Origin of the sequence: Streptomyces sp. NBC_01428 (assembly GCF_036231965.1) — a bacterium.
Taxonomy (GTDB): Bacteria; Actinomycetota; Actinomycetes; order Streptomycetales; family Streptomycetaceae; genus Streptomyces.
Map to the genome: position 1 here is coordinate 3,885,963 of NZ_CP109499.1, position 115,343 is coordinate 4,001,305.

The following is a 115,343-nucleotide window of genomic DNA, read 5'->3' on the forward strand; positions in this document are numbered from 1 at the left end:
CCTTCGGCGCGGAGCTCCGGATGTCGCGCTCGCTGTCGCGCGCGAAACGCTCCCACACATCGTCAGGAACCGCTGGTGGCCCGGCTTCTTCGGGCTGCTTCTCAGACACGAGGGTCAGTTCTAAGCCGTTCGAATGCATGTACACAAGGCGCATATGGATGTGACTCAGCCCACATAAGAATTCTGTGAAGTACCGGACAACCCTTCGCGGCCTTCGCCGGTCACACCTGCAGAACCAACGGCCACACCCGCGCCCCACAGCGGAGGCCTCGTCCGCACCACCCACCCGTGCGCCTCGCGTCGACGCGTACCGGACTCCCGAGGTCTTCATGAAGATTCGCCGTGCCCTGGCCACCGCGGCCGCGACGGCTGTCATAGCCCCGCTCGCGCTGCTGTCGGTCGCCCCGGCCGCCCTCGCGGAGGAGAGCGCCACCCCGAGCGCGAGCGCGAGCGCGTCCGAATCCGCGTCGGAGTCGGCCTCCGCGAGCCCGACCCAGACGACCCCGGAGCCCACGGACACCACGTCCGCCTCGGCGACGGCGACCGCTTCGGGCAGTTCCGGCCCGTCCGCGTCGGCACCGGCGTCGGAGTCCGCCCCGGCCTCCGCGTCCACCTCGCCGTCCTCCTCCGCCTCGCCGAGTCCGAGCGGGAGCACCCCGGCGGACATCTGCGTCGACGAGAACGGTGAGGACGTCAGCGAGCTGAGCGCCGACCTCACCAGCAGCCTGACGGGCCTGCCCCAGCGGATCGTCGCGGGCGCCGGCTGGACCGCCTTCAAGTACAACGTCTCCAACCACGGCGACCGCGCCATCGCGGACATCACCCCGCTGATCGGCGTCGCGGCCGCGGGCTGGGACGGCAGGGACTACTCGGGCAAGATCACCGTCCAGGTCCTCGACAAGGCCTCCGGCTCCTGGAAGGAGGTCGCCGGCGCGGCGGGCGAGGGCGGCACGTTCACCCCGTTCTCGCTGAACGCGGGCGCCTCCACCTCGTACCAGCTCCGGCTGAGCGTCAGTGGCAAGGTGCCGGACGCCGTCGGCATCACCGCGGGCTTCGCGCAGTACGCGGACGACGCGGGCTGCTGGATCGCGGACGACCCGAACGGCTGGATCTACGAGTTCGCGATCCTGGCCGCCGGTTCGGACGCGGGCGACCCGCCGGACTCCAAGCCGCAGACCGGTGGCGCGAAGGAGATCAAGGACGTCAAGAAGGTGGACGCCACCGGCTCGCTCGCCGAGACGGGTTCGTCCTCCGCCCTGCCGACCATCGCGCTCGCCGGTGGTATCGCCGTCGTCGCCGGTGCCGGCGCGCTGATCGTCGTCCGTCGCCGCAGGTCCGGTGACGCGACCGCCTAGCACGAACGGACACCCCAGCACGCGGGCCTCGGCCCCGGACGCGAAGAAGGACCTGCGCCAGGAGGGGGGCGCAGGTCCTTCTTCGCGTGGTCCTTCTCCGCGGGGTCCTGGACGGGTTGTCCGGTCTATGCCGTCGGCGGCACCGTCGGCATGCCCAGGAACGGGAGCCGCAGCGCGCCGAACGCGTCGGCCGGGACCGCGGGCCGGGACGGCTCGACCGCCTTGAGGCGTTCGTACGCGGCTCCCGGCGCCGGACGCGGATCGGCCTCGCCCTTGTTGGGCCAGAAGGACATCGCCCGCTCGGCCTGCGCCGTGATGGTCAGGGACGGGTTGACGCCGAGGTTCGCGGAGACGGCCGAACCGTCGACGACGGAGATCCCCGGGTGGCCGTACAGCCGGTGGTACGGGTCGATGACCCCGTCCTCCGCGCCCGCGCCGATCGGGCAGCCGCCGAGGAAGTGCGCGGTGAGCGGCGTGCCCATCAGTTCGCCGACGTTGCTGCCCGCGAAGCCGTTGATCTCCTCGGCGAGGGTGGTGGCCGCCTGCGAGGCCGCCTTGATCTGCTTGGGGTTGGGGGCACCGTGTCCCTGACGTGCCGTCAACAGTCCCTTGCCCGCGCCCTTCGGCTTCACGTACGTCGTCAGGGAGTTGTCGAGCGACTGCATGACGAGCCCGATGATGGTGCGCTCGGACCAGCGCCGGTTGGACAGCGACCGGAGCACGAGCAGCGGGTGCCGGGCCGCGTTGGCGAACCAGCCCGCGACCCTCGACGAGCCCTCCGCGTAGGGGACTTGGAGGATGGACAGGCCGCCCATCGCGTTGGATCCCCTGCCGTAACGCACGGGTTCGATGTGCGTGTTCTCGTCCGGGTGGATCGAGGACGTGATCGCGACACCCCGGGTGAAGTCGGCCTTGGGCGTTCCGTGCAGCTTGCGGTACCGCCGGTCGTCGGTCTGCGCGCCCACCAGGGCCTCGGAGTTGGTGCGGGTCAGTTCGCCCAGCCGCTTCGACAGGTACGGGAGCTGCCCGCCCGCCTTCATCCGGTGCAGCAGGGTCTGGGTGCCGTACGTGCCGGCCGCGAGGACGACCCGGCGCGCCGTGAGCGTGCGCCCCTCCCCCTTGCGCCGCTCGTCCGTCGGAAGCGTCTGCACGGCGTACCCGCCCCGCGAGTCGTCCGTGACCGACACGACCGTCGTCATGGGGTGGACGACGGCACCCGCCTTCTCCGCGAGGTAGAGGTAGTTCTCGTTGAGGGTGTTCTTCGCGCCGTGACGGCAGCCGGTCATGCACTCGCCGCACTCGGTGCACGCCTTGCGCGCGGGGCCCGCGCCGCCGAAGTACGGGTCGGCGACCTCCTGGCCCGCCGTCGCCTTCGCCGCTCCGTCCGCGTCCTGCCCGTCGCCGAAGAACACGCCGACCGGCGCCAGGTGGAAGCTGTCCCCGACGCCCATCCGCTCGGCGGCCGCCTTGAGGTGGACGTCCGACGGGGTCATGGTCGGGTTGAGCCGCACGCCCAGCATGCGCCGGGCCTGGTCGTAGTACGGCTTCAGCTCCTCCTCCCAGTCGGTGATGTCCTTCCACTGCGGGTCGTCGAAGAACGGCTTCGGCGGTACGTAGAGGGTGTTGGCGTAGTTGAGGGAACCGCCGCCCACCCCGGCGCCCGCGAGGACCATCACGTTGCCCAGCAGATGGATGCGCTGGATGCCGTACATGCCGAGCCGCGGGGCCCAGAGGTAGTTCCTGATGTCCCAGGAGTTCTTGGGGAGCGCCTCGCGGGTGAAGCGCCGGCCCGCTTCGAGGACACCGACGCGGTACCCCTTCTCCGTGAGCCGCAGGGCGGTGACGGAGCCGCCGAAGCCGGAGCCGACGACGAGCACGTCGTAGTCGTACGTTCCCTCGCCGGTGTCCGCTGCCGCGTCCGGCTGTTCCTGGACAGAGCTCTCCTGTGACACGTGCTGCTCTCCTCGTCGAGAACGGTTGGGACCGGGCGGGCGGGACGGGGCCTACCGGAGGCGGAACGCCTTCATGACCTTCAGGCTCCGGCTCATGAACGCCGCGTACTTCTCGTCGTCCATGCCGAGGGACGGGGCCATCGGCAGCAGGCGCTGCTGGGCGACGGTCTGCGCCTCGGTGTACTTGAGGATGCCCTCGGAGCCGTGCCGGCGGCCGAGGCCGGAGTCCTTCATGCCGCCCATCGGCGACTGGACGCTGCCGTACGCGGGCGCGTAGCCCTCGTTGACGTTCACCGTGCCGGTGCGCAGCCGGGCCGCGACGGCGCGGCCACGCCGGCCGTCCTTCGTCCAGACGGACGAATTGAGCCCGTACGGAGTGGCGTTGGCGAGTTCGACGACCTCGTCCTCGGTCGAGAAGCGGTAGAGGGAGACGACGGGCCCGAAGGTCTCCTCGGCGCAGACGGCCATCGGGGCCTCCACCCCGTCGAGGATGGTGGGCTCGAAGAAGTAGGGGCCGATGTCAGGGCGGGCGACACCGCCGGCGAGGACCGTGGCGCCCTTGGCGACGGCCTCCTCGACGTGTCGCGTCACGGTCTCCAGCTGGCGTTCGCCGACCAGCGACCCCATGTCCGCCCCGTACGCGAGGGACGTGCCGAGCCGCATCGCCCTGGTGCGGGCGGCGAACCGCTCCGCGAACACGTCGGCGACCGACTCGTGGACGTACAACCGCTCGATGGAGATGCAGAGTTGGCCGGCCGAGGAGAAGCAGGCGCGGACGGCGCCCGCGGCGGCCTTGTCGATGTCGGCGTCCTCCAGGACCACCATCGCGTTCTTGCCGCCGAGTTCGAGGGAGACCCCGACGAGCCGGGCGGCGGCGCCCTGGGCGACCTCGCGGCCGGTGCGGGTGGAGCCGGTGAACGAGACGTAGTCGGCGTGCCGGACGACCTCGGGTCCGACGACGGGCCCGTCCCCGAGGACGACCTGGAAGACCTCGGCGGGCAGCCCGGCCTCGACGAGGAGGTCACGCGCCCACAGGGCGGTCAGGCAGGTCTCGGTGTCGGGCTTCATGACGACCGCGTTGCCCGCGACGAAGGCGGGCAGCGCGTCGCCGACCGACAGCTCCAGCGGGTAGTTCCAGGGCGCGATCTGCCCGACGACACCGCGCGGGTGGCGCAGTTCGGTGACCTTGGTGAGGGTGGGGACGGCGCCGGTGTGGCGCTTCGGGCGCAGATAGGCGGGCGCCTTGCGGCCGTAGTGCCGGGCGGCGACCACGACGGCCTGGACCTCTTCGTGCGCGTGCAGCCGGGCCTTGCCCGTCTCCAACTGGATGAGGTCCAGCACCTCGGCCTGGCGGGCGAGCACAAGGTCGTGGAAGCGCAGCAGGACGGCGGCCCGCTGCCGGACCGGGGTGGCACCCCAGGCGACCTGGGCGGCGCGGGCCCGCTCGAAGGCCTTCTCGACGTCCTCGGGGGTGGACTCGGGCAGGTCGGCCAGCTTCTCGCCGGTGAACGGCGTGTGGTTGGCGGTCCGCCCGGACCCGACGACTCCCTTGGTGAGCTGCGCGACCAGCTCGGGGGTCACGACGTCCGCCGCGGTGCGCGCCCCGGAGGGGGCGGGGGCGAGGGGGTTGGTGCCGACGGGTGCGGCCTTGACGCCGGCCTCGTCCGGGGCGGCGGCGACCGGGACCGGCACGGCGTCCGGCGCCTCGGCGACCGCTGTCGGCGCCGCGTCGGGCGCCTCGGCGGCGGGGGCCGGATCCGCGTCGGGCAGCGCGGTGGCTCCGGCTGCCGCGTCGGCGGCGGCCGTCTCGTCGGTGCCGGTCTTTTCCGTGGCCTGCTCCGCGGCCTGCGAGTCCGTCATGAGCGGCAGGGTATGCCCGCTCGCCCCCTTTGGGTACCCGTCGGTAACGTCCTTTCACCGACCACTCACACACCGCCAGCGATCACTGGCAGCAAACGCGCTGATCAGGGCGTTGTCGGTACGGCGATCGCCGGTGCCGCAGTTTTTCGCTCACAGCTTGTCCACGTCCAGGTTCGCGATGGCCTGCCGGGCGACCTCGCGTCCGCGATCGGTGAAGTCGCCCTTGCCCGGGTAGCTGACCGTGAGCTTGTACATGTCGCCGGCCGCCGACTTGTAGTAGAAGAGCCGCAGCTCGCGCGGGCGCGGGTTCTCGCTGTCGGTGGTCTTGTACGTCAGCGTGTTCTCGGCGGACTTCCTGCCCCGGTAGGTCGTGTTCCCGTCGGTCTCCGTCCGCGGCCCCTCGGGCATGCTCAGGCTGTACTCGCCGCTCTGCTTGAAGTCGCCGTTGTCGGCGTACATCTCGGCCGCCGCGGAGTCCTTGATCTCCTTGTTCGCGTCCTCCGACTTCTTCGCCAGGGTCAGCCCGATCCAGATGCTGCCGCTCCAGTCCGTGTACGTGACCCAGTGCGTCTTGTCCGAGGACCGGTCCGGCGTGGACTGCTGGTAGTCGGCCGGCACCGCCAGCGTCGCGGCGACGTCCGTCACATGATGCTTGCTCCAGCCGTCGGGCAGCGGTCCGGCGAACGGGTCGGCGATCACCAGGTACGCCGCCACCGCGAGGGCGACGACCGCCGCACCCACGCCGATCAGCGCCTTGCGGCCGAGCCGGACGGTGAGGCCGCCGGTCCCGGCCGGCCCCGTCGGGCTCGCCACGGTGACCACCTGCGTCGGCGCCGGGGCAGGAGGCCGGGCCGCCTCCTCCAGGAGACGCCGGACCCGGTCCGCGCCGGGGCGGTGCGAGGGGTCCTTGGCGAGCAGGCCGTTGATCACCTCGGCGAGCGGACCCGCGGCAGAGGCGGGCACCGTCGGCGTGGAGTTGAGGACCGACTGGAGCGTGGCGGGCGTGTTGCTGCGACGGAACGGCGAGACGCCCTCGGTCGCCGTGTAGAGCACCACGCCGAGCGACCAGAGGTCGGAGGCGGGGCCCGGCCGCTGCCCGAGCACCCGCTCCGGGGCGATGTACTCGGGCGAGCCGACGAAGCCGCCGGTGTCGGTGAGGCTGGTCTCGCCCTCGATCTGGGCGATCCCGAAGTCGGTGAGCACGACCCGGTCGTGCCGGCCGAGGAGCACGTTGTCGGGCTTGACGTCCCGGTGCAGGACGCCCGCCGCGTGCGCCGCCTCCAGCGCACCGAGCACCTCCAGGCCGATCCGGGCGGCCTCGCGGACGCCGAGGGTGCCCTCCTGGAGGGCGTCGCCGAGCGACCGGCCGCGCACCAGCTCCATGACGATCCAGGGCCGGCCGTCCACGACCGCGACGTCGTGGACACTCACGACGGCCGGGTGGTCGAGCCGCGCCGCGGCGCGCGCCTCGCGCCGCATCCGCTCGTAGACATTGGCGCGTTCACGCTCGGGAAGATGGTCCGGGACGCGCGGTTCCTTGACGGCGACCTCGCGGTCCACGGTCTCGTCCTTGGCGCGCCACACCGTGCCCATGCCGCCGTGGCCGAGCTTGGAGAGCAGCCGGTAGCGGCCGGCGATGAGCCGCCCGGCGCCCGGGTCCTGCACGGGCGGCTCCGGACGCGCCTCCTGCTCCGGCTGCGCCTGCTCCGGGACGACCCGGGTCGGCGTGGCGTACGGATTGCCCGGGTACGGGACGGCGGCCTGTGCCTCCGGCCGGTGTCCCGGCGCGGCGGGCCGTGGTGGTTGCAGACCGAAACTCGTCGGTTCTTCGCCCCCGTGAGGGACTCCCCCGTTGTCGCTCATGGGTCATCTCTATCGCGGCGGGGCCGTCGGTATCCAGCCCTGTCGCCCGCCGGTCACAGACCCGTGACGCGCACCATCCCTTATCTCCCGTTCCTACCGGTTCGCGTGAACTGCTCTTCCGCGAACGCCTGTTCAGGACCGGGCCGTCACGTGCGGGCGAAGGTGTCCACGGCCACGTCGAAGTACTCCTTCGCCTCCGTCAGCCGGCCGACCGGCGCCGACACCCACACGTCGTACATCCGGTCGCCCTCCTCCCAGCACAGGTCGTAGGTGTGCCGGGCACCCTCCGCCGCGGTGAAGCCGTCCCAGGTGAACTCCCAGAGGGCGGCGGGGTGTCCGCCGCGCGTGGTCCGGGTGACCCGGCCGTCGCGGTAGCCCGGGTTGGTGGAGGACCCCTTGTCCGCCGCCCGGCGCATCACACCGAGCGGGCCGCCCGACGCGGGTTCGGACACCTTGACGCCGAGACGGAAGACCTGCCCGGGTGACATGTAGAAGACCCGCTCCCCCTGCGGGTCCCGGGTGAAGTCCTCGGGCACGGCCAGCGCGAAGCCGTACGGATCGGACGCCAGGCGGTATCCGGAGGGTGGCGCGGGACGGGAGCCGGTGGCGGTCGCGGGTTCGCGGCCGGTGGCCGTGGGGGCGGCACTGGCGGGCGACGCCGGACGGGTGCCGGACGCCGAAGGGCCCTCGCCGGGGGTGCGGGCCGTGCTGCCGGGCGCGCTCGACGAGGGCGGCGGGCCGTTCCCGTCACCACCGTCGTGCATCAGCAGGGCCGCCGCCGAAACTCCGGCCCCGGCCATCGCGGCGACCAGCGCGGCGGCGACCAGCAGACCCCGCGCGGACTGCTTGGGCGGGCGCTCCTCCGCCGTACCGGAAGAGGGCGACGGCCTGGGTACCGGCCGGTGCAGCGGATTGTCCCGCCGGGTGGGCGTGTACGGGGCGGACCATCGCGGGGTGCGGCCGGTGTCCCGGAAGGCCCGCAGCAGCCGCTCCGCCTCGGCCGCGTCGATCCGCCGCTCCGGGTCGCGCTCCAACAGGCCCCGCACGACGGGCAGCAGGGGCGTGGCCTGCGCCGGGGGACGGATCTCGTCGACGACGACCGCGTGCAGGATGCCGCCCAGCGAGTCACGGCGGAAGGGGGACGCGCCGCTCAGCAGCGTGCACAGCAGCGCACCCAGGGACCACAGGTCGGACTCGGGCCCGGTCCTCGCCCCGGCCATCCGCTCCGGCGCGGTGTACTCGGGCGAGCCGACGAACGCGCCGGTCTCGGTGAGCGTCGTGGCGCCCGCGACCTGGGCGATCCCGAAGTCGGTGAGGACGACACGGTCGGTGCCCGCCTCGACGAGGACGTTGGCGGGCTTGAGGTCGCGGTGCAGGACACCGGCCTCGTGCGCGCGGCGCAGCGCCCCGAGCAGGTCGATGCCGATCCGGGCGGCCTCGCGGGCGTCGACGGGGCCGCGCGCCGAGATCCGCTCGGCGAGCGAACCGCCGTCGATCAACTCCATGACGATGTACGGACGTTCGTCGTCCACGACGACGTCGTGGACGACGATGATGTGCGGGTGGTGCAGCTGCGCCACGGCCCGCGCCTCGCGCAGGGTGCGGTCACGCTGGAGGCGGGTCTCCTCGGCGGAGAGCGAGTCGTCGAGGACCAGTTCCTTCACGGCGACCTGCCGGCCGAGCAGTTGGTCGGTGGCGCGCCAGACGACGCCCATGCCGCCCCGGCCGATTCTCGCCTCCAGCCGGTAACGGCCCGCGATCAAACGGACGTTCTCCCCCTCGGTCCCCATGGGCCCCATGATGCACCAACGGACGGAGACCCTCCGGAGCGGTGTCGTCGCCGTGGGTGTTATCCGGCCTCGGCCCAACTGCGCAGGACCGCGCCGAACTGCTGACGCGTCACGATCCAGTCCTCCAGCGGCGAGGACATGTAGATCGCGTACTCGACGCCCTTGCGGGAGATGTAGGTCTCCTCGATCGCGCGGCGCAGCCCCGGGAAGTCGGTCTTGCCCTCCTCGGCGGTCCAGGTGAAGTCCCAGAGGGAGCCGCGGCAGTCCCGGAAGGTGTTGGCCCCGGGACCGTCGCTGGTGTAGTTCTTCAGCTTCTTCAGCTGCTGCTGCAGGTCGAGCTGATGGCGGTACGGGTCGTCGAAGTCCGGTGACTCGTCGATGGCGATCCGGACGAAGTGCTGGCCGCCGTCGGGGCTGTAGTCGATCTGGGAGCCGTTGACCGTGCGCTTCCAGTCCTTGCCGGGCAGGGCGAGGCGGAAGCCCAGGGGGTCCTTCACCCGCACCCACCCCTTGGGCAGGCTGTCGGCCGGCGCCTTGGACGCGCTGTCCGAGGGCGTCGGCGTCGGCTTGTCGCCGGTGCCGGTGCCCTTGCTCCCACCCGTCGAGACGGACGAGGTGTCGTGCCGCCAGCCGTCCGCGTACCGCATGACCACGGCACCGCCGCCCCCGACCACCGCGGCCAGGACCAGGACGAGCGCGACGGTACGGCCGCGCCGCCGCTTCCCCGGCACCGGACCGCCGGGCGCGGGCAGAGGCTGGTACGCGGTCCCGGCGGGACCTGCCCCTCCGGTGGACGGTCCGTAGGGCCCGCCCCCGTAGGACGGGCCGCCGTGGGTACCGCCCCCGTGAGTACCGTTTCCGCCGGGCGCGTTCCCCCGGACGGCGTTCGGGTCCACGCGCGTGTCCGTGTGCTGGGCCGTCGGTACATGGGCCTGCGCCGTCCGCGGGCGGCGGCCCTCGGCGGCCTCGGCGAGCATCTCCTCGGCCTCCGCGGGACCGGGCCTGGCCTCCGGTTCCTTGCTGAGCAGCGCGGCGATGACCGGCTCCAGCGCACCCGCGTTCCGCGGCGGCTCGGGGTCCTCGTCGACGACGGCCTGCATCGTGGTCAGCGGGGAGGTGCGCCGGAACGGCGAACGTCCCTCCACCGCCGTGTACAGCGTGGCCCCGAGGGCCCACAGGTCGGAGGACGGGCCGGGATCGTGGCCGCGCACCCGCTCGGGTGCGAGGTAGTCGACGGATCCGACGATCTCGCCGGTGCGGGTGATGGTCGTGTCGCCCTCGACCTGCGCGATCCCGAAGTCGGTGAGCAGCACACGCCGGTCGGGCGACAGCAGGACGTTGCCCGGCTTCACGTCGCGGTGCAGCACACCGGCCGCGTGCGCGGCGCGCAGCCCGCGCAGCACCCACAGCCCGATCCGCGCCGCCTCGGCCGGTTCGATCCGGCCCCGGTCCTTGACCTCGTCGGCCAGCGAGTTGCCCTCGACCAGCTCCATGACGATCCAGGGCCGGTTGTCGTGATCCAGCACGTCGTGGATGGTGACGACGGCCGAGTGGTTGATCCGGGCCGCGGCCCGCGCCTCGGCGTGGGTACGGGCGAGCAGCCGGGCACGATCGCCCTCGGCGGCGTACAGCGCGGCGGTCAGCTCTTTGACCGCGACCGTGCGGTGCAGCACCTCATCGTGCGCACGCCACACCCGGCCCATGCCACCGCTGCCGATGGAGTCCACAAGCCGGTAGCGGCCCGCAAGGAGCAGGCCCTGCATCTGATTCACGTTTCCCCGCAATGGTCTTGACAGGGTCAGACTAAAGATCGGTCACCGCGCAGGGAACAAGCGGGGTCGTACGGAGACAGCACTGTGACGGTTCTCCCTTCGGTGTACGGGAGGGAACCGTTCGGTGTTCAGCCGTCCTCAGCTGCCTGAACGCGGCCGCGCACGGGCGGAACCGTGCCGGACGGTCAGGGAGCCCGCTCAGCCGGTGACTTGGTAGGTCGCGGAGGCCTGCTCGTAGAGCCGCGTCACCTCGTCGCGTTCGGCTTCCGGGCCGCGCAGCTGCACCACGTGGTAGTGCCCGCCGGCGATGATCGCGAGGTTGCGCACGTAGAGCGAACGCCCCGCCGAGTCCTGCCAGGTGAACTGGCCCTCGGCCATCACCCGGCCGCCCACGTCGATGCGCCGCATCCCGCTGGACGTGGCCCACGTCGAGTCGCGGAAGGGCTGCAACTCCTTCTCGGTCTCCCGCTGGTACGTCATCGGGTCGCTGCCGTAGGTGCTCGTGCTGTCCCGGCCCGGAACGACGATCAGCTCGAAGTCCCCGTGGGAGTAGACGACCTGGCCGCGTCCGTTCTTCGGCGTGCGGTCCCAGCCGCTCGCCACGGCGACCCGGAATCCCGCGGGGTCCTTGCGGAGCGTGAAGCCCTGTGCGACATCGGGATCGCCGGCGCTGCCGCCGGACGTCGAACTCGCCTTCCCCGACGGACTCTTGTCGGCGGACGGCGAGGTCTGGTCGGGCCGCGGCTCGCTGCTCGCGTCGGTGCCGCCACCGGTGTCGGGGGCGGGACTGACCTGCCCGACGGCACCGGTGCCCTGGTCGTCCGTGCCGCCTTCACCGGACTTGGGCAGGAAGACCATCGCGTACGCGACCGCCGCGACCAGCAGGAGCAGCACCAGGAGGACCAGGTTGCGCCCCAGGCTTCGGGGCTTGCCCGATCCCTCCCGCCTGCCGCGCTTGTGCCGGGCGTGCGGGCTCGTCGCGGGAAGTCCGGCGCGGCGCCTGCGGACCAGCTCGCCCCGACGCCGGACGATCGGCAGCCGGCTCGGGTCGACGGGCGGCGCGGCCACGACGTGCGCCCCTGCCTCGGGTTCCGGCGCGGAGCGCACCAGCGACCGCAGCCAGCCGCGCAGTTCCTCGAAGTCCAGCCGCTCGGTGGGGTCCTGACGCAGCAGCGACTCGACGACGGGACGCAGCGGGCCGCACTCCTCGGCGAACGCGGGCGGCTCGGCGCACACCAGCTGGACCAGCTCGGCCGTGTTCTCCTCCGGGTAGGGCGCGTGGCCCTGTACGGCGCGGAAGAGCAGGGCGCCCAGTGCCCACAGGTCGGTGGCGGGTCCGATGGGGGCCGCCAGCTGCCAGTTCTCGTGGACGGGGCCGGCCTGTTCCGGTGCCCAGCGTTCGGTGACCGGCCCGACCACGGCCATCCGTGCCTGCCGTGCCCGCTCGGCGGCGAGCGCGGTGGCGGGACCGCGGCGCGGCGGCGCACCGGCGACCAGTTCGCCCCATCCACCGCTCGCACCCTGGGTGCCGTGCGAGGCGGGAGCGGCGAGCTGAGGGGCGCCGGGAGCGCGGGTGTGGTCCGGAACCGGCGCGGCCGGTGAGGTGCCGGGCACCCGGGTGTGGCCCGCGTCCGGGTAACCGCGCTGCTGACCCGGGATCTGAGGGGCGCGGAGGCCGCCGGGCCCGTGACTGTTGTCGGGAACCCAGCCCTCGGGGGCCCGGTTGCCCTGCGTCCTTCCGCTGTCGGGGGCGCCAGCGGGCCCGGGCGCACCGGGACGGCCGCCGTACTCCGTGGCGGACGACTGCTGCTGCGCCGGACCCGGCGCGGGGTTGCCGTATCCCGTGGCTCCCGGGCCCGGCCGACCGGCCGTTCCACCGGCAAGCGTGTGGCGCCCCTGGCCGCCGTCCCCGCCGGTGCCTCGCGCGGAGCGCGGCTGCGCGCCGTGCCAGCCGGCACCGCCGACTCCGTACGGGTCGGCTATCTGGCCGGGGGGCGCGCTGGGCGGACGCTGCTGTCCACCCTGGGCGGGCAGGTGGGGAACTCCGTACGCCTGGGTCTGCTGCGGGTCGGCCGAGGAGCCGTACTCCGGGGCCTGCTGGGGGTCGGCCGCCGGGTCGTACCCCTGGCCGTAGGGCGAGGGAGCGGCGCCGTACTGCCCCGGCTGAAGCGGTTGCCCGTACGGGCCCTGCTGCGGGTACTGCCCGTGCGACTCGGTCTCCTGGGCCTGCTCGCCGCTGGTCCCGGGCCGGGGCGCCGGGAGGGCGAGCGGGTCGCCCCGCTGCTCCTCCTGCACGCGGGCGGCGGCTCGCGCTCCCGCGCGGTACGCGGCGATGGCTCCCGCGCGCGCCGCGCGGATGTCGCCTCCGGGACCGTCCGCCCGGCCGCCCGCCTCGGGCGTCTCGACCGGTTCGCCGGGTCCCGGCCGCGGGCCTCCCGGACGGGCGGGGCCGCCCGCTTCGAGAGCGCGCGGGCCGCGGGCCGGTGCTCCTGGCGTGGGCTTGCCCGGTACGGGCGTGCCCTGCTCGGCACGGGCCTCGATGGCCGCGCGCCGGGCCTCTTCCGCGTCGGCGCCCGAGGTGGCCGCGACGGCGACCCCGTGCGCGGTGCCGCCTCCGAATCCGATCCCGCCCGCGGGACCGTGGCCGCGCGGACCGCTCCGGTCGCCGGTGCCCCGCTGCGCGCCCGGGCCGGCCTGGCCGCCGGGCCCCTGCTGCCCCGCGAAGCCACGGCGGGCGACGGTCTCGGTGCCCGTCCCGGCCCCGGGGCCGGGCTCAGCTCCGAGGTCGTCCTCGCGGACCGGCACCGGGTCGTACCCGCACAGCGCCTCCTCGGCGGCTCCCGCCGCGAGTCCGGTCAGCAGCACGCGGCCGTCGTCGCAGACGAGGACCGTGCGCGCGGTGATGTTCCGGTGCACCCAGCCGTGCGCGTGCAGGACCCGCAGTGCGGTCAGGACGTCGGAGGCGACCTCGGCGGCTCGGTAGGGGCTGAGGGGCTTCTCGGCGAGCAGGGCCGCCAGCGACCTCGCGGGCACCAACTCACTGACGATCCACAGCGACCCGCCTTCGGCGAACACGTCGAAGACCTGGTCGAGCCGGGGGTGGTCGGGGATCTGCGCGGCGGCCTGGGCGGCCTCGATCGCGCGCCGCACGGCCGGTTCGGCGGGCCGGCGCGTGGTGCGCGCGGACGCCCGCCGGGCTCCGCCGTCCCGCGCGACGAAACCCTCGGGCAGGCCGTCCGCGTCGAGCATCTCGGCCTCGACGACCTCCGGCAACGGCACCTGCCGCACCAGGACTTCCTGCCCGCTGTAGGTGTCGAAGGCGCGGCTCTCGGCGAGTTCGTACTCGTCGGACGGCGGCAGTGGCAGGCGGTACCGGTCCGCGAGTACGCGTCCCGCGTATTCGTCCACGATGCCTCCCCCAGCCGACCGGTCGGTCAATTCCGTTCGCCCTGCGTCCCGTTACGGCTTCGTACGGTCCGCAACCACTCACGATACGTGCCCGAGGCAACCCGCAGAGCGGTGATGCGAGATCTCAGGCCGTCCATCCGTGGCGGAACGTCACCTCGGCGAGCGGTACGTCACGACTTCGGCCGGAACGTCTGACTCAGCGTCTTCCACGTCTCCTTGCGCAGCGTGCTGTCCCAGGCGGAGGCCTTCGCCGTGTACATCAACGCGTACCCCTGATGCGCGTTCACAACGAAACCTCGGTCTATCGACCGGTACTTGGTGCCGCCGTCCACGTAGGTGAACTCCCAGTCGGCCGTGTTCCAGCCGCGGTAGTCCACCTTCTCTATGCGCAGGCGCGTGTACTGGGGGCGCGTCATGTAGCGCTCCTGGTTGCGCCAGTCCGCGACCGGGTCGTCCTTGGGCGTCGTCGTCCAGCCGACGAGGAGCCTCTGCCCGTCGGGCCCGGAGAACCGTGCCCCGGCGGAGTCCGCCGACTGGTACTTCCAGCCCTTCGGCAGCCCTATCGAGAACCCCTGGCTGCTCCTGTACGTCGACTCCGCCGTGGAGCCCGACCCCTTGTCGTCGCCGCCCGAACCCTCGGAGGCGCCCGCGCTCGGATCCGCCGAGGTGCCCGAGGACTCCTTCGAGCCGGAGCCCGAGCCCGAACCGGAAGTGTCGCCCTTGTCGGTGTGCTCGGAGCCCTTGTCGTCCTTGTCGTCGCTCTTGGTGCCGGAGCCCTTGTCGCTGCCGGCGCTCGCCCCGCTGGACGCGGTCGGCGCGGCACCGCCCTTGTTGTCCTTGGTGCCGCTGTCGTCCCCGCCGCCGAGGGTGAGGGCGAGGACGGTGCCGAGCACCGCCAGTGCCACGACGAGGGCGATGACCACCAGCGTGCGGCGCGGCACGACGTCCGTCAGCGACGCCTTCGGCACCGGCCGCGGCCGCCGCTCGGGGGCCGCCGGCCATCCGGACCCGGGGGTGCTCCGCGTGGCGGCACCCGCCGCACCGGCCTCCCCGGCCGAACTGGAGTTCACCGACGAACCGTCACGACCGGTGTCCTCGGCCTTGCCCGACTCCGCGGGCGACAGTCCCTCGGAGGGAGACGCCACGGAGGCGTCAGCGGCCGCGGCCCCACCGGAGGCGGCGCCGGCGCTCCCGCCCTTGCCCTTTTCCTTGCCCTTGTCCTTGCCCTGGTCAGCCGTCCCGGCCGCGCTCCGCGCTCCGGGGATCTCCGCGGACCCGCCCGGGGCCTTCGCACGCGTCGTCGCCGCGGCGGTGGCGGCTCCGGCCGCCGAAGCGGCCTTGCGCACCGAACGCAGCGCCCCGCGCAACCGCTCGGACGCCTCCTCGCCCTTCCGGGCTCCGGAGCCCGTACCGCTGCCCGAACTCCGCCGTCCCAGGCCCTCTTCCGGAACCGGCGGCAGGGTCACGACCTTCGTCGCGTCCATCGGCTCCGGCTCGGCGGCCTTCGGCTCGGGCTCGCGCAGCACCTCGTTCAGCAGGGCGCGGGCGCCCGCGTCGTCGAGCCGCTGCTCGGGGTCCTTGGCGAGCAGACCGTAGATCACGCTCTCCAGCGGACCCGCGTTCTTCGGCTGCTCCACCGGCTCCGTCATCACGGCGGTCAGCGTCGCGATCGCGGAACCCTTGTCGTACGGCGGCACGCCTTCCACCGACGCGTACAGCAGTCCGCCCAGCGACCACAGGTCGGCGGCGGGGCCCGGCTTGTGACCGCGCGCCCGCTCGGGCGAGATGTAGGAGGGGGCTCCGACGAGCATGCCGGTCGAGGTGATGGACGGGTCGCCCTCCACCTGCGCGATGCCGAAGTCGGTGAGCACGACGCGGCCGTCGTCGGACATCAGCACGTTCGACGGCTTCACGTCCCGGTGCAGGATGCCCTGGCGGTGCGCCGCGCGCAGCACGTCGAGGATGGCGAGCCCCACCTCGGCGGCGCGCTTCGGCGTGAGCACCCCGTCCTCACGGATGGCCTCGGCGAGGGACTTGCCCTCGATGAGCTCCATCACGATCCACGGCCTGTTGTCCTCGTCGACCACGTCGAAGACGGTGACCGCGCCCGTGTTCCGGATCCGCGCGATCGCCTTGGCCTCCCGCAGCGTGCGCGTGATGAGCCGGCGCTTCTCCTCGTCGTCGATGCTCGACGGGAACCGCAGCTCCTTCACGGCGACCGTGCGGCCCAGGGTCTCGTCCTGCGCGCGCCACACCGTGCCCATGCCGCCGCGGCCGAGAACATCCCCCAGCCGGTACCGCCCGGCGAGGAGACGTTCGCTCTTGTCCTGACGGGATGCTCCCGCCCGCTCCGCCTCCGACATGCGTCCCCTCATGCAACCCGCCCTGACAGAGCCTTCATTGTCCCTCACCCGACAAGTGCCCGACGCCCTGGGGGGCCCTGGAACCGCAACAGCTCAGCCAGTGAGACGACGGGCCCCCGCCAACGCCCCCACAACGGTCGCACCCCACCCAGAGCGCCCGTCCGGCCCCCGGAGCCCCGCACACGCGCCCCACCTGGCCTCCCTCACAGAAACGTCCCCCATGACGGGCCGCGACAAGGAGGCCGCCGCCGATGCCGCAACCCCGGACAGCCCGGACACTCCTGGCGATAACCGTGACCCGGTCCCTCCTCGGCATGGCCCGAACCGGCCTGCTGGAACCGGTCCTCGCCGCCTCGCAGGGCCCCGTCACCCCGGCCTCGGACACCGCGCTCGCCCGCCTGGTGACCCGCGGAGGTGCTCCGGCCGCCGCACTGCTCACCGCCGAGGGGCCGAACGCCCGCTTCACGAACGCGGGTGACGGCATCGCCCGCGCCGACCACTTCCGCGCGGGAAGCATCAATCACGAAGACGTTCGTCGCGACGGTCGTCCCACAACTCGCCGCCGAACACCGGCTGTCCCTGTCCCACTCCGTGGACGACCATCTGCCCGGACTGGCGCGCGGCGCGGGCAACGACGGCCGCCGCATCACCCTGCGCGCCCCGCTCCGCCACACCAGCGGCCTGTACGACGTCACCTCGGACACCGGGGGCACCGTCCCCCTGACACCGTTTCAGTCCCTACGCATCGCGCTCAACCATCCCCCCACCGGTCTCAGCCGTTTCGCCTACTCGAACACCAACTACGTCCTGCTCGGCACGGTCGTCGAGCAGGTCACCGGCCGCTCGTACCCCGCCGAGGCCGAGCGACGCATCATCACCCCCCTCCGTCTGACCGGCACCTCCTTCCCGGGCGCCCGTGTCTCCCTTCCCCTGCCGCACGGCCGCGCGTACACGGCGGACGGCGCCGACGACACCGCGCTCGACCCGCGCGTGGCCGGCGCGGCGGGTGAGCTGGTGAGCACGCTCGCCGACCTGAACCGCTTCTACGCGGCACTGCTCGACGACGAGCTGCTGCCCCCGCACCGGCGGCGCGAGATGCTCGACACCCGTGCCGCACACGGCGCGTACGGCATGGGGCCGTTCCCGGTGAAGCTGCCGTGCGGGACCACGGTGTGGGGACACAACGGCCGCATCTCCGGCAGCTACGTGCGCAGCGCGGCCACCGTCGGCGGTCGTCGTGTCCTCACCTTCCGGGTGAACACGGGCGGGGTCACGGACCCGGCACTCGAACCGGCCGTGCTCGCCGCCGAGTTCTGTCCCCGCACCCCGTAGAACGGCCGGGCCCCGGGCAAAGATCCCAGCTCACAGCATCCTTTCGAGTGACAGCAGCGGGAACCGGACGGCCGGTGGCGGTGCGGGCACGGGTGAGGGGCGACCCCGTACGGAGCCGCCCCTCACCCACCGCACCGCGCCGGTCAGAACGACACGATCTCCGGCGCTCCGAGCCGCGCCGCGTCCGCCGTCAGGTCGTCCGGCTGGCGCTGGGACTCCCGCTCGGCCTCGACACGCTTCTGGTAGTGCTCGACCTCGCGCTCGATCTGGTCCTTGTCCCAGCCGAGGACCGGCGCCATCAACTCGGCGGCCTCGCGGGCGCTGCGGGTGCCGCGGTCGAACGTCTCGATGGAGATGCGGGTGCGCCGGGTCAGCACGTCGTCGAGGTGACGGGCGCCCTCGTGGGAGGCTGCGTAGACGATCTCGGCCCGGAGGTAGTCCTCGGCTGCCGGCAGCGGTTCACCGAGCGTCGGGTCCGCCACGATGAGGTCGAGGAGTTCCTCGGCGAGCGAGCCGTAACGGTTCAACAGGTGCTCCACGCGCACCACATGGAGGCCGGTGCGGGCCGCGATGCGCGCTCGCGCGTTCCACAGCGCGTGGTATCCCTCGGCGCCCACCAGCGGCGTCTCCTCGGTGACGCATTCGGCGACGCGCTGGTCCAGCCCGTGCACCGCCTCGTCCACGGCGTCCTTGGCCATCACGCGGTAGGTCGTGTACTTGCCGCCCGCCACCACGACGAGTCCCGGCACCGGGTGGGCCACGGTGTGCTCGCGCGACAGCTTGCTGGTGGCGTCCGACTCCCCGGCCAGCAGCGGCCGGAGCCCCGCGTACACCCCTTCGACGTCGTCGCGGGTGAGGGGGACGGAGAGCACCGAGTTCACGTGTTCCAGCAGGTAGTCGATGTCGGCGCTGGACGCCGCCGGGTGCGCCTTGTCGAGGTCCCAGTCGGTGTCGGTGGTGCCGATGATCCAGTGGCGGCCCCAGGGGATCACGAAGAGCACGGACTTCTCGGTGCGCAGGATCAGTCCCGTGGAGGAGTTGATCCGGTCCTTCGGCACGACCAGGTGGATGCCCTTGGACGCGCGGACGTGGAACTGGCCGCGCTCCCCGACCAGCGCCTGGGTGTCGTCGGTCCACACGCCCGTGGCGTTGACGATCTGCTTGGCGCGGATCTCGTACTCGCCGCCGCCCTCGACGTCGCGCACCCTCGCGCCGACGACCCGCTCGCCCTCACGGAGGAAGCCGGTGACCCGGGCGCGGTTGGCGACCTTCGCGCCGTACGCCGCGGCCGTGCGCACCAGGGTCGCCACATAGCGGGCGTCGTCCATCTGGGCGTCGTAGTACTGGAGGGCGCCGACCAGGGCGTCCTTCTTCAGGGCCGGGGCGACGCGCAGGGCGCGGCTGCGGGAGAGGTGACGGTGGGTGGGCAGGCCGCGTCCGTGGCCGCGGGCCATCGACATCGCGTCGTAGAGCGCGACGCCTGAGCCCGCGTACAGGCGCTCCCAGCCCTTGTGCTGCAGGGGGTACAGGAACGGCACGGGCTTCACGAGGTGCGGCGCCAGCCGTTCGAGCAGCAGGCCGCGCTCCTTCAGCGCCTCACGCACCAGCGCGAAGTCGAGCATCTCCAGATAGCGCAGTCCTCCGTGGATCAGCTTGCTGGACCTGCTCGACGTCCCCGAGGCCCAGTCACGCGCCTCGACCAGACCGGTGGACAGGCCGCGTGTCACGGCGTCCAGAGCGGTGCCCGCGCCGACCACGCCCGCGCCCACCACCAGCACGTCCAGCTCCCGCTCGGCCATTCCCGCCAGTGACTCGGCTCGCTCCGCCGGCCCCAGTGTCGCTGTCCTCACCGCTGCCTCCCGCTGTTGTCGCGCTGGCCGCACTGCCGGACGACGCCCGGCTCACATCCCCACCTGCCCAAGTCTGACCGTCTTGCCCCTCCTCGGCCACCGTCCATCCTCAGCCTGTGGACAACACTCGGCGACTCGTAGGGAATCTTGGGCGGACAATCCCGCAAATCGGTCATATTTACTCCTAGTCTGACATTGCTCTCGCCCATCCTGTCCACAGGGCTTGCGCACCTGTCCCGCTTCGGTTACTGGGAAGGACGGCCCACTCCATGCCCGCAGACCTCGCCGTCATCGGACTCGGTCATCTCGGCCTGCCCCTGGCCCAGGCCGCGGTCACCGCCGGCATCTCCACGGTCGGCTACAAAACGGGGCCGGAAAGCGGCTCCCTCACCCCCGCGGAACTGCGCCGGATGCTCTCGGGGGGCTTCCGGACGACCGCGAACCCGGCCGAGCTGGGCCGCGTCCGCACCGCCGTGATCTGCGCGCCGACCCCCCGGGGCGCGGACGGCACCCTCGATCTCACCCAGGTGGAGACCGCGGCCCGCACCCTCGCCGCCCGGCTGCGGCCGCACACCACGGTGATCATGGAATCGGCCGTGCACCCCGGCACCACGGAGGACTTCCTCCGCCCGCTCCTCGAATCCGGCTCCGGACTGCGCGCGGGACGCGACTTCCACCTCGCCTACTCGCCCAGCCGGGTCGACCCCGGCAACCGCGACTTCACCCCGGCCGGCACCCCCAAGGTCATCGGCGGCCTCACACCGGCGTGCACCGAGTCGGCGGCCGCCTTCTACGGGCGCCTCACCGACAAGGTCGTCCGCGCGCGCGGCCCCCGCGAGGCGGAGACCGTGCAGGTCCTGGAGACCAACTTCCGGCACGTGAACATCGCCCTCGTCAACGAGATGGCCGTCCTCTGCAACGACCTCGGCGTCGACCTGTGGGACGTCATCCGCTGCGCGGAGACCAAGCCGTTCGGCTTCCAGGCGTTCCGGCCCGGACCCGGCGTCGGCGGACACGGCATCCCCCAGGACCTCGCGGGACACTCGGGCCGCCCCCTGCGGATGGTCGAACTGGCCCAGCAGGTCAACAGCCACATGCCGCAGTACGTCATCCAGCGCGCCGCCACCCTGCTCAACGAGCACGGCAAATCCGCCCGCGCCGCGCGCGTGCTCCTCCTCGGCGTCACCTACAAGGCGGACATCGCCGACCAACAGGGCTCCCCCGCCCACGAGATCGCCGTGCGCCTGATGGAACTCGGCGCCTCCGTCAGCTACCACGACCCGCACGTCCCCGCCTGGAGCGTCCTCGGCCGGCCCGTGCCCCGCGCGGACTCCCTCTACGAGGCCGCGGCCGACGCCGACCTGACGATCCTGTTGCAGCAGCACCGCACGTACGACCTGCAGGGACTGTCCGTGAAGGCCCAACTCCTCCTGGACACAAGGGGAGCGACCCCGACCGGCGCGGCACACCGGCTCTGACCCCGGAAATTCCCCTCACGGATTGTCACTCCCGCCTGCTAATCTGCGGCAGCTCTCGCACACAAGTACGCCCGCGTCCCGGGCGTCCCGCACGCGTGCGCGAACGCTTCCCGCGCACCACACAGGTGTGCTCGTATCCCTGGGGGGGATCCCACATGAGCCAGACCACGCCGCCGCCCGGTCCGCCGGTCGACGAGAACCCGTACGCCGGCCAGTCCGCCGCGCCGGTCGACAACAACCCGTACGCCGGTCAGCCCGCCCAGCCGACCGCGCCGCAGCCGGGCTTCCCGCAGCAGGCAGGTCCGCAGGGCGCGCCCCAGCCGGGCTTCCCGGTCGCGCCCGTCGCCCCGGCCGTGCCGGTGCGCAACAACCTGGTGCTCGGCGTCGTCGCCGCCCTCGGCGCCGGCGTGATCTCCGCGATCCTGTACGGCCTCATCATCGGCGCCACCAAGCACGAGATCGGCTACGCCGCGGTGGGCGTCGGCTTCCTGGTCGGCATCGCCGCGGGCCGCCTCGGAGGCCGCAACCAGACCCTGCCGGTCGTCAGCGTCATCGTCTCGGTCGCGTCCATCTACCTCGGCCAGCTGATCGGCGAGGCCATGATCGGCGCGAAGCAGCTCGGCGTGGGCTTCAGCGAGGTCTTCTTCGACCACTTCGACGTGGTCCAGGAAGCCTGGAAGGCCGAGGCGGACCCGCTGACCTTCGTCTTCTTCGCGATCGCGGCCTACGTGGCGTTCCAGAGCACGCGCAAGGCCGGGCTCTGAGGATGCCCAGCTACGTGTTCCTGATGCTGCTCGGCCTTCCGGCCGCGGTGGCCGGGTCCTGGGTCGCCTTCAATGTGCGGGGTTCCGCCGACGCGTTGGAGGCCTTCCGGCAGCGCAACGTGGACCTCAATGCCCTGGGCAGCGGCAGCTTCGCTCCGCCGGCGGGCTCGGCCGTCGCCATCGGGTACCGGGTGTACGCCACAGTCGTCGGCCTCGGCGGCATCGTCCTGATCCTGGCGAGCGTCGCCGAGCTGCTGACCAGCAGCTGACAGGCCCGCGTACGCGAGAAGGGCCCGACCACCTTCCAGTGGTCGGGCCCTTCTCGCGTACGGCGTGCGAGCGGCAGAACTACCGCTTGTGCTGCGAGTCCGCGACCGTCACCTCGACGCGCTGGAACTCCTTGAGCTCGCTGTAGCCCGTGGTCGCCATCGCGCGGCGGAGGGCGCCGAAGATGTTCATCGAGCCGTCCGGGATGAGCGACGGACCGGTGAGGATCTCCTCGATGGTGCCGACGGTGCCGAGGTCGACCTTCTTGCCGCGCGGCAGCTCCTCGTTCACCGCCTCCATGCCCCAGTGGTGGCCGCGGCCCGGCGCGTCGGTGGCGCGCGCGAGCGGGGAGCCCATCATCACCGAGTCGGCGCCGCACGCGATCGCCTTGGGGAGGTCGCCGGACCAGCCGACACCGCCGTCGGCGATGACGTGCACGTAGCGGCCGCCGGACTCGTCCATGTAGTCGCGGCGGGCCGCGGCGACGTCGGCGACCGCGGTGGCCATCGGGACCTGGATGCCCAGGACGTTGCGCGTGGTGTGCGCGGCGCCGCCGCCGAAGCCGACGAGGACACCGGCCGCGCCGGTGCGCATCAGGTGCAGGGCCGCGGTGTACGTGGCGCAGCCGCCGACGATCACCGGGACGTCCAGCTCGTAGATGAACTGCTTCAGGTTCAGCGGCTCGGCGGCACCGGAGACGTGCTCGGCGGACACCGTCGTGCCGCGGATGACGAAGATGTCCACGCCCGCGTCGACGACGGCTTTGGAGAACTGCGCGGTCCGCTGCGGGGACAGCGCGGCGGCGGTGACGACCCCGGAGTCGCGCACCTCCTTGATGCGCTGCCCGATCAGCTCCTCCTTGATGGGAGCCGCGTAGATCTCCTGGAGGCGGCGTGTCGCGGTCTCCGCGTCCAGCTCGGCGATCTCGTCGAGCAGCGGCTGCGGGTCGTCGTACCGCGTCCAGAGGCCTTCCAGGTTCAGAACGCCCAGGCCGCCCAGCTCGCCGATACGGATCGCGGTGGCCGGGGAGACGACCGAGTCCATCGGAGCCGCCAGGAAGGGCAGGTCGAAGCGGTAGGCGTCGATCTGCCAGGTGATCGAGACCTCCTTCGGGTCCCGCGTACGGCGGCTCGGGACGACGGCGATGTCGTCGAAGGCGTACGCCCGGCGGCCGCGCTTGCCGCGCCCGATCTCGATCTCAGTCACGTTGTGGCCTTTCCCTCTTCGCTTCTGCGCCTCCCAGTATCCCCGACGCCCACGACAAGGGCGGCCCCGGAACCTTCCGGAGCCGCCCTGTCGGGGTGCCACGCACGCGTGGCGCCCGTCGATCGCTGGTGCGCGCCTACTTGTTGCGGCTGTAGTTCGGTGCCTCGACCGTCATCTGGATGTCGTGCGGGTGGCTCTCCTTGAGACCCGCCGAGGTGATGCGGACGAAGCGCCCACGGTCCTGGAGCTCGGGCACGGTGCGACCGCCGACGTAGAACATCGACTGGCGCAGCCCGCCGACGAGCTGGTGGACGACCGCGGAGAGCGGGCCGCGGTAGGGCACCTGGCCCTCGATGCCCTCGGGGACGAGCTTCTCGTCGGAGGCGACACCCTCCTGGAAGTAGCGGTCCTTGGAGAAGGAGCGCTGCTCGCCACGGGTCTGCATGGCACCCAGGGAGCCCATGCCGCGGTACGACTTGAACTGCTTGCCGTTGATGAAGAGCAGCTCGCCCGGCGACTCCTCGCAGCCCGCGAGCAGCGAGCCGAGCATCACCGTGTCGGCGCCCGCGACCAGGGCCTTGGCGATGTCGCCGGAGTACTGGAGGCCACCGTCGCCGATGACCGGGACGCCGGCCTCCTTGGCGGCGAGCGACGCCTCGTAGATCGCCGTGACCTGCGGGACGCCGATGCCGGCGACGACGCGGGTCGTGCAGATGGAGCCCGGGCCGACACCGACCTTGATGCCGTCCACGCCCGCGTCGATGAGCGCCTGCGCGCCCTCGCGGGTGGCGATGTTGCCGCCGATGACGTCGACGCCGGCGGAGTTCGACTTGATCTTGGCGACCATGTCGCCGACCAGCCGGGAGTGGCCGTGCGCGGTGTCGACGACGATGAAGTCGACGCCGGCCTCGATCAGGGCCTGGGCGCGCTCGAAGGCGTCGCCCGCCACGCCGACGGCCGCGCCGACCAGCAGGCGTCCCTCGCCGTCCTTGGCCGCGTTCGGGTACTTCTCCGCCTTGACGAAGTCCTTGACGGTGATGAGGCCCTTGAGGACGCCCGCGTCGTCGACCAGCGGAAGCTTCTCGATCTTGTGACGGCGCAGCAGTTGCATCGCGTCGTTGCCCGAGATGCCGACCTTGCCGGTGACGAGCGGCATGGGCGTCATGACCTCGCGCACCTGGCGCGAACGGTCGGTCTCGAAGGCCATGTCGCGGTTGGTCACGATGCCCAGCAGCTTGCCGCCGCCGTCGGTGACCGGCACGCCCGAGATGCGGAACTTGGCGCAGATCGCGTCGGCCTCGGTGAGCGTGGCGTCCGGGTGCACGGTGATCGGGTCGGTCACCATGCCGGACTCGGAACGCTTCACGAGGTCGACCTGGTTGGCCTGGTCCTCGATGGAGAGGTTGCGGTGCAGAACACCGACGCCGCCCTGGCGGGCCATCGCGATCGCCATGCGCGACTCGGTGACCTTGTCCATGGCGGCGGACAGCAGCGGGATGTTGACCCGGACGTTCTTCGAGATGTGCGAGGCGGTGTCGATCTGGTCGGGCGCCATGTCCGACGAGCCCGGCAGCAGCAGCACGTCGTCGTAGGTCAGCCCGAGTGTCGCGAATTTGGCGGGCACTCCGTCGACGTTGGCAGTCATGACACCTTCCCCAAATGGCCTTGATCGGTGCGGATGTCCATGCTAACGGGAAGCACGGCTCTCTCATTCCACGGTTCCGGGTCAGCACCGGCTTCGTATGTTCGTACGGGTATTCCGTCATCCGTGTTCAGAACGGTGCCCGGAGGGGCTCCCGGGGCACGACCGAGGGCCCGGCCGCGGGCTCGACCGACGGATGCCGGGACGGCTTCGCGTGTGCGCGGTGGCCCAGCACGCACGGGAAAGAGACCCACCGCACACGATGGACAAGCACCCGGAGCGCGGAATCAGGTCGATCACCGGCGCACGGAATCGCGCGACGCCGCGCGCACCCGTGGACGGAGGAGGACGTCCCGGTAAGCCGGAACGCCAAGGGCGCGGGAGAGGATTCCTACTGCTCGGCCAGGGCGCGCAGCCGGCTCAGGGCGCGGTGCTGGGCGACCCGGACGGCGCCCGGTGACATTCCCAACATCTGCCCCGTCTCCTCGGCCGTGAGCCCCACCGCGATCCGCAGCAGAAGCAGCTCACGCTGGTTCTCGGGGAGGTTGGCGAGGAGTTTCTTGGCCCATTCGGCGTCGCTGCTGAGCAGCGCGCGCTCCTCCGGGCCGAGGGAGTCGTCGGGCCGCTCCGGCATCTCGTCGGAGGGAACGGCCGTGGATCCCGGGTGACGCATCGCAGCGCGCTGGAGGTCGGCGACCTTGTGCGCGGCGATGGCGAAGACGAACGCCTCGAAGGGGCGGCCGGTGTCCTTGTACCGCGGAAGGGCGAGAAGGACGGCGACGCAGACCTCCTGCGCCAGGTCCTCCACGAAGTGCCGCGCGTCGCCCGGAAGCCGGGACAGACGGGTGCGGCAGTAGCGCAGCGCGAGCGGGTGTACATGGGCGAGCAGGTCGTGGGTCGCCTGTTCGTCGCCGTCGACCGCGCGATGGACGAGCGCACCGATCCCCGTCGTCTCGTCTTCGCGCATCGGTCCATGGTGCCTTGGCGTCGAAGCGTCCGCGGCACCGCGTCCGTAGTTGTGCACCGAAGCGTTATGAGCAGGTGCGCCGGAACTCATCTCCTGCGCCCTCCCCTTCCGCTCGTCCGACTTGTCCCCGAGGAACTCCACACCTCAAGGATGCGGCATCCGCCGGGAAACGGGGATCGGACACCGAAGACACTCTCTTCGAGGGCCCGGCCCCACCCGCCGTCCGGCGGGTAGGGACTACTACCGTCATACCCCCGAGTCCGCTCACCTAGCGGACCAGACCCCAGCGGAATCCCAGCGCGACCGCGTGCGCCCGGTCCGAGGCGCCGAGCTTCTTGAACAGTCGCCGGGCGTGGGTCTTGACCGTGTCCTCGGAGAGAAACAGCTCACGGCCGATCTCCGCGTTCGAGCGGCCGTGGCTCATCCCTTCGAGCACCTGGATCTCCCGCGCGGTGAGCGTGGGCGCGGCGCCCATCTCGGCCGAACGCAGTCTGCGCGGCGCGAGCCGCCAGGTGGGGTCGGCGAGCGCCTGGGTCACGGTGGCGCGCAGCTCCGCCCGTGAGGCGTCCTTGTGCAGATAGCCGCGGGCGCCGGCGGCGACGGCGAGTGCCACGCCGTCCAGGTCCTCGGCGACGGTGAGCATGATGATGCGCGCACCGGGGTCGGCGGACAGCAGCCGCCGGACCGTCTCGACGCCGCCCAGTCCGGGCATGCGTACGTCCATCAGAATCAGGTCCGAGCGGTCGGCACCCCAGCGGCGGAGGACTTCCTCGCCGTTGGCCGCCGTGGTCACGCGCTCGACACCGGGCACGGTCGCGACCGCGCGGCGGAGCGCCTCTCGGGCAAGCGGGGAGTCGTCGCAGACGAGGACGGATGTCATGGCCGCCCTCCGCAGCTGATGCGCGTCACCTTGAGCCTCCAGGCTGTTACGAATCGTCACCTGTGCGGTCGACACTCGCCGACGGATAGGACCGTCTGCCCGAGCGCTTGTTCCTTCGACCGCCTCCGCCCATCTCAACGATGGTCACCCGAAAGAGTTACGGGGCAGTCGGTCGTCATCGGCACTGTACGTGAGGGCGCGGACACGGTGCAGACATGCGCGCCGACCCTCAACGTTTCATCACAACCTATGCCCCATTTAGCCTGTTTTCTTCCCCTTTGCTGGTGTCTGCGGCTAGATTCGCAATGAGTCATATTTTCATCTCCTTAGATCGTAGATGTACGGTCGGTGGGCACAGAGCAGCCCAGAACGGCAACAAGGGGACACGCAATGGCAGATTTCTCCCGCCTTCCCGGTCCGAACGCGGACCTCTGGGACTGGCAGCTCCTCGCGGCCTGCCGCGGGGTCGACAGCTCGCTCTTCTTCCACCCGGAGGGCGAGCGTGGTGCGGCACGGAGCGCTCGTGAGAACTCGGCCAAAGAGGTCTGCATGAGATGCCCGGTACGCGCCGAGTGCGCGGCACACGCCCTCGCGGTGCGCGAACCGTACGGCGTGTGGGGCGGACTGACCGAGGACGAGCGCGAAGAGCTCATGGGACGGGCCCGCAACCGGCTGGTCACGGCATCGGCCACCGGCGGCGGCAGCGGCCCCGCTTCTTCGAACACTTGAAGGAACGTTTCTGCATGACGGGTGCTCCTGAGGGCACCCGTGCGCGTTCCTAGCGGGCCGCCGCCCGCGCGAGCCGGTCCAGCGTCGCGGCCACCGCCGGCACCTCCGCCAGGTCGGGGAGCGTGAGGGCCACGATCTCCCGCCGTACCGCGGGCTCCACCGTCACCGTGCGTGCACCTTTCGGTCGCACGGACTCGATCGCGAGTTCGGGCAGGACGGCGACACCCAGTCCCGCAGCCACCAGCCCGACCACGGCCGGATAGTCGTCCGTGGCGAAGTCGATGCGGGGCTCGAACCCGGCGCCGCGACAGACCTCGACGAGCTGACCCCGGCAGCGCGGGCAGCCCGCGATCCACGACTCGGCGGCGAACTCCCCGATGGAGACGGACTCCGCGCGGGCGAGCCGGTGTCGCTCGGGCACCAGCCCGACCAGACGGTCCGTCAGCAGCGGCCGTACGACGAGGTCGTCCCACTCCTCGACGCCCGGTGCGCCCTCGTACCGGAACGCGAGCGCGATGTCGCAGTCGCCCGCCCGGAGTTTCTCGACGGACTCGGGCGGTTCGGCCTCCTCCAGGGAGACGCGGGTGCCGGGGTGCGCGGCGCGCAGGGCGGCGAGGGCGGTGGGGACCAGGGTGGAACTGCCGCTGGGGAACGAGACGAGCCGGACGCGGCCCGCCCGCAGTCCGGCGATGGCGGCGACCTCCTCCTCGGCGGCGGTGAGGCCGGCCAGGATGCTCGCCGCGTGCCGGACCAGCGCCTCACCCGCCTGGGTGAGGCGCATCTCGCGGCCCGTGCGGATGAGCAGCGGGGTGCCGACCGACGCCTCCAGTGCCTTCATCTGCTGGCTGACGGCGGGCTGGGTGCAGCCCAGCTCGCGGCCGGCCGCCGAGAAGGAACCGGTGGTGGCGACGGCGCGCAGGACGCGGAGATGACGGGCCTCGATCACTTCTTGAGCATAAGCGAGGCTTGGACACAGCGCCGAATACTGCGTCGACGCTTTGGAAGGGATCACTTAGCGTGTCTCCATGAAGCTTCTGTCGCTGAACGTGGGCCGGGCGCGGTCCGTCGACTACACGGACCACCCGGACGGCGTGACCGGGATCGACAAGCGGCCGGTCGAGGGGAGCGTGCGCGTGACGGCCCCCGGTCCGAAGGGGATCGCCGCGAGCGGGCTCGCCGGGGACACCGTGTGCGATCTGCGCCATCACGGCGGCGACGACCAGGCGGTGTACGCGGTCGCGCGCGAGGACCTCGACGCCTGGGAGCGCGAGCTGGGCCGTCCCCTGCCGAACGGCGCGTTCGGCGAGAACCTCACGACGGAGGGGCTCGACGTGTCCGGCGCGCTGATCGGCGAGCGCTGGCGGATCGGCTCCGAGGTGGTCCTCGAGATCACGAGCGGCCGCATCCCGTGCCGGACCTTCCAGGAGCACCTGGGCGAGAAGGGCTGGGTCAAGCGGTTCACGCTGCGGGGCGCTCCGGGCGCGTACCTGCGGGTGATCGTGCCCGGTGAGATCCGTGCCGGGGACGCGGTCCGGATCGTCCACCGGCCGGCTCACGAGGTGACCGTCGCCGTCCAGTTCCGCGCGGTCACGACCCGACGGGAGCTGCTTCCGGGCCTGTTGGCGGCCGGTGAGGCCCTGCATCCGGAGGCGCGGGCGACCGCCGAGAAGTACGTGGCGCAGCACGGCGGATGAGGGGTGCCCCGGGCCGGCCGGTCCGGGGCGCGGGGAAGTCGGGGAGCGCGGCCGGGCGTTGGGCGGCACCGGGCGCGGGGCCCCTGAGCAGGTCACTAACCTTGCGCCATGACAACGGCTCTGATTACGGGATCGACCGCGGGAATCGGTGCCGCCTTCGCGCGGCGGCTGGCGGCGGACGGGCACAACCTCGTGCTGGTGGCGCGGGACACGAAGCGGCTGCACGAGCAGGCGACCGAGCTGCACGACCGGCACGGCATCGAGGCGGAGGTGCTGACCGCCGACCTGGCGACGGACCAGGGCATCGAGGCGGTCGCCGCCCGCCTCTCGGACCGCAGGAGCCCGGTCGACCTGCTGGTCAACAACGCGGGCTTCGGCAACAAGGGCCACTACCTCGACGTGTCGATGGCCGACGAGCTGACGATGCTCAAGGTGCACTGCGAGGCGGTGCTGCGGCTGACGTCGGCGGCGGCCGAGGCCATGCGCGAGCGCGGCCGGGGCGGCATCGTCAACGTGGCGTCGGTGGCCGCGTTCGTGCCGCGGGGGACGTACGGGGCGTCGAAGGCGTGGGTCGTGCAGTTCACGCAGGGCGCGGCGAAGGATCTCGCCGGCAGCGGCGTACGGCTGATGGCGCTGGCCCCCGGTTTCGTGCGGACCGAGTTCCACGAGCGGGCCGGGATGGGCACGGACAACATCCCGAACTGGATGTGGCTCGACGCGGACAAGCTGGTCGCGTCGGCGCTGGCGGACCTGGCACGCGGCCGGACGCTGTCCATCCCCGACGCCCGGTACAAGGTCCTGATGGGGGTGGTGAAGGTGACACCGCGCGCGCTGCTGGGCGGGATCACGTCGAAGACGGGGCGCAAGTACGGCCCCCAGTAACCACCGGGAGCGAACCCTTCGATCCCGGGAGCGTTGAGCGGGTCTCTCAAGCCCTCGGCTCATCTCCAGGCCGTGGCCGCTGCCGCGCCCCTGAGCCGGGCAGCGTGCTGGATGGATTGTCGTAGGGGACGACTAAGATTCTGGGTCTGCTGTGCAGGGCGAACTTGGACACTTAGTACCAGCGTCCTTCCCCTCTCCTACTGCCCGTTCGGAGGTACTCGGTGCCCGCTGTCCCCAAGCCGTTGGCTCCCTCTCCGCGGGAGCGCTGGTTCCAGCCGCGGCGGTCCGGGTTCGAGTGGGAGCAGGAGGGGCTGGACCATCTCCGCGCGCTGATGCCGAAGACCGAGCCCTATCGCGCGTGGGCCACGTTCCAGTTCACCGCGGCGTCCGGCCGGATCAACGAGTGCGATGTGCTGATCGCCGTGCCCGGCGGGCTCTACCTGCTGGAACTGAAAGGCCACCCCGGCAGGGTGGTGAACCACGGCGACACCTGGCAGTTCCACAGCGACCGTGTACGCACTCTGCGCAACCCCCTCCACCTCACCGACCTCAAGGCCAAGGAGCTGAAGGGCCAGCTGGAGCGAGCGGCGCGAACCCTCGGACTGCCTCCCCGCGATGTTCCGTTCATCAAGCCTGCGGTGTTCCTCCACGATCCCGGGCTCGTGAGCGGACTGGACGAGTTCCAGCGGACCTCGGTCTACGGTCTCAACGACGGTGCGAGCGGTCTGCCGAAGATCTGGGACGACCTGCTGGGCCGCCCGCCGGAGCGGGAGAGCTGGCGGATCACACCGGTGATCAGCGAACGCCTGGAACGGCTGATGCAGACGATCGGCATCAGTCACTCCACCGCCCATCTGCGGTTCGGGGACGACTGGAAGCTCGAACCGCGTGCCCTCGACGCGGGCCCCGGCTGGGAGGACCGGCTGGCGGTGCGCGACGACGGGCTCGTGCAGGAGAGCGGTCGCGTCCGTATATACCTGGCCGGCGCCGCCGCCTCCGAGGAGCAGCGCGCGAAGGTGGACCGGGCTGCCCGTCGTGAGTATCAGGTGCTGCAGGGCATCAACCACCGCGGCATCGTGCAGGCGGCCCAGATCCGTGAGCACCAGGGCGGTCCGGCGATCCTGTTCCGTCACCGCGAGTCGGATCTCCGGCTGGACGCCTACCTCGACGCGTACGGCGGCCACCTTGCCCCCGGCCAGCGTGTCGATCTGGTGCGGCAGCTCGCGGAGGCGGTGCGCTACGCACACAACCGGTCCCTCTACCACCGTGCGCTGTCCGCAGGATCGGTCTACGTCTCCGCGCGCGAGGACGGCAGTGAGCCCGTTCTACGGATCGCCGACTGGCAGACGGCGGCCCGTGACTTCGAGACGACCTTGCACAGGTCGCTCGGTGACACCCCGCTGGACGGGGGGCTGATCGCGGACACGGCGCAGGTGTATCTGGCTCCGGAGACCGACCAGGAGTTCGCCGACCCGGTCGACCTGGACGTCTTCGGTCTCGGCTCGCTCACCTATCTCCTTCTCACCGGCCGGCCTCCGGCGGATCGTCGCAGCGCCCTTCTGGAGCGGTTGCAGAGCGACACCGGTCTGCATCCCTACGCGGTCTCCGACTCGGTCTCGGCAGCTCTCGACACCCTTGTCTTCCGGGCCACGGCCGCGGACGTACGGGACCGCCTGGCGTCGGTGGACGAGTTCCTGGACCTGCTGGCCTCGGCCGAGGCGGACGCGGCGGCCCCGCAGCAGACCGGGGGGCGCGCCGCCGATCCCCTCACCGTGCAGCCCGGCCAGCCGTTGGACGACACCTGGACGGTGCTCCGGGTGCTCGGCACCGGCGCCACGGCTCGTGCGCTGCTGGTCCGTCAGAGCGTCGCCGAGGACGGGGCGGAGCCCGTCCGCGTCTTCAAGGTCGCCCTGGACCAGGAGAAGGACGGCCGCCTGCTCGCGGAGGCAAAAGCACTGAAGGAGGTGGGCGGTGGGCGCATCGTCAAACTGCTCGCCGAACCACGTGAGCTCGCGAGCCATACGGTCCTGGAGATCGAGTACGCGGGTGGTTTCCGCGCGGAGGACGACCGCGAGCCGGTGAGCCTCGGTTCCCGGCTGCGCGATCTGGGCTCGTTGGGCTACGACCAACTGGAGAGATTCGGCAACGATCTGTTCGAGGCCCTGGACACCCTGGCGGCACGCGGGGTGAGGCACCGGGACATCAAGCCGGACAACCTGGGCGTGTTCAAGCGCAACGACGGTTCCTGGCAGCTGATGCTGTTCGACTTCTCGCTCGCCGACGCTCCTGACCAAGATGTACACGCGGGCACGCGTGGGTATCTGGACCCGTTTCTCGGCGGTGCCGGCCGTTCGCGCTACGACGACCACGCGGAGTGGTACGCCGCGGCCGTCACTCTGCACGAGATGGCCTCCGGGGAGAGGCCCGTCTGGGGTGATGGTCAGGGTGACCCGCGGATGGTCGCCGACGCGGCCCTTCACGTGTCGGCCGAGCTGTTCCCCCAGGCTCTCAGCGAGGGCTTGAAGGGGTTCTTCGAGCGAGCGCTGCACCGGGATGTCGAGCAGCGCCACGACACTCTGGGTCAGTTGCAGGAAGCGTGGCGGCTGGTCTTCCGCAAGGCCGACGCGGCTAGGCCCGCGACCACGCCCGCCACCGTCGGGACGAGCACGGACGATCTGGAGGACATCCGCGAGCAGGCCGCCGAGGCCGCCGGCCTGAAGACTCCTCTCGCGGCGGCCGGCCTGTCGCCGAGGGCGGTGTCGGTCGCCGAGGGGTTGAAGGCCCACACCGTCGAGCAGTTGCTGGACATTCCGCCGCACCACATCTCCCGGGCCCGCGGCGCGGGCAACGCGATCCGCAAGGAGCTGAACCGCCGGCACCGCCAGTGGACGCAGGCACTGCGCCGCCGCGTGGCCGTGAAGAAGCCCGTGGCTCTGCAGCCGGACGCTCCGGAGGAGGTGCTGGAGTCGATCGACACGCTGGCCGCGCGCCTCACTCCGCCCGAGGGCAAGCGTCGTACCCGGCCCCGGTCCGACGTGGTCCGTGCGACGCTGCAGCTCCCCGGTGTGCTGGAGGCCGGTGAGGCACTGGAGCCCTGGCCGGCCCAGAGCGTGATCGCGAAGGCGCTGGGCATGAGCCAGCCGACCGTTTCCGGAAACCAGCGGGTCGCTGTCGAGGAGTGGACCCGGCTGCCGTGGCTCGGGCGGGTCCGTGACGAGTTGGTGGCGATCCTGACCGACCGGGACCGGGTGTCCACGGTCGAGGAACTGGCCTCGGAGCTACGGGCCCGGCACGGTGCGGGCGCCGGCGACCCGACGGAGGCACAGGCCAAGGCCCTGGCCGTGGTGCGGGCCGCGGTCGAGGCGGAAATCCGTAAGCGGGACGACGAGCGCTCCGATGTCGAGTCCGTCGAGACGGCCGAGGCCGCTGCCCGGTTTGCCGTACAGCGGCGTGGTGGCCGGGTCGTCATCGCGCTGGAGGACCAGCCGGGCACGGACGACCCGACACCCGCCGAACTCGCCGACTACGCGGCGGCGCTGGGCGAACAGGCCGCCGATCTGGCTGGTCGCGAACCGTTGCCCGGCCGTACCACCGTGCTCCGCGAATTGCGTACGGTTGCCGCGCCCGAGGGCATGACACCGCTCGCCGACACCCGGCTGGTGGAGCTAGCGGCGTCGATGGCGGGTGGCGTGGCCTTCTCGCCACGGTTGGAGCTGTTCCCGCTCGCGCTCAATCTGGCCCGCGCCCTGCGTATCTCGCAGGCGCCGGCCGGCGTGCGTCCCGACACCGGCATCACCACCGCGGACCTGCTCGCCCGGGTACGGGCGCGGTTCCCCGGGCTGGCGATCCTGGACGAGGCGACCTATGTGGAGCTGACCGAGGCTCTTGCGGAGTCTGGCTTCCCCCTGGACTTCGACCAGGGCCGGCGGCGCTTCTTCCCCCGGGCCGATGAGGGCACGAGCAGCCGTCTGGGTCTGTCCTCCTCCATGCTGACCAGCACCAGCTCCCTCTACGCAGCTGCCCAGGGGCGTATCGCCGAGGGCAAGGACCCGCGTGAAGTGCTGTCCGCACGGCTCACGGAAGCCCATCGCCGGGGTGGTTTCCTGGCGCTCACGCTGAAGGGAGCCGAGCTGCCGGGTGTCGCGCAGGCGTTGGCGGAACGGTACGACACCTCCGCCGTGCCGCTGAACGCCCTGTTCCTGGAGGCTCTCAAAAGGCTGTCCGAGGAGCAGTCCGTGCGCTGGGAAGCCCTGTTGAAGGCGGACGCCAAGTTCGCGGCGACCGGCACGCTGGGCGCGGCGCTCGCCTCCTACACGCGGCTTGCTGCCGAACGGGTGCGGCAGCAGCTGGTCGACCTGGCCGAGGCCTCCAGTCCACGATCCGTGCTGCTGGCCCATGAAGCCGGACTGGTCGCCCGTTTCTGGGAGGCCGGTGGGCGTGAACTGCTGGCCGCCGTACAGCAGTCGGCACGACGCCCCGCCGACACACCGCACGGCCTGTGGATACTGCTGCCGGTGGAGGACCCGCGAGCCACGCCCACCCTGGACGGGCGCACAGTGGAAGTGGTGGACAGGGTCACCGAGTGGGAGGTGCTGGACGGCCTCTTCCTGAAGCAGTTGCGTTCCGGGTCCGAGAGCGGCCAGGACAGGCTGCCGACGGATCGCGGGGGCGCATAGCCCGAACCCGCAAGACTGGGCGCCCCCGTGATCCGCCCGTGTTCGGCGCTCAGCTGCCGCCGGCCGACTCCAGCTTGTCCGGCCAGCCGATGAGCTCGCCGCTGTCCCGCAGCCGGTACAGATCGGACATGAGTCGGCCGGGCGCCCCTCCGGCACGTGTGGACCAGCCGAAGAACTCGGCCACCTCGGCGACGGCCTGTTCGGCGCCGAGCCCGCGCGGACGGTCCTCGACGAGCCCGAGCAGTGCCCGCTCCCGCTCGCCCGGAGCAACGTGTTCGACGGGGCGGCGGGTGAGGCCGGGCAGCGGCCACCGAGCCTTCGTGGAGGGCCTGTAAGGAAGGTCGAAGAAGTCTCGCACCTCGACGAGCCGCCCGTCCTCCACCAGCGAGGCCGCCGCACTGTCCACAAGACGCTTTCGTCCAGCACTCAGTCTGGGCTCTTACAGGACCTCACCCGCGTGGAGATGGAGCACCTGCCGGTGGATCGGTCCCTCCGCTTCGACGAGCCGGTGCACGACATCCGCCAAGGTCGTCCGGGGAGCCTTGGCCGTCCAACTGAAGGCCATCGGGTCGAAGTCGGTGAAGTCGGCCGGCTGGTACGGGACTGCCCAGTCGCCGTGCTCCCGGGCGGTGTCGGACTTCTTGCGGGTCGGCATGGGAGATCGCCTCTCTACTTCTCTTGGTCCGGCAGGGAGGATCCGGCATCAACGACCACGGTCTGCCGTCGCACGCCGTTCTCTCCGAGGTAGGCGTCCATTCCGGCCGCCGCCAGCGGGGAGAGGGTGCTCGGGTCGGGACGGCTGTGCAGCCTCAGCAGCACGTGGTCGTCGTCGACCAGACAGTCGGTGTACGGCAGGGTGCGGGACAGGAGTTGGGCGAAGTCGTCGCAGGCGGCCCTGACGTCGACGCTGTGCAGACCGATCCAGACGTGGAGCGTGCCGTCCTGGACGGTCAGTTCGACGTCGACCGGGGTCCCGGCAGCGTCGGCGGCCTCGCCGCACCACTTCAGCGTCTCGTGCAGCGCGCCGAGGTGCGCGTGCAACGGCTCGAAGGCGTCCCGGCGCATGTCGTCGCGGACCGTGACACCGGTGTCGGGCGCCTGGTCGCGCCACCAGTCCTGGACGATGTCGCGGACGGTCTTCTCCCACGGCCCAGCGTGCAGGACGCGGCGTACGGTGGCGGCGGCGTGCCGCCGGACGGTGCTCGGCCCGTCGGTGCCCTGCTCGGCGGCCATCCGCCGCAACAGGGAGTGGGGGCCCTGGCGGGCGTCGTGGACAACCTGCCGGTACAGCTCGCGCAGCGGGTCGGGCAGGGTCGTGCCGTCCGGGCCGAGCAGGGTGCCGACGCGTTCCGCCCAAGCCTGGAACGCCTCGGTGTCCCCTGTGGCGAGGAGGTCGGCCCCGAGGTCGCCGCGAGCGAGGATCCGCGTGCGCTGGCGCTCAGTGGTAGCACCGAGGCCGTCGAACTGGGCGCGGAGAAGGGCGGCCAGCAGGTCGCGGCGGCGAACGGTGAGGCTGTCGAGGGCCTCCATGGAGGTCTGCGCGGCCAGGATGTCGAGCATCTCCTGGACGGTCGTCTTCTTCGCCTCCGGCTTCCCCGTGTGTCCCTCGGTGCGGGCCGTCCATCGGTGGACCCTGCCCCTGGCGTCCCGCAGGACAGCGGTGACGGTGAAGCTCTTGCGGTGATCCGGTCCCGAGGTCTGCTCCTCGAAGTCGCACGTCATGCCGTACACGGCCACCAGCGCGTCGAAAACGGTCACCGGGTCGTGCCGGTGGTCGAGCTCGGTGAGCCAGCCGTCCAGGTCGACAGGCCGGCGTTGCAGAAGTTCCGGGCCGCGTGTCCGCCAGGCCGCCGCGACCACGGCCTGGGCCGCGTCGGAGATCGACCTGCGTCCTTCTCCGTCCTCACCGTGCCCGGTGAGGAGCCCGGTGCCGACGGCGAGCACGGCACCGAGCCGGGCAGTGTCCTCGTCCGTAGTGGGGAGGAGGCGCGTGTCGTCCTCGTCGAGCCGGAGATCGCGGGCGAACGCGGTACGGGCCCTGGTGTGGGCCGCCAGGTGGTCGATGACGAACGAGCCGTGGTGGGCGAGGAGGTCGTTGGCCCGCTGGTGGGCCGCGCCGACCGCGGCCTGGTTCTCGTAGGCCCAGGACGCGTGGGTGAGAGCTTGGGCGAGCAGCCCGTCCGCCCGGTGCCCGAGTTCGAACATGGCTGCCAGGTCGGTGACGGCGTCGCGGTGCCCGAGGTCCGGGAGGCGGTACGGCCGGGCGGGCACGGCCGGTGTGCAGGCCGACGAGGCCGTTGGGACGGCGGCCTTCACCATCTGCGGGTACTTGTCCATCAGGGCCTGGGCCGCAGCCGCGCGGGCACCCTTCTTCGAACGCCCGACTCCGAGGGCGCTCCGCCCGGCACTGGTACGGGCGATGGTCCGGAAGACCTTCTGGTGGTCGGGCCCCTCCTGGCCGTCGTCGTCGTAGGTCAGCCCTTCCTTCCCGAAGACCGACTGCGCCTTGGTCACCGGGTCGGGCCCGGTCTCGGCCGACGGCCGGTCGAGACCGGGCCACACGGCTGTGACGAGCCGACGTGCCGTGGCGTGCGCGCCGGTCAGGCTGAGCACTCCGAGGATCTGGAGGGCGACGCTCTCGCCCACGGACGGGGCCGGCTTCTGTGCCTCACCCGTTCCCATACGCGGCAGACAGCCGTCGGTGGCCCACTTGCCCAGGGCCAGTTCTGCAGCACGCCGCCGTCGGGCGTGGTCGACCGCCTGCACACCGGACTTCTGTGGGTGGGCCCACCGCGCGTAGGCGTCGAGGAGGATCACGTCGAGAGTGGTGGCACCGAGCCGGTCGAGCAGACCGAGCACGTACGGGCTGACGGCATCGGCCTCGTAGCTCTCGTAGAGGTGGCTACGGTGTTCGGCGGCCAGCCCGAACCATGCGGTCGCCTCCGGAGTGGTCGCCCACTCTCCGGCGGTCTGCCGTACGGCGGCGACCACCTCGACGCCGGATTCGGCGACCAGTTCCACGGGTGGGGCAACCAGGGGCGGATACGTGATGTCACGGGAGGCGAGTTGCCGGTGGGGCCGGGGGGGCTGGCGTACGGGCTCGAAGGACGGCCGACGGTCGTCCCTGGTCTCGCGGACAGGGGCGGGCTCACGACGGGTCGACGGTTCCGGCCGAAGACGGTCCCGGGCGTGGCTGAAGGTCGCCTGCCGCGGGGACGCATTTCCTTCGTACGCCTTCTTCGGCGCGGCGGCGCCCTGGTCGAGGGCGCTGCGTAGGTCGCCGACGAGCCAGCCGGGCAGCCCTCGCGGGGGTTGGCCGCCGTTGAAGAACGCACCAGCCAGGTCGACGCAGTACTGCCAGTGGTCCCACTCGTAGCGGTTCGCGTACTCCTGGGCGAGCCTGCGCAGCGCCGCACGCATGCGCTCGTACGGAACCTGTCGACTGCCGAGCGTGTACGACGTGCGCTTGCGGGCCGCCTCGATCGCGAGAGCGATGCGGTGCACAGGCGTGGGCGGTGCGGTCTCCCGCAGCGACACGATGCCGACCCAGCGGTTCATGGCCCTCCCCCGGCGGGGTGGCACGGCCCGGCACATGGCGAGGGGCGCGGTACGGGCACGCTCCCCCGGTGACGTACGGGCGTCCCCTCCCCGACCTACTGTTCCCCTCCTCCCCCGCACTCCCCGTCTCCGGTGATCACGGGGAACTCCCTGATCAGGTTAGGTCGACGCCTGCGCCTTGGACAGAGGTTCGCGGGATCTCGTCGGAGGCGGATCGTGGCGTATGCCCGAAGGTACGAGGTCGGCAGGACAGGCCGACGGACCGTGAGGTCCTGTGCGGGAGCAGTAAAGCCTGCGCCTGCTCCTTCAAAGGCGATCTTCGGGAGCGGGCCTAAGCCGAGCCGGAGTTCCGGAACGCGCTGGACGGCCCCCGCGGCCCAGGCGGTCCCAGCGTTGAGTGTGTCGCCGATGCGATCAGTGTCCCCATAGCGCGGACGCCGAACACTAAGTGACGCTACGTTGTCACCACATACACCGTCAGCGATGAAAGGCCCCACTGTCGTGTCTCGCTTCAACCTGGCCCAACTGGCCCAACTGGCCCTCATTGTCGCCGTCATCGAGGCCGCCGACGGATTTCGCCGCGACCCGGCCGTCGCCAAGGCGGCCAAGCAGTTCATGGAAGACGGCGCGCAGGCTTTCCGCTCCGGTGGTGCGCTGGCACGTGAGGTTCAGTCCTACTGGCGTCGCCACAACCCGCTAGCCGACGGGACCGGAACCGATGAATGATTTCAGCGCGGAAGCGATGGGTCTCGTGATCCGCGAGCACCGCCAGGCCCAGCAACCCCCGATGACCCAGGAAGAGTTGGCCGAGCAGGCCGATTACGGGAAGGGTGGCGCGGTCTCGATCTCCCGGATCGAGCGCGGGCTCGTAAGTCCCCGAGAGCATCGTCTGGCCGCCGTCGCCCTCGCGCTCCGACTGACACCCGGGCAACTCGAACAGGAGGCGGAGGACCGAACCAGGTCTCTCGCTCTTCAACGGGGTCGGCGGCCAGTGAAGTTGCGCGACCAGGTCGCGGAGACGAAGAGACGTCACGCCGAGATCACCGAGAAGACGACGCAGCGGTCGAAGATCACCCAAGAACACGGGGAAAGCTTCAAGCGCGTCCATGATGTCGTCCGCGACAAGTTCTTCATGAGGTTCGTGGCGCTGGCCGAGAGCATCAGCGGGGCGCCCGAACCAGAGAAGCCGGGTGAGAAGGAGATCGAGAGTACGCGCGAGGCTCCTACGGCGATACATATCGAAGCCATGTCCGCCGGGATCGCCAACGCGATCCGTGGCGCTGCCGCCGGAGGTGCGGCCGGGGCGGCAGTCGGCGGCGCCGCGGCCTACGGTGCGTTCACCGCCGCCGCATTGTTCGGGACCGCCTCCACCGGCGCGGCCATCCCGACGCTGACCGGGGTCGCCGCGACCAACGCGACCCTGGCACTCCTGGGAGGAGGAACGCTGGCCGCGGGCGGTGCGGGCATGGCGGGTGGAACCCTCCTGCTCACGGGTATGGTCGCCGCCCCGGCGGCAGCACTGGCGGCAGCCGGCTTCTACGTCGTGAAGCAGCGTCGGAACAAGAAGGAGGAGGAACGCCTCCGAACCCAGATCGAGGCCGCGGAGAAGGATCTGGACCAGTCGCAGAAAGGCTTCGACACGATGGTCGACGTACTGTCGCGCGCCACGGTCATCATGGAATACGTCGAAGTCCACGGCATCCACGCCCTGGAGAAGTGGAGGGCGAGTCTGCCGCCGGAGTCCCGGGACTGGGAATCGCTCGGGCACGGGGGGCAGGAACGGTACAAGGGGTTCCTCACCCTGGCGGGATGCCTCCTCGCCATGAACATCGTCAACGTCCCTGATCTCCTCACGGCAGAGCCCGGCCCTTTGCGCGAGTTGGACGAGATCATCGACGAGACGCTGCGGTACGCGGACAAGACCATCAGGTCGATCGTCTGAGTCCCGAAGTCGTTGCCACGCGCAGATTGCGACCATGAGTTCCTACGCGGGACGGGGCTTGGTCGCCTGCGAGACCGTTCCGCTCGTCTTCGGCCGGCGGGGACCGTTCCGGCTGTCCCGGTCTTCTCGGCGGCCCGCGCCTTCTGCTTGGCCTGTACCCGTTCCTCCTGCTGCTTCTTCCGGGCCTGCTCTCTCCGCCGCTCGCGTTGCAGGTCCGCCGTGGTCAACACCATGTACGCGGCTCCGGTCGGCTTGGCTCCGCCCTTGGCTGTCGGTTTCCCCGGCCGTCGGCCCTTCCCGTTGTCCATCACACCTCCACGCAGCGCAGGGCGTCGTGCCCTGTTGTCAGTAGTCCAAGTCGGCCAGGCGGACGTGGCAGCGCCACCAGTCGACCGACCACTCGCCGTTCATCTCGTATCCGGCCTCGGCCACCTGCTCGGTCGCCCGTCGCAAGCAGCCCCGCAGCCCTTCCAGGGTGCTGACGTCCGGGATCTCCTCGCAGGGGCGGAACACGGGCGTGTGGTGCATGACGTGCCGCTCTCCACCGCGCATGCCGGTGATCCGGAGGGTCGGGGCACCGTCGTCGTTCGTGATCGACACCTGGCGGTGGATCACGCCCGTCTCCTCGTCCAGACCCTCGCCGGAGGGGCCGAAGTCCTCTCCTTCCCGGGCGGGGTCGGTGACGGCACTCTCGCAGGAGAACCAGACCAGGTTCCAGGACCCGTCCGTGTCCCACCGCTCCGCGTCCAGCCTTCTCTGCGCGACTTCGGTAAGGAAGGTCAGTCTTTCGATCGTATGAGGGTCGAAGTCCGGCGGGAGTTCGCGGCTCAGGTCGAAGGAGGGGTCCTCCCCCATTCCTCCGGCGTAGGCATTCACGAGTTTGAGGACACGCGGGTCGCTGTCCTCATCATCGTCGTCCTCGTCACCCGCCTCGTCGTCCGTCAGGCAGTGACGACGGTCGAGCTTCGCGTAGGGCTGCTCGGGCGACTCGCAGCCCAGGCAGAGACCGGGCATGCCATCGCAGGTGCAGGTGTCCGTGTCATCGGCTTCGTCGTAGATCGCCTCGACGACCTCGTCCGCCTCCGCCCCGGGCGGCACCTCGTCCCGCGCGGCGTCGCGATCGACGGCCGGGAAGTCCGCCCGGTCCGGCCCGGTGTCGGAAGGTACGGGCATGTCGAGCAGCCTCCGGAGTCGAGGGACTCCGATAGCGCACTGCCGCACCCCGGTGATCTGCGCCTTCCCGCGCGCCTCGCGCGGTCCGGTCGTCACCCGGGCGTCTCGCACCCGGATGCAATGCGGTCCTGCACGTCAAGGTTTGACTCTGGATCACACGGCCGAGCGGGAAGCTAACACCGACACCAGCCTTCCGCAAGATCTTCACAAACCCTTGCCGCCGAGGTCGCGATCATGAAATCTTGCGGCCTGGTAGCTCCGGTTGATCCCGGCCGAGGGCGAGCACCGATCTCCCTGCACTGTCCGTAAGGGGGTCTTCGTTCCGAGGAGGCCTTGTGCACGCCATCGACGCAACCGGCACGCCCCGCAACTGGGACCTGTACCAGGCAGCGGTCGTCGACATCCGGTTCCGGGACCGGATCGTTCGCGTCGAACCGCGCTCCCCGGGCACGGCTGGGGGTTCCTTCCCCGAACCGGCCGGCGGCGCCACCGTCCATGTGATCACCGCGTGGAACCCCCTCGGCCGTGACGCGTCCCCCGAGGCCAACGCCCGCGCCCATCGCCTGCTGCTCGCCGAGGTCCGCCGCCGCAGTCTCACCTGGTGGCCCGCGATAGGTGGCGACAGGTCCGGGACACACCGCGAGGAGAGCCTCGCGGTCACCGGTCTGAGCGACACCGCCGCGCGCGACCTGGGCCGCCGCTTCGGCCAGGACTCGGTCTTCGCCTGGACTCCCGACGCGTGGCGCGTCCTGGCGTGCGACACCGATGCCGCCGCGGTGAACGGATGGGCGGTGTCCGAGAGGGCCGCTTCCCGGGGGCGGGCGGTCATCGAGGCGGGGGCATACGAGTGATGGGCATGTACCCGATGCGTACGCCGGATCACTGTCCGCGCTGCGGCAGGCGTCTTGCCGATCCACCGGCCGAGCGGGTCAAGGTCGACGGCTTTCCGGCGGAGGTGACGTACGCGATCGATCCGGTGTGCGGGGCGCGCTGGCACGTGTGGGACAAGACGTCGCCGCTGCGCCGACTGGCCCGGCGGCCGTATGTGGAGGGCCCGGAATGACGTCTCGCCGCACTGGGAGGCGCGGCGGCCGGCTGCCCGTGAAGACGGGCGACCGATGTCGTGCGCGGCAAGTGCGCGGATGACGCTCGGCCGGTGTCTACAGCCGGTGATGCCGGGCTGGCAGGATGGGACGGCGAGCCTTGGGGTGTTCGCCGTGAAATGTGCGCATCCGTGGTGATCGCGGTGCCGTGAGCAGGATGAGAGGTGCGGCTGTGACCGTGACAGCTGAGGGGACGCAAGGGGCGGGGGCCTCGCTCGATCGCACACGGCTGCTGAAGGATCTCCAGGCACAGGCGCGGCTCCTTGAGGACGACCTTCGGGAGCGGACCGAGGCCGAGCCGGAGTTCCGGGACGCGCTGCGGGTGGAGTACGACAAGGCCGTCGCGGCGGAGCGTACGGCAGCCATGTACGAGACGTGGCGTGACGAACGAGTCGTCCAGATTGCCGCCGCGTGGGTGCTGGCATGCGTTTTCGTGCGGTTCAGCGAGGACAACGGGCTGATCTCGGACCCGTGGCTCTCCGGGCCGGGGGATCGACTGGCCGAGGCGCAGGACCGGCACGACGCGTACTTCCGGGAGAACCCCGCGAGGAACGACCGGGACTGGCTGCTGGACTCCTTCGAGTTCCTCGCCAAGTCGCACCGGACGGTGGCGGGGCTGTTCGACCGCACGCACAACCCCTTGTACGAGGTCACGCCGTCGTACGAGGCCGCGACCGCGCTGCTCGCGTTCTGGCGTCAGCGGGGCGCCGACGGCGAGATCGCGCACGACTTCACGAACCCCGAGCTGGACACGCGTTTCCTGGGTGACCTGTACCAGGACCTGTCGGAACACGCCCGCAAGACGTACGCGCTGCTCCAGACCCCGGTGTTCGTGGAGGAGTTCATCCTCGACCTGACGCTGGAGCCCGCGGTGGAGGAGTTCGGGCTCACGCCGGCATGGAAGCACCGGCCTGGCGGCTGGGACGGCGAGGTGTTCCCGGACGGACCCGATGGCGAGGAGGTCGTACGGGGGCTGCGCTGCATCGACCCCGCGTGCGGCTCCGGGCACTTCCTGCTGGGCATGTTCGAGCGGCTGCTGGAGAAGTGGCGCGCCGCCGAACCGGGCACCGAGCCGTGGGTGCTGGTGCGACGGGCGCTGGAGTCCGTGCACGGTGCCGACAAGAACCCGTTCGCTGTGGCTATCGCACGGTTCCGGTTGTTGGTGGCGGCGCTAAAGGCGGGTGGCGTACGGGAGCTGAGCGCGGCTCCTGGGCTGCCTATTCGGGTGGCTGTGGCGGACTCGTTGCTGCACGGGCGGGGTGCGGAGACGGTCACGGAGTCTCTGGACACGCTGTTCGCGGAGGACGAGCCGTTTTATTTCCGGACCGAGGACGTGGAGGAGTACGCGCGGGAGGTGGACCTACTCGGGCGGGGGACCTATCACGTCGTAGTGGGGAATCCTCCGTACATCACGGTCAAGGACGCGAACGAGAACAAGAACTACAAGGCCGCGTACGACGCTTGCTATCGGCAGTACGCGTTGTCGGTTCCGTTTGCTCAGCGAATTTTCGAGCTGGCGGTGCGGGCTGGAGGCGACCATCGGGATGGGGGGTTTACGGGCCAGATCACCTCTAACTCTTTCATGAAGCGAGAGTTCGGGAAGAAGCTGATTGAGGAATTCTTCCCGACGGTTCAGCTGACGCATGTGATCGATACGTCCGGGGCATACATTCCGGGGCATGGGACGCCTACGGTGATTCTGGTGGGGCGAAATCAGATCGCTCGGCAGGGTGAGCCGGTGCGTGCACTACTGGGAGTGCGGGGGGAACCTGGGCAACCAGCCGAGCCTGAAAATGGCTTTGTCTGGCAGGCGATCATTAAGCAACACGGCGCACCCGGAAGCGAGTCGGACTGGATGTCCGTTGAAGATGCCCAGCGCAATCGCTTCTCAAGTCACCCATGGGCACTCAGCGGTGGCGGAGCCGCCCCCGTGCAAGCGAGGATCGAGCAGAACACCAGCCCGCTGTGCGAGCTGGGCGCGATCGGCTCAGGCGCTGTGACGCGCGAGGACAGCGCATACCGCGTTACCTCCGGCACGCTCCGCAGACACGGCATCGGATCCAATTTTCAGCGAACCCTTCTGGAAGCTGAAAACATTCGCGATTACGGGTATACGGACCCCATCGTTGGCCTCTACCCATACAATGGCTCACTTGAGGCATGCAGCACAGCAGACATCGAACGCTTCCTCTGGCCCGCACGTGCCATTCTTCGCGAACGAGTCGCTTACGGAAAGACACAGCTCGAACGTGGCCTTAAGTGGTTCGAATACTCGATGTTCTTCCCCGGAAAATACAGAACGCCACTTTCCATCACTGTAGCATTTTTCGGTACCCACAACCACTTCAAGCTCGACAGGGGCGGCAATGTATTCAACCGCTCTGCGCCCGTAATAAAGCTATCCGAAGACGCAGACGAGGAACGGCACCTTGAGCTCCTTAGCGTGCTAAATTCTTCAACAATCTGTTTCTGGCTCAAGCAGGTCTGCCACGACAAGGGAAGTCAGTCAGGCACAGGCGGCTTCATGCATGACGAGTGGGAGAGGTTCTACGAATTCTCAGTAACAAAACTTCAGAAGACCCCTATCCCGGCTCGACTCCACTCAGTTCCAGCAGGGGATCTTGATGGCTCGGCAAGGGAGCTTGGAGCACATGAGCCATCCACGCTGACGAGCCAAGGTACGCCGACGCGGAAATCCCTCGATGCATCGCGAGAGACCCAGGCGACGATCCGAGCACGGATGATCGCATTGCAGGAGGAGCTGGACTGGAGCGCGTACGGGGCGTACGGGCTCCTCGCCGCCGAGGAGGTCGCGCGAGCCACCATTCCAATGCGCGTCGGCACCGACATCCCCGAAGTAGTTCTCGGTCAGCGGGCATTTGAGATTGTGCTCGCACGAAAGGTTGCTGCCGGTGAGGTTGAAACGGTGTGGTTCGAGCGGCACGGAGCCGTCCTAACCACAGAGATCCCAGCCGACTGGCCGCTTGAGTACCAGCAGATCGTGCAGGCTCGAATCGACTTGATCGAGGCCAACAAAGACATCCGCCTCATCGAGCGCCCCGAATTCAAGCGCCGCTGGGCGACCGAGCCCTGGGAGAAGCGGGAAGCCGCCGCCATCCGCAACTGGCTGCTCGACGCCGCCGAACGCGAGGACCTCTGGTTCGAGGATCGGGACGGTTTCACCGTGCCCAGGCTGCTCACCGTCAACCAGCTCGCCGATGCCCTCCGCCACGACAAGGACGTCCAGGCCGTCGCCGCGCTGTACGCCGCCGATCACCTCGGCAAGCGTGACGCCTCTCTCGCCACCGTCCTGGCCGCCGTCATCGAGGCCGAGCACGTGCCGTACCTCGCCGCCCTGCGCTACAAGGACACCGGCCTGCGCAAGCGTGCCCAATGGGAGCAGGTCTGGGAGCAGCAGCGCGAGGAGGACCGGACCGGGCAACGGCTCGACATCAAGGTGCCGCCGAAGTACGTCGGCGCCGACTTCCTCAAGCAGTCCTTCTGGTCCAACCGCGGCAAGCTCGACGTGCCCAAGGAGCGCTTCATCTCCTACCCCGGCGCCTCCTTGGAGTCGGACACCTCTCTCCTCCTCGGCTGGGCCGGCTGGAACCACCGGGACCAGGCCGACGCCCTCATCGGGCTCATCCGTAACCGCGTCGAAGACGGCGGCTGGGACAAGAAGGACCCCCGGCTCGTGCCGCTGCTCGCGGGGCTGAGGGAAGTCCTTCCATGGGTTCACCAGTGGTACGGCGAGTACGACGAGGAGTGGGAGGGCAACCCCGCCGAGGAGTTTCAGGCCGCCCTCGAATCGGGCCGCGCGGACGCGGAGTTGTCGGAGAACGACCTCGCCAACTGGCGACCCGAGAAGAAGACTCGGGGTCGGCAGAAGAAGAGCGAGTAAGTGACGAGGGGCGGTCGGCAATCGACCGCCCCTCCCTCACATCAACCGCGCGCGGCCATCCGCACGAACGCGGCCCACTCATCGGCGCCGACGGAGAGGAACGTCTCCCCCGGCCGCTTGGAGTCGCGGACCAGCACGGCCGTACCGGCGTCAGCGACCTCGACGCAGTCGCCACCATTGCCTGCGCTGTAGCTGCTCTTGAACCAGCCCAGCTCCCCAGCGACATGCCTGGGGCTACCTGCCTTCATAGCTCTCCCAACAGCTTCTCGATGAAGGCCAGGGACTCCCGAGGAGTCAGTGCCTGAGCCCGGAGAACGCCGTACGTAGCTTCGAGCGGGCTGACCTTCTTCGACTCCGTGTACAGGGCGCTCACATCCTGTACTTCCATATAGGCCATCCTGCGCTCGTTCTTCGAGTGGATCAATGTGAACGGCCCTGCAAGACCGGCATGTTCGTCTCGCTCTGCCGTCATGACCTGTATCTCGACGTTGCGCTGGTGCCCGTAGATCAGAAGCTGTTCAAGTTGGCCCCGCCATACTTCACGGCCACCCAACGGCCGCCGAAGCACATGCTCCTCGATGACGAAGCTCAGCAGCGGAGCCGGGCGTCGCGCGAACAGCTTCTGCCGTTCCATGCGTGCGGACACGCCCTGCTCGATCGCCTCCTCGTCCAGCAGCGGACGCCACATGCGGAACACCGCCCGCGCACAGTCCTCCGTCTGCAAGATGCCCTTGATGACATGGTTCACGTAGGCGTGCAGCTCAACAGCCTCAGCCTCCAACTGCACGTACCGCCGGAAGAACCCCGGATACCGAGCCCTGGCCACCTCCTCCTTCATGGCCGCCAACACCCCCCGCGCCCCCACCGCCCGATCCACCGCATCGATCAGCTCGGGCTTGGGAATCCGCCGCCCCTGCTCCACGGCCGCGATCTGCGCCTCGCCGTACCCGACCCGTTCCCCCAACTGCGCCTGGGTGAGCCCGGCCAGCTCCCGCAACAGCTTCACCTGGCGCCCGAAGCACCGCAGGAACTCGACGTCCGAGTCCGGTTCCGCACCCGCGTCCATCCCGCTCGCCCCCGCCGCCTCCACGCTCCGTAGCCGCAGGCTAGGACGCTCCTGCGTCAACCAAGGGCACAACCAGGCAAGTTGGTTCGTGTGAGTGAAAACGCCCGCGAAAGCTTTCTTTACTCAATGCGTCTATCTGAACACTTTCCGTGCTTGACCGTCAGCAAAAAAATACGGCCCCCGCAACGGCTGGAACCGTTCGCGAGGGCCTGAACCACCAGTGGAAGTTAGGGCTCCCACCGTGATTTACAGGCACCATATCGCGCCCCCGCGCGCCTTCACCCAGTTCTCCCACGAGCTCATCCGGCACCCCCGGCTGTCCTCCGACGCGGTCCGCCTCCTGACCTGGCAGCTCTCCCTTCCGGAGGGAGCGCGCGAGCCCCTCTCGCGCACCGCCGAACGCGCCCGTATCGGAGCAACCGCCTTCACCCGCGCCAAGCGCCAGCTGAAGGACGAGGGCTTCGTGCACGAGCGGCGCCTTCAAGGCCCCGGCGGCCACTGGGTCACCCAACAGCTCGTCTCCAGCGTCCCGTTGAACCCCGGTGAAGCCGCTAAGCTCCTCGCGCAAATGCCCGTGTCGCCGCAGGCCGCACCGAGTGCCCGCAATCCGGCGGTCGGTGAGCGGACAGGTCGGCTCACCGGCGGTCTTCCCTACGGCGACACCCATGTGAACACCCGCAACCGTCCCCCCAAACCCCCCGAGGACACACCCGATGGCCCCGCACCCGCCGAAGCCTCCGAAGCCGCGCACTCCTCGCCAGCCCCGGAAACCCCGCAAGCCCAGGTAGACCGCGAGGGTCACGAGGACGGCAGGCCAGGTCCCCCGAACCCCCATCTCGAAGAGGCCCGCACCCTCGCCGCCTCCTACCGCGACCTGGACCCCGCCCTCCGTCACATCCCCCGCCCCATGCACGCCGAGCTGACCCGCCTCACCGCCCGCTGGCTCGACGCAGGCCACCCGCCCACAGCTATCCGCACCCACATCCTCCGCGGCCTCCCCGACGACGGCACCCCCGTCCACCGCCCCGGCGGCCTGCTGCGCCACCTGCTCCAGGACGTGCCACCCCCGCCCGTCGCCCCTCGCAGCGCTCCCCCACGCACCTCGCAGCAGCTCGATCCCTCCGCCGCCGGCCTCTCCTCGCGACTGGCCGCCCTGCGTGAGTGCGAGGGCCATCACGTGCAGGCGACCCTGTTCCGGCCGGTCCACGACGAGATGCTCTGCCCGCGCTGCTCCGGCTGAATGCGCTTCAACTCGTTGCTGCCGTACCGTAATCGCATGACTACCAACATCTACATCGACGGCTTCAACCTCTACTACGGCCGCCTCAAGAAGAACCCCGAGCTCAAGTGGCTCGACCCGGTCTCCCTGTGCGCCAAGCTCGTCCCGGCCGGACAACAGATCAAGCGCGTGCGGTACTTCACGGCGAGAATCAAGCCACGCCCGGACGATCCGGGCGGTCCACAGCGCCAGGACGCCTATCTGCGCGCCCTCGGCACACTGCCCCAAGTGTCCGTCCATTACGGGAGGTTCCTGCAGACCACCCCGCGCATGCGGCTGGCCCAGCCGCCGCCCGGCGGTCCGAACACGGTCGCGGTGGTCAAGACCGAGGAGAAGGGGACCGACGTCCACATCGCCTCGCACATGCTGCTCGACGCCTTCCGCAAGGACTGCGACCTGATGGTCCTCGTCAGCAATGACAGCGACCTGTGCGAACCGCTGCGGATGGTCAAGGAGGAGCTCGGCGTCGACATCGGCATCCTCAACCCGTTCGACAAGCCGAGCCACTGGCTCCGACAGCTCCAGCCGGCGTTCATGAAGCCGATCCGGGAAGGTGTCGTGCGCGCCTCGCAGTTGCCCGACCCGGTGCTCCTGGGTGACGGCAAGGAGGTGCGCCGGCCCAAGGAGTGGGTCTGAGGAGCACTCTCGCAGCAAAAAGCAGAGGCCCACCGAATCCTTGGTGGGCCTCGCGCCTGCTCGCCGCGACGAACAGGGGAATGAATATCCACCCTAGCGCACTGGGGAGTGCGCTACCAAGCGAACAGCTACCGTCACGTAAAGTTCCGGCCGACCGGGCCCCTACAGCCCGCCGCGCAGCGCCACCTCACCCCTACAGATGCGTTCTGTAGGGGTGTCCTACCTGGTCAGCGCCTCCCCGGAGGCCCGATCTTCGGGTCATGAGCACCTTCGTCCTCCGCTTCAGCGCCACCCCTCGCGGCGCCCGCCTCGCCCGCCGTCTCGCCTCCCACCAGATGGACCTGTGGGGCTGGGACTACGGCAGCCCCGTGCACGACACCGTGGAGCTGATCGTCGCCGAGCTGGCCGCGAACGCCGTCACCCACGGCAAGATCCCTGGCCGGGACGCCGAACTACGTCTCGCCCGGCAGGTCGACGAAGGGCTCGTCCGGGTCGAAGTGGATGACGTACGCGGGGAACGGCTGCCCGTGCTCGCGGCGGACCCGCACGGCTCTCCCCTCTCGGACCGCGGGCGCGGACTCGCTCTCGTCACGGCGCTGGCCGAGGAGTGGGGTGTCGCCGAACGACTCGGGGGCCCCGGCAAGACCGTGTGGGCCGTGGTCGCCGCGCCCCGCTCGCCGGCGGAAGTGACCTGCTCCGACGTCAGCCCGCGACCCTCGGCACGCCACCCTTGCGGCCCACGTTGAAAGCGATGCGGTAGACGTCCGGCAGGTCTATACGGTCGTCACGGCGCCGGCGCATGACACCCAGCGAGATCAGCTCCTCGATCAACAACGCCGGATCCTCCGGGTGGCGAGGACCGGTGCGTACCAGCGTGTCGTCCTGGGGGTTGCTGGGCACGTACCGCTCAGCCTCTTTCTGCAGGGCCTCGACGAGTCGCGACTCCGCCCACAGTGCCTCGACCTTCTCCTGCTCCACCGGCACCTGCCGCCCGGCCAGCGGCTCGATCGCCAGCCGCACCCACGGCATGTCCTCGCTCACCTCGGCGACCCGGGTCTCCGACGCCGTCTGCACTCCCCGCCGGATGCCTTCGTGGTGCAGGGCGAACTCATGCCCGGCGTACTGGTCACGAGTCTCCGCCAAAGCCTTCTGCAAAGCGCTCAGGAAACTGCGCGGGCTGACCTGCTCGACCCCGTCCATCAGGTGGTTGGGCAACCAGGTGAAGGTGTGGCCCTTGCGGAAGTTGGAGCCCATATAGGGGCTGGCGATCAGGGTGAACTGGTCCGTCTGGAACTGTTCGTCGCCGCTGAGCAGTGCGGGAGGAACATGCCGCTGACCGTCGGCCTCGGACTGCCAACCCCCCGTGAGCTGCCGGAAGCGGGCCGCGAGATCGCCGTCGTGATTGCCCAGTGTGTGGAACAGGAGGCCGTACAGGTTGGCGCGGGACCAGGTCAGGGCCGCCGCGTTCGACGTCAGCTTCGAGGCGTCCGGGAAGTGCAGCAGAGCACCGTCGTACATGTCGGGGCGGATGAACACCTTGAAGCGGATGTTCCGAGTTCCCAGACGCATGGCGAGCGCCAGCTCCAGAATGCCGCTCACGAGGCGGTCCGCATGCGAGCGGACCCGGTGGAGATGCTCCAGAGCGTCGAAGAGGATCAGGTGCGTGCCCTTCGCATCCCTGTCCACACGCTGCACCGTGCGCTCGGCGGCGCCGGGATTGCGGCGCACCCAGGCCGCCTTGTCCCGCCACTCGGCGAGGTCACGGAGCTCCGGCTGATCGAAGGCGGTGAGCAGTACGGCGTACCAGATGTCGTACGGCGGCACCCCTTCCTCGACCAACTGCCGCAGGTTGCCCGGCCCGGGGTAGAGGTTCGGTTTCCACGCCGCACCGTACCCGGTCGACACCTTGACATTGCGCAGTCGTTCGATGCCGTACTCCTGGGCGGCGATCCCACGCAGGCTCGGGTCCTGCAGCGAGCGGTACCAGAAGGTCTTGCCCACACCGCGGCCTCCGCGGACCACGGTGGTGTCGACATACAGCGCCGCCCGATGCGTGTCCGGCGTGAACAGACTCCTGACGTTCGGCTCGGCTGTATCGGCGTCGTGAGCCTCTGGCAGGGCGGCAGCCAGAAGGTCGCGGTACTCCTGGACGACCAGTGCGGCGGTGTTCATCGCGGTCCTTAGCTGCTCTGCGGATCTGCAGTGATCAGGAGCCTAGCGTTGGGGAGGAAATCCCGGTACGCGGCCTGGACGAAGGCGCGGTCCTGCCAGCCCGGAGCGGCGACGGCATCCAGGCCGACCAGCCCCGGCTCGAACAGGATGGGGATGGGGTGGTGCGGAGCGGCCTCGTCCTCCAGGAAGGGGGAGAAGGTACTGGGGTCCAGTTCGTTGGTCTCCGGGTCGACATCGTCGTTGTCGTAGAGCAGGGAGAAGCAGTCCCAGGCGTGCTCGCGGAACGACTGGAGGTAGGCGGCCTGAGGACGGAGGGGGGAGTCCGGAACCATCGACGCCACCATGCGCAGCTTCTCGCGGATCGCCGGAGCCTGTCCCGATGACAGCCATGCCTCGAAGAGGTCCCGGTAGCCCTCCCAGGTCTGGGCGTTGTCCGTGCCGAACAGGAGCGCCAGGTCGCAGAGGCGGGAGATCGCGACGGCGGCGATGTCATGGATGCCGGCCCTGCTGTCGATCAGGACGACGTCGGGGCGCCGGCCGCTGTCGCCGTCCCGGGCCACCGCTTCCTCGCAAGCGTGCAGGGCCTGCTCCAGCCGGTCGGCGAAGTCCGCGCCCGGGACGTCCGCGTACGCACGGTTCAGCTTGTCGACATAGGCGTAGGGGACACCGGGGGTGCCCTGGCCGCGAGCGGGCGCCACCCAGAGTTCGCCCCGCCCGCCGCGGGGCTCGTACTGAGTGCGGATCACGTGGTCCAGGCCTTCCGCGTTGCCGATGGCCGACTCCACGAGCTGGTCGATGACGCCGTGAGGGGGCAGATCCGCACCCTCGGCGACCAGCGGGCCCACGCCGGGCGACTCGAGATCCAGGTCGACGACGAGAACGATGTATCCCTGGTCCGCCAGGTGGCGGGCCAGCACGGCGGTCGCGGTGCTACGTCCTACGCCACCCTTGAAGCCGTAGAGCGCGGTGCGGTGGGTCCGCGAGCCGTCTGGTTCCGGAGCGGGGGTGGACACCTGCCCCCAGTCCTCCCCGACGACGGTGTTGTCGAGGATCCGTACCCGTCCGGTGGGCTGCTCGGGGTCCTTGACGACCCGCTCGGAGTTCAGCAGAGCCCCTGCCGAGAAGAGACCGGACGCCGGCATCAGCGGGCGGTCGGAGGCGTAGCGCCCCAGCTCCTGGGTGAGACGACGCCCGTAGGCGGCTTCGAGGTTCTCCAGGACGGGCGGGAGCGGCTGCGTGCGATCGTCGACGATGAGGGTGAAGCGTCCGAGGACATCTCGCACGGCCAGTACATCCACCCCCGCGCCCGCGATCTCGTGGGCCAGTGCCAGAGCGCGAAGACGTGCTTCGGCGAAGCGGACCAGCGGGACGACTGGTTCGGGGGCGACGGTCACGGAAGCCTTCCGGTGATCAACGCCTGCTCGTGCAGGCTGAGTATGTTCTCGGCCACGGTACGCCGCTGCTGTACGTCGGCCTCGACGACATCGCTGCCGTCGCTGTACCGGTCGTCGACCTTCCACGCGTCGAAGGCGGTCAGTCCGCCGAGCGCGGCCGACAGGCGGGTGACGGACCGTCCATGCGTCAAGAGAGCCACATCGGTCGCCATCCAGGGGAGGTGGCTGTAGGTGTGGGCGGCCTTGCCGGTCGCCGGGTCTCTGATCCAGGGGGATTTCGACGGCAGTCCGTTGGGCTTCTTGGGGTCCATGGTCGCCACCGTGAAGCGGAGCAGCAGGCTCTTGAGAGCGCACTCGACCGCGAACCCGTAGTGGTGGTCGGCATTGGGCAGCCGGGCATTGTCGTGAAGGAAAACGCCGTCCTCGTAGTGCCGGGCGGCGGCATGGGCGTAGTGGTGCTCTGCGGGATTCACCGACACCCGACGGATCATAGGGCGGGCGACCCGAACGGGGCTCGCACTTTCCGCACCGCCCCTTGGGCACGTCCCCTCATTTCGATCCCTCCGGCCGCCCCGCCGTCCTGCCCCGGCCTGGCAGGATAAGGAGAAGTTGTGAGAGACACCAAGGGGAGCGGGAGCAGCCGATGGCCAGGGGTGGCGACACGGTCGTACTGAGGGACGTCCTCGACATCAAGGAGGACGTGTACGCCGGCGACTTCAAGGTCGAACTGTCCCAGGGCTTCAAGGGCGACACGGCCGGACAGGTCGAGGAGTACGTGGTCACGCCGCAGCTCCAGGAACAGTTCGGCAAGGCGCTGAAGCTGGTGCGCGGCGCGGTCCGCAAGAACACTTCGTACGCCGCCTACCTGCACGGTTCCTTCGGTGCCGGTAAGAGCCACTTCCTGACCGTGCTGCACGCCGTGCTCAACGGGGACGCCTCGGCGCGGGCCAAGCCGCGGCTGCGCGAGGTCATCGCGGAGCACGACGAGTGGCTGCGCGGCAAGCGGTTCCTCATGGTGCCCTACCACCTGGTCGGCGCGGCCAACCTGGACGAGGCGCTGCTCGGCGGATACGTGAGGGCCGTACGCGACCAGCACCCGGAGGCGCCCACCCCGACCGTGTTCCGCTCCGACGCGATGCTCGCCGACGCCAGGCGGATGCGCGAGCAGCTCGGCGACGACGCGTTCGTCCGTCTGCTGCCCGCGGAGAGCGGCGGCGCCACGGCGGGGGACGACGACGATGACGAGCTCCAGGTCATCGGCGCCGGCGGGGCCTGGACCTCGGGTGAACTGGACGACGCGTTCGGCGCGCCCGCCGGGGACCCACGGCGTGAGCGGCTGGTGTCCGCGCTGCTCACCGGGCCGATGCGGTCGTACGCGGAGAGCGCCCGCGGGGATGCTGCCAAGTACGTGCCGCTGGAGAACGGACTGGCCGCGATCAGCCGGCACGCCCGTTCCCTGAACTACGACGGTGTCGTGCTGTTCCTCGACGAGCTGGTGCTGTGGCTCCAGGCGCACATGCGGGACCGGACCTTCGTCAACAGCGAGATCCAGAAGCTGGTGAAGCTGATCGAGTCGGGGGACGCCGACCGGCCCGTGCCGATCGTGTCGTTCATCTCCCGCCAGCGCGACCTGTCCCAGCTCGTCGGCTCCGACGTGCTCGGCGCCGACGTCAAGGCGATGGAGCAGGCCCTCGAATACCTCAACGAGCGGTTCGACACGGTCGACCTGGAGGACCGCAACCTGCCGGAGATCATCAAGGAGCGGGTGCTCAAGCCGCTCCCCGGCAAGGAGGTGGTGCTGGAGAACGCGTTCGGCGGGATCGACCGGTCCAACCAGCAGGTCAAGGACATCCTGCTGGACGGCGGCGGTGCCACCCACGCCGACTGGACCGACTTCCGGGCCGTTTACCCGCTGTCGCCGGCGCTGCTCAACGTGCTCGTCGCCCTCTCCGGCGCCCTCCAGCGCGAGCGGACCGGTCTGAAGCTCGTCCAACTGCTGCTGGAGCGGAACGCAGGTGCCGCCGTGGGTCGGCTGATCCCGCTCGGCGACCTGTGGGACGTGCTCCTCGACGGGACCGGCGCCGCCTTCACCGACAAGCTGAAGCGCGAGTCCGAGGCCGCCGTGAAGTTCCACGCCAAGGCGCGCGCCCACCTGCTGGAGAAGTACGGCTCGGACGAGCACGCCGACTTCCAGGCCGACGACCGGTTCGTGAAGACCCTGCTACTCGGGGCGCTGGCACCGGACGTGCCCGCGCTGCGGCGGCTGACGGGCGCACGGCTCGCGGGGCTGAACCACGGCTCGGTGCGCTCCCGGACCGTTCCCGCCGGTGACGTCGTCGTACGGCGGATGCGGGACCTCCAGGCCACGTTCCCGTCCGAGGTGCGCTCCGACGGCGAGGCCGACCCCGTGTTCTCGCTGCACCTGTCCGACCTGGACATCGAGCCGCTGCTCGACGCCGTCGCCGAGGAGGACAAGGCCGGCGTGCGCCGGGTGTGGCTGCGCGACCGGCTGTGGGAGGCCGTCGGTGTACGGGACGGTCAGTTCGTCGCCGAGAAGGAGATCGTCTGGCGCGGTACCCGGCGGGTCGCCGAGTTCGTCTTCGGGAACGTACGGGACCGGGCGGACCTGCCCGACGAGCAGTTCACGCCCTCGACCGCGGGCAACGTGCGGTTCGTCGTCGACTATCCCTTCGACGACGGCGACCACTACCCGAGCGACGACTTCCACCGCGTGGAGCAGCTGAAGAAGGACGGGGTGACCGCGCCGACCCTGGTGTGGCTCACCGACTTCTTCTCCGACCAGCGCAGGGCCCAGCTCGGCCGGCTGATGCGGATCGGGTTCCTGCTGGAACGCGACCGTCTCACCGACTACACGGGGAACTTCCCGCCCGACGACCGCGCCAAGGTCAAGCGCCAGCTCGAAGTGGCCCGCGACACCCTCACCGACCAGCTCACGGGAGCGCTCGCCGAGGTGTACGGGCTGGCCCAGCCGACCGACTCCAACCCGGGCCCCGAAGTGCCGGACGGACGGCACGTGCTCTCGCTCCAGCCGGAGTTCGCGCACCCCCGCGAGGAGGGCGGCAAGGGCTTCGAGAAGAACGTGCAGCACCTGGCCGACGGCATGTTCTCCGCCCTGTACGCCAAGCACCCCGACTTCGGCCTGGACGGCAAGGGGCAGCGCAAGGCGGTGACGCCCGCCGAACTGCGCACCGCCCTGGAGTGGATCACCCGGGCCATGGACGACGGCGGACGGGCCCAGAACGTCGACAGCCACCACCTCAAGACCGTCAAGCGCATCGTGGAGCCGCTGGAGCTCGGCACGGTCCACGACGGTCCGCTGGTCATGCGACAGGACTGGCGCACCCGCATCAACCAGGCCGCCGCCGCGCACAAGCAGCGCGGCGACCTCGCCGTCGAGGACATCCGCCTCTGGATCTCCAAGGACCTCGGCTACGGCGGCCTCGACAAACTCACCGGGAACCTCCTCATCTCGGCCTACGCGCTGCTCGACGACCGGGCCTGGGCGTACCAGGGCGGGCCGGAGCGGGAGGCGCCCGCACTGCACGAGATCGGCCCCGGCTGGTCGCTGCGCTCGCAGCCGCTGCCCAGCGAGGAGCAGTACGCGGCGGCCCGCGACCGGGCGGCCCGGCTGTTCGGTGTGTCCGCCAAGCCGAACATGTACGCGCGCAACGTCAACCGGCTCGCCGAGGATCTCCGCGCCAAGGCGGAGGCGTGGGAGAAGGACGTCGCCGGGGTACGGACCTCGCTGGAGCGGCATGCCGCTCTGCTCGGTCTCGGCGGTGAGGGCGAGGCCGCGGCCCGTACCGCGATCCTGCGTGAGGCCGCCGGTCTGCTCGCCCGGCTGACCCGGCACGGCAGCGACGCCACCGCGCTGGTGCGCGAGCTGGCCTCCGCCACGTACACGGCGACCGAGCGGGACCTCAACACCGCCATGGGCAGTGCGGGCGAGGTCCTTCAGGCCCTGGACGACGCCGCCTGGCCGGCTCTCACCAACGTGCGTGGTCTGGTCGCACGCGAGGACGGGGTGGGCGACCGGGCCCGGCGGCTCTTCGACGAGATCGCGCTGGCCGCACGTGCCTCCGAGTTCGAACGGTCGCTGGTGCCGGTGCTCGACGCGGCGGGCGAGCGGGCCAACGCGATCATCAACGCGGCGCTCCAGGTGGAGAACGTGTTCGTGCAGCGGCAGGACCCCGCCCCGGGAGCGCAGGACGTACGGGTGACCGATCCGGAGGTGGCGACCAAGCATCCCCAGCCCGCATCCGGTGTGCTTCCCGTTCCCGAGCGGACCGAGCCCGCCCCCGCCGTGGAGCCGGGTCCGGCGGGCGGCGAAGGCCAGACCCGTCGGGCGGGGCGGCGGCTCATCGCCGTCAGCGGAACGACCCCGCTGGAAGAGCGGCTGGCCGGCGAACTGGCGGGCGTCCGGGACGACATCCGTGCCTTCCTAGCCGCCCATCCCGACGCCACCATCGAGCTCAGCTGGAGGCCGATCGGGTCCGGCGCGGACACCGCCTCCGACGAGTCCGGCGAAGGGGCCCGCTGATGGCGGCGGCCCGGCCCGCCGCCGGACGGCGTGCCATCGAGGTGCTGCTGGAGGCCGAACTGCCGTACGCCGAAGGGCGGCGGCTCGTGCTGGTCGACGCGGTGTGGGCGGGCGGCGACACGGATCGCGAATTCACCGTGCAGGTGGAGGGCACCGCCCGTCGCGTGCACGTCACCGATCAGGACTCGCCGCTCGGCATCGCCGACGCCTGGCGGCGCCACAGCACCGACACCGACCCTGGCGGTGACAGCGTCCTCGTCGTCACCGGCAAGGTCCCGGCCGACCAGCTCGGCTGGGACCTGCGCGGACACGCCGTACGCCGTCGGCCGCTGGCCGTCGAACGGGCCGACATCGTCAGGCAGTTGTTCGGAACCGGCGATCTGGACACCCGGATGGTGCGCGAGACCTGGTTGCTGGACGCACTCCTGGAGGCCGAACCCACCGGCGGCTGGCCCAGGGCAGGCTCCGTTCTCACCCGTGACCGGGCGGTGCGGGCGCTGCTCGCCGCCCGCACCGGTCTCGGCAACACCAATGAGGACTCGCTGGACCTCGACGCCGACACCCTGTTCGACTGGAGCCGTACCTCGACCGGTCCGCGGCGCTTCGCCGAACTGGCCGAACAGGAGAGGTCCGGCCTCACCGCCTGGCTGGCCGAAGTGACCGGTCCCGCCGCACCCACGCTGCTGGCGCTGGCCGCGGACGGCCGCGGCACCGACGCGCTGCCGCTCGGCGCACTCGCCTCGGCCGCCCTCGGCTGCCCGTCCGCCGCCGACGCCGGCTTCGCGCTCGGCACGCTCTTCGGCCGGGCCCTCGGCTCGTTCGACGCACTCGCCCCGTACGCGACGGCCGCCACCGGTGTCCTCACCCGGTGGATCGCGCAGGCCGAAGCGGGCGGGAGCGCGGGCTCGGAGGCCCGTGCCCGCGTCCTGACCGTGCTGGAACGCGCCGACCAGCTCGCCGAGACCGCGCGCCTGACCGGACTGCTCTCCGGGGACCGGCTGCTGCCCTCCGGGTACCGGACACGGCTGCGAACTCTCGCCTCCGCGCTCGACGGCCGGCCCGGTCCCGCGCAGGCCGCGCTGCGCGACCTCGCCGACCACCAGCTCGACAAGCTGCTCGCGGACTCCACCGAACGCGCCCACACCGCCGTACGCCTGCTGCGCTGGCTGGACTCCCCGCAGTTCGCCCCGGAGTCGGTCGGCAAGGGCGTACGCCACCACATCGAATCCACCGGCTGGGTGGACCTGGCGACCGGGATCCTCGCCGAGGGCGACGCCTCGCGCGACAGCGAGATCGGGGAGGCCTACCACCGGCTGATCGGCCGGGTACGGGAGCGGCGCCGAGAGCTCGACGAGCAGTTCGCGGCGACCCTGGCCACCTGGACGGAGGCAGCGTCCCAGCAGGCGCCGCACGGTGCTCTGCTCATCGAGGATGTGCTTGCCGAGGCCGCCGCGCCGCTCGCCCGGGACGGCGGCCGACCGCTCGTCCTAGTCCTCGACGGGATGAGTGCCGACGTGGCCGTCGAACTGGCCGCCGGACTCGACCGGCGCTTTTGGACCGAGGTCGTCCCCGCCACACCGGCGGGCAGTCGTTCCGGCCGGCTCGCCGCCGTCGCCATGCTGCCCACCCTCACCAAGATCAGTCGGACCTCGCTGCTGAGCGGAACCCCTGCCGAGGGCGGGCAGGACGTGGAGCGCGCCGGATTCACGTCCTTCTGGAAGAAGCGACGCCGCGAGGCGGTGCTCTTCCACAAGGGCGGCTACGAGGGGACAGCCGGACACCGGCTCGCACCCGAGCTGCTCGGCGCGCTCGCCGACGAGAAGACGATCGTCGGCGTGATCGTCAACACCATCGACGACGCGCTCGGCGACGGACGCGAGAACGGGCGCGCCCGCTGGCGCATAGGGGACATCGCGAAGCTGGCCGACCTGCTGGGCGCCGCTCTCGGCGCGGGCCGGCCGGTCCTGCTCGTCTCGGACCACGGTCACATCCTGGACCGCAGCCCGCGCGAGACCGGTCCCACCGTGGCGGACGGCGCCCAGGGCGCCCGCTGGCGCACCGGGCCTGCCCAGCCCGGTGAGGTGGAACTCGCCGGACCGCGGGTCCGGGCCGCGGGCGGACGGATCACCGCCGCCTGGCGCGACGACCTGCGATACACCGCCCGTCAGGCCGGGTACCACGGCGGTGCCTCGCTGGCCGAGGTCACCGTGCCTGTCCTGGCGTTCGTTCCGTCGGGGAGTGAGATCCCCACCGGATGGACAGCACTGCCCGCAGAGGACACCGCTCCCCAGTGGTGGCGCGGGGGTGCCGAGACGGCGGAACCGCAGGAGGCCGCTTCGACACCTCGTGGCAAGGGCAACCGCAAACCACCGCCTCAGTCCGAGGGGCTGTTCCCGCAGAAGGGACACGGCACGCTCGGCGAGCAGACGGTGCGCAGCAAGCCATACGAGACGCAGCGCGAATTCGTGCGGAACGCACCGAACAACGCGGCAGTGGCCGCCGCGCTCGACGCGCTGCTCGCGGCCGGCGGCAAGCTCTCACCGGCCGCTGTGGCCTCGGCCGCCCAGGCCGCCACCGGCAAGTCGGAGCGCAACCCCCAGCGGTTCGTCACCATGCTCGAACGGCTGCTCAACATCGACGGCTATCCCGTTCTCCAACTGGTGGAGTCCGGACGCACCGTCCATCTCGACAGGGAGCTCCTGCGGCAGCAGTTCCCGGAAGGCGCCCCCTCGTGAACACCCCGGTCGGCCCCCAAGCCCCCGACATCAGTCCCGCCCGCGCCCGGGACGTCGTCGACGCGCTGCGCCGCGGCACCGTGCCGCAGCAGGGGCTCGGACTGTTCGCCGTCGGCCTGGACCGGTTCGCCGACTCCCTCGACGACGACCTGGCCACCGTCGCCCGCGGTGGCTCCGCCTTCCACGCGCTGCGCGGCGAGTACGGCTCCGGCAAGACGTTCTTCGCCCGCTGGCTGGCCGAGCGGGCGAAGCGCCGCGGCATGGCCGTCAGCGAAGTGCAGATCTCCGAGACGGAGACCCCGCTGCACCGCCTGGAGACCGTCTACCGGCGGCTCACGGAACGGCTGACGACGTCCACGCATCCGCCCTCCGCGCTGCGTGCCGTGATCGACTCCTGGTTCTACACGCTGGAGGAGGAAGTCCTCGACTCGGGAGACGTCGACGAGAACGACGAGGCCGGACTCGCCCGAGCCGTGGACGAACTCCTGGAGCTGCGGCTCACGGACGTGGCCCGTACGACCCCGGCCTTCTCCGCCGCGCTGCGCGGCTACCGCGAGGCGGTGGCCGCCGGTGACTCCGCCCATGCCGAGGCGCTGATCGCGTGGCTCGGCGGACAGAAGTCCGTGGCGGCGTCTGCCAAGCGCGCCGCCGGAGTACGTGGCGACCTCGACCACTTCGCGGCACTCGGATTCCTCCAGGGGCTGCTGACCGTGCTGCGCGACTGCGGGCACCCCGGGCTGCTGCTGGTTCTGGACGAGGTCGAGACACTCCAGCGGGTGCGCGGCGACGTACGGGAGAAGTCCCTGAACGCGCTGCGCCAGCTCCTCGACGAGATCGACGCCGGGAGGTTCCCCGGCCTGTTCCTCGTCATCACCGGAACCCCCGCCTTCTACGAGGGTCAGCAGGGTGTACAACGTCTGGCACCGCTCGCGCAGCGGCTGGCCACGGACTTCACGACCGACCCGCGCTTCGACTCCCCGCGCGCGGTCCAACTGCGGCTTCCCGGCTTCGACCTGGCATCCCTCGGCCGTCTGGGCCGCAACGTGCGCGGTGTGTACCAGGCCACGGCCAAGAACCCCGACCGGATCGCCGCCCTTGCCGACGACACCTACCTCGACGACCTGGCTCGGGCGGTCACCGGTTCGCTCGGCGGCAAGGCGGGCATCGCTCCCCGGCTGTATCTGCGGAAACTGGTGGCCGACGTCCTCGACCGGATCGACACGTTCGACGACTTCGACCCCCGCGTCCACTACACGCTCACGGTGAACGCCTCGGAACTCGACGAGGTCGAGCGCAACGCAGCCGCGAACGCCGGTGACGTGGAGCTGGAGCTGCCGTGAGCGCCGACGCGCTGGACCTGCTCGACCCGATCCTCACCCACCACATCGTCAACTCACTGGGCTGGCGCTCCCTCCGGCCGCTCCAGGAGGAGGCGATCGGCCCACTGCTGGCCGGACAGGACGCCGTACTGCTGGCGCCGACCGCCGGAGGCAAGACCGAGGCCGCCGCCTTCCCCCTGCTCACCCGCGCCCAGCGGCACGGGTGGAAGGGCACCGGCATCCTGTACGTCACCCCGCTGAAAGCCCTTCTGAACAACCTGCACCCCCGCCTGGAGACGTACGCGGGATGGGTGGGACGGACGGCGGAACTGTGGCACGGCGACATCGCCTCGACGCGCCGCCGCCGCATCCTCACCCAGCGTCCGGATCTGCTGCTGACGACGCCCGAATCGCTGGAGGCCATGCTGGTCAGCACGCACGTGGACCACCGGGCGTTCTTCTCCGGAGTGCACAGCGTGGTGGTCGACGAGGTGCACGCCTTCGCGGGCGACGACCGCGGCTGGCATCTGCTCGCCGTACTGGAACGGCTCCAGAATATCGTGGAGCGGCCGGTGCAACGGGTCGGCCTGTCCGCCACCGTCGGCAATCCGCACGAGCTGCTGGACTGGCTCCAGGGCTCCGGCCACGGACGACGGCCAGGTCAGGTCATCGCACCCGGGGTGTCGTTTCCCGGCCAAGGGACCACTCTGTCCTCGGCAGCCACGAGCACACCGCCGGGCGACATCGAGCTGGATTACGTCGGCTCCGTCGCCAACGCGGCCACGGTCATCGCGGCTCTGCACCGGGGCGAGAAACGCCTGGTGTTCTGCGAGACCCGACGTACCGTCGAGGAACTGGGTGAGCAGCTCAGGCTCCGTGGTGTCACCACGTTCCTCTCCCATGCCTCGCTCTCCACCGACGAGCGACGGCGGGCGGAGGAGGCCTTCGCCGAGGCCCGAGACTGCGTGATTGTCTCGACCAGCACCCTGGAACTCGGCATCGACGTCGGGGACCTCGACCGAGTGATCCAGCTCGACGCACCGGCCACGGTGGCCTCGTTCCTGCAACGCCTCGGCCGCACCGGGCGGCGGCCCGGCACCGCACGCAACTGTCTTTTCCTGGCCCTCACCGACGCGGGGTTCCTGTCCATCGCTGCCCTGCTACTGGCCTGGTCGAGTGGCTGGGTGGAGCCGGTGACCGCACCGCCCGAGCCGCGGCACCTCGTCGCCCAGCAGATTCTCGCCCTGTGCCTTCAGGAGCATCAGGTCGGGGAGAACCTCTGGCAGGAGTGGTGGGGCGGTCTCGGACCGTTCAGAAGCGCCGCCGAGCCCATCGTGCGGCACCTCGTGGAGCAGGGCTATCTGGAGCGCGACGGCGGCACGCTATTCATCGGACCTGAGGCCGAACGCCGCTTCGGCCACCGGCACTTCATGAACCTGACGGCATCGTTCACAGCGCCGCCCGAGTTCACCGTGCTCAGTGGACGGACGGAGATCGGCCGCACGGACCCGGACCTGCTCACCGAGGACGTCGAAGGCCCGAGGAAACTGCTGCTGGCGGGCCGCAGCTGGCTGGTGACGTACATCGACTGGCGGCGCAGGCGCTGCTTCGTGGAGCCCGTGGACGGGGGCGGGCGGGCCAAATGGAGCGGGTTCGGGTCCATCCGTGTGCGCTCCCACATGCTGACCCGGGCCGCCCGTGAGGTGTTGCTCGGCAGCGAACCGCCGGTGCTCCTCACGCGCCGGGCGCAGGCGAGGCTCGCGGAAGCACGGGAGACACATCTGGACGTGGTGCACCCGGCCGGAACTGTCATCACCCGGCGTGACGACGGCGACGTGCGGTGGTGGACTTGGGCCGGGCACCGGGCGAACGCCACGCTCGCCGCGTCTCTTTCCTCCGCCAAGTTGATACACCGACAGATCGACGACCGCTACATCCGGCTGCGCGACGACCTGACCCCTCAGACATGGCGAGCGGCAGTGGCGGACACCGAGACAGGACTCACTCTGCCGGAGGTGGACATCCAAGCCGTTCGCGGCCTGAAGTTCGCCGAAGCCCTGCCGCAGCGCCTCGCGGAAGCCACCCTCGCGGCGCGACTGGCGGACGAGGAGGGAGCCAGAGCAGCGCTCGCAGAACCCGTCAGGTTTCTGATGCGGCACGAGGACTGAACCCGGGCACGCCGACAACGTCAAAAAAGCCTCGGCACGCCCGCCGGACAGCACTTCGCCCCGCCGTGGGAACGACGGGGCGAAGCAACACGGCCCGATTCAGCACCGTGTCCCTGTCCAGGGATTCAGTGCCGACCCCGGCCTACCGGTGTGCGTCAGTGGGAGTGACCGTGGCCGTGGCCGTGACCGGCGTCGCCCTCGTCGTCGGCCGGCTTCTCGACGACCAGGGTCTCGGTCGTGAGGAGCAGGGACGCGATGGAGGCGGCGTTCTCCAGGGCGGAGCGGGTGACCTTGACCGGGTCGATGACGCCGGCCTTGACCAGGTCGCCGTACTCACCGGTGGCGGCGTTGAAGCCCTGGCCCTTGTCGAGCTCGGCGACCTTGGAGGTGATGACGTAACCCTCCAGGCCGGCGTTCTCGGCGATCCAGCGCAGCGGCTCGACGGCGGCCCTGCGGACGACCGCGACACCCGTGGCCTCGTCGCCGGTCTTGCCGAGGTTGCCCTCGAGGACCTTGACGGCGTGGACGAGCGCGGAGCCACCACCGGAGACGATGCCCTCCTCGACCGCGGCGCGGGTCGCGGAGATGGCGTCCTCCAGACGGTGCTTCTTCTCCTTGAGCTCCACCTCGGTGGCGGCGCCGACCTTGATCACGCACACGCCGCCGGCGAGCTTCGCGAGGCGCTCCTGGAGCTTCTCGCGGTCCCAGTCGGAGTCCGTGTTCTCGATCTCGGCCTTGATCTGGTTGACGCGGCCGGCGACCTCGTCCGAGCTGCCGCCACCGTCGACGATGGTGGTGTCGTCCTTGGTGACGGTCACGCGGCGGGCGGTGCCGAGCACGTCCAGGCCGACCTGGTCGAGCTTGAGGCCGACCTCCTCGGCGATGACCTGACCACCGGTGAGGGTGGCGATGTCGCCGAGCATGGCCTTGCGGCGGTCACCGAAGCCGGGGGCCTTCACGGCGACGGCGTTGAACGTGCCGCGGATCTTGTTCACGACCAGGGTCGACAGGGCCTCGCCCTCGACGTCCTCGGCGATGATCAGCAGCGGCCGCGAGGCGTTCGCCTGGATGACCTTCTCCAGCAGCGGCAGGAGGTCCTGGATGGAGCTGATCTTGCCCTGGTGGATCAGGATGTACGGGTCGTCGAGGACGGCCTCCATACGCTCCTGGTCGGACACCATGTAGGGCGAGAGGTAGCCCTTGTCGAAGGCCATGCCCTCGGTGAAGTCCAGCTCCAGACCGAAGGTGTTGGACTCCTCGACGGTGATGACACCGTCCTTGCCGACCTTGTCCATCGCCTCGGCGATGAGCTCGCCGACCTGCGGGTCCTGGGCGGACAGACCGGCGACGGCCGCGATGTCGGACTTCTCGTCGATCGGGCGCGCGGTGGCGAGCAGCTCGTCGGAGACCGCCTTGACGGCCGCGTCGATGCCCTTCTTCAGCAGCGCCGGGGAGGCACCCGCGGCGACGTTCTTGAGGCCCTCGCGCACGAGCGCCTGGGCGAGCACGGTGGCGGTGGTCGTACCGTCACCCGCGATGTCGTTGGTCTTGGTCGCCACCTCCTTCACCAGCTGGGCACCGAGGTTCTCGTACGGGTCCTCGACCTCGACCTCACGGGCGATGGTCACGCCGTCGTTGGTGATGGTGGGGGCGCCGAACTTCTTGTCGATGACGACGTTGCGGCCCTTGGGGCCGATCGTCACCTTCACCGTGTCGGCAAGCTTGTTGACGCCGCGCTCAAGGGCGCGACGGGCGTCCTCGTCGAACTTCAGGATCTTCGCCATGGGAGCGGTTCAGCCCTCTCGGAAAACTTTGGGAGAAACGAACGGCGCCCCCAGCGCCCGGTTCAAGAGAAGTAGCGGGGGCCAGGGGCGCAGTTCACTGCAATGCTGGGTGTCGGGTGGTCCGGGGGAAGCCCCCGGACGCCCTTGCCCGGTGAATTACTTCTCGATGATCGCGAGCACGTCGCGAGCCGAGAGGACGAGGTACTCCTCGCCGTTGTACTTCACCTCGGTGCCGCCGTACTTGCTGTAGAGCACGACGTCGCCGACGGTGACGTCGAGCGGAAGACGGTTACCGTCCTCGAAGCGGCCCGGACCCACGGCAAGGACGACGCCCTCCTGGGGCTTCTCCTTCGCGGTGTCCGGGATGACCAGGCCAGAGGCCGTGGTCTGCTCGGCGTCGAGCGGCTGGACCACAATGCGGTCCTCGAGCGGCTTGATGGCAACCTTGGAGCTGGCGGTCGTCACGATCCGACCTCCCCCTTCGGAGATCTCACGGGGTTAACTGTCTGAGGTGGCGACCGGGTCGATCCGTCGTCGCGGGTGCCGGATCTGCCCTTCGCCATTGGCACTCTCCAGGGGGGAGTGCCAGGCCTGACACTATGACTGCGATTAGCACTCGGTCAAGCGGAGTGCCAAAGCCGGCGGCGTGGCGCGGCCCGGACGGCCCCTCAGGACGTGCGGGCGGACCCTTTCGGAGGTAGGTCTCCGCCTCCGGCTCTAGAGGTAGTTCTCCAGCCGCGCGGGGGTGAAGCCCTCCGCCTGGATGCGCCGGAGCAGCCGGACCGTGGCGTCCGTGAGGTCGGGCTCCTCGAAGCCGGTGAGGATGTCGCCCGGCCGGAGCCGGTGCGTGCCGGGGGCCCTGCCGAGGACGACCGCGCTGACCCCGCAGTCACCGGCGGCCCGCAGCGTGGTCGCGTCGTACCGGCCGTAGGGGGGCCGCAGCAGCCGGGGCCGGATGCCGAAGCGCTGCCGGAGCTTGTCCTGCTGCCCGCAGATCTCGGCGCGCTGGCCCGCGTAGGGCAGGCCGCGCAGGGAGGCGTGGTCGAGGGTGTGGTTCTGGACGGTCGCGCCGACCTCGCGCAGCCGGGCGAAGTGCGCGTACCCCGGCCCGACGACACTGTCCGTGAGGAACATGCTGACGGGCAGCCGCAGTTCACGGACCATGTCGACGAACCGCGGATCGCGTTCCGCTCCGTCGTCGTACGTCAGGAAGACGACCTTGTCGCGGGTGCGGACGTGGTCCACGACGGGCGGCAGACCCGGGCCCGCGGTGCGCGCGGCGGTCCGGGCGGGCGCGCGGGGCGCCGGGGCCAACGGGGCGGTCAGGCCCCAGCGGCGGTACGCCGTCTCCTGCGGGTGCACCCGCTGCGCCGCCTTCTTGCCCAGCCGCTCGATCGGGTCGACGGACTGCGCGCAGCCGGTCAGCAGCAGCGCCGCGAGCAGTCCGGCGACCGGCACCCGCAGCCTCACAGGTAGTCCTCCAGGCGCGCGACCGCGTAGCCCTCGGCCGTGATCCTCTTCAGGAAGCGGCGGACCAGGTCGGGCATGGTCCCCTTCCAGTCCTTGGGGCCGCGGAAGTGGGTGAGGACGATGTCGCCGGGGTGCAGGTCCTGGTCCTCCTCGCGGTACTCCCAGTGGTCGACGAACACCTCCTCGTCCCAGATGGGCGCGTACTTGATCCCACAGGACTTGGCGGCGCGCAGGGTGTCCTGGTTGTAGTTGCCGTAGGGCGGGCGGAAGAGCGAGGGGCGCTTGCCGAACTGCTTCTTCATCACGTCCTGCATGCCGCAGATCTCGTGCTTCTGCCGCGCGTAGGAGAGGCCGGGCAGGTACGGGTGGTGCAGCGTGTGGTTGTTGAGGGTGATGCCGCGGTCCCGCATCTTCCGGAAGTACCCGTAGTCGTCCTTGATCAGGTAGTCGCTGAGGAAGACGGTGTACGGGATCTTCAGCTCGCTCATCATGCGCAGGAACTGCGGGTCCTTCTCCTCGCCGTCGTCGATGGTGAGGAAGACGACCCTGTCCTTGGTGGGGACGGTCGTGAAGACGGGCGGCAGCCCCAGTTCCTTCTGGCCGTCGACCTCGAACCCCTTGCGAGCCTCGATGACCGGCTTCCTCGCGGGCGGCGCCGGGGGCATCAGGGGCGCGGTGGGCAGTCCCCAGCGCCGGGCGACGGCGGTGCGGGCGGCCTGCGCCTTGCGGAGCCGCAGGGCGTACGAGTCGAGGGCGCGGGCGGGTCCCGCCTGGAGCCGGCCGGCCTGCTGACCGGCGGCGGGCCGGGCGGCGCCGGAGCCGGAGCCCTCGGCGGCACAGCCGGAGACGAGGACGGCGAGGGCCAGCGCGCCGATCCCGCAGCGCACACCAGCCCGATTTGCGCCGTTCTTATAGTTTTGTCGTACGGGTCGCATGGGCCGGGATCCTCGCAGGTCACCTCCCTGACGCGGCCCCGACACCGCGGCCGGAGGCACACCGTCCACCGACTGGCCCACAATGGCCGGGTGAACGACGTCTCCTTCGCCTCCCTGCTCACCTCCGAGGGCCGCGCCCTGCTCGACGAGGTGCACGGCACCGAACCGGCGCAGGAACTGGCCGTCGCCACCCGGCTGCGCCGTGAGCACCCCGCCGAGCTGGTCTCGGCCGCCCTCGGGCAGGCGCGGCTGCGGCAGCGGGCGGTGGCGAAGTTCGGGTCCGAGGACGCGGGGCGGATGTTCTTCACGCCGAACGGGGTGGAGCAGTCCACCCGCACGAGCGTGGCCGTCCACCGCGCCGAACGGCTGCGCGCACTGGGCGTCCGCTCCGTCGCCGACCTCTGCTGCGGGATCGGCGGCGACGCGATCGCGCTGGCCCGCGCGGGCATCCGCGTCCTCGCCGTGGACCGCGACCCGCTGACGGTCGCCGCGGCCCGGGCGAACGCCGACGCGCTGGGGCTCGCCGACCTGATCGAGGTGCGCGAGACCGATGTCACCGAGGTGGACACCGCGGGGTACGACGCGGTCTTCGTCGACCCCGGGCGCCGGGGCGGCCGGGGCCGCATCTTCGACCCGGAGAGCTACTCGCCGCCCCTCTCCTGGGCGGTCGGCGCGGCCGTGAAGGCTCCCGTCGCCGCGCTGAAGATCGCACCCGGCATCCCGCACGAGGCGGTCCCCGCCGAGGCCGAGGCCGAGTGGATCTCCGACGGCGGCGACGTCAAGGAGGCGGTGCTGTGGTTCGGCACCGAACCGGGCCTGGTGCGCGCCACCCTGCTGCCGGGCCCGCGCGAACTGCGCGGACGCGGGCTGCCCGACCCGGCGGTCCGGGCGGTCGGACGCTATCTGTACGAGCCGGACGGCGCCGTGATCCGGGCGCACCTGGTCGCCGAGGTGGCCGAGGACCTGGACGGCGGACTCGTCGACGAGACGATCGCCTACGTCACCGCGGACGAGCTGCGCCCCACGCCGTACGCCTCGGCGTACGAGATCACCGACCGACTCCCCTTCAACGTGAAGAAGTTGAAGGCGCTCCTGCGGGAGCGGGAGGTCGGTGTCCTGACCGTCAAGAAGCGCGGGTCGGCCGTCGAGCCGGAGGAGCTGCGGCGCAAGGTGAAGCCGCAGGGACCCCGGTCCGCGACGGTGTTCCTGACCCGGGTGGCGGGCGCTCCCACCATGCTCGTCGGAGCACCCGCGCGGCCTGCCACGACCTGACCACGGACAAGGTCACCGGGTCACCGCGTCACCGGGTCACGAGCCGGGCAGGTCCCGTGCCCGGTCCGTGAGCAGGGCGCGTTCCCGGTCGTTGCGCGCCAGCGCGGCCGCCCGTTCGAGCTCGGCCCGCGCCTCCGCCGTCCGGCCGAGCCGGGCCAGCAGGTCGCCACGCACGCTGGGCAGCAGGTGGTAGTCGCGCAGGGCGGGTTCGCCGGTGAGGGCGTCGACGATCTCCAGAGCGGGGCCGGGGCCCTCGGCCATGGAGACGGCCACGGCGCGGTTCAGTTCGACGACGGGCGAGGGGACCCGTGTGGCCAGCGCCCCGTACAGGGCGGCGATCCGCGGCCAGTCCGTGTCCTCGTAGGTGAGGGCCTGCGCGTGACAGGCGGCGATGGCGGCCTGGAGGGCGTACGGACCCGGGCTGCCGGTGCCGACGGCGTTCGAGCGGCCCAGCGCGGTGAAGCCCCGGCGGATCAGCATGCGGTTCCAGCGGCGGCGGTTCTGGTCCCTGAGGAGGACGGGTTCGCCACCGGGTCCGGTCCGGGCGGCGGCGCGGGACTCCTGGAGCTCCAGCAGGGCCGCCAGCGCGTGCACCTCGGGCTCCTTCGGCATCAGCTCGGCGAGCACACGGGCCAGCCGGAGCGCGTCCTCGCACAGCGCCGGGCGCAGCAGGTCGTCGCCCGCCGTGGCCGCGTACCCCTCGTTGAACACGAGGTAGATGACCTCCAGCACGGAACCGAGGCGTGCCTCGCGCTCCGGACCGTACGGCACCTCGAAGGCGACGGCCCTGGCCGCGAGCGTCCGTTTGGCGCGCACGATGCGCTGGGCGACCGTCGCCTCCGGGACGAGGTAGGCGCGGGCGATCTCGGGGGTGGTCAGACCGCCGACGAGCCGCAGGGTGAGCGCGATCCGCGCCTCGGCGGACAGCACGGGGTGGCAGGCGGTGAAGACCAGGCGGAGCAGGTCGTCGTCGATGTCGTCCGGATCCGAGGGCTCGTCGACGTGGTGCGGCGCCGACAGCGAGAGGTCCCGCCCGACCTCCTCCAGCTTGCGGGCGTAGCGCTCCCTGCGGCGTACGAGGTCGATCGCGCGGTGCTTGGCGGTCGCCGTCAGCCAGGCCCCGGGGTTGTCCGGCACACCGTCCCGCGGCCACTGCTCCAGCGCCGCGACCAGCGCGTCCTGCGCGAGTTCCTCGGCGATGCCGACGTCACGGACGATCCGCGCGACGCCCGCGATGATGCGGGGCGACTCGATGCGGAAGATGGTCTCGACGGTCGTGTCGACGCCGCCGCCGGGGGCCTGGGTGGGCTGTTGTTCCACAGCCCACCATCAGACACCCGCGACGGCCCCCGGCCAAGCGGACCGCTCAGCCGCCGGCGATCTCGCGCACCTCACAGGTCACCGTCCAGTGCTCCTCGTGCACCTTCAGGAACCGCTTGGTCCACTCCAGGGCCTCGGCCATGTCCTTGCACTGCATGATCGCGTAGCCGCCGACGACCTCCTTGGACTCGGTGAAGGGGCCGTCGGTGACGGTCAGTTCGCCGCCCGACCACAGGACGCGCTTGCCCTGCGCGGAGGGCGTCAGACCCTCGGTCTCCAGCATGACGCCCGCCTTGGTGATCTCCTCGATCAGTTCGCCCATGCGCTGCATCAGCTCGGGGCTGGGGCCCTCGGCGGGCGCGGTGCTCTCGTCGATCTGGACGAGTGACAGGTAGCGGGGCATGGTGACTCCTCGTGTCTCGGTGGCTCTCGGGACGGGGATCGTCCCCGCCTCTCACCTGTGCGTCGATCGGGCGAGGGCGGTTTCGACACCGTCCCGGCATTTCCTCGAAGTTTTTGTCGTCTCCCCCGGAAGTCTCTTCCCCGGACGAGGTCAGCGCCTGCGCACCGCGTCCGCGGCGGCCGTCTCGGGGCAGCCGGAGAGGGCCCGGAACGTGCCGTGCCCGGCGGGCTCGCCGGCTGCCGGGCCGGCCAGGTCGGCACAGCCGTCGGAGTCGGTGTCCAGGAGGGTCACCCCGGCTCCGGACCGGCCGTCGCGCGCACCGGCTCCCGACGCCGCCGGGCCCTCGGGGGTCGGCGACACCGTCACCGATGTCCACGCGCCGCCCCCGCCGATCCCGGCGGCGGAACCGCGCGCCACGTCGAACCGCCGGGCGGGCCCGCCGTCGTGCGCCGCATCGGGACCGGGATCGGCCCGGGTACCGGCGTCCACGACGACGTCCGCGTAGCCGTCCCCGTCGAGGTCGCCGACGGCGACGGCGGGGCCGCCGCGGTGTCCGGCGGTGCGGACCGGCCCGGAGGCGGTGGAGCGGTAGACGTACGTGCAGAAGGCGCCCGCGCCGCAGTGCGCGGAGAGCACCAGGTCGTCCCGGCCGTCGCCGTCGACGTCCCCGGTGGCACCGCCGACGACCTCGACGTGCGCGAGTCCGCCGGGGTCGAGGGCGGCCTCCCGGGCGGGGACGCCCGTACGGCGCACCGGGCCGGTCCGGACGGTCGCCTCGGTGCCGGTGGCTCCGTCGCCGCGGGCGGGGCGCAGGAGCACCAGATCCAGCAGGCCGTCGCCGTCGAAGTCGCCCGTCCAGGCGGTGGCGGCGGGCACCGAGGTGGCACCGGTCAAGCCGTGCGGACCGCCCCAGACGATCACCGCGTCACTCGTCCCCGCGGTGGTGACGACCAGGTCCGCGTAGCCGTCGGCGTCCAGGTCCCCGCGCGCCACCCGGGACCCGAACCCCTCCCCCGCGACCGGTGAGCCCGGGACACCCCTGGTGGCCCGGCTGATCCCGGCCCGCCGGCCGGCGTCGCCCGTGGACAGGCCGTCCGGGCCGCCGTACAGCACCGTGACGCGGCCGGCGCCGTGCCGTCCGCCGACCGTGGCGGTGCCGTCGGCGACCGCGAGGTCCGCATATCCGTCTCCGTCGAAGTCCTCGCGCACGGGAGAGGCGGCGGGGACCGGGACGAAGGCGGGTGTGACGGGCACGGTCGTCGCGCCCGCCGGACCGCGCCCGGCGGGAGCCACCAGGGCCAGCACGAGGACGGCGAGGGCTCCCGCCCAACGGGTGCGCGGACGCGGGGAATTCATGAGGAGGCCCTCCCGTCACGGTCTCAGGCTCACCGCACGAGACTCGCCGGTCGGCGCATTGGTTGTACGCGGCACGGGCCGGCACCCCCCGAAGGAACCAAGCGGAATGGGCTGTTCGGAAGGGCCCGCTCGGGGCGGTGCCGCCTCGACGCGGCTCGTCGCGCGCAGCGGCCTCACCGGGGGCCGCTTCCACGACAGAAACTCTTCGAAAGTTTCGATCGCAGGTCCGACCGGCTTCGGATGGCGCGCGGGGAAGCCGCTCACCGGGCCCGGCGTCACGCGGGAGGCGCCCCCGTGCTGCTGCGGACCACCAGGCTGGTCGCCAGTTCCATCCGCGTCCCGGCCGCGGGCCTTTCCTGCCGGCCCAGTTCGAGCACCAGCTTCGCCGCCGCCTCGGCCATCTCCGTCAGCGGCTGCCGCACGGTCGTCAGGGGCGGGCCCACCCAGCGCGCCACGGGAAGATCGTCGAAGCCGACGACACTCAGGTCCTCGGGAATCCGCAGCCCCAGCTCGCGGGCCGCCTCGTAGAGGCCGAGCGCCTGGAGGTCGTTGCCGGCGAAGACGGCCGTGGGCCGGTCGGGCCGACGCAGGAGTTCGAGCCCGGCCCGGTAGCCGCTCTCGTGATGGAAGGTGCCGGGGAGGATCAGACCGGCGTCGACGGGCAGCCCCGCCGTCTCCAGCGCGGCACGGTAGCCGTCGACCCGGGCGCGGCTGCACATCATCTGCGAGGGCCCGGTGATCGCGCCGATCCGGGTGTGGCCCAGTTCGATGAGATGGCGCGTCGCGGCGAGGCCTCCGTGCCAGTTGGTGGCGCCGATGGACGGCACGCCGTCGCCCGGGTCGCCTGCCGGATCCATCACGACGAACGGCACGGACCTGCTGGTCAGCAGCGCCCGACCGGACTCGTCGAGACCGGACAGCACGAGGATCACGCCGTACGGGCGGCGCGCGGCGACCTGGTCGGCCCAGGTCCGGCCCGGGGTCAGCCGGCCGGCGCTCTCCGACAGCACGACGCTCAGCCCCTCGTCCCGCGCCACGTTCTCGACGCCCCGGATGACCTCCATCGCCCAGGCGCTCTCCAGCTCGTGGAAGACGAGGTCGATCAGGGGCGACCGCGTCGACTCCGCCCTGCGCCGCCGGTATCCGTGGTCGCGCAGCAGCTCCTCGACACGGCTGCGGGTCGCCGGGGCGACATCGGCGCGGCCGTTGAGCACCTTCGAAACAGTCGGGGCCGACACCCCTGCCTCGCGGGCGATCTCGGCGAGCGTCGCCGTCCTTGCTTCCACCGAATTCCCAGGCTTCATGTCCGCGATCGTATCCCTGCGCGACCTCTTGACGAACCCTCCGGATCGCCCTACGTTCCCGGAACATTCGAAGTTCAACTCGAAACATTCGCGTCGGCTCGTCGTGGAGTCCTCGCGCATACCGAGAGGTGCCGTCCCATGGAGTCCTACAGCAGACGTTGGTTCCTCGGCGCGGGCGCGACCGCCCTGGCCTCCGTCGGCGGGCTCACCGCCTGCGGCTCCGACGGCGGCTCGGGCGGCGGCGGCACGCTCACCGCGTTCGTCTACGGGGACGACGCGGCGAAGATCCAGGTCAAGTCCGTCAGCCGGTTCAACGCGTCGGCCGCGGCGAAGAAGACCAAGGGCACGGTCAAGCTGCAGAAGGTGCCCGCCACGGACTACCCGGCGAAGCTGCGCACCGCGATGGGCTCGCCCAACGCCCCCGACGTGTTCTTCAACTGGGGCGGCGGCTCGATCAAGGCGTACAAGGACGCCGGCCAGCTGGTCGACCTGACCGACGTCATCGCGTCCGACCCCGTGCTCAAGAGCGGCTTCCTGCCGTCGGTGCTCAGCGCGGGCGGCCTGGACGGAAAGAACTACGGCGTGCCGATGCGGGGCATGCAGCCCGTGATCCTCTTCTACAACAAGACCGTCTTCGCCGAGCACAAGCTCCAGCCGCCCACCACCTGGGACCAGTTGCTCGACATCAACGCCAAGCTGACGAAGGCGAAGATCACCCCGTTCGCGCTGGGCGGCTCGGACATCTGGCCGGAGCTGATGTGGCTGGAGTACCTGGTCGACCGGATCGGCGGCCCCGACGTCTTCGAGAAGATCAAGAACGGCGACGCCTCCGGCTGGGGCGACCCGGCCGTCCTCAAGGCCGCCCAGACCGTCAAGGAGCTGATCGACGACGGCGCCTTCGGCAAGGGCTACAGCTCGGTCGGCTACGGCAACGGCGGCGCTCCGGCGGTCTTCGCCAAGGGCAGGGCGGCGATGCACCTGATGGGATCGTGGGAGTACTCCACGCAGCTCGGCAAGTTCCCGGACTTCGCCAAGAAGAACCTGGGCTGGTGCGCCTTCCCGAAGTTCGAGGGCGGCGCCGGCGACATCCGCAACGTGGTCGGCAACCCCACCAACTACTGGTCGGTGAACGCCCGTACCTCCAACAAGGACGCGGCGATCGCGTTCCTGCGGGACAGCGCCTCCGAGGCCTACACCAAGGAACTCATCGCCAACGGCGACGTGCCGGCCACCGCGAACGCGGCGAGCCTGCTGGACGCCTCGCCCAACCCGGAGTTCGCCACGTTCCAGTACCAAATGGTCCAGGACGCACCGGCGTTCACGCTGAGCTGGGACCAGGCGGTCGCCCCGAACGTGTCGACCCCGATGCTCACCGAGGTCAACAAGCTGTTCGTGGGCAAGTCCTCGCCGGCGCAGTTCGTGTCGGCGCTCCAGGGGCTGAAGTGAGCACAGCGCACGTCAAGGGCGGCCCGCGCACCGCGGGCCGCCCCCGCTCCGCCGCACGCGACCGGGCCGGCCGCCCGAGCGCGGCTCTGGCCCTGCCCGCCATCCTGTTCTTCGCGTTCTTCGCCGTCGCCCCGATGGTCCTGGCCTTCTACCTCTCCTTCACCCAGTGGAACGGCCTGGGCGATCCCCGCCCGGTCGGCCTGGCGAACTGGCGCAAGCTCCTGAACGACGACCGGCTCACCCAGTCGCTGACGGTCACCGTGGCGCTGACCGTGGTGAGCTGGGCGTTCCAGACGGTGATCTCGCTGCTCCTGGGCGTGTGGGCGGCGGGCAGGCAGCGCAACCGCGCGATCCTCTCGGCGATCTTCTTCACGCCGTTCCTGCTGTCGTCGACAGCGATCTCGCTGCTGTTCTACGCCCTGCTCGACCCGAACTTCGGCATCATCCACGCGGACACGCTCGGCACGACCAGCGGCGCGTTCCTCGCGATCGTGTTCGTCGGCGGCTGGCAGTTCATCCCGTTCCACACGCTGATCTACCAGGGCGGCGCACGGCAGATCCCCGAGGTGCTCTACCAGGCGGCGGCCATCGACGGCGCCGGACGCCTGCGCCAGTTCTTCTCGATCACGCTGCCGCAACTGCGCAACACGGCCACCACGTCCGGTGTGCTGATGATCGTCGGCTCGCTCACGTACTTCGAGACGGTCCTGATCCTCACCCAGGGCGGACCCGGCACCGACACGGCGATCCTGCCGTACCTGATGTACCAGGCGGGCTTCAAGAGCTACGACTTCGGCTACGCGAGCGCGATCGCCTCGTTCCTGGTGATCGCCGCGACCGCGTTGTCCCTGCTGATGGTGCGGCTGTCCGGCTTCGGCGCCATGCGCAGCACCCGGGAAGGAATGTGACGAGGTGTCGCACGACACGTTGCAGCGCCCCGTGAGGACGGGCCCGGCCCCGGGCACCGATCCGACCCCGCGCCGCCGCAAGCACTGGTCCGGGCGCGCCAACCCGCTCGCCGGCCTCGGCTCGGTGCTCTGGCTGGCCGTCGTGGTCGTCCCGGTCTACGCGATGATCTCGGCGTCGCTCACCCACCAGAGCGAGGCACTGGGCCACAACGCCCTGAAGCCGCCGTCCCACCCGACCCTGGACAACTACGAGACCGTCCTGCACAACGGCTTCGGCCACCTGCTGTGGAACACCGTGCTCGCGGCGGCCGCCGTCGTGGCGATCGTCCTGGTGCTCTGCGTCCCGCTCTCGTACGTCGCCGTACGGACCCGCAGCATCTGGTCGGGAGCCGCCTTCCGGCTGTTCCTGCTGGGCGTGGCGATCCCGGCGCAGGCCGTCGTGGTCCCCCTCTACCTGATGATCGCCAAGCTGGACCTGTACGACAGCCTGCTCGCGATCATCCTGCCGACGGCGGCCTTCGCCATGCCGGTGTCGGTGCTGATCCTCACCGGCACCCTGCGGGACATCTCGGAGGACCTGTACGAGGCGATGGCCCTGGACGGCGCCTCCCCCACCCGGATGCTGTTCCAGCTCGTCGTCCCCCTGGCGAAGGGCGGCATCAGCACCGTGGTCGTCTACGCCGCGCTGCAGGCCTGGAACGGACTCCTCTTCCCGCTGATCTTCACGCAGTCCGACGGACCGCGGGTGCTGACCCTCGGCCTGTTCAACTACGTGAGCGAGTTCGGCGTGAACATCCCCGCGCTGCTGGCCTCCGTGGTCCTCTCCGGCGTCCCGATCTTCGTCGTGTACCTGGTGGCCCGCCGCGCGCTGGTCGGCGGCCTCATGGGTGTGGGCGGCAAGTGAACCCGTACGACCAGGGGCAGTCGACCCCCCTTTCACCGACAGGAGTTTCATGACCACCGCTCCCTGGCGCGATCCCTCGCTGACCGCCGCCGTCCGCGTCGACGACCTGCTCTCCCGGATGACCCTGGAGGAGAAGACCGCCCAGCTGTACGGCGTGTGGGTGGGCGCGGCCACGGACGGCGACGGGGTCGCCCCGCTCCAGCACGAGATGACCGCCGGCCACGACTGGGACGAACTGATCACGCTCGGGCTCGGCCAGCTGACCCGCTCCTTCGGCACGGCCCCGGTGGACCCGGAGCTGGGCGCGCGGGCGCTGGCCCGCGCCCAGCGCGCGATCGCCGACGCCGGCCGCTTCGGCATCCCGGCGGTCGCGCACGAGGAGTGCCTCGCGGGGTTCACCGCCTGGCGCGCGACGGCCTACCCCGTCCCGCTCGCGTGGGGCGCCACCTTCGACCCGGGACTGGTCGAGGAGCTGGGCCGGCGCATCGGCGAGGACCTGCGCTCGGTCGGCGTGCACCAGGGCCTGGCGCCCGTCCTCGACGTGGTCCGCGACCTGCGCTGGGGCCGGGTGGAGGAGACGATCGGCGAGGACCCGTACCTCGTCGGCACGATCGGCACGGCGTACGTGCGGGGCCTGGAGTCGGCCGGGATCGTCGCCACCCTGAAGCACTTCGCCGGGTACGCGTCCTCGGCGGGCGGCCGGAACCTGGCTCCGGTGCGGGCGGGCGGACGGGAGTTCGCGGACGTCACGCTGCCGCCGTTCGAGATGGCGCTGCGCGAGGGCGGCGCCCGTTCGGTGATGGCGGCGTACAACGAGACGGACGGCGTGCCCGCGTCCGCGGACGCGCGGCTGCTCACCGAACTCCTGCGGGAGCGGTGGGGCTTCACCGGAACCGTGGTCGCCGACTACTTCGGCGTCGGTTTCCTGCAGACCCTGCACCGGGTCGCCGCGAGCCCCGCCGAGGCGGCCCACGCGGCGCTGGAGGCGGGCATCGACGTCGAACTGCCGACGGTGAACTGCTACGGGAAGCCCCTGGTGGACGCCGTACGCGGAGGCGGCACCCCGGAGGCGCTGATCGACCGTGCGGCCCGCCGTGTGCTGCTGCAGAAGTGCGAGCTGGGTCTCCTGGACGAGGACTGGAGGCCGGAGCCCGCGGGTCCCGTCGACCTCGACTCGACGGCCAACCGTGACCTGGCCGGCCGGCTGGCACAGGCGTCGGTGGTCCTGCTGGACAACCCGGCCGGGGTGCTGCCGCTGGCGCCCGGGATCCGTGTCGCGGTCGTCGGCCCCCGCGCGGCGGATCCGCTCGCGATGCTCGGCTGCTACTCCTTCCCGTCCCATGTCCTCACGCACCACCCCGACGTCCCGGCGGGCATCGACATCCCCACCGTCCTCGACTCCCTGCGTTCCGAACTCCCGGACGCGAAGGTGACGTTCGCCGAGGGCTGCGCCGTCTCGGACCCCGACGCGTCCGGCTTCGCCGAGGCGGTGGCGCGGGCCTCCGAGGCGGACGTGTGCGTGGCGGTCCTCGGCGACCGGGCCGGACTGTTCGGCCGGGGCACCTCCGGTGAGGGCTGCGACGCCGCGGACCTCCGGCTGCCCGGCGTGCAGGGCGAGCTGCTGGACGCGCTGGTCGACACCGGCGTCCCGGTGGTGCTCGTCCTGCTGACCGGCCGCCCCTACGCGCTGGGCCGCTGGGAGGGCCGGCTGGGCGCGGTGGTGCAGGCCTTCTTCCCGGGCGAGGAGGGCGGTCCGGCGGTGGCCGGCGTCCTGTCCGGGCGCGTCGGTCCCTCGGGACGGCTCCCGGTGAGCGTGCCGCGGCTGCCCGGGTCCCAGCCGTGGACCTATCTCCAGCCTCCGCTCGGCCTCGCGAACGAGGTCAGCAACCTGGATCCGACCCCGCTGCACGCCTTCGGCCACGGCCTCTCGTACACGTCGTTCGCGTGGGAGGACTTCCAGGGCGGGGACACCGAGATCACCACGGACGGCTCCTACGAGGTCTCGCTCACCGTCCGCAACACGGGCGACCGCGACGGCACCGAGGTCGTCCAGCTCTACCTGCACGACCCGGTGGCGTCGGTGACGCGTCCGGACGTGCGCCTGATCGGCTACCGGCGTCTGGACCTGGCGCCCGGGGAGTCCCGCCGGGTCACCTTCGGCTTCCACGCCGACCTGTCGGCCTTCACCGACCGCGCGGGCGAGCGGGTGGTCGAGCCGGGGGTGCTGGAGCTGCGGCTGGGGGCGTCGAGCGCGGAGGCGCGGCACACCGCGCGGCTGACACTGACCGGGCCGCGACGGGTGACGGGCACGGACCGGCGGCTGCGTTGCGAGGTGTCGACGGGCGTCTGACGTTCACCGCGGAGCCTCCCGCGAACAGGTCCGGGGGTGCCCTCGTGGGGTCGGGTGGATCAGGTCCGCCGTCTCGCCGAGGGCGCCTCCGGCGAGGGCTCCCGGCCCCCTCGGTGCCGACAGGCGCCCCGTCAGTCCCCGGCCACCGACTCGAACCGCCACCGGTGCACGGCACGGGTCACCAAATCCCCGTCCGGCTCCGGGAGTTCGGGCAGATCGGCGTCGTAGGCGGCGTCCCACCAGGTGATGACGAGGACCCGGTCCTGCGGCGCCCGCAGGACCTCGCGCCGCACCGGCGCCCCCGCGACCTCCTGCCGCCGCACCCAGGCGAGCAGGTCGTCGCCCCGGCCGGCGACCGCCCGGGCCTCCCACATCAGCGCGACGGTCACGAGTAGAGGTTCTCCTTCGACACCTCGTGCACGTGATCGTGCGTGTGCGTGTGCGTGTGCCCCGGCACGTGCGGGTCGGTCACCGGCAGGGAGGAGTCCGCGGACAGGTCCCAGTCGGAGGCGGCGCGGTTGCGGGCGACCATCTCGGCGCCGAGCGCGGCCACCATCGCGCCGTTGTCCGTGCACAGCTTCGGACGCGGCACCCGCAGCCGGATCCCGGCGGCCTCGCAGCGCTCCTGGGCGAGCACGCGCAGCCGCGAGTTGGCGGCCACCCCGCCGCCGATCATCAGGTGGTCGACACCCTGGTCCTTGCAGGCCCGGACGGCCTTGCGGGTGAGTACGTCCACCACGGCCTCCTGGAACGACGCGGCGACGTCGCGCACCGGCACGTCCTCCCCCGCCGCCCGCCTGGCCTCGATCCAGCGGGCCACGGCGGTCTTCAGACCGGAGAAGGAGAAGTCGTACGCCGGGTCGCGCGGTCCGGTCAGACCGCGCGGGAACGCGATCGCCTTCGGGTCGCCCTCCTTCGCGTACCGGTCGATGACCGGACCGCCGGGGAAGCCGAGGTTCAGGACGCGCGCGATCTTGTCGAAGGCCTCGCCGGCCGCGTCGTCGATGGTCGCGCCCATCGGCCGTACGTCGGAGGTGATGTCGGTGGAGAGCAGCAGCGAGGAGTGCCCGCCGGACACCAGCAGGGCCATCGTCGGCTCGGGCAGCGCGCCGTGCTCCAGCTGGTCCACGCAGATGTGGGAGGCGAGGTGGTTGACGCCGTACAGGGGCTTGCCGAGCGCGTACGCGTACGCCTTGGCGGCCGAGACGCCGACGAGCAGCGCGCCGGCGAGACCGGGCCCCGCGGTGACGGCGATGCCGTCCAGGTCCCTGGCCGAGACCCCGGCCTCCTTCAGCGCCCGCTCGATGGTCGGGACCATCGCCTCCAGGTGCGCGCGGGAGGCGACCTCGGGCACGACACCGCCGAAGCGGGCGTGCTCGTCGACGCTCGACGCGATCGCGTCCGCGAGCAGCGTGGTGCCGCGGACGATGCCGACACCGGTCTCGTCGCAGGAGGTCTCGATGCCGAGGACGAGAGGTTCGTCAGCCATGGGTCTCTGTTCCTTGTACGGAGGAGGAGGGGTCGTGCAGGCGCATCACCAGGGCGTCCACGTTCCCCGGCTGGTAGTAGCCGCGCCGGAAGCCGATGGGCTCGAAGCCGAAGCGCTCGTAGAGCTTCTGCGCGCGCACGTTGTCCACGCGGCACTCGAGCATCACCTCGGCGCAGTCGAAGGCGCTCGCGGCCCGCAGCAGTTCGGTGAGCAGCCGGGCGCCGAGGCCGGTGCCCCACTGGTCCCGGCGTACGGCGATGGTCTGCACGTCGCCGAGGTCGCCCGAGGCGGCGAGCCCCGCGTACCCGACGAGGAGGTCGCCGTCGCGGGCCACCAGATAGCGGCGGGTGGCCTGCGGCCCGCGCGCGTGGGCCAGCTCGGACCAGAACATGCCCCGGGACCAGGCGTCGACGGGGAAGAGTTCCTTCTCCAGCTCCAGTACGGGATCGATGTCCCACCAGCGCATCTCGCGCAGCTCGGCGGTCACTTGGGGGTGACCACCTTGTAGTTCTCGGGGACCTGGGCGTCCGGGCGGCGCAGGTACAGCGGCCGGGGCGGCTCCAGTTCCTCGCCCGCGGCGAGCTTCTCGGCGGCCAGCGAGGCGAGCGCGGCGGCCGAGACGTGCTCGGGCGAGCGGGCGTCCGGGAAGGTGTCGGGGTAGAGGAGGGCGCCCGCGCCGACGGCGGGCAGCCCGGCGACCGACGCGGCGATCTCGGCGGGGCGGTCCACGGCGGGGTCCGACACCCGGGTGCGGGGGTCGGTGTACCGCGCCCAGTAGACCTCCTTGCGGCGGGCGTCCGTGGCGACGACGAAGGGACCCTCCACGTCGGCCGCGTACGCGAGCCCGTCGAGGGTGCACAGACCGTGGACGGGCACGCCGAGGGCGAGTCCGAAGGTGTCGGCGGTCATGAGGCCGACCCGCAGGCCGGTGTACGGGCCGGGGCCGACGCCCACGACGACGCCGGTGACGGCGTCCAGCCCGAGACCGGCCTCGGTGAGCACCCGGTCGACGGCCGGCAGCAGCAGTTCCCCGTGCCGTCGCGCGTCCACCTGGCTCGACGAGGCGACGACGGCCGTCCCGTCGTGCAGGGCGACGGTGACGGCGGGGGTGGCGGTATCCAGAGCGAGCAAGAGCACGCAAACAGCCTACGGCGCCCGAGCCGGACGTACGGCCGCCCGGGAGTCCCGTCCCTCTGCTGCTACCGTCACAGCAAAGACGTACGAAGGTCGAGAGGTGGGCACACAAGGTGGCTAGGAGCAGCTCGGGATTCGTGGCCGGGCTCACCGTGGCGGCTCTCGCCGTAGTCGGCTTCCTCGCCTACCAGGCGTCCGCGAGCGTTCCGGACACCCTGGGCAAACCGAACGCGAGCGCGACACCGAAGGCCTCCACGTCGAAGGCGCCCCGGGACAAGAAGAACCCCGCCGCGCTGCCCGGCCGGTCCGGCAGCGGCGAGCGGGTCGTGTACTCGACGGACGACGACCGCGTGTGGCTGGTCGGCGGGAACAACAAGGTGCGGCGCACCTTCGAGGTCACCCCCGGCACGGTCGACCCGGCTCCCGGCACCTACGCGGTGACGACACGGTCGGGCTCCCTCACCGGGTCCGACGGCGTGGCGATCGAGCACCTCGTGCGGTTCACGCTGGTCAACGGCGTCGCGATCGGGTTCAGCGCGGCGGTGGACGGCTCCACGACCGCGCCGGACCCCAGCAAGAAGCTCGGCGGCATCCGGACGTCCCGCGCCGACGCGAACGCGATGTGGGAGTTCGCCGTGGTCAACGTGAAGGTCGTCGTCATCAAGTAGGACGGTGCGTACGGCCCGGCGGATCCGTCAGGCGGCCCTGCGGGGTTCCTCGGCGGAGGCCCGGTGGGCACGGTCCGTGGTGTGCGGCTCGCCCAGGGGCGCGCGGGGCGGCCGGGAGACCGCCTCCGCCGCGGCGGAGGCCGCCAGCAGGTCCCTCATCGACACCCCGCCCGTCGCGCGCGGCACCACCGGCAGCTCACGGTCCGCGGCCGGCACTGCGGCCGACTCTGAAGCCGACATGGACGCCTCCTGGGGCTTCGGGGGCCAGCGTGGTTAGGTAGACCTAACCACGCACTGGAGTCCATGTGACCACGGGCGGGACACCGAACGCAATATCTTGCCGACGTCCTGTCGGATACTTGGCCGAACGTACGAACCGCCCGGCGACACGGCGGCGGTCCGGGCCGGTGGCCCGGCGCTCGTGCCGGTCAGCCGGCGAGGGTGTCCAGGGCGGTGGTGGCCCAGCGCTCGCCGAGGCCGGTGAGCGTCACGTGCCGCACCTCGTCCGTGGTGTCGCCGACGGCACGGTGGATGACGACGTTCAGCCGGTCGTCGGTCAGCTCCTCGACCTTGCCCTCGCCCCACTCCACGACGATCACGGAGTCGGACAGCGAGACGTCGAGGTCGAGGTCCTCCATCTCGTCGAGCCCGCCCCCCAGGCGGTACGCGTCGACGTGCACCAGCGGCGGGCCCTCGACGAGGGAGGGGTGCACCCGGGCGATGACGAAGGTCGGGGAGGTGACCGCGCCGCGCACGCCGAGCCCCTCGCCGAGGCCCCGGGTCAGCGTCGTCTTGCCCGCCCCCAGTTCGCCGTTCAGCATCACGAGGTCGCCGGCGCGCAGCAGCCGGGCCAGCCTGCGGCCCAGCTCCTGCATCTGTTCGGGGGAGGTCACGGTGATCTGCGCGCCGGCCGCGTCCCGCGTGGACTCAGCCGGGTTGTGCGCTGCTGCTGGTGCTTCCATAGCCACCCACCGTAGCTCCTGCCGGGACGGCTCCCGCGCGTACCAGGAGGTCGGCGAGGCGGTCGGTGACGACCTCGGGATGCTCCAGCATGACGAGGTGTCCCGCGTCGGGGACGAGCACCAGCTCGGCGTCCGGCAGCAGGTCGGCGATGGCCTCGCTGTGCTCGCTCGGTGTCACCAGGTCCTTGACGCCGGCGAGGACGAGGACGGGCAGTTCGGCGAAGTGGGCGAGCGCGGCCGTCTTGTCGTGGTCGGTGAACGCCGGGTAGAACTCGGCGACCACGTCGATCGGCGTGCCCTCGATCATCCGTTCGGCGAACCGCTCGATCGCCGGGTCGACGTCCCGGCCGGCGAACGAGTAGCGCTTGATGACCCCGGCGAACAGGTCGGCGGTGGCCCGCCGTCCGCGCTCGACCAGGGCGGCCTGCTGCCCGAGCGCCTTCAGCACACCGGGGAGCACCCGCCGGACGGCGTTGACGCCCGCGACCGGCAGGCCGAAGTTGACCTCGCCGAGCCGCCCCGACGACGTGCCGACCAGGGCCACGGCGACGACCCGTTCGCGGATCAGCTCGGGGAACCGGTCGGCCAGCGCCATCACCGTCATACCGCCCATGGAGTGCCCCACGAGCACGATCGGGCCCTCGGGCACCGCCGCGTCGATGACCGCCTTCAGGTCGCCGCCGAGCTGGTCGATGGTGACCGGCGTGCCGTCCTTCAGCTGGGCCGCGCCCCGCCCGGAGCGCCCGTGGCTGCGCTGGTCCCAGTGCACCGTGCGCACCACCCCGCGCAGCGCGGCCCGCTGGAAGTGCCAGGAGTCCTGGTTCAGGCAGTAGCCGTGGCTGAAGACGACGGTGACGGGGGCGGGGGCCTTGCGGCCGAAGAGCCGGCGCCGGCGCGGACCGAGCGGTGCCTCCGGCTCGGCCTCGTCGACCTCGTAGTACAGCTCGGTGCCGTCCTCGGCGAACGCCTTGCCGGGGGTGCCGCGCAGCGCGCCGTACGGACCGGCCGAGTCGAGGGCGAGACGGGCCTTCCTGCGCATGCCGCGGCCGACCGTGAGCCGCTCTATCGCGACTCCGGCCGCGGCCCCCGCCGCGACCACGCCTATCGCGGCGCCGGCCACCCCGGCCCTGCGCCAGTTCCCGGCGGAGGCGGCGGCCGAGGCCGCACTCACGACGGCCTCCACGCTGCTCTCGCTCACGTCCCGCTCCTCCTCGTTACGGCTTTCGGCTCTCGGCCGTGCGCTGCTGGTCCGGTGTCCGAACGGCACGCGTCACCCGCCGCGTTCCGCCCGTCGGGTCCCGCGCACCTGTCGGCCCAGGGGTGTTACCCCACTTGTTCCTCGTTCACCTTCACGTAGACGCGGGGGACGCGGGTTCCGATGCGCGTGACGATTTCGTACGCGATCGTGCCCGCGGCCCGGGCCCAGTCCTCGGCGGTCGGCTCGCCCCGGTCGCCGGGGCCGAACAGGACGGCCTGCGCACCGGGCTCGGGCTCGTCACCGCCGAGGTCGACGACGAACTGGTCCATCGCCACCCGGCCCGCGACCGTGCGCCACTTGCCGGCGACCAGGACCGGCCCGGTTCCGGAGGCGTGCCGCGGGATGCCGTCCGCGTAGCCGACGGGGACCAGGCCGAGCGTGGTCTCGCCGGGGGTGACGTAGTGATGTCCGTAGCTCACGCCGTGACCGGCCGGGGCGTGCTTGATGAGGGCCAGCGACGCGCTCAGCGTCATCACGGGCCGCAGCCCGAAGTCGCCCGGCGTGCCGACCTCGGGGCTCGGCGAGATCCCGTAGACGGCGATCCCGGTCCGTACGAGATCGAAGTGGCTCTCGGGGAGGGTCAGCGTCGCGGGCGAGTTGGCGATGTGCCGCACCTCGGGGCGCACGCCCTGCTGCTCGGCGTGGGCCACCATCTCGCGGAACAGCGTGAGTTGGGCCTGGATCGAGGGGTGCCCCGGCTCGTCGGCGCAGGCGAGGTGCGACCAGAGGCCGGTGACGGTGAGGAGGCCGCGGGCCTCGGCGGCGAGGGCCGCGGCGACGAGCTCCGGCCAGTCGGCGGGCTGGCAGCCGCCGCGGCCGAGACCGGTGTCGGCCTTGAGCTGCACCCGCGCCGGCGCGCCGACGGCCTCGGCGGCGGCCGTGACCTCGCGCAGCGCCCACATGCCGCTGACCGACACGTCGAGGTCGGCCTCGATCGCCTCGGCCCAGGGACCGCCCGGGGTCCAGAGCCAGCACATGATGCGGCCCGGGATCCCGGCCGCGCGCAGCGCCAGCGCCTCCTCCGGGGTGGCCGTGCCGAGCCAGGTGGCCCCGGCCTCCCGCGCCGCGCGGGCGCAGGGGACCGCGCCGTGGCCGTACGCGTCGGACTTGACCACGGCCATCAGGGCCGCGGTCGGCGCGTGGGCGCGCAGGGCCCGCACGTTGGCGCGCAGGGCGGCCAGATCGATCTCGGCGCGGGCGCGCAGGGGTGCCGTCCGCGGGTGTGCTGTCTCTGTCATCGCGCCCCAGTCTCTCAGAGGGGCACGACCCCCTTCCGGCACCGGCCCCCGCGACGGGCCCGGCGGTGGACCCCGACCGGCCCGGACGGCTCCCTAGCTGCCGGGCCTGCGGCCCCACACGTACACGTGGTCACGGGTCTTGAGGACGCTCCAGAGTTTCCGTGCGTCGGCGAGCCGCAGGTTCACGCAGCCCATCGAGCCGCCGGTGGTGTGGATGCTTCCGGAGACGGCGTGGAAGGCCTGCCCGCCGCTGAAGAACTGGGCGTACGGCATGGGCGCGTTGTACAGCGACGACCAGTGGTTCTTGTGCTTCCAGTAGATCCGGAACCAGCCGGTCCGGGTGCGGTGTCCGGCGCCGCCGCTGCGCATCGCCACCGGCCCGAAGAGGGTCTTGCCGCCCTTCTGCACCCAGGTGAGCTGACGCTTGAGATCGACGCAGGCGACCCGGTAGGAGCGGACGGGACAGCCCCCGGAGGCCACGATGCCGGCCGCCGGGCCGCTCGCCCCGCCGGTCGCCGCACCACTCGCGGGACCGGCCGCGGAGCCGCTCGCGGGGTCCGGCACGGCGCCGGTCGCAGGCCCGGCCGCGTCACCGGACGCCCCCTCCGTCCCCGTGTCCGTCGGGGCGGTGCGGGCGGACAGCAGGCGCATCCGGGCCCAGGTGACGGGGCCGGCGTAACCGTTGGCCGGCTTGATGCCCTGCCGCGTCTGGAAAGCCCGCACGGCCTCGCAGTCCGCTGCGGACTGCCTGCCGTCCACCGCGAGCCGCAGCCACCGTTCGACCTGCCGCTGGTACGGGCCCCTCCCCGCGGCGCACGCCACCGTGGTGCGCCCCGCCGTGGTGCGCCCTGCCGTGGCGGGCGACGCCGGTCCGGTCAGCGCGCGGCCACCCGCGGGCGGGGGCGGTCCCGGCGCGGCCGTGGCCGTCCCCAGGGGCACGGCCGCCGCCACCGCCAGCAGCACCGCGGTCACCCGGCACGCCATTCGTCTGCTCATCATGCGATCAGCCATACGCAACGAGCCGACGCCCCGGGGTGAGCCGCGCGCACAGGGTCCCCCGATCTGTGCAACGCGGCCCCTCGCTCTCCGGCCCCTCACTCTCCGGGCCCGCGCGGGCCGCACCCCCGTCGCCCGCCCGGCCCCGCCGCCGCCCGGCCCGGGCTCCGTCGCGCCGAGGACCGCCGCGAGCCCTCAGTCCGTCACGTCGCGCCACGCCTCCGGGACGGCCGCGGCCACGTCGTGGGCGCCCGCGGGGGCGCCGTCCGCCGCGAAGCGGCCCGCGAGGCCGTGCAGGTAGGCGGCGACGCTGCCGGCGTCGAGGGCGGACAGGCCGGAGGCCAGCAGCGACCCCGCGAGTCCGGACAGGACGTCCCCGCTGCCGGCCGTCGCCAGCCACGCCGTGCCGGTCGCGTTCACCCGCACCGGGCCGCCGACCGGACCGGCGACCAGGGTCGTGGCGCCCTTGAGGAGCACCGTCGCCCCGTACAGGCCCGCCAGCTCCCGCACCGAGGCGAGCCGCGCCTCCTCCACCGCCTCGCGGGCGACCCCGAGCAGCGCGGCGGCCTCACCGGCGTGCGGGGTCAGCAGGGTGGGCGCGCTCCGGGCCCGTACGGTCTCCCGGTCGGCGAGCCGGAGCGCGTCCGCGTCCACCAGGACCGGTACGTCCGCGGCGAGCACCTCCGCCACGGACGTGGCGTCGTCGCCGATGCCGGGGCCCACCACCCAGGCCTGCACCCGGCCGGCCTTCGCGGGCCCCTCGCCGGACACCAGCGTCTCGGGGAACCGCGCGATGACGGCGTCCGCGGCGGGCCCGACGTACCGCACGGCACCGGCCCCGCCGCGCAGCGCGCCGGAGACGGCGAGCACCGCGGCGCCGGGATAGCGGGCGGACCCGGCGGCGATCCCGACGACACCGCGCCGGTACTTGTCGCTGGCCGCACCCGGCCGGGGCAGCCGGGCGGCGACGTCGGCGTGCTGCAGGGCCTCCAGGTCGGCCTGTTCCGGGAGGTCGAGCCCGATGTCGACGAGGTGGACGGAACCGGCGTACCCGCGCGCCGGATCGACCAGCAGACCCGGCTTGTGCGTGCCGAAGGTGACGGTCAGGTCGGCGCGGACGGCGTCGCCGAGCACCTCGCCGGTGTCCGCCTCGACACCGCTCGGCAGATCGACGGCGACGACCGCGGCGCGGGAGGCGTCGGCGAGTTCGGCGAGCCGTGCGGCGTCGGGCCGCAGGCCGCCCTTGCCGCCGATCCCGACGATGCCGTCGACGATCAGGTCGGCACGGCGCAGGAGCGGTTCGGCGGTGTCGGGCGCGGCGGTCGTGCCCCCGGCGCGCAGCAGCGCCGCGCGTCCCCCCGGGTGTGTCCGGTCGGGTGCGAGCAGCACCGCGGTGACCCCGGCCCCGCGCCGGGCGAGACGCGCTCCGGCGTAGAGGGCGTCGCCCCCGTTGTCGCCGCTGCCCACGAGCAGCACCACCCGGCTGCCGTACACCCGCCCCAGCAGGTCCGCGCAGGCGGCGGCCAGTCCGGCGGCGGCCCGCTGCATCAACGCCCCCTCGGGAAGCCGTGCCATCAGCTCCCGTTCGGCGGCCCTTACGGTCTCCACGCTGTACGCAGTACGCATGCTCCCGAGTCTCCCGCACCGCCGCACGGCGCGCCGCCCCGGCCGCGAGGAGGGTGCCCCGGCGGACGAAGCCGCTATCCCTCGGCGATCACCACCGCCGAGGCCACCCCGGCGTCGTGACTGAGCGACACATGCCAGGAGCGCACGCCCAGTTCGGCCGCCCGGGCCGCGACCGTGCCCTTCACCCGCAGGCGGGGCCGGCCGCTGTCCTCGACGTAGACCTCGGCGTCCGTCCAGTGCAGGCCGGCCGGCGCGCCCAGCGCCTTGGCGAGCGCCTCCTTCGCCGCGAACCGCGCCGCGAGCGAGGCGACCCCCCGCCGCCCACCGCTCGGCAACGACAACTCCCGCTCCACGAAAAGCCGTTCGGCCAGCCCCGGCGTCCGCTCAAGCGACGCCCGGAACCGTTCGATCTCGGCCACGTCGATCCCGACCCCGATGATGCTCATGACGGCACCCTAAAGCTCTCGGACCACCTTCCGCGCGCCCGCGGCTCCCGCGACACCCGCCACGGAACCGCGTCACCGATCCGTCGGGGCGCCTCCACCGGAGCGGGCCCCGACACCCGCTCACTCCACCGTCACCGACTTCGCCAGGTTCCTCGGCTGGTCCACCTCGTTGCCGCGGGCCGTCGCCAGTTCGCAGGCGAAGACCTGGAGCGGGACCGTCGAGACCAGGGGCTGGAGCAGGGTCGGGGTGGCCGGGACGCGGATCAGGTGGTCGGCGTACGGGACGACCGCCTCGTCGCCCTCCTCCGCGATGACGATCGTGCGGGCGCCCCGGGCCCGGATCTCCTGGATGTTGGAGACGATCTTGTCGTGCAGGACCGAGCGGCCGCGCGGCGACGGCGCGATGACCACCACCGGCAGGTCCTCCTCGATCAGCGCGATGGGCCCGTGCTTCAGCTCGCCCGCCGCGAACCCCTCGGCGTGCATGTACGCCAGCTCCTTGAGCTTCAGGGCCCCTTCGAGCGCGACCGGGTAGCCCACGTGCCGCCCGAGGAACAGCACCGTGTCCTTGTGGGCGAGGGAGCGCGCCAGTTCCCGTACAGGCTCCATGGTCTCCAGGACCCGCTCGACCTCGCGGGAGATGCGGGACAGCTCCCGGATGACCGCCTGGATCTCGTCGCCCCACTTGGTGCCGCGCACCTGGCCCAGGTACAGCGCGACCAGGTAGCAGGCCACCAGTTGGGTGAGGAAGGCCTTGGTGGAGGCGACGGCCACCTCGGGGCCGGCGTGCGTGTAGAGGACCGCGTCGGACTCGCGCGGGATCGTCGAACCGTTCGTGTTGCAGATCGCCAGGACCTTGGCGCCCTGCTCACGGGCGTGCCGCAGCGCCATCAGCGTGTCCATGGTCTCGCCGGACTGCGAGATCGCGACGACGAGGGTCTGCCGGTCCAGGATCGGGTCCCGGTAGCGGAACTCGCTGGCCAGTTCCACCTCGCACGGCATGCGCGTCCAGTGCTCGATGGCGTACTTGGCGATCAGACCGGCGTGGAACGCGGTGCCGCAGGCGACGATGACGACCTTGTCGATCTCGCGCAGCGTCCGGACCGGGATGCGCACCTCGTCGAGGGACAGCGAACCGGCCGCGTCGATCCGCCCGAGCAGGGTGTCGGCGACCGCCTTCGGCTGCTCGGCGATCTCCTTGAGCATGAAGTAGTCGTAGCCGCCCTTCTCCGCCGCCGACGCGTCCCAGTCGACGTGGTACGAGCGCACCTCGGCGGGGCTGCCGTCGAACCCGGTGACGACGACACCGTCCCGGCGCAGCTCGACGACCTGGTCCTGCCCCAGCTCGATCGCCGAACGGGTGTGAGCGATGAACGCCGCGACGTCGGAGGCGAGGAACGCCTCACCCTCGCCGACCCCCACCACCAGCGGCGAGTTGCGGCGCGCGCCGACGACCACGCCCGGATCGTCCGCGTCGACCGCGACCAGGGTGAACGCGCCCTCCAGACGCCGGCACACCAGCCGCATGGCCTCCGCCAGGTCCGCGCACGAGGAGAACTCCTCGGCGAGCAGATGGGCGACCACCTCGGTGTCCGTCTCGGAGGTCAGGTCGTGGCCCCGCTCGGCCAGTTCGGCGCGGAGCGACGCGAAGTTCTCGATGATCCCGTTGTGGACGACGGCGACCCGGCCCGCGTTGTCGAGGTGCGGATGCGCGTTGGCGTCCGTCGGCCCTCCGTGGGTGGCCCAGCGGGTGTGGCCGATCCCCGTCGTGCCGGCCGGCAGCGGCCGGTCGACCAGCTCCTTCTCCAGGTTGACCAGCTTCCCGGCCTTCTTCGCGGCGGCGAGCCCCCCGTCCGCCAGGACGGCGACACCCGCCGAGTCGTACCCCCGGTACTCCAGCCGCTTCAGTCCGGCCATCACCACGTCAAGCGCCGACTGCGACCCCACGTATCCCACGATTCCGCACATGGCGGCAGCGTACGGGCCGACCCCGTTCCGATACCGGTATTCCGTGCCCGATATCGGAAATTCCAGCCACCCTCCGCACCGGCCCGCCGGCCCCCGAATCCACCCCGCGGCCCCCGGCGTGACGGACCCCACCCTCCATCCCGTCCATACTCCCGTAACAATGGACTGTGATCTCTCCGGTCTCCTCGTTGCCGCGGAGCGCCCACCGGTCCAAGCCGGAGGCGACTCCCTACGTCGACCTCACCCGTGCCGAGTGGAGCGCGCTGCGCGAAAAGACGCCGCTCCCGCTGAACGCCGAGGAGGTCGAGAAACTGCGTGGCCTGGGCGACGTCATCGACCTCGACGAGGTGCGGGACATCTACCTGCCGCTGTCCAGACTCCTGAACCTGTACGTCGGGGCGACGGACGGTCTCCGAGGCGCCCTGAACACCTTCCTCGGTGAGAAGGGCTCCCAGGCGGGCACCCCGTTCGTCATAGGCGTCGCCGGTTCCGTGGCCGTCGGCAAGTCCACCGTCGCCCGTCTGCTCCAGGCGCTCCTCTCCCGCTGGCCCGAGCACCCCCGCGTCGAGCTGGTCACCACAGACGGTTTCCTGCTCCCCACCAAGGAGCTCGAAGCGCGCGGCCTGATGTCCCGCAAGGGCTTCCCCGAGTCGTACGACCGGCGGGCGCTGACCCGCTTCGTCGCCGACATCAAGGCCGGCAAGGACGAGGTGACGGCCCCCGTCTACTCGCACCTGATCTACGACATCGTGCCCGGCCGGCGACTGACGGTCCGCCGCCCCGACATCCTCATCGTCGAGGGCCTGAACGTGCTCCAGCCGGCCCTGCCCGGCAAGGACGGCCGCACCCGTGTCGGCCTCGCGGACTACTTCGACTTCAGCGTGTACGTCGACGCCCGCGCCGAGGACATCGAACGCTGGTACCTGAACCGCTTCCGCAAGCTGCGCGCGACCGCCTTCCAGAACCCGGACTCGTACTTCCGCAAGTACACCCAGGTCTCCGAGGACGAGGCGCTCGACTACGCCCGCACGACCTGGCGCACCATCAACAAGCCCAACCTGCTGGAGAACGTGGCCCCCACCCGAGGCCGGGCGACCCTCGTCGTACGCAAGGGCCAGGACCACAAGGTGCAGCGCCTGAGCCTGCGCAAACTCTGACCACTACGCTGCCGCCATGCTGCATCTGCGCCTGATCACCCCCGCCGACCGGACCGACGACGTGGTGCGCCTCATCGAGGCGACGGTGGGCACCGCCCATGTCGTCGTCCTGCCGGGAGCCGCCCGCAATCCGGCCGGGGACGTCGTGCTGTGCGACGTGGCGCGGGAGGCGGGCGACGAACTCATAGGCGGGCTCCGGGGCCTGGGCATCGACCGCACGGGCTCGATCGCGGTCGACGACATCGACCTCTCCCTGTCGAAGCGCGCCGACAAGGCGGAGGCGGACGCCCCGGGCGAGGGCGCCGACGCGGTGCTGTGGGAGCACCTGGAGGAGGCCACGCACGAGGAGTCGACCCTGTCGGTCACCTACGTCGCGTTCATCACGATCGCCACCATGATCGCGGCCTGCGGTGTCGTGCTCGACAACGCGGTGCTGATCGTGGGCGCCATGGCCGTCGGACCGGAGTTCGGCCCGCTGGCCGGCCTGTGCACCGCCGCCGTGCAACGGGGCACGCGCCTGGCGCTGCGCTCCCTGACGGCGCTGCTGGCCGGCTTCGCGATCGCCATGGCGGTGACGGTCCTCTTCAGCCTGTTCATGGACGGGGTGGGCCTGTTCACCGAGGCCCAGTTGGAGGGCCCGCGCCCCAACACGGGCTTCGTCTACGCCCCGGACTGGTTCTCGTTCGTCGTGGCGGTCCTCGCGGGCGCGGCCGGCATGCTGTCGCTGACCTCGGCGAAGTCGGGGGCCCTGGTCGGTGTCGCGATCTCCGTGACGACCGTGCCGGCGGCGGCGAACGCCGCGGTGGCCCTGAGCTACGGCGACATGGGGCAGACCTGGGGCTCCACCAAGCAACTGCTGTTCAACCTGCTCGGCATCGTCCTCGCCGGCATCCTCACGCTGATGGCCCAGAAGTGGTTCTGGGCGCTGCAGCGAGGGCGCAAGGTCGCCGCGTAGCCCCCCCGCCCCCGCACGCCGTGAGGCCCGGCACCCCGTTGGGGGTGCCGGGCCTCACGGCTGAGACGAAGGTCTCCGGGACGGTCCTAGCCCAGCGCCGACTTCACGGCGTCGGCGAGGCGCGCGGCCACCGAGCGGGCGTGCTCGATGTCGGCGGCCTCGACCATCACGCGGACGAGCGGCTCGGTGCCGGAGGGGCGCAGCAGCACCCGTCCGGTGCTGCCGAGCTCCCGCTCCGCGTCGGCGACCGCGGTGGCCAGCTCGGCGGAGGTGTTCACCCGCGTCCGGTCGACGTCCGGCACGTTGATGAGGACCTGCGGCAGGCGCTCCATGACCGAGGCGAGGTCGCGGAGCGTACGGCCGCTCTGCGCGACCCGGGCGGCCAGCAGGAGGCCGGTCAGCGTGCCGTCGCCGGTGGTGGCGTGGTCCAGGACGATGACGTGCCCGGACTGCTCCCCGCCGAGGGCGTAGCCGTGCCGCTTCATCTCCTCCAGGACGTAGCGGTCACCGACCGCCGTCTGGACGAGGGCGAGGCCCTCGCGCTCCATGGCGAGCTTGAAGCCCAGGTTGGACATGACCGTCGCGACGACGGTGCCGGAGCGCAGTACGGAACGCTCCCGCATCGCCAGCGCGAGGACGGCCAGGATCTGGTCGCCGTCGATCTCGTCGCCCGTGTGGTCCACGGCGAGGCAGCGGTCGGCGTCGCCGTCGTGCGCGATGCCGAGGTCGGCGCCGTGCTCGACGACGGCCGCCTTGAGCAGTTCCAGGTGGGTGGAGCCGCAGCCGTCGTTGATGTTCAGCCCGTCGGGCTCCGCGCCGATCGTGATGATCTCGGCACCGGCCCGCGCGAACGCCTCGGGCGAGACCCGGGAGGCGGCGCCGTGCGCCTCGTCGAGGACGACCTTCAGACCGTCGAGCCGGTTCGGCAGGACCCCGATGAGGTGGGCGACGTACTGGTCGAAGCCCTGGTCGTAGGAGTTCACCCGGCCGACGCCCGAGCCGGTGGGGCGGTCCCAGGGGGCCCCGGTGCGGTGCTCCTCGTAGACGCCCTCGATCCGGTCCTCCAGCTCGTCGGCGAGCTTGTGCCCGCCGCGGGCGAAGAACTTGATGCCGTTGTCGGGCATGGCGTTGTGGCTGGCGGAGAGCATCACGCCGAGGTCGGCGCCGAGCGCACCGGTGAGATACGCCACCGCGGGGGTGGGCAGCACACCGACCCGCAGGACGTCCACGCCCGCGCTGGCGAGGCCGGCGACCACCGCGGCCTCCAGGAACTCCCCGGACGCGCGCGGATCCCGCCCGACCACCGCCACAGCCCGGTGGCCCTCGAAGGTTCCCGCCTCGGCGAGTACGTGCGCCGCCGCCACGGAGAGCCCGAGCGCGAGCTCGGCCGTCAGATCCGCGTTGGCGACACCGCGCACGCCGTCCGTGCCGAAGAGTCGTCCCACTTGTCCTCCTGAGGAAGCTTCAGAGTACGAAATTCCCCCCGAAGAATACGGAGGTCATCCGATCACATGAGCCTTTGAGCACCTTGTGCCGTTATACGCCCAGCGCTGTGATAAACGAACGCCCCGGCGGCACTGTGGCGTGCCGCCGGGGCGTTCGAAGCTACGCGTACAACGCGTACGTGCAGGCAGCGAAGCTTAACGCTTGCTGTACTGCGGAGCCTTGCGGGCCTTCTTGAGACCGGCCTTCTTGCGCTCGACCGCACGGTCGTCACGCTTGAGGTAACCGGCCTTCTTGAGGGCGGCGCGGTTGTTGTCCACGTCGGCCTCGTTCAGCGCGCGGGCCACGCCGAGGCGCAGGGCACCGGCCTGACCGGAGACGCCGCCACCCGAGATGCGGGCGATGACGTCGTAGCGGCCGTCGAGCTCGAGCACCTTGAAGGGCTCGTTGACTTCCTGCTGGTGGACCTTGTTCGGGAAGTAGTCCTCGAGCGTGCGCCCGTTGACCTTCCACTTGCCGGTGCCCGGGACGATCCGGACGCGGGCGATCGCGTTCTTGCGACGGCCCAGGCCGGCGGCCGGCTGCGGGTCGCCGAAGCGGCCCGCGAGCGACTCCGAGGTGTACTCGCCCTCGACGGGCACCTCGGACTCGGTGGTGTAGTTCTCGACGTCGACGAGCTCAGTCTCTTCGACCGGCTGCTCAACAGTGGTCTCGGCCACGATTCTCCTCAGATTTCTTTATGTCTTAGGGGGTGGCCGGAACTACTGCGCGACCTGGGTGATCTCGAACGGGACCGGCTGCTGCGCAGCGTGCGGGTGGTTCTCGCCCGCGTAGACCTTGAGCTTCGAGAGCACCTGGCGGCCCAGGGTGTTCTTGGGAACCATGCCCCGGATGGCCTTCTCGACGGCCTTCTCGGGGTTCTTCGCCAGCAGCTCGTCGTAACGGACGGAGCGCAGACCACCCGGGTAACCGGAGTGGCGGTACGCCAGCTTCTGGGTCTTCTTGTTGCCGGAAAGGTGCACCTTGTCCGCGTTGATGATGATGACGAAGTCACCAGCGTCGACGTGGGGGGCGTAGATCGGCTTGTGCTTGCCCCGCAGGATGTTCGCTGCAGTGGTCGCCAGACGACCCAGGACGACATCCTGGGCGTCGATGACGTACCACTGGCGAGTGATGTCGCCGGGCTTGGGGCTGTACGTACGCACGGTCGTAGCCTTCGCTTCTTCAGTGAGTGGGTCCTGACATGGCCACCACGGACGATCACGACAGCCCTGACCGCACTGCGGTGACGCATACCGCGTGCTGGTCGCTGGTCATCAGCCCCGGTGGACCGGTGTAAGGGCCCCTCACGTGAGAATGAGCAAGCCAATACACATAACGAACCGCAAGCTTACCCGCGGTGCCCCGGACGGGTCAAAACGCGAGTGATCACACCCGCGTGGCCCGTCGTCCCTGCCGCTGTGCGACGAAGGATCCGGGGCCGCGGAGAGCCTGATGGCGGCGGTGCAGGAGCACCACTGCCGCGGTCGTCACCACCAGGGTAAAGCAGTCCCGGAACGCGCGTCGGGTCACCGGTTCCAGCCAGGGCCAGTCCGCCCCGGGCACCTGTGGTACGAGCGCCAGCCAGAACCAGGGCCCCCGGGTCACCGAGTCCGGATACGGCAGCCCCGCGAGCAGCAGCGGCACCACGACCAGCAGATAGTGGTCGTACGACGGCCGGGACACCAGGAACGCCGACAGCATCAGCAGCACCGCGGTCTCGACCAGCCGCAGTGGCCCCGGAGCACCGCGGGACCAGCGGCGGTACGCGCAGACGACCCCGGCGGCCGCCGCGGCGCAGGCGAGCGGGACGGCGACCGGGCCGGGCACCCCGAGCCGGGGCAGCACCGCCGCGGGCGACGCCTCGTAGAGCGTGACGAACGTGTCGTGGCCCCGCAGCAGGAACGGCAGCGTCCGGGTCACGAACCCCGTGGGATCGGGCATCAGCAGCGCCGCTCCGCCGGACGCCGCGGCCGGTACCAGCACCACCGCGGCGAGTCCCGGCCACCGGCGCGCGAAGACGAAGAGGAGCGCCACCGGCGCCAGCAACGGCTTGAGGGCCACGGCGGCGCCCACGACCACACCGGCCCACCCCCAGCGCTCCCGCGCGGCCAGCAGCAGCGCGAGCGGCAGCGCGGCGGCGGCCGTCACGGTCCAGTTGCCGAGCGAGACCAGGTGCCCGAAGGGCGCGAACCCGAGCGCGAGCGCGGCGGGACCGAGCACCCCGAGCCGGCTGCGTCCCGGCACCCCGTGGATCCGCAGCGCGCACACCCAGCCCGCGAGCAGCAGCGCCGTCACGGTCAGCGGAACCAGCGCCCGCAGCACCGCGTCCGGGAGCACCGCCTGCGGCACCGCGGCGAGCACCGCGCTCGGCAGATAGAGGAAGTGCCGGTCGGCGTAGGGCGATCCGCCGTCCAGCCAGGTGCGCGCGGCCCGGACGACGATCGCGTTGTCCATCCCACCGTCCGCACTGGCCCGCGCGACCCCGGCGACATGTGCGCAGAGCACCACGGCCGTCACTGCCCACGCATGCCAGGACGCCCGGCGTACCAACCACCCGGAGATGTCACTTTTGCCCGTCCGCATTCAGATCACGCTAGGGGCTCAAGTGCTCGATGGAGCGGAACGGCACCCCCCAACCCCCGTCTAAGATGCGGCGCATGAGTTATGGGCAGGGTGGGCAGGGGCAGGCCCCGTGGGACCCCTGGAAGCCGGGTTCTCAGCAACAGTCCCAGTGGGGCGGCCAGCAGACCGGCGCGAGCCCCGACTGGGCCGCGCTGGCGGAGGCTTCCGAGACGCGCAACAGGCGCCGCAGGCTGCTGTTCATCGTGGGCGGGGCGGTGGCCACCGTGGCGGTCGGCGCTGCCGTCGCCATGGCCGTCGTGAACGCCAACGGGAGCAACCAGGCGTCCAACCAGCCGTCGAACCTGCCCGCCACCGCGGACATCCCGAGTTCCTCGGAGCCGGCGCCGTCGTTCGAGCCGACCTCGGCTCCGCCGCCGCTGGATCCCAAGGAGTTCATATCCAGCGCGCAGAAGGACACGGCGCCGCTGAGCCCGGACATCCTCTTCCCCGGTACGCAGCTCACCATGGGCGACCGCGTCTACCGCAAGGGCCCGACGGCCGACACGAAGAACTGCGCCTCGGCCGCGAAGGGCACGCTCCCGCCGGTTCTCACCAAGGACGGCTGCACCCGCTTCCTGCGCGTCACCTACAGCAAGGACGGCGTCGCGGTCACGGTCGGTGTCGCGGTCTTCGACTCCGAGGCCAAGGCGACCAAGGCGAAGGCCGACGCGGACAAGAAGAGCATCATCTCGTCCCTGTCGGGCAACGGCGTCAAGGCCTTCTGCGACGCGGCCGTCTGCCGTTCCACCACCAATGCCTACGGCCGGTACGCCTACTTCACCCTTGCCGGCTTCAGCAACGGCAAGGACGTGACGACGAAGGACACCGCGGTGTTCACGAGCGGCGACGACCTGGCCGAGTTCACCTTCCGGCAGATCCGCCGCCGCGGCGAGGCCCAGGCCTCCGCGGCCGCCGCGCAGTAACTCCCCCCGTACGGCGGCCGGGTGCGTCCCGGCCGCCTCCGGCGGTCAGCAGCCGGCGCAGCCGTCCGCGCCGGGCAACGTGCGCTTGTTCCGCGCCTCCTTGTTCCGCGCGGCCAGCAACTCGTCGGCGGGATAGCCGACTTCCTCCAGCGTCAGCCCGTGTGGGCGTACGACGTGGACGGCGGAGTCCCGTACCCCGGCGGCGAGCACCTTCCCCGGCCAGTCGGGGCCGCGGTGGCCGTCCCCCACGAACAGCAGGGCACCGATGAGCGAGCGCACCATGTTGTGGCAGAACGCGTCGGCCCGCACGGTCGCGGTGATGACGCCGTCCGCGCCCCGCACCAGGCTCAGTTCCTGGAGCGTACGGATGGTCGTCGCACCCTCGCGCTTCTTGCAGTAGGCGGCGAAGTCGTGCTCCCCCAGCAGCCCTTCGGCGGCCCGGTTCATGGCGTCGACGTCCAACGGCCAGTCGTGCCACAGGACATGACTGCGCAGCAGCGGATCGACACCACCGGGTTCGTCGGTGACGCGGTAGGCGTACCGCCGCCAGACCGCCGAGAAGCGGGCGTTGAACCCCGCGGGCGCCTCGGTGAGCGACCACACCCGGACGTCCTTCTCCAGTCGTCCGGCGAGCCGCTTCAGCAGCTTCTCGCGGTGCTCCGCCCACACCTCCTCGGGCAGATCGACGTGGGCCACCTGGCCGCGCGCGTGCACCCCGGCGTCGGTCCGTCCGGCCACGGTCAGCTCGTAGGTGGTGTCCTTCGTCCGCGTCACCGTCCGCAGCGCGTCCTCGATGTCGCCCTGGACGGTCCTGCGGCCACTGGCCTGCTTCGCCCACCCGGAGAACCCGCTCCCGTCGTAGGACAGGTCCATCCGTACCCGTACGAACCCGGGCTCTGCTTCGTCACTCACTCGTGGATCCTCTCAAGCCCGGCGTCGGCGCCGGAAACGCGAAAGCGGGCCCGCCCCCGAAGGGACGGACCCGCTCACAGCGAGGCGGTGCCTCAGGCGTCCTTCGACTCCTCGGCGGGAGCCTCGGTGGCGTCCTCGACCTTGGTGTCCTCGACCTTGGCCGGAGCCTCGGCGTCCTTGGCGGAACGCTTGGTCGCGGCCTCGGCCTCACCGGTGGCCTGCTGGGCCACGGTCAGGGCCTCGACCAGCTCGATGACAGCCATGGGCGCGTTGTCGCCACGGCGGTTACCGATCTTGGTGATACGGGTGTAGCCACCCGGGCGGTTCTCGTAGCGCGGGCCGATCTCGGTGAAGAGCGTGTGCACGATGCTCTTGTCCGTGATCACCGAGAGCACCTGACGGCGGTTGTGAAGGTCACCCTTCTTCGCCTTGGTGACCAGACGCTCGGCGTAGGGACGCAGGCGACGGGCCTTGGCCTCGGTGGTGGTGATGCGGCCGTGCTCGAAGAGCGACTTCGCGAGGTTCGCGAGGAGCAGCTTCTCGTGCGCGGCGCTGCCGCCCAGACGGGCACCCTTGGCAGGCTTCGGCATGTGTTTCTCCTAGGTGTCTGCTCCGGCCGTATCAGGTACCGAAGTCAGTGTCCGAGCGGGCGATTGCCCGTCGGAGACCCCGCGCGCCCCGAAGGGGCGCGGGGAACTGCCGACCAGCCGCAGCCGGTCGGCAGCCAAGACGGAACCGTCGGTCCCGAGCCTTTAGTACTGCTCGGTCTCGACGAAGCCGGCGTCCGCGTCGTCGTCGGCGCCGAAGGCGTCGGCGGCGGCGGTCGGGTCGAATCCGGGCGGGCTGTCCTTCAGGGCCAGGCCCATGCCGGCCAGCTTCGCCTTGACCTCGTCGATGGACTTCGCACCGAAGTTGCGGATGTCCAGGAGGTCGGCCTCGGAGCGGGCGACGAGCTCACCCACGGAGTGGATGCCCTCACGCTTGAGGCAGTTGTACGACCGAACGGTGAGCTCCAGCTCCTCGATCGGCAGGGCGAGATCAGCGGCGAGGGCGGCGTCCGTGGGGGACGGGCCCATGTCGATGCCCTCGGCGTCGATGTTGAGCTCGCGCGCCAGACCGAACAGCTCGACCAGGGTCTTACCGGCCGACGCCATGGCGTCACGGGGACGCATGGCCTGCTTGGTCTCGACGTCGACGATCAGCTTGTCGAAGTCGGTGCGCTGCTCGACACGGGTCGCCTCGACCTTGTACGTGACCTTCAGCACCGGCGAGTAGATCGAGTCGACCGGGATGCGCCCGATCTCCTGACCGACCTGCTTGTTCTGAACGGCGGAGACGTAGCCGCGACCGCGCTCGACGGTCAGCTCCATCTCCAGCTTGCCCTTGCCGTTGAGCGTGGCGAGGACGAGCTCGGGGTTGTGCACCTCGACACCGGCCGGGGGCGCGATGTCGGCGGCGGTGACCAGACCCGGGCCCTGCTTGCGCAGGTACATCACGACCGGCTCGTCGTGCTCCGAGGAGACGACGAGCTGCTTGATGTTGAGGATCAGGTCGGTGACGTCCTCCTTGACGCCCGGCACGGTGGTGAACTCGTGCAGGACACCGTCGATCCGGATGCTGGTGACAGCGGCGCCGGGGATCGAGGAGAGGAGCGTGCGGCGAAGAGAGTTGCCGAGGGTGTAGCCGAAGCCCGGCTCCAGCGGCTCGATCACGAACCGGGAGCGGAATTCGTCGACGACCTCTTCGGTCAACGAGGGACGCTGAGCGATCAGCATGGTGTGGATCCTTCAGTCATGGGCGCCCGCTATTTGACGCCCTGCTGTTACTGCAAGGGTACGGGCGGCACACCTCCGAGGAGACGTACCGCCCGAAAGCCCGGTCAGACGCGAGACAACCGTGCGTCAGACGCGGCGGCGCTTGGGCGGACGGCAGCCGTTGTGCGGGGTGGGAGTGACGTCCTGGATCGAGCCGACCTCGAGGCCGGTGGCCTGGAGGGAGCGGATCGCGGTCTCACGGCCGGAGCCGGGACCCTTGACGAACACGTCCACCTTGCGCATGCCGTGCTCCTGCGCGCGACGGGCAGCCGACTCGGCGGCCATCTGCGCGGCGAACGGAGTGGACTTGCGCGAGCCCTTGAAGCCGACGTGGCCGGCGGAGGCCCAGGAGATCACGTTGCCCGAGGGGTCCGTGATCGAGACGATCGTGTTGTTGAACGTGCTCTTGATGTGCGCGTGGCCGTGAGCGACGTTCTTCTTTTCCTTGCGGCGCACCTTCTTGGCAGCGCCCTGACGACCCTTGGGGGGCATCTATTTCTCCTACGGGGAGGTGGTCGGTCCTACAGCGAAGACCGCTGGTGAAGCGTTGTCCGCTGAGGACTACTTCTTGCCCGGCTTCTTCTTGCCGGCGATCGCGCGACGCGGGCCCTTGCGGGTACGGGCGTTCGTGCTGGTGCGCTGACCGTGCACGGGCAGGCCACGACGGTGGCGGATGCCCTGGTAGCAGCCGATCTCGATCTTCCGGCGAATGTCGCCCTGGATCTCGCGACGGAGGTCACCCTCGGTCTTGATGTTGGCGTCCACGTACTCGCGGATCTTGACCAGCTCCTCCTCGGAGAGGTCACGAACGCGCGTGTTGGGGTTCACGCCAGTCTCGGCCAGCGTCAGCTGGGAAAGCGTCCGGCCGATGCCGAACACGTAGGTGAGGGCGACCTCCACACGCTTTTCGCGCGGGATGTCAACACCGGAAACGCGTGCCATTCAATGGCTCCAGTTGTCGTTCGGAGGTCTTCCACAGAACCGGATCCCGCCCGCCGTCGTTCTCCGATCCTTGGATCGAGAATTCGGTACGAACCGGGTCCCCGGCCTCCGACCGGGGGTGTCAGGGCAGACGTACGTCAGCCCTGGGTTCCGCGTATGAACATGTACTGCTTGCGTCGCGCGAAGTATCTGCGGATGCAGAAGGTTCGGTCGTGCGTCAGCCCTGGCGCTGCTTGTGGCGCGGGTTTTCGCAGATGACCATGACCCGACCGTGACGGCGGATCACCCTGCACTTGTCGCAGATCTTCTTGACGCTCGGCTTGACCTTCATTAGGTGAGGTTCTCCGGGTCAGTGCCACCCCCCGCGCCCCGGAACGGGAACACGGAGCAAGGCAAGATCTACTTGTAGCGGTAGACGATCCGGCCACGCGTCAGGTCGTACGGAGACAACTCCACCACGACCCGGTCGTCAGGGAGGATACGGATGTAGTGCATACGCATCTTGCCGCTGATGTGAGCCAGGACCTGGTGGCCGTTCTGGAGCTCCACCTTGAACATGGCGTTCGGGAGAGACTCGACGACAGTGCCTTCGATCTCGATGGCACCTTGCTTCTTGGCCACGCTTCGCCCTTCGAATCGACTACCTTGATCGACTCCGCACGAGCCGCATGCAGACATGCGGGTGCACGAGAGCCGACGAGTCAGTCTACGTCAGGGCCCCCGGAAAGACGAATTCGTCTCCGGCGTTCTCCGCCTTCTCATGACGATGCCCCACCCGTCGACGTGGTATGCGCGAGGAGCGGGGCGGACCGGCTAGCACACGGTCGGCTGGAAGGGGCGGCGCGGAGGTGAGCCGAACGCCACAGTGACGAGGGAGACGCGAGGAGAGCCGAGGGGAGAAAGGGGAACGCGAGCAAGATCGTAAAGGATCTCCCCCGCGTTCCGCACGCGGTCGTCTCAGCCGGCCAGGGGGTCCGGAGCCGTCGTGATCCCGAACTCGGCGAGCTTCGCCTTGCCGCCGTCGGGGGCCGTCAGGACCAGCGGACCGTCCTCGGTCAGCGCCACGGAGTGCTCCCAGTGCGAGGACCAGGTCCCGTCCGTGGTGATGACGGTCCAGTCGTCCTCCAGGACCTCGGTCCGCGGAGTGCCGAGCGACACCATCGGCTCGATCGCGAGGCAGAACCCGGGGACCAGCTTCGGACCCTTGCCACGCCTGCGCTCGACGTAGTTCAGCAGGTGCGGGTCCATGTGCATCTCGGTGCCGATGCCGTGGCCGCCGTAGTCCTCGACGATGCCGTACTTGCCGCCGCCCGGCTTCGGCTGCCGGCGGATGTACGTCTCGATGGCCCGGGAGACGTCCACCAGCCGGTTGCCCAGCTTCATGGCCGCGATGCCCGCCCACATCGACTCCTCGGTCACCCGGGAGAGTTCGACCACCTCAGGAGCGTGGCCGGAGCCCACGAACGCGGTGAACGCGGCGTCGCCGTGCCAGCCGTCGACGATCGCGCCGGCGTCGATGGAGATGATGTCGCCGTCCTTCAGGACGGTCTTGTCGTCCGGGATGCCGTGGACGACGACCTCGTTCACCGAGGTGCAGATCGTCGCGGGGAATCCGCCGTACCCGAGGAAGTTCGGCTTGGCCTCGTGCTCCGCCAGGACCTTGCGGGCGACCTCGTCCAGATCCCGGGTCGTCGCACCGGGCACGGCCGCCTCACGCGTGGCCGCATGGATGGCGGCGACGACCAGTCCCGCCTCACGCATCTTGGCGATCTGCTCGGGGGTCTTGATCTGCACCATGGTGGCTGCGGCCTTTCTGGACCGGGACGACGGACTGTCTCAACGACGGACTACCCCAACGATACGGGGAGCGGGCCCCGCCCCGCCCGGGGCCTTGGACCTCTCCCCCGCGGGGCTCATGGCCCGACCCCGTCGCGCACGTCGGCCGCGGCACCCTGAACGGGTACCGCGGCCGATGCGACGTACTGCTTCACGCGCCCGCGGTCAGCTGCACCGCGGAGCGGATCCCGCACGAGACCTAGGCGGCCTCGCGGGACAGCGCCTCCATGGCGCGTCCCGTGACCTCTTCCACCTTGCCGAGCGCGAGGATCGTGACGACCAGGCTCTGCGCCCGGTAGTAGTCGATGATCGGCTCGGTCTGCGTGTGGTAGACCTCCAGGCGCTTGCGGACGGTCTCCTCGGAGTCGTCGTCGCGCTGGTACAGCTCGCCGCCGCAGACGTCACAGACGCCCTCCTGCTTGGGCGCCTTGTACGACACGTGGAACACGTGCGACGAGTCGTTGCGGCAGATGCGACGGCCCGCGATACGGCGGACCACCTCGTCCTCGGGGACCTCCAGGTCCAGCACCGCGTCCAGCTTCATGCCCTCGGTGCTCAGCATCTCGTCGAGCGCCTCGGCCTGCGAGACGTTGCGCGGGAAGCCGTCGAGGAGGAAGCCGTTCTCCGCGTCGGGCTGCTCCATGCGGTCCTTGGCCATGGCGATGGTGACCTCGTCGGGTACCAGATCGCCCTTGTCCATGTAGGACTTCGCCAGCTTGCCCAGTTCCGTCTGCCGACTGATGTTGGCGCGGAACAGGTCGCCCGTGGAGATGTGCGGGATCCCCAGATTCTTGGCGAGGAACGCAGCCTGCGTTCCCTTCCCGGCACCGGGCGGCCCGACGAGGACGATTCGCATCAGCGGAGGAACCCTTCGTAATTGCGCTGCTGAAGCTGACTCTCGATCTGCTTCACCGTCTCGAGGCCGACACCCACGATGATCAGGATGCTTGTGCCACCGAACGGGAAGTTCTGGTTTGCCCCGAAACCAACCAACGCCACTGTCGGTACGAGAGCGATCAGCCCCAGATACAGCGAACCCGGCCAGGTGATCCGGTTGAGTACGTAACTGAGGTACTCAGCGGTCGGCCGGCCAGCCCGGATGCCCGGGATGAAGCCACCATACTTCTTCATGTTGTCGGCTACTTCCTCGGGGTTGAACGAGATCGCCACGTAGAAGAACGCGAAGAAAACGATCAGAAGGAAGTACATCGCGATGTAAATCGGGTGGTCACCCTTGGTCAGGTTGTTCGTGATCCACGTCTTCCACCCCGAATTGCCCTTCGAGAACTGGGCGATGAGGCTCGGGATGTAGAGCAGCGACGACGCGAAGATGACAGGGATCACACCTGCCTGGTTGACCTTCAACGGGATGTAGGTCGACGTGCCACCGTACGAACGGCGGCCGATCATGCGCTTCGCGTACTGGACCGGGATCCGTCGCTGCGCCTGCTCGACGAAGACCACCAGGCCGACCATGAACAGGCCCACCAGGATCACCGTGCCGAACTCGATCCAGCCGTCCGCCAGCTTGCCCTGGATCTTGACGGTCCACAGGGCGCTCGGGAAGGTCGCGGCGATCGAGATGAACATGAGGATCGACATGCCGTTGCCGATGCCGCGGTCGGTGATGAGCTCACCGAGCCACATGACGACGCAGGTACCGGCGGTCATCGTGATGACCATCGTGATCGTGGTGAAGATCGACTGGTTCGGCACGATCTGGTTGCCGACCGGGCAGGTACCGAACAGTGCGCCGCTACGAGCGGTGGCCACCAGGCCCGTGCCCTGCAGGATGGCGAGCGCGACCGTCAGATACCGCGTGTACTGCGTGATCTTCGCGGTGCCGGCCGAGCCCTCCTTCTTGAGGGCTTCCAGGCGCGGAATGACCACGGTCAGCAGCTGCAGGATGATGCTCGCCGTGATGTACGGCATGATCCCGAGCGCGAAGATGGTGATCTGCAGCAGTGCGCCGCCGCTGAACATGTTGATCAAGCTGAACAGCCCGCGGTTCGTCTCGGCTGCGTCCATGCACGTCTGGACGTTCTTGTAGTCCACGCCGGGGATCGGGATGTGCGTACCGACCCGGTAGACCACGATGATCCCGAGCGTGAAGAGCAGCTTCTTGCGCAGGTCGGGCGTCCTGAACGCCCGGGCGAACGCGGTGAGCACGGTGCCTCCTGCGACCCCCGCGCTTCTGCGCGGTAGGCGACGGTGTGAGTATCGGTAACTTGCAGGTAGGTCCTGCGCACGGGCTACTTCGCCTGTGACACAGCAACCTGCCATACCTTACCGGGGAGAGACACCCACCGGGGAACGACCGATCGACTCTACCGTCACCCCCTGCTCGCACTGCGCATGGTTCATCCCCTAAAGGATCACGAACGGCCCACCCGTGGGGCTCTGTCGTTCCCTCTACGCCTGGAGGGCGCCCGCAAGTCTGGAGGCGGACAGCGACATTGGCGCTTGCCCCACGGTCCCTGGCAACTTGAGGCTTCTGACTCGCCGCCGTGACGGGAAGCCAGTTCCCGTTTCGCCTGACCAAAGAGGTTACGACCCAAGCGAAGCGACGCGCGAAATCGTCACCAGGGCAGGGCGGTCAGCGGCGATTGTGGCGCGCACGGTCGCTGCTGCCCGTCACCCCGCGCCGTCCACAGCGTCTACCGCCTGACTATCCGCAGGGTGGCGCCCAGGATCAGGAGGCACACACTTACTGGACTTCCCCTGCGGTCGACTCCGGCCACATCCGCCCGCTGAAGGGCAGGCCGGCCATCGATCCCTCCCCTGCAGACCTGAGCTGGCCACTGCCACGGTCACGGACACGGGCGGCTTGCGCGCAACAGAGCTTCAGGAGTTGAGACCGGCACGAGGACCATCACCTCGACGTCGAAGGGCGTCTGGTAGCCGTCAGCCTTCAAAAACCAACGATCTGCGCAGGGTCGCGGGCTTGCCGCTGGCCACCTCCGCCAAGGCTCATTCACCACCCGTGGTCAGGGGCAGGCACTACTACGCGGCCCCACCCAGGCGCGAACTACAGCCGTCCGGTCACGCGACAGATCACCCGCAATGCGTCCACTGCAGGCTCGACGATCCCTGATATCGCATCGAGCCCCGCGAAGGGGACCTCTCAGCCTGCCCGCAAGCAAACGAACTGGAGATACGCCTTGCCACGGCAGCACTTGGGACATTGACTCAGTAATGACGGATGAGGTCCGCTACCACTACGGCTTCTGCGGGCTGAACCAGCGGCGCAGACGTCAGCTCAGCCATCCGCTCTGTCGATCACCCGAGTCGCATTCTTTTGCCAAACCTTCAAATTGCGACGCAATTCGGAGAGCTCTCCCTTCCTCTCCTCGATCACCTTCTCTTCATACGTAGATTGGATGCTGGAGGCTTCCGCTAGGTAGTCGACCTTCTTCTTGCACGCCATGTCTGCGGTCGCTGTTCTCTTTTCCGCCCGGCTCGGCACGCTCCCGCTCCATCGGGCGTCATCCCTGGCACGTTCGGGGGTCTCGTACTCGTATCCCATTTTCGACATACAGGATGACCAAGCGCGGACCATCCCGATGTATCTGAGATCCTTCTTGGTCGCGGATATGGCATCGAGACGGATGATCCCGACCTGCGCATCCCCCAGAGAGGTGGGGCTGGCTTTTTGTAGCTGTTTAAGCTCAACACCTCCACCTTCAAGCCGCTTAGGAACATTCGAATTCACGGTGAGGTCATCCGCGGCAACTGCGGTACACCCCCCCTTAGGTACCGATTCACCTTTGTACCTCTTGAGAGTTCCGTCGAGCAGACCTCGCTGCACTCCGGTAGTTTTCTTGTCCCAGCTGGAGTCCCTCGCCGGATCCGAACTCATGGCAGTGTTGTAACCGAGCTTGGCCGCTTGAGACATCGAAAAGACAAGAAACTCGGAGTGCTTGGGCCCTCTACCTCTCTCCTTGGGGGCAGGCATCGGATGATCCGGATAGCCAAGTCTCCGTAGGCACTGATTGGTGAGCAGTACTTCCGCACGATGCAACGTATACGTCAGTTCTGACGGGGGGAGATAGGTATCCAACGGTGTTGAGACGCTACTTGCATCCAGGGGGTTGCGAAGGCTCGGTACGTTCTCGTCAGAGGAACGTACCGCCTCACTCGAGCAGCCAGCAACGGCAACGGCAACCAGCGGCACGATAATCACAGTACGCTTACGCATTTTTACTTCCAAAAATGCCGGAGCGGCCAGCCCCATGGGGACTGGCCGCTCGTACGGATATTTAAGGGCATCCGAACTTCGAGTACGAAGAGAACTCGTCATTGAAGTTGGCGTATGCGCCGGCGAGGTTTCCGCCCCACCCCTTCGGGATGTCCATCTGAATCCCGCTCATGTCCTTGTTCCAGAACAGGCTGTACCCATCACAGGAAGTACCGGTCCCAGCGGTGTACGACGATATGGCGTCATTAATGTTTCCGCTGTGGTTGTACCAGTTGTTGTTCCCGTTGGTGAAATTCACGTCCGGCGAACCGAGGTCGAAATAACCATCGCTCGCATGGCGATCGTAAAGGCGGTACACGCACAGCTCAGTGCTTGCACAAGTGCCATTGCCGGAACCGGCCGCACTGGCCGAGGTCGCGAGACCCAGAACCGAAACAGCCCCCGTAGCCAGCGCGGCCGCAGTCGCGCCGAAAATGCGAGTCTTCCGCATTCAGATTCCCTTCTTTCCCGATAGAGGCAACAGTTGCCTGGATCAGTCGGACAGGGAAGAAGGCAAACTTTGGCCACCTACGGCGTTCGGTCAAATGCGCGCGCAGGCATACCCTCCCCCTGGAATTTCACCGTCAGCTAATGGCTGGTCTGACCAAACCGACGGCATCATGAAAATATTATTAAACCGATCATGCTGTCAAGTGACATCTATGGAAGCTCGGAGAAAGTCCGACTCGAACCAGAGCGTGAGGGCCGAGTAGCCTCACTGAAAGTCATGTCCATGTCAATCATAATCACCCAATCACCGACGTAAACTTCGAGATTGGACGCTAGGAACGACCAACCGGGGATGCCCCTTTTGTGGGGCATCCCCGGTCGGGATCGCTCATGTCATCGAGGTGTCTGAAATCAGACGAGCTCGGTGACCGTACCGCCCGCGGCGGTGATCTTCTCCTTGGCGGAACCGGAGACGGCGTCGACCGCCACCTGCAGCGCCACGGAGATCTCGCCCTGGCCGAGGACCTTGACGAGGCTGTTCTTGCGAACGGCACCCTTGGCGACGAGACCCTCGACGGTGACCTCGCCACCGTCCGGGTACAGCGCGCCCAGCTTGTCGAGGTTCACGACCTGGAACTCGGTCTTGAACGGGTTACGGAAGCCCTTGAGCTTCGGAAGGCGCATGTGGAGGGGCATCTGGCCACCCTCGAAACGCTCCGGAACCTGGTAACGAGCCTTCGTGCCCTTGGTACCACGACCAGCCGTCTTACCCTTCGACGCCTCACCACGACCAACACGGGTCTTGGCGGTCTTGGCGCCCGGGGCGGGACGGAGGTTGTGGATCTTGAGCGGGTTGTTCTCCGCCATGATCTAGTCGACCTCCTCGACCGTCACGAGGTGGCGGACGGTGTGAACCATTCCGCGGAACTCGGGGCGGTCCTCCTTGACGACCTGCGTGTTGATGCCCTTGAGACCAAGGGAGCGCAGGGTGTCACGGTGGTTCTGCTTGCTGCCGATGTACGACTTCGTCTGCGTGACCTTGAGGCGAGCCATTAGGCACCCGCCCCTGCACGCGCCCGAAGGAGAGCCGCGGGGGCGACGTCCTCGAGGGGCAGACCACGGCGAGCCGCGATCTCCTCGGGACGCTGCAGACCCTTGAGGGCCGCCACGGTCGCGTGCACGATGTTGATCGCGTTCGACGAGCCGAGCGACTTCGACAGGATGTCGTGCACGCCGGCGCACTCCAGGACAGCTCGCACCGGGCCACCGGCGATAACGCCGGTACCGGGGGAAGCAGGCTTGAGCAGGACGACGCCCGCAGCCTTCTCGCCCGTGATCGGGTGCGGGATGGTGCCCTGGATACGGGGGACCTTGAAGAAGTGCTTCTTGGCCTCTTCAACACCCTTGGCGATCGCGGCCGGCACCTCCTTGGCCTTGCCGTAACCGACACCGACGGTGCCGTCACCATCGCCCACCACGACCAGCGCGGTGAAGCTGAAGCGACGACCACCCTTCACAACCTTGGCGACGCGGTTGATCGCGACAACGCGCTCAACGTACGCGGTCTTTTCGGCAGCAGCTGCGCCGCCGTCACGGCCCTTCCGGTCCCGCCGCTCGCCGCCACCGGCACCGCCACCGCGGCGCTGGGGTCCAGCCATTGGAATTACCTCTCTCTGTTTCCGCTAGCTACGGAACCGACTCAGAACTTGAGTCCGGCTTCGCGGGCGGCGTCCGCCAGGGCGGCAATGCGCCCGGCGTACTGGTTTCCACCACGGTCGAATACGACAGCCTCGACACCGGCGGCCTTGGCGCGCTCGGCGACAAGAGCGCCGACCGACTTCGCCTGGGCCGACTTGTCGTTCTCGCCGCCGCGGATCGTCGTGTCCAGGGTCGACGCCGACGCCAGGGTGTGACCCTTAACGTCGTCGATGACCTGGGCCACGATGTGGCGGTTGGAACGCGTCACGACCAGGCGCGGACGCTCAGCCGTACCCGAGATGTGCTTACGGATCCGGATGTGACGACGCTTGATGGCAGCACGCTTGTAAGCGTCGCCCTTAGCAATCTTGACACCGTATGCCATGGCTTACTTACCCGCCTTTCCGACCTTGCGGCGGATGACTTCGCCTTCGTACTTGACACCCTTGGCCTTGTACGGGTCGGGCTTCCGCAGCTTGCGGATGTTGGCCGCAACCTCTCCGACCTTCTGCTTGTCGATGCCCTCGACCGAGAAGTGCGTCGGGTTCTCGACCTTGAACGAGATGCCCTCGGGCGCCTCGACCGTGATCGAGTGGCTGTAGCCGAGCGAGAACTCCAGGTTGGAGCCCTTCGCCAGGACGCGGTAACCGACACCGCTGATTTCGAGCTTCTTCACGTAACCCGTGGTCACGCCGGTGATCATGTTCGCCACCAGCGTGCGGGACAGGCCGTGGAGGGCCTTGTTCTGACGCTCGTCGTTCGGGCGGGTGACATTGAGAATGCCGTCCTCACCCTTGGCGACCTCGATCGGCGCCGCGACGGTGTGGGAGAGGGCGCCCTTGGGGCCCTTCACCTGGACCGTACGGCCGTCGATGGTGACGTCCACGCCGGCGGGAACCGTGATGGGGAGCTTGCCAATACGCGACATAGCTGTTTCCTCCGTTCCCTTCCGCTACCAGACGTAGGCGAGAACTTCTCCGCCTACGCCCTTCTTGCCGGCCTGCTGTCCAGTGAGGAGACCGTGCGACGTGGAGATGATCGCCACGCCGAGGCCACCGAGCACCTTGGGCAGGGAGGTGGACTTCGCGTACACACGCAGACCAGGCTTCGAGATCCGCTTGATGCCCGCAATGGAGCGCTCACGGTTCGGGCCGAACTTCAGCTCGAGGACGAGCTTCTTGCCGACCTCGGCGTCCTCGACCTTCCAGCCGGTGATGAAGCCCTCCTGCTGGAGGATCTCTGCGATGTGCGACTTGATCTTGCTGTGCGGCATCGCGACATCGTCGTGGTACGCCGAGTTCGCGTTACGCAGACGAGTAAGCATGTCTGCGATGGGATCAGTCATGGTCATGAATTGGCCTTCGGCCTCTCTCGCCGGGGTTTCCTGTATGCGCCATCCCTCTCCCCACTCAGTGGCGGGACGGGTGCGGTGCGGGGACCTACGGCGTAGTAAGTCGTACGGGCGTCAGGCGCCCAACCCTCCTAGCCTAAGGCATGGAGGGGTGGGCACCTGACAGAGCCCTTTACTTACCGAGAGCCCTGGAATCCCTTGTTACGGGGACTACCAGGAGCTCTTGGTCACGCCCGGCAGCTCGCCACGGTGAGCCATCTCACGAAGGCAGACGCGGCACAGGCCGAACTTGCGGTACACGGAGTGCGGACGACCGCAGCGCTGGCAGCGCGTGTAGCCACGCACACCGAACTTGGGCTTACGAGCAGCCTTGGCAATCAGAGCCTTCTTCGCCATCTCGCTTACGCCTCCTTGAAGGGGAAGCCGAGGTGACGGAGAAGGGCGCGGCCCTCAGCGTCGTTGGTCGCCGTGGTGACCACGGTGATGTCCATACCCCGGACGCGGTCGATCTTGTCCTGGTCGATCTCGTGGAACATGACCTGCTCCGTGAGACCGAAGGTGTAGTTGCCACGGCCGTCGAACTGCTTGGGGGACAGACCACGGAAGTCGCGGATGCGCGGAAGCGCGAGCGACAGGGTGCGGTCCAGGAACTCCCACATGCGGTCGCCACGGAGGGTGACGTGCGCACCGATCGGCTGACCCTCGCGCAGCTTGAACTGCGCGATGGACTTCCGGGCCTTGGTGATGGCCGGCTTCTGACCGGTGATGGTGGTCAGGTCACGGACGGCACCGTCCATGAGCTTCGAGTCACGGGCGGCGTCGCCGACACCCATGTTGACCACGATCTTGACGAGACCCGGGGTCTGCATGACGTTCTCGTAGGAGAACTCGTCCTGCAGCTTGCCCGCGATCTCCTCGCGGTACTTCGTCTTGAGACGCGGAGTGGTGGTGGTAGCCATCAGATGTCCTCACCCGTCCGCTTGGCAACGCGGATCTTGTTGCCCTCGTCGTCGAAGCGGTAACCGACGCGCGTGACGACCTTGTCGCCGTCCTTCTCAACGACCAGCTGGACGTTGGAGACGTGGACGGGCGCCTCGGTCGTGACGATGCCACCAGCCTGCGAACCCTTGGCGGTCGGGCCGGCCTTCGTGTGCTTCTTGACCCGGTTGACACCCTCGACCAGGACGCGCTCGTCGCGCGGGTAAGCGGCAATGACCTTGCCCTGCTTGCCCTTGTCCTTACCGGTGATGACCTGAACCAGGTCGCCCTTCTTGATCTTCATGCTTACAGCACCTCCGGCGCGAGCGAGATGATCTTCATGAACTTCTTCTCGCGCAGCTCACGGCCCACCGGGCCGAAGATACGGGTGCCGCGAGGGTCGCCGTCGTTCTTCAGAATGACGGCGGCGTTCTCGTCGAAACGGATGTACGAGCCGTCCGGACGGCGGCGCTCCTTGACGGTGCGAACGATGACCGCCTTGATGACGTCACCCTTCTTCACATTGCCGCCGGGGATCGCGTCCTTGACGGTGGCGACGATGACGTCACCGATGCCCGCGTAGCGGCGACCGGAGCCACCGAGCACACGGATGCAAAGGATTTCCTTCGCACCAGTGTTGTCGGCGACACGCAGTCGCGACTCCTGCTGGATCACGTCTATCTCCTGATTGTCTGCCGGTTCCCGGGGCGGGGTCCGCCTTTACGGCGACCCCGCCCCGAGCCTGGCGGAACCAACCTGAGGGATACCCCTCAGGTAATTACTTGGCCTTCTCGAGGATCTCGACGATGCGCCAGCGCTTCGTCGAGGACAGCGGCCGGGTCTCCATGAGGAGGACGCGGTCGCCGACGCCTGCGGCGTTCTGCTCGTCGTGGGCCTTGAGCTTGCTCGTACGGCGGATGACCTTGCCGTACAGGGCGTGCTTCACGCGGTCCTCGACAGCGACGACGACGGTCTTGTCCATCTTGTCGCTGACGACCAGACCCTCACGGGTCTTGCGGAAACCGCGGTCGGTCTTCTGCTCGGTCACGTTGCTCTCAGTCATCAGGCGCTCTCCACCGTCTCGATGCCCAGCTCGCGCTCACGCATCAGGGTGTAGATCCGCGCGATGTCCTTACGGACGGCCTTGAGCCGACCGTGGTTCTCGAGCTGACCGGTCGCCGCCTGGAAGCGGAGGTTGAACAGCTCTTCCTTGGCTTCGCGGAGCTTCGCAAGAAGCTCCTCGTCACCCAGTTCGCGCAGCTCGGACGCCTTGGTACCGGCCGACATCACGCTTCACCTGCCTCGCGCTTGACGATCCGGCACTTCATCGGCAGCTTGTGGGCTGCGCGAGTGAGGGCCTCACGGGCGATCTTCTCGTTGGGGTAGGACAGTTCGAACATGACCCGGCCCGGGTGCACGTTCGCGATCCACCACTCGGGCGAACCCTTACCGGAACCCATGCGGGTCTCGGCAGGCTTCTTCGTGAGCGGGCGGTCCGGGTAGATGTTGATCCAGACCTTGCCGCCACGCTTGATGTGGCGGGTCATCGCGATACGAGCGGCCTCGATCTGGCGGTTCGTCACGTACGCCGGCGTGAGGGCCTGAATGCCGTACTCGCCGAACGAAACCTGCGTACCGCCCTTGGCCTGACCACGGCGCTTCGGGTGGTGCTGCTTGCGGTGCTTGACCCTACGGGGGATCAGCATGTCGGTCAGGCCTCCGTTCCGGTGCTCTCAGCCGGAGCGGCAGCCGCCGGAGCCTCGGCCTTGGGGGCCTCGGCGGCGGGAGCCTGCTGCGGCTTACGACCGCGACCGCCACGCTCGCCACCGCGGCCACCACGGCCGGCCGGGCGGTCGTTGCCGCCACCACGGGCCGGGCGGTTGCCGGCACGGGCAGCAGCGTTCTCGGCGCGGACCTCGGCGATGTTCTTGACGTCGCCCTTGTAGATCCAGACCTTCACACCGATACGGCCGAAGGTCGTCTTGGCCTCGAAGAAGCCGTAGTCGACGTTCGCGCGGAGCGTGTGCAGGGGCACACGGCCCTCGCGGTAGAACTCCGAGCGGGACATCTCGGCGCCGCCGAGGCGGCCGCCGCACTGGATCTTGATGCCCTTGGCGCCGGCCTTCATCGTGCCCTGCATGCTCTTACGCATGGCGCGACGGAAGGAGACGCGGGAGGACAGCTGCTCGGCAACGGCCTGGGCAACCAGCTGAGCATCGGTCTCGGGGTTCTTGACCTCGAGGATGTTCAGCTGGACCTGCTTGCCCGTGAGCTTCTCGAGGTCACCGCGGATGCGGTCGGCCTCGGCGCCACGGCGGCCGATGACGATGCCAGGACGCGCGGTGTGGATGTCCACCCGCACGCGGTCACGGGTGCGCTCGATCTCAACCTTCGAGATACCGGCGCGCTCCATGCCGGACGACATCATCCGACGGATGGCGACGTCTTCCTTGACGTAGTCCTTGTACAGCTTGTCGGCGTACCAGCGGGACTTGAAGTCCGTGGTGATGCCGAGCCGGAACCCATGCGGGTTAACCTTCTGGCCCATTACCGGGTTCCTTCCTTGCTGCTGACGACCACGGTGATGTGGCTGGTCCGCTTGCGGATCCGGTAGGCACGGCCCTGGGCACGCGGCCGGAACCGCTTCAGGGTCGGACCCTCGTCGACGTAGGCCTCGGAGATGACGAGGCTGCCGGCGTCGGTGTGGTCGTAGTTGTGTGCGGCGTTGGCAATGGCGCTGTCAAGCACCTTGCCGACCGGCACGCTCGCGGCCTGCGGGGCGAAACGCAGGACCGCCTGAGCCTCCGTGGCATCCATGCCACGGATAAGGTCCACCACTCGGCGGGCCTTCATGGGCGTGACGCGGATGTACCGCGCCTGGGCCCTGGCTTCCATGGTTGTCCTTCCAGTGTCTGTCATGGTCGATTCCACCCCGCGTTAGCGGCGCTTCGACTTCCGGTCGTCCTTGACGTGACCCCGGAAGGTGCGCGTCGGCGAGAACTCGCCGAG

The 115,343-nt window shown here is 70.4% G+C and carries 104 protein-coding genes and 1 pseudogene (2 of these 105 cut by a window edge); 30 read left to right on the top strand and 75 right to left on the bottom strand.

The window, feature by feature from the left end; all coding sequences use genetic code 11:
• Positions 1-109 carry the 5' portion of a hypothetical protein gene (locus tag OG406_RS16740; protein ID WP_329186442.1) on the bottom strand. The gene continues 1,079 nt to the left of window position 1, outside the view, so the window shows 109 of its 1,188 coding nt (coding positions 1-109); the start codon lies at positions 107-109; its stop codon lies off the left edge, out of view.
• 220 nt (positions 110-329) lie between these two features.
• On the opposite strand from OG406_RS16740, the gene OG406_RS16745 reads away from it, so the two are divergent.
• Positions 330-1,355, top strand: coding sequence for an LAETG motif-containing sortase-dependent surface protein (locus tag OG406_RS16745; protein ID WP_327409115.1), 1,026 nt, complete (start codon positions 330-332; stop codon positions 1,353-1,355).
• A gap of 125 nt (positions 1,356-1,480) precedes the next feature.
• On the opposite strand, the gene OG406_RS16750 is transcribed toward OG406_RS16745, so the two are convergent.
• From OG406_RS16750 to OG406_RS16780, 7 genes are all read right to left on the bottom strand, one after another.
• Positions 1,481-3,307: a GMC oxidoreductase gene (locus OG406_RS16750; RefSeq protein ID WP_443067083.1), complete on the bottom strand. Its 1,827-nt coding sequence runs from the start codon at positions 3,305-3,307 to the stop codon at positions 1,481-1,483.
• Between the two features lie 51 nt (positions 3,308-3,358).
• Positions 3,359-5,167 (bottom strand): succinic semialdehyde dehydrogenase, encoded by a 1,809-nt coding sequence (locus OG406_RS16755; RefSeq protein ID WP_329186444.1) that lies wholly within the window; start codon positions 5,165-5,167, stop codon positions 3,359-3,361.
• 150 nt (positions 5,168-5,317) lie between these two features.
• On the bottom strand, positions 5,318-7,030 hold the full coding sequence (locus OG406_RS16760; RefSeq protein ID WP_329186446.1) for a serine/threonine-protein kinase: 1,713 nt from the start codon (positions 7,028-7,030) through the stop codon (positions 5,318-5,320).
• A 146-nt stretch (positions 7,031-7,176) separates the two neighbouring features.
• Positions 7,177-8,820 (bottom strand): serine/threonine-protein kinase, encoded by a 1,644-nt coding sequence (locus tag OG406_RS16765; protein ID WP_329186447.1) that lies wholly within the window; start codon positions 8,818-8,820, stop codon positions 7,177-7,179.
• Between the two features lie 59 nt (positions 8,821-8,879).
• The gene (locus OG406_RS16770; RefSeq protein WP_329190846.1) at positions 8,880-10,583 is read right to left on the bottom strand and encodes a serine/threonine-protein kinase; all 1,704 of its coding nucleotides are present in this window, start codon (positions 10,581-10,583) and stop codon (positions 8,880-8,882) included.
• Between the two features lie 207 nt (positions 10,584-10,790).
• On the bottom strand, positions 10,791-14,000 hold the full coding sequence (locus OG406_RS16775) for a protein kinase (protein ID WP_329186448.1): 3,210 nt from the start codon (positions 13,998-14,000) through the stop codon (positions 10,791-10,793).
• A 170-nt stretch (positions 14,001-14,170) separates the two neighbouring features.
• On the bottom strand, positions 14,171-16,363 hold the full coding sequence (locus tag OG406_RS16780; protein ID WP_329190848.1) for a serine/threonine-protein kinase: 2,193 nt from the start codon (positions 16,361-16,363) through the stop codon (positions 14,171-14,173).
• 251 nt (positions 16,364-16,614) lie between these two features.
• On the opposite strand from OG406_RS16780, the pseudogene OG406_RS16785 reads away from it, so the two are divergent.
• Positions 16,615-17,695 (top strand): annotated as a pseudogene (locus OG406_RS16785) (serine hydrolase domain-containing protein).
• Between the two features lie 143 nt (positions 17,696-17,838).
• Here OG406_RS16785 and OG406_RS16790 read toward each other — a convergent pair.
• A complete protein-coding gene (locus tag OG406_RS16790; RefSeq protein WP_164372437.1) occupies positions 17,839-19,545 on the bottom strand; it encodes a glycerol-3-phosphate dehydrogenase/oxidase in 1,707 nt (568 codons plus the stop codon).
• 269 nt (positions 19,546-19,814) lie between these two features.
• On the opposite strand from OG406_RS16790, the gene OG406_RS16795 reads away from it, so the two are divergent.
• The 3 genes from OG406_RS16795 to OG406_RS16805 all read left to right on the top strand — a co-directional run bounded on the left by OG406_RS16795 (position 19,815) and on the right by OG406_RS16805 (position 22,056).
• Positions 19,815-21,023, top strand: coding sequence for a nucleotide sugar dehydrogenase (locus OG406_RS16795; protein ID WP_081218939.1), 1,209 nt, complete (start codon positions 19,815-19,817; stop codon positions 21,021-21,023).
• A gap of 155 nt (positions 21,024-21,178) precedes the next feature.
• Positions 21,179-21,787, top strand: coding sequence for a hypothetical protein (locus OG406_RS16800; protein WP_329186451.1), 609 nt, complete (start codon positions 21,179-21,181; stop codon positions 21,785-21,787).
• A 2-nt stretch (positions 21,788-21,789) separates the two neighbouring features.
• Complete coding sequence (locus tag OG406_RS16805; protein ID WP_329186453.1) at positions 21,790-22,056, top strand: hypothetical protein; 267 nt, start codon at positions 21,790-21,792, stop codon at positions 22,054-22,056.
• Positions 22,057-22,135: 79 nt separating this feature from the next.
• On the opposite strand, the gene OG406_RS16810 is transcribed toward OG406_RS16805, so the two are convergent.
• The 4 genes from OG406_RS16810 to OG406_RS16825 all read right to left on the bottom strand — a co-directional run bounded on the left by OG406_RS16810 (position 22,136) and on the right by OG406_RS16825 (position 26,749).
• The gene (locus OG406_RS16810) at positions 22,136-23,260 is read right to left on the bottom strand and encodes a GuaB3 family IMP dehydrogenase-related protein (protein WP_164372434.1); all 1,125 of its coding nucleotides are present in this window, start codon (positions 23,258-23,260) and stop codon (positions 22,136-22,138) included.
• Between the two features lie 136 nt (positions 23,261-23,396).
• Positions 23,397-24,905, bottom strand: a complete 1,509-nt coding sequence (gene guaB, locus OG406_RS16815; RefSeq protein ID WP_164372433.1) for an IMP dehydrogenase — start codon at positions 24,903-24,905, stop codon at positions 23,397-23,399.
• Between the two features lie 388 nt (positions 24,906-25,293).
• Entirely contained in the window at positions 25,294-25,869 is a 576-nt protein-coding gene (locus OG406_RS16820) for a sigma-70 family RNA polymerase sigma factor (RefSeq protein WP_081218935.1), read from the bottom strand.
• Between the two features lie 268 nt (positions 25,870-26,137).
• Positions 26,138-26,749 carry a response regulator transcription factor gene (locus tag OG406_RS16825; protein ID WP_003948568.1) on the bottom strand — a complete coding sequence of 204 codons (612 nt, stop codon included), beginning with the start codon at positions 26,747-26,749 and terminating at the stop codon, positions 26,138-26,140.
• Between the two features lie 390 nt (positions 26,750-27,139).
• On the opposite strand from OG406_RS16825, the gene OG406_RS16830 reads away from it, so the two are divergent.
• Positions 27,140-27,478, top strand: coding sequence for a WhiB family transcriptional regulator (locus tag OG406_RS16830; RefSeq protein ID WP_164372432.1), 339 nt, complete (start codon positions 27,140-27,142; stop codon positions 27,476-27,478).
• A 49-nt stretch (positions 27,479-27,527) separates the two neighbouring features.
• On the opposite strand, the gene OG406_RS16835 is transcribed toward OG406_RS16830, so the two are convergent.
• Positions 27,528-28,424: a LysR family transcriptional regulator gene (locus tag OG406_RS16835; protein ID WP_081218933.1), complete on the bottom strand. Its 897-nt coding sequence runs from the start codon at positions 28,422-28,424 to the stop codon at positions 27,528-27,530.
• A 79-nt stretch (positions 28,425-28,503) separates the two neighbouring features.
• Between OG406_RS16835 and OG406_RS16840 the strand changes: the two genes are divergently transcribed.
• The 3 genes from OG406_RS16840 to pglW all read left to right on the top strand — a co-directional run bounded on the left by OG406_RS16840 (position 28,504) and on the right by pglW (position 34,730).
• Positions 28,504-29,172, top strand: coding sequence for an MOSC domain-containing protein (locus OG406_RS16840; protein ID WP_164372430.1), 669 nt, complete (start codon positions 28,504-28,506; stop codon positions 29,170-29,172).
• Between the two features lie 108 nt (positions 29,173-29,280).
• Complete coding sequence (locus tag OG406_RS16845; RefSeq protein ID WP_164372429.1) at positions 29,281-30,054, top strand: SDR family NAD(P)-dependent oxidoreductase; 774 nt, start codon at positions 29,281-29,283, stop codon at positions 30,052-30,054.
• A gap of 221 nt (positions 30,055-30,275) precedes the next feature.
• Complete coding sequence (pglW, locus tag OG406_RS16850; protein WP_329186459.1) at positions 30,276-34,730, top strand: BREX system serine/threonine kinase PglW; 4,455 nt, start codon at positions 30,276-30,278, stop codon at positions 34,728-34,730.
• Positions 34,731-34,779: 49 nt separating this feature from the next.
• Here pglW and OG406_RS16855 read toward each other — a convergent pair whose 3' ends face one another.
• Genes OG406_RS16855 through OG406_RS16865 form a run of 3 tightly spaced genes read right to left on the bottom strand, consistent with a single transcriptional unit; the run spans position 34,780 to position 38,288 of the window.
• Positions 34,780-35,136 carry a hypothetical protein gene (locus tag OG406_RS16855; RefSeq protein WP_329186460.1) on the bottom strand — a complete coding sequence of 119 codons (357 nt, stop codon included), beginning with the start codon at positions 35,134-35,136 and terminating at the stop codon, positions 34,780-34,782.
• Between the two features lie 33 nt (positions 35,137-35,169).
• On the bottom strand, positions 35,170-35,385 hold the full coding sequence (locus OG406_RS16860) for a DUF3320 domain-containing protein (protein ID WP_329186462.1): 216 nt from the start codon (positions 35,383-35,385) through the stop codon (positions 35,170-35,172).
• A gap of 14 nt (positions 35,386-35,399) precedes the next feature.
• Complete coding sequence (locus OG406_RS16865; protein ID WP_329186464.1) at positions 35,400-38,288, bottom strand: hypothetical protein; 2,889 nt, start codon at positions 38,286-38,288, stop codon at positions 35,400-35,402.
• Between the two features lie 501 nt (positions 38,289-38,789).
• Here OG406_RS16865 and OG406_RS16870 point away from each other — a divergent pair.
• Positions 38,790-39,014: a hypothetical protein gene (locus OG406_RS16870; protein ID WP_329186466.1), complete on the top strand. Its 225-nt coding sequence runs from the start codon at positions 38,790-38,792 to the stop codon at positions 39,012-39,014.
• The gene (locus OG406_RS16875; RefSeq protein ID WP_329186467.1) at positions 39,007-40,230 is read left to right on the top strand and encodes a helix-turn-helix domain-containing protein; all 1,224 of its coding nucleotides are present in this window, start codon (positions 39,007-39,009) and stop codon (positions 40,228-40,230) included. Before OG406_RS16870 ends, OG406_RS16875 begins: the two co-directional genes overlap by 8 nt.
• A 345-nt stretch (positions 40,231-40,575) precedes the next feature.
• Here OG406_RS16875 and OG406_RS16880 read toward each other — a convergent pair whose 3' ends face one another.
• On the bottom strand, positions 40,576-41,403 hold the full coding sequence (locus OG406_RS16880; protein ID WP_329186468.1) for a hypothetical protein: 828 nt from the start codon (positions 41,401-41,403) through the stop codon (positions 40,576-40,578).
• 335 nt (positions 41,404-41,738) lie between these two features.
• Between OG406_RS16880 and OG406_RS16885 the strand changes: the two genes are divergently transcribed.
• From OG406_RS16885 to pglX, 3 genes are all read left to right on the top strand, one after another.
• Positions 41,739-42,254: a DUF3293 domain-containing protein gene (locus OG406_RS16885; protein ID WP_329186470.1), complete on the top strand. Its 516-nt coding sequence runs from the start codon at positions 41,739-41,741 to the stop codon at positions 42,252-42,254.
• Positions 42,254-42,466: a hypothetical protein gene (locus OG406_RS16890; RefSeq protein ID WP_329186472.1), complete on the top strand. Its 213-nt coding sequence runs from the start codon at positions 42,254-42,256 to the stop codon at positions 42,464-42,466. Before OG406_RS16885 ends, OG406_RS16890 begins: the two co-directional genes overlap by 1 nt.
• Positions 42,467-42,678: 212 nt before the next feature.
• Positions 42,679-46,407, top strand: coding sequence for a BREX-2 system adenine-specific DNA-methyltransferase PglX (gene pglX / locus OG406_RS16895; protein ID WP_329186473.1), 3,729 nt, complete (start codon positions 42,679-42,681; stop codon positions 46,405-46,407).
• 41 nt (positions 46,408-46,448) lie between these two features.
• On the opposite strand, the gene OG406_RS16900 is transcribed toward pglX, so the two are convergent.
• Together OG406_RS16900 and OG406_RS16905 are read right to left on the bottom strand one after the other, a co-directional pair.
• Entirely contained in the window at positions 46,449-46,655 is a 207-nt protein-coding gene (locus OG406_RS16900; RefSeq protein WP_329186475.1) for a DUF397 domain-containing protein, read from the bottom strand.
• Positions 46,652-47,473: a helix-turn-helix domain-containing protein gene (locus OG406_RS16905; RefSeq protein ID WP_329186476.1), complete on the bottom strand. Its 822-nt coding sequence runs from the start codon at positions 47,471-47,473 to the stop codon at positions 46,652-46,654. The genes OG406_RS16900 and OG406_RS16905 overlap by 4 nt, the downstream gene beginning before the upstream one ends.
• 241 nt (positions 47,474-47,714) lie before the next feature.
• On the opposite strand from OG406_RS16905, the gene OG406_RS16910 reads away from it, so the two are divergent.
• From OG406_RS16910 to OG406_RS16920, 3 genes are all read left to right on the top strand, one after another.
• Positions 47,715-48,713 carry a hypothetical protein gene (locus OG406_RS16910; RefSeq protein ID WP_329186479.1) on the top strand — a complete coding sequence of 333 codons (999 nt, stop codon included), beginning with the start codon at positions 47,715-47,717 and terminating at the stop codon, positions 48,711-48,713.
• Positions 48,714-48,749: 36 nt separating this feature from the next.
• Entirely contained in the window at positions 48,750-49,388 is a 639-nt protein-coding gene (locus tag OG406_RS16915) for an NYN domain-containing protein (protein WP_329186481.1), read from the top strand.
• Between the two features lie 260 nt (positions 49,389-49,648).
• On the top strand, positions 49,649-50,134 hold the full coding sequence (locus OG406_RS16920) for an ATP-binding protein (protein WP_329186483.1): 486 nt from the start codon (positions 49,649-49,651) through the stop codon (positions 50,132-50,134).
• Here OG406_RS16920 and OG406_RS16925 read toward each other — a convergent pair.
• Genes OG406_RS16925 through OG406_RS16935 form a run of 3 tightly spaced genes read right to left on the bottom strand, consistent with a single transcriptional unit; the run spans position 50,091 to position 53,433 of the window.
• Positions 50,091-51,560 carry a hypothetical protein gene (locus tag OG406_RS16925; protein WP_329186485.1) on the bottom strand — a complete coding sequence of 490 codons (1,470 nt, stop codon included), beginning with the start codon at positions 51,558-51,560 and terminating at the stop codon, positions 50,091-50,093. The genes OG406_RS16920 and OG406_RS16925 overlap by 44 nt on opposite strands.
• Positions 51,561-51,568: 8 nt before the next feature.
• Positions 51,569-52,954, bottom strand: coding sequence for a KGGVGR-motif variant AAA ATPase (locus OG406_RS16930; RefSeq protein WP_329186486.1), 1,386 nt, complete (start codon positions 52,952-52,954; stop codon positions 51,569-51,571).
• Positions 52,951-53,433 (bottom strand): hypothetical protein, encoded by a 483-nt coding sequence (locus tag OG406_RS16935; protein ID WP_329186487.1) that lies wholly within the window; start codon positions 53,431-53,433, stop codon positions 52,951-52,953. Before OG406_RS16935 ends, OG406_RS16930 begins: the two co-directional genes overlap by 4 nt.
• A 164-nt stretch (positions 53,434-53,597) precedes the next feature.
• Here OG406_RS16935 and OG406_RS16940 point away from each other — a divergent pair, with 164 nt between their 5' ends.
• The 4 genes from OG406_RS16940 to OG406_RS16955 are packed head-to-tail and all read left to right on the top strand — an operon-like array spanning position 53,598 to position 63,737.
• A complete protein-coding gene (locus tag OG406_RS16940; protein WP_329186488.1) occupies positions 53,598-57,515 on the top strand; it encodes a hypothetical protein in 3,918 nt (1,305 codons plus the stop codon).
• Positions 57,515-60,250, top strand: a complete 2,736-nt coding sequence (gene pglZ / locus OG406_RS16945) for a BREX-2 system phosphatase PglZ (RefSeq protein WP_329186489.1) — start codon at positions 57,515-57,517, stop codon at positions 60,248-60,250. The genes OG406_RS16940 and pglZ overlap by 1 nt, the downstream gene beginning before the upstream one ends.
• A complete protein-coding gene (brxD, locus tag OG406_RS16950) occupies positions 60,247-61,590 on the top strand; it encodes a BREX system ATP-binding protein BrxD (RefSeq protein ID WP_329186490.1) in 1,344 nt (447 codons plus the stop codon). Before pglZ ends, brxD begins: the two co-directional genes overlap by 4 nt.
• The gene (locus OG406_RS16955; RefSeq protein ID WP_329186491.1) at positions 61,587-63,737 is read left to right on the top strand and encodes a DEAD/DEAH box helicase; all 2,151 of its coding nucleotides are present in this window, start codon (positions 61,587-61,589) and stop codon (positions 63,735-63,737) included. Before brxD ends, OG406_RS16955 begins: the two co-directional genes overlap by 4 nt.
• 155 nt (positions 63,738-63,892) lie before the next feature.
• Here the strand turns inward: OG406_RS16955 and groL are convergent, their stop codons facing one another.
• The 4 genes from groL to OG406_RS16975 all read right to left on the bottom strand — a co-directional run bounded on the left by groL (position 63,893) and on the right by OG406_RS16975 (position 67,926).
• Positions 63,893-65,521, bottom strand: coding sequence for a chaperonin GroEL (groL, locus tag OG406_RS16960; protein WP_164372428.1), 1,629 nt, complete (start codon positions 65,519-65,521; stop codon positions 63,893-63,895).
• A gap of 156 nt (positions 65,522-65,677) precedes the next feature.
• Entirely contained in the window at positions 65,678-65,986 is a 309-nt protein-coding gene (gene groES, locus OG406_RS16965) for a co-chaperone GroES (protein WP_077796719.1), read from the bottom strand.
• 252 nt (positions 65,987-66,238) lie between these two features.
• Positions 66,239-66,991, bottom strand: coding sequence for a polysaccharide deacetylase family protein (locus tag OG406_RS16970; RefSeq protein WP_267048316.1), 753 nt, complete (start codon positions 66,989-66,991; stop codon positions 66,239-66,241).
• A complete protein-coding gene (locus OG406_RS16975) occupies positions 66,988-67,926 on the bottom strand; it encodes a polysaccharide deacetylase family protein (RefSeq protein WP_164372426.1) in 939 nt (312 codons plus the stop codon). Before OG406_RS16975 ends, OG406_RS16970 begins: the two co-directional genes overlap by 4 nt.
• Before the next feature lie 90 nt (positions 67,927-68,016).
• Between OG406_RS16975 and OG406_RS16980 the strand changes: the two genes are divergently transcribed.
• Positions 68,017-69,198 (top strand): class I SAM-dependent methyltransferase, encoded by a 1,182-nt coding sequence (locus OG406_RS16980; RefSeq protein ID WP_329186495.1) that lies wholly within the window; start codon positions 68,017-68,019, stop codon positions 69,196-69,198.
• Positions 69,199-69,234: 36 nt separating this feature from the next.
• Here the strand turns inward: OG406_RS16980 and OG406_RS16985 are convergent, their stop codons facing one another.
• The 4 genes from OG406_RS16985 to OG406_RS17000 all read right to left on the bottom strand — a co-directional run bounded on the left by OG406_RS16985 (position 69,235) and on the right by OG406_RS17000 (position 73,581).
• Positions 69,235-70,518 carry an RNA polymerase sigma factor gene (locus OG406_RS16985; RefSeq protein ID WP_266847430.1) on the bottom strand — a complete coding sequence of 428 codons (1,284 nt, stop codon included), beginning with the start codon at positions 70,516-70,518 and terminating at the stop codon, positions 69,235-69,237.
• Between the two features lie 46 nt (positions 70,519-70,564).
• Positions 70,565-70,921: a YciI family protein gene (locus tag OG406_RS16990; RefSeq protein WP_081218926.1), complete on the bottom strand. Its 357-nt coding sequence runs from the start codon at positions 70,919-70,921 to the stop codon at positions 70,565-70,567.
• A 150-nt stretch (positions 70,922-71,071) separates the two neighbouring features.
• Complete coding sequence (locus OG406_RS16995; protein WP_329186499.1) at positions 71,072-72,277, bottom strand: FG-GAP repeat domain-containing protein; 1,206 nt, start codon at positions 72,275-72,277, stop codon at positions 71,072-71,074.
• A gap of 275 nt (positions 72,278-72,552) precedes the next feature.
• Positions 72,553-73,581 carry a LacI family DNA-binding transcriptional regulator gene (locus OG406_RS17000; protein ID WP_164372422.1) on the bottom strand — a complete coding sequence of 343 codons (1,029 nt, stop codon included), beginning with the start codon at positions 73,579-73,581 and terminating at the stop codon, positions 72,553-72,555.
• A gap of 138 nt (positions 73,582-73,719) precedes the next feature.
• On the opposite strand from OG406_RS17000, the gene OG406_RS17005 reads away from it, so the two are divergent.
• The 4 genes from OG406_RS17005 to OG406_RS17020 all read left to right on the top strand — a co-directional run bounded on the left by OG406_RS17005 (position 73,720) and on the right by OG406_RS17020 (position 79,189).
• The gene (locus tag OG406_RS17005) at positions 73,720-75,027 is read left to right on the top strand and encodes an ABC transporter substrate-binding protein (protein ID WP_267048313.1); all 1,308 of its coding nucleotides are present in this window, start codon (positions 73,720-73,722) and stop codon (positions 75,025-75,027) included.
• 92 nt (positions 75,028-75,119) lie between these two features.
• Positions 75,120-75,935 carry a carbohydrate ABC transporter permease gene (locus OG406_RS17010; RefSeq protein WP_179165399.1) on the top strand — a complete coding sequence of 272 codons (816 nt, stop codon included), beginning with the start codon at positions 75,120-75,122 and terminating at the stop codon, positions 75,933-75,935.
• 4 nt (positions 75,936-75,939) lie between these two features.
• Complete coding sequence (locus OG406_RS17015) at positions 75,940-76,839, top strand: carbohydrate ABC transporter permease (RefSeq protein ID WP_385442585.1); 900 nt, start codon at positions 75,940-75,942, stop codon at positions 76,837-76,839.
• 49 nt (positions 76,840-76,888) lie between these two features.
• Positions 76,889-79,189, top strand: coding sequence for a glycoside hydrolase family 3 N-terminal domain-containing protein (locus OG406_RS17020; RefSeq protein WP_329186501.1), 2,301 nt, complete (start codon positions 76,889-76,891; stop codon positions 79,187-79,189).
• A 131-nt stretch (positions 79,190-79,320) separates the two neighbouring features.
• On the opposite strand, the gene OG406_RS17025 is transcribed toward OG406_RS17020, so the two are convergent.
• Genes OG406_RS17025 through tsaB form a run of 4 tightly spaced genes read right to left on the bottom strand, consistent with a single transcriptional unit; the run spans position 79,321 to position 81,815 of the window.
• Positions 79,321-79,578 carry a hypothetical protein gene (locus OG406_RS17025; RefSeq protein WP_164372418.1) on the bottom strand — a complete coding sequence of 86 codons (258 nt, stop codon included), beginning with the start codon at positions 79,576-79,578 and terminating at the stop codon, positions 79,321-79,323.
• Positions 79,575-80,678, bottom strand: coding sequence for a tRNA (adenosine(37)-N6)-threonylcarbamoyltransferase complex transferase subunit TsaD (gene tsaD / locus OG406_RS17030; protein ID WP_164372417.1), 1,104 nt, complete (start codon positions 80,676-80,678; stop codon positions 79,575-79,577). Before tsaD ends, OG406_RS17025 begins: the two co-directional genes overlap by 4 nt.
• The gene (gene rimI / locus OG406_RS17035) at positions 80,671-81,144 is read right to left on the bottom strand and encodes a ribosomal protein S18-alanine N-acetyltransferase (protein WP_081221751.1); all 474 of its coding nucleotides are present in this window, start codon (positions 81,142-81,144) and stop codon (positions 80,671-80,673) included. The genes tsaD and rimI overlap by 8 nt, the downstream gene beginning before the upstream one ends.
• Before the next feature lie 17 nt (positions 81,145-81,161).
• Positions 81,162-81,815, bottom strand: a complete 654-nt coding sequence (tsaB, locus tag OG406_RS17040; protein WP_329186502.1) for a tRNA (adenosine(37)-N6)-threonylcarbamoyltransferase complex dimerization subunit type 1 TsaB — start codon at positions 81,813-81,815, stop codon at positions 81,162-81,164.
• 110 nt (positions 81,816-81,925) lie between these two features.
• On the opposite strand from tsaB, the gene OG406_RS17045 reads away from it, so the two are divergent.
• Positions 81,926-82,480 (top strand): hypothetical protein, encoded by a 555-nt coding sequence (locus OG406_RS17045; RefSeq protein WP_164372415.1) that lies wholly within the window; start codon positions 81,926-81,928, stop codon positions 82,478-82,480.
• Between the two features lie 27 nt (positions 82,481-82,507).
• Here OG406_RS17045 and OG406_RS17050 read toward each other — a convergent pair whose 3' ends face one another.
• From OG406_RS17050 to glmS, 8 genes are all read right to left on the bottom strand, one after another.
• A complete protein-coding gene (locus OG406_RS17050; RefSeq protein ID WP_329186504.1) occupies positions 82,508-82,720 on the bottom strand; it encodes a hypothetical protein in 213 nt (70 codons plus the stop codon).
• A 188-nt stretch (positions 82,721-82,908) separates the two neighbouring features.
• Positions 82,909-83,442: a tRNA (adenosine(37)-N6)-threonylcarbamoyltransferase complex ATPase subunit type 1 TsaE gene (gene tsaE, locus OG406_RS17055; protein WP_164372414.1), complete on the bottom strand. Its 534-nt coding sequence runs from the start codon at positions 83,440-83,442 to the stop codon at positions 82,909-82,911.
• The gene (locus tag OG406_RS17060) at positions 83,408-84,640 is read right to left on the bottom strand and encodes an alpha/beta fold hydrolase (protein ID WP_081221750.1); all 1,233 of its coding nucleotides are present in this window, start codon (positions 84,638-84,640) and stop codon (positions 83,408-83,410) included. Before OG406_RS17060 ends, tsaE begins: the two co-directional genes overlap by 35 nt.
• Positions 84,641-84,765: 125 nt before the next feature.
• Positions 84,766-85,938, bottom strand: a complete 1,173-nt coding sequence (alr, locus tag OG406_RS17065; protein ID WP_164372413.1) for an alanine racemase — start codon at positions 85,936-85,938, stop codon at positions 84,766-84,768.
• 93 nt (positions 85,939-86,031) lie between these two features.
• Positions 86,032-86,937 (bottom strand): L,D-transpeptidase family protein, encoded by a 906-nt coding sequence (locus OG406_RS17070; RefSeq protein ID WP_329186507.1) that lies wholly within the window; start codon positions 86,935-86,937, stop codon positions 86,032-86,034.
• A 192-nt stretch (positions 86,938-87,129) separates the two neighbouring features.
• On the bottom strand, positions 87,130-88,560 hold the full coding sequence (locus OG406_RS17075) for an NAD(P)H-hydrate dehydratase (RefSeq protein ID WP_329186509.1): 1,431 nt from the start codon (positions 88,558-88,560) through the stop codon (positions 87,130-87,132).
• Positions 88,561-88,634: 74 nt separating this feature from the next.
• Positions 88,635-89,006 carry a holo-ACP synthase gene (locus OG406_RS17080; RefSeq protein ID WP_081218910.1) on the bottom strand — a complete coding sequence of 124 codons (372 nt, stop codon included), beginning with the start codon at positions 89,004-89,006 and terminating at the stop codon, positions 88,635-88,637.
• A gap of 120 nt (positions 89,007-89,126) precedes the next feature.
• Positions 89,127-90,974 (bottom strand): glutamine--fructose-6-phosphate transaminase (isomerizing), encoded by a 1,848-nt coding sequence (gene glmS / locus OG406_RS17085; protein WP_267048307.1) that lies wholly within the window; start codon positions 90,972-90,974, stop codon positions 89,127-89,129.
• Positions 90,975-91,141: 167 nt separating this feature from the next.
• Here glmS and coaA point away from each other — a divergent pair, with 167 nt between their 5' ends.
• Together coaA and OG406_RS17095 are read left to right on the top strand one after the other, a co-directional pair.
• Positions 91,142-92,131, top strand: a complete 990-nt coding sequence (gene coaA / locus OG406_RS17090; RefSeq protein ID WP_164375598.1) for a type I pantothenate kinase — start codon at positions 91,142-91,144, stop codon at positions 92,129-92,131.
• Between the two features lie 16 nt (positions 92,132-92,147).
• Complete coding sequence (locus OG406_RS17095) at positions 92,148-93,086, top strand: DUF389 domain-containing protein (RefSeq protein ID WP_267048306.1); 939 nt, start codon at positions 92,148-92,150, stop codon at positions 93,084-93,086.
• Positions 93,087-93,172: 86 nt separating this feature from the next.
• On the opposite strand, the gene glmM is transcribed toward OG406_RS17095, so the two are convergent.
• The 4 genes from glmM to OG406_RS17115 form a co-directional block, all read right to left on the bottom strand.
• Positions 93,173-94,531 (bottom strand): phosphoglucosamine mutase, encoded by a 1,359-nt coding sequence (gene glmM, locus OG406_RS17100; RefSeq protein WP_164375596.1) that lies wholly within the window; start codon positions 94,529-94,531, stop codon positions 93,173-93,175.
• Between the two features lie 195 nt (positions 94,532-94,726).
• Positions 94,727-95,248, bottom strand: coding sequence for a 30S ribosomal protein S9 (gene rpsI, locus OG406_RS17105; RefSeq protein ID WP_081218905.1), 522 nt, complete (start codon positions 95,246-95,248; stop codon positions 94,727-94,729).
• Between the two features lie 42 nt (positions 95,249-95,290).
• Complete coding sequence (rplM, locus tag OG406_RS17110) at positions 95,291-95,734, bottom strand: 50S ribosomal protein L13 (protein WP_037626954.1); 444 nt, start codon at positions 95,732-95,734, stop codon at positions 95,291-95,293.
• 223 nt (positions 95,735-95,957) lie between these two features.
• Complete coding sequence (locus OG406_RS17115) at positions 95,958-97,154, bottom strand: glycosyltransferase 87 family protein (protein ID WP_329186514.1); 1,197 nt, start codon at positions 97,152-97,154, stop codon at positions 95,958-95,960.
• A 74-nt stretch (positions 97,155-97,228) separates the two neighbouring features.
• Between OG406_RS17115 and OG406_RS17120 the strand changes: the two genes are divergently transcribed.
• Positions 97,229-98,116: a hypothetical protein gene (locus OG406_RS17120; protein WP_266615832.1), complete on the top strand. Its 888-nt coding sequence runs from the start codon at positions 97,229-97,231 to the stop codon at positions 98,114-98,116.
• 45 nt (positions 98,117-98,161) lie between these two features.
• Here the strand turns inward: OG406_RS17120 and truA are convergent, their stop codons facing one another.
• From truA to rpsS, 28 genes are all read right to left on the bottom strand, one after another.
• A complete protein-coding gene (gene truA / locus OG406_RS17125; RefSeq protein WP_081218903.1) occupies positions 98,162-99,028 on the bottom strand; it encodes a tRNA pseudouridine(38-40) synthase TruA in 867 nt (288 codons plus the stop codon).
• A 92-nt stretch (positions 99,029-99,120) separates the two neighbouring features.
• Positions 99,121-99,618, bottom strand: coding sequence for a 50S ribosomal protein L17 (gene rplQ, locus OG406_RS17130; RefSeq protein ID WP_164375593.1), 498 nt, complete (start codon positions 99,616-99,618; stop codon positions 99,121-99,123).
• Between the two features lie 162 nt (positions 99,619-99,780).
• The gene (locus OG406_RS17135) at positions 99,781-100,803 is read right to left on the bottom strand and encodes a DNA-directed RNA polymerase subunit alpha (RefSeq protein ID WP_329186516.1); all 1,023 of its coding nucleotides are present in this window, start codon (positions 100,801-100,803) and stop codon (positions 99,781-99,783) included.
• Between the two features lie 126 nt (positions 100,804-100,929).
• Positions 100,930-101,334 carry a 30S ribosomal protein S11 gene (gene rpsK, locus OG406_RS17140; protein ID WP_003956432.1) on the bottom strand — a complete coding sequence of 135 codons (405 nt, stop codon included), beginning with the start codon at positions 101,332-101,334 and terminating at the stop codon, positions 100,930-100,932.
• A 69-nt stretch (positions 101,335-101,403) separates the two neighbouring features.
• Positions 101,404-101,784 (bottom strand): 30S ribosomal protein S13, encoded by a 381-nt coding sequence (gene rpsM / locus OG406_RS17145; RefSeq protein WP_081218901.1) that lies wholly within the window; start codon positions 101,782-101,784, stop codon positions 101,404-101,406.
• A 217-nt stretch (positions 101,785-102,001) separates the two neighbouring features.
• Complete coding sequence (gene rpmJ / locus OG406_RS17150) at positions 102,002-102,115, bottom strand: 50S ribosomal protein L36 (protein ID WP_003998809.1); 114 nt, start codon at positions 102,113-102,115, stop codon at positions 102,002-102,004.
• A gap of 68 nt (positions 102,116-102,183) precedes the next feature.
• Positions 102,184-102,405, bottom strand: coding sequence for a translation initiation factor IF-1 (infA, locus tag OG406_RS17155; protein ID WP_003948620.1), 222 nt, complete (start codon positions 102,403-102,405; stop codon positions 102,184-102,186).
• 336 nt (positions 102,406-102,741) lie between these two features.
• Positions 102,742-103,581, bottom strand: coding sequence for a type I methionyl aminopeptidase (gene map / locus OG406_RS17160; RefSeq protein ID WP_081218900.1), 840 nt, complete (start codon positions 103,579-103,581; stop codon positions 102,742-102,744).
• Between the two features lie 238 nt (positions 103,582-103,819).
• Positions 103,820-104,476, bottom strand: a complete 657-nt coding sequence (locus OG406_RS17165; protein ID WP_266847457.1) for an adenylate kinase — start codon at positions 104,474-104,476, stop codon at positions 103,820-103,822.
• Complete coding sequence (gene secY / locus OG406_RS17170) at positions 104,476-105,789, bottom strand: preprotein translocase subunit SecY (protein ID WP_329186518.1); 1,314 nt, start codon at positions 105,787-105,789, stop codon at positions 104,476-104,478. The genes OG406_RS17165 and secY overlap by 1 nt, the downstream gene beginning before the upstream one ends.
• Before the next feature lie 1,090 nt (positions 105,790-106,879).
• Positions 106,880-107,575, bottom strand: a complete 696-nt coding sequence (locus OG406_RS17175; protein ID WP_329186519.1) for a hypothetical protein — start codon at positions 107,573-107,575, stop codon at positions 106,880-106,882.
• Between the two features lie 304 nt (positions 107,576-107,879).
• Entirely contained in the window at positions 107,880-108,308 is a 429-nt protein-coding gene (locus OG406_RS17180) for a hypothetical protein (protein WP_329186520.1), read from the bottom strand.
• 410 nt (positions 108,309-108,718) lie between these two features.
• Positions 108,719-109,174, bottom strand: a complete 456-nt coding sequence (gene rplO, locus OG406_RS17185) for a 50S ribosomal protein L15 (protein WP_081218897.1) — start codon at positions 109,172-109,174, stop codon at positions 108,719-108,721.
• A gap of 3 nt (positions 109,175-109,177) precedes the next feature.
• A complete protein-coding gene (gene rpmD, locus OG406_RS17190) occupies positions 109,178-109,360 on the bottom strand; it encodes a 50S ribosomal protein L30 (RefSeq protein ID WP_055553514.1) in 183 nt (60 codons plus the stop codon).
• Complete coding sequence (rpsE, locus tag OG406_RS17195; RefSeq protein WP_037694140.1) at positions 109,360-109,965, bottom strand: 30S ribosomal protein S5; 606 nt, start codon at positions 109,963-109,965, stop codon at positions 109,360-109,362. The genes rpmD and rpsE overlap by 1 nt, the downstream gene beginning before the upstream one ends.
• Positions 109,966-110,006: 41 nt before the next feature.
• Positions 110,007-110,390 (bottom strand): 50S ribosomal protein L18, encoded by a 384-nt coding sequence (gene rplR, locus OG406_RS17200; RefSeq protein ID WP_081218896.1) that lies wholly within the window; start codon positions 110,388-110,390, stop codon positions 110,007-110,009.
• A gap of 3 nt (positions 110,391-110,393) precedes the next feature.
• Positions 110,394-110,933 carry a 50S ribosomal protein L6 gene (gene rplF / locus OG406_RS17205; RefSeq protein WP_081218895.1) on the bottom strand — a complete coding sequence of 180 codons (540 nt, stop codon included), beginning with the start codon at positions 110,931-110,933 and terminating at the stop codon, positions 110,394-110,396.
• A 24-nt stretch (positions 110,934-110,957) separates the two neighbouring features.
• Positions 110,958-111,356, bottom strand: coding sequence for a 30S ribosomal protein S8 (gene rpsH, locus OG406_RS17210; protein WP_081218894.1), 399 nt, complete (start codon positions 111,354-111,356; stop codon positions 110,958-110,960).
• A 210-nt stretch (positions 111,357-111,566) separates the two neighbouring features.
• Entirely contained in the window at positions 111,567-111,752 is a 186-nt protein-coding gene (locus tag OG406_RS17215) for a type Z 30S ribosomal protein S14 (RefSeq protein WP_003948630.1), read from the bottom strand.
• A gap of 5 nt (positions 111,753-111,757) precedes the next feature.
• Positions 111,758-112,315 carry a 50S ribosomal protein L5 gene (gene rplE, locus OG406_RS17220; protein WP_081218893.1) on the bottom strand — a complete coding sequence of 186 codons (558 nt, stop codon included), beginning with the start codon at positions 112,313-112,315 and terminating at the stop codon, positions 111,758-111,760.
• Complete coding sequence (rplX, locus tag OG406_RS17225) at positions 112,315-112,638, bottom strand: 50S ribosomal protein L24 (protein WP_081218892.1); 324 nt, start codon at positions 112,636-112,638, stop codon at positions 112,315-112,317. Before rplX ends, rplE begins: the two co-directional genes overlap by 1 nt.
• Before the next feature lie 2 nt (positions 112,639-112,640).
• Complete coding sequence (gene rplN / locus OG406_RS17230) at positions 112,641-113,009, bottom strand: 50S ribosomal protein L14 (protein WP_003992364.1); 369 nt, start codon at positions 113,007-113,009, stop codon at positions 112,641-112,643.
• A 103-nt stretch (positions 113,010-113,112) separates the two neighbouring features.
• Positions 113,113-113,397 (bottom strand): 30S ribosomal protein S17, encoded by a 285-nt coding sequence (gene rpsQ, locus OG406_RS17235; protein WP_081218891.1) that lies wholly within the window; start codon positions 113,395-113,397, stop codon positions 113,113-113,115.
• A complete protein-coding gene (gene rpmC, locus OG406_RS17240; protein ID WP_003998824.1) occupies positions 113,397-113,621 on the bottom strand; it encodes a 50S ribosomal protein L29 in 225 nt (74 codons plus the stop codon). The genes rpsQ and rpmC overlap by 1 nt, the downstream gene beginning before the upstream one ends.
• Positions 113,621-114,040: a 50S ribosomal protein L16 gene (rplP, locus tag OG406_RS17245; protein ID WP_010986348.1), complete on the bottom strand. Its 420-nt coding sequence runs from the start codon at positions 114,038-114,040 to the stop codon at positions 113,621-113,623. The genes rpmC and rplP overlap by 1 nt, the downstream gene beginning before the upstream one ends.
• Before the next feature lie 5 nt (positions 114,041-114,045).
• Complete coding sequence (rpsC, locus tag OG406_RS17250) at positions 114,046-114,882, bottom strand: 30S ribosomal protein S3 (protein ID WP_081218890.1); 837 nt, start codon at positions 114,880-114,882, stop codon at positions 114,046-114,048.
• Positions 114,882-115,229 carry a 50S ribosomal protein L22 gene (gene rplV, locus OG406_RS17255; RefSeq protein WP_006604878.1) on the bottom strand — a complete coding sequence of 116 codons (348 nt, stop codon included), beginning with the start codon at positions 115,227-115,229 and terminating at the stop codon, positions 114,882-114,884. The genes rpsC and rplV overlap by 1 nt, the downstream gene beginning before the upstream one ends.
• 42 nt (positions 115,230-115,271) lie before the next feature.
• On the bottom strand, positions 115,272-115,343 hold the end of the coding sequence (gene rpsS / locus OG406_RS17260) for a 30S ribosomal protein S19 (RefSeq protein ID WP_024755409.1). It continues 210 nt past the right edge of the window; the window shows 72 of its 282 coding nt (coding positions 211-282); its start codon lies off the right edge, out of view; its stop codon occupies positions 115,272-115,274.

Coding starts and splice junctions, on each gene's coding strand:
- OG406_RS16745 (WP_327409115.1), top strand. CDS start 330: ATGAAGATTCGCCGTGCCCTGGCCACCGCGGCCGCGACGGCTGTCATA.
- OG406_RS16755 (WP_329186444.1), bottom strand. CDS start 5,167: ATGACGGACTCGCAGGCCGCGGAGCAGGCCACGGAAAAGACCGGCACC.
- OG406_RS16760 (WP_329186446.1), bottom strand. CDS start 7,030: ATGAGCGACAACGGGGGAGTCCCTCACGGGGGCGAAGAACCGACGAGT.
- OG406_RS16765 (WP_329186447.1), bottom strand. CDS start 8,820: ATGGGGACCGAGGGGGAGAACGTCCGTTTGATCGCGGGCCGTTACCGG.
- OG406_RS16770 (WP_329190846.1), bottom strand. CDS start 10,583: ATGCAGGGCCTGCTCCTTGCGGGCCGCTACCGGCTTGTGGACTCCATC.
- OG406_RS16780 (WP_329190848.1), bottom strand. CDS start 16,363: ATGTCGGAGGCGGAGCGGGCGGGAGCATCCCGTCAGGACAAGAGCGAA.
- OG406_RS16795 (WP_081218939.1), top strand. CDS start 19,815: ATGCCCGCAGACCTCGCCGTCATCGGACTCGGTCATCTCGGCCTGCCC.
- OG406_RS16800 (WP_329186451.1), top strand. CDS start 21,179: ATGAGCCAGACCACGCCGCCGCCCGGTCCGCCGGTCGACGAGAACCCG.
- OG406_RS16805 (WP_329186453.1), top strand. CDS start 21,790: ATGCCCAGCTACGTGTTCCTGATGCTGCTCGGCCTTCCGGCCGCGGTG.
- guaB (WP_164372433.1), bottom strand. CDS start 24,905: ATGACTGCCAACGTCGACGGAGTGCCCGCCAAATTCGCGACACTCGGG.
- OG406_RS16820 (WP_081218935.1), bottom strand. CDS start 25,869: ATGCGCGAAGACGAGACGACGGGGATCGGTGCGCTCGTCCATCGCGCG.
- OG406_RS16825 (WP_003948568.1), bottom strand. CDS start 26,749: ATGACATCCGTCCTCGTCTGCGACGACTCCCCGCTTGCCCGAGAGGCG.
- OG406_RS16830 (WP_164372432.1), top strand. CDS start 27,140: ATGGCAGATTTCTCCCGCCTTCCCGGTCCGAACGCGGACCTCTGGGAC.
- OG406_RS16840 (WP_164372430.1), top strand. CDS start 28,504: ATGAAGCTTCTGTCGCTGAACGTGGGCCGGGCGCGGTCCGTCGACTAC.
- OG406_RS16845 (WP_164372429.1), top strand. CDS start 29,281: ATGACAACGGCTCTGATTACGGGATCGACCGCGGGAATCGGTGCCGCC.
- OG406_RS16860 (WP_329186462.1), bottom strand. CDS start 35,385: ATGCCGACCCGCAAGAAGTCCGACACCGCCCGGGAGCACGGCGACTGG.
- OG406_RS16865 (WP_329186464.1), bottom strand. CDS start 38,288: ATGAACCGCTGGGTCGGCATCGTGTCGCTGCGGGAGACCGCACCGCCC.
- OG406_RS16875 (WP_329186467.1), top strand. CDS start 39,007: ATGAATGATTTCAGCGCGGAAGCGATGGGTCTCGTGATCCGCGAGCAC.
- OG406_RS16880 (WP_329186468.1), bottom strand. CDS start 41,403: ATGCCCGTACCTTCCGACACCGGGCCGGACCGGGCGGACTTCCCGGCC.
- OG406_RS16890 (WP_329186472.1), top strand. CDS start 42,254: ATGGGCATGTACCCGATGCGTACGCCGGATCACTGTCCGCGCTGCGGC.
- OG406_RS16900 (WP_329186475.1), bottom strand. CDS start 46,655: ATGAAGGCAGGTAGCCCCAGGCATGTCGCTGGGGAGCTGGGCTGGTTC.
- OG406_RS16905 (WP_329186476.1), bottom strand. CDS start 47,473: ATGGACGCGGGTGCGGAACCGGACTCGGACGTCGAGTTCCTGCGGTGC.
- OG406_RS16915 (WP_329186481.1), top strand. CDS start 48,750: ATGACTACCAACATCTACATCGACGGCTTCAACCTCTACTACGGCCGC.
- OG406_RS16920 (WP_329186483.1), top strand. CDS start 49,649: ATGAGCACCTTCGTCCTCCGCTTCAGCGCCACCCCTCGCGGCGCCCGC.
- OG406_RS16925 (WP_329186485.1), bottom strand. CDS start 51,560: ATGAACACCGCCGCACTGGTCGTCCAGGAGTACCGCGACCTTCTGGCT.
- OG406_RS16940 (WP_329186488.1), top strand. CDS start 53,598: ATGGCCAGGGGTGGCGACACGGTCGTACTGAGGGACGTCCTCGACATC.
- pglZ (WP_329186489.1), top strand. CDS start 57,515: ATGGCGGCGGCCCGGCCCGCCGCCGGACGGCGTGCCATCGAGGTGCTG.
- groL (WP_164372428.1), bottom strand. CDS start 65,521: ATGGCGAAGATCCTGAAGTTCGACGAGGACGCCCGTCGCGCCCTTGAG.
- OG406_RS16975 (WP_164372426.1), bottom strand. CDS start 67,926: ATGCGACCCGTACGACAAAACTATAAGAACGGCGCAAATCGGGCTGGT.
- OG406_RS16990 (WP_081218926.1), bottom strand. CDS start 70,921: ATGCCCCGCTACCTGTCACTCGTCCAGATCGACGAGAGCACCGCGCCC.
- OG406_RS16995 (WP_329186499.1), bottom strand. CDS start 72,277: ATGAATTCCCCGCGTCCGCGCACCCGTTGGGCGGGAGCCCTCGCCGTC.
- OG406_RS17000 (WP_164372422.1), bottom strand. CDS start 73,581: ATGAAGCCTGGGAATTCGGTGGAAGCAAGGACGGCGACGCTCGCCGAG.
- OG406_RS17005 (WP_267048313.1), top strand. CDS start 73,720: ATGGAGTCCTACAGCAGACGTTGGTTCCTCGGCGCGGGCGCGACCGCC.
- OG406_RS17020 (WP_329186501.1), top strand. CDS start 76,889: ATGACCACCGCTCCCTGGCGCGATCCCTCGCTGACCGCCGCCGTCCGC.
- tsaD (WP_164372417.1), bottom strand. CDS start 80,678: ATGGCTGACGAACCTCTCGTCCTCGGCATCGAGACCTCCTGCGACGAG.
- rimI (WP_081221751.1), bottom strand. CDS start 81,144: ATGCGCTGGTGGGACATCGATCCCGTACTGGAGCTGGAGAAGGAACTC.
- OG406_RS17050 (WP_329186504.1), bottom strand. CDS start 82,720: ATGTCGGCTTCAGAGTCGGCCGCAGTGCCGGCCGCGGACCGTGAGCTG.
- tsaE (WP_164372414.1), bottom strand. CDS start 83,442: ATGGAAGCACCAGCAGCAGCGCACAACCCGGCTGAGTCCACGCGGGAC.
- alr (WP_164372413.1), bottom strand. CDS start 85,938: ATGACAGAGACAGCACACCCGCGGACGGCACCCCTGCGCGCCCGCGCC.
- OG406_RS17070 (WP_329186507.1), bottom strand. CDS start 86,937: ATGATGAGCAGACGAATGGCGTGCCGGGTGACCGCGGTGCTGCTGGCG.
- OG406_RS17075 (WP_329186509.1), bottom strand. CDS start 88,560: ATGCGTACTGCGTACAGCGTGGAGACCGTAAGGGCCGCCGAACGGGAG.
- OG406_RS17080 (WP_081218910.1), bottom strand. CDS start 89,006: ATGAGCATCATCGGGGTCGGGATCGACGTGGCCGAGATCGAACGGTTC.
- glmS (WP_267048307.1), bottom strand. CDS start 90,974: ATGTGCGGAATCGTGGGATACGTGGGGTCGCAGTCGGCGCTTGACGTG.
- OG406_RS17095 (WP_267048306.1), top strand. CDS start 92,148: ATGCTGCATCTGCGCCTGATCACCCCCGCCGACCGGACCGACGACGTG.
- OG406_RS17115 (WP_329186514.1), bottom strand. CDS start 97,154: ATGCGGACGGGCAAAAGTGACATCTCCGGGTGGTTGGTACGCCGGGCG.
- OG406_RS17120 (WP_266615832.1), top strand. CDS start 97,229: ATGAGTTATGGGCAGGGTGGGCAGGGGCAGGCCCCGTGGGACCCCTGG.
- rplQ (WP_164375593.1), bottom strand. CDS start 99,618: ATGCCGAAGCCTGCCAAGGGTGCCCGTCTGGGCGGCAGCGCCGCGCAC.
- OG406_RS17135 (WP_329186516.1), bottom strand. CDS start 100,803: ATGCTGATCGCTCAGCGTCCCTCGTTGACCGAAGAGGTCGTCGACGAA.
- rpsK (WP_003956432.1), bottom strand. CDS start 101,334: ATGCCCCCCAAGGGTCGTCAGGGCGCTGCCAAGAAGGTGCGCCGCAAG.
- rpsM (WP_081218901.1), bottom strand. CDS start 101,784: ATGGCACGCGTTTCCGGTGTTGACATCCCGCGCGAAAAGCGTGTGGAG.
- rpmJ (WP_003998809.1), bottom strand. CDS start 102,115: ATGAAGGTCAAGCCGAGCGTCAAGAAGATCTGCGACAAGTGCAGGGTG.
- map (WP_081218900.1), bottom strand. CDS start 103,581: ATGGTGCAGATCAAGACCCCCGAGCAGATCGCCAAGATGCGTGAGGCG.
- OG406_RS17165 (WP_266847457.1), bottom strand. CDS start 104,476: ATGCGAATCGTCCTCGTCGGGCCGCCCGGTGCCGGGAAGGGAACGCAG.
- OG406_RS17175 (WP_329186519.1), bottom strand. CDS start 107,575: ATGCCTGCCCCCAAGGAGAGAGGTAGAGGGCCCAAGCACTCCGAGTTT.
- OG406_RS17180 (WP_329186520.1), bottom strand. CDS start 108,308: ATGCGGAAGACTCGCATTTTCGGCGCGACTGCGGCCGCGCTGGCTACG.
- rplO (WP_081218897.1), bottom strand. CDS start 109,174: ATGGCGGAGAACAACCCGCTCAAGATCCACAACCTCCGTCCCGCCCCG.
- rpmD (WP_055553514.1), bottom strand. CDS start 109,360: ATGGCTCGCCTCAAGGTCACGCAGACGAAGTCGTACATCGGCAGCAAG.
- rpsE (WP_037694140.1), bottom strand. CDS start 109,965: ATGGCTGGACCCCAGCGCCGCGGTGGCGGTGCCGGTGGCGGCGAGCGG.
- rplR (WP_081218896.1), bottom strand. CDS start 110,390: ATGGCATACGGTGTCAAGATTGCTAAGGGCGACGCTTACAAGCGTGCT.
- rplF (WP_081218895.1), bottom strand. CDS start 110,933: ATGTCGCGTATTGGCAAGCTCCCCATCACGGTTCCCGCCGGCGTGGAC.
- rpsH (WP_081218894.1), bottom strand. CDS start 111,356: ATGACCATGACTGATCCCATCGCAGACATGCTTACTCGTCTGCGTAAC.
- OG406_RS17215 (WP_003948630.1), bottom strand. CDS start 111,752: ATGGCGAAGAAGGCTCTGATTGCCAAGGCTGCTCGTAAGCCCAAGTTC.
- rplE (WP_081218893.1), bottom strand. CDS start 112,315: ATGGCTACCACCACCACTCCGCGTCTCAAGACGAAGTACCGCGAGGAG.
- rplX (WP_081218892.1), bottom strand. CDS start 112,638: ATGAAGATCAAGAAGGGCGACCTGGTTCAGGTCATCACCGGTAAGGAC.
- rpsQ (WP_081218891.1), bottom strand. CDS start 113,397: ATGACTGAGAGCAACGTGACCGAGCAGAAGACCGACCGCGGTTTCCGC.
- rpmC (WP_003998824.1), bottom strand. CDS start 113,621: ATGTCGGCCGGTACCAAGGCGTCCGAGCTGCGCGAACTGGGTGACGAG.
- rplP (WP_010986348.1), bottom strand. CDS start 114,040: ATGCTGATCCCCCGTAGGGTCAAGCACCGCAAGCAGCACCACCCGAAG.
- rpsC (WP_081218890.1), bottom strand. CDS start 114,882: ATGGGCCAGAAGGTTAACCCGCATGGGTTCCGGCTCGGCATCACCACG.
- rplV (WP_006604878.1), bottom strand. CDS start 115,229: ATGGAAGCCAGGGCCCAGGCGCGGTACATCCGCGTCACGCCCATGAAG.